The organism is Actinopolymorpha sp. B17G11, from assembly GCF_040196095.1.
GTDB lineage: Bacteria > Actinomycetota > Actinomycetes > Propionibacteriales > Actinopolymorphaceae > Thermasporomyces.
In genome coordinates, this window is record NZ_JBEFTW010000028.1 from 1 (window position 1) to 111103 (window position 111103).

Here is a 111103-nt window from a genome sequence, read left to right on the forward strand (position 1 = left end):
GTCGTCGAGCCGGCTGGTCAAGGCGCGCAGCCGCGCCTCGTCGCCCTCGACCGCGGCCGGCCACGCGAGCGCCACCTCGGCCGACGAGGCGCGAGTTGGCAGGCCGGCGTCGCGGGCCAGCGTCAGCGCCTCGGTCGCGGAGACCTTCGCGTCCCGCATCCGTCCGGCCCGGAACTCCGCCGACGAGCTGGCGTGGAGCAGTCGCGGCAGCCGGCCGAGGTCGCCGCGGTCGCGCGCCTGCTCGATGCCCGCGGCCGTCAGCTCGAGCACCGCGTCGTCGTCACCGAGCACGATGGCGGCGTACGCGCCGTGCAACAGTACGTCCGGATCTGCGGTCGCGCCCGACGACCGGGCGCAGGCGACCGCCGCGCTCAGGTGGCGCAGGCCGGCCTCGTAACTGCCGGCCACGAGGTCGGCGAAGCCGGAGACCTTGCAGTCCTCGTGGCCACGGGCCTGCAGCTGCTCGGCGGCGGCCGTCACCGGCGACGGGTCGGTCGCGAACCAGCCGTACGACGCCGCGGTGGCGTACAGGCCGAACGCCACGTCGTCGGCGGCGACGGCCGCTCCGTCGAGCAGCAGGCGGGCCGCGCGTCCCGGATGACCGCGCTCGAACTCGGCCGTACCTAGGATCCGGAGCCGTCGGGTGACATCGCCGGTGGTGACCGGCTCGGCGCGCTCGGCGAGCGCGGTGGCCGCAGCGGCGTCGCCACCGGCGAGCGCGGCATCGGCTGCGGCGAGCAGTCGCTCCGCGCGCAGACTGACGTCGGTCGTCAGCTCGGCGGCCCGCGCGAGCAGTCGAGACCCGGCCGCGGGGGCCCCGCAGCCGGCGAGGCGGCTGCCCGCGGCGCTGACCTCCTTCGCAATCGGTTCGTCGGGCACCAGCGTGCCGGCGGCGAGGTGCTGCGCGCGTCGTGCCGGATCGTCGGTGACACCGGCGAGTGCGCGATGCACCTCGGCGCGCTGCGCGGCGGGAGCGTCCTGGTAGATCACGGTCGTCAGCAGCGGGTGGCGGAACCGGACCTGCTCGCCGGTCGCCTGGACCAATCCCGCCCGCTCGGCGGACGCGAGGTCGGCGAGATCGGCGCCGAGAGCCGCGGCAGCGGCCGCGACCGTCACGGTGCTCCGGCCGCCGTCCGCCGCCGCGATCAAGGCGAGCAGCCGCGCCTGTGACGGGAGTCCGACCAGCTGGTCGCGGAATCGTGCGGCGACCCGATCGGCCACGGGCAGCGGTGTGCCGTCGTGAGCAGCGGGGACTTCGTGGGCGGCGATCTCCAGGATCGCGAGGGGGTTGCCCTCGGCGGCGGCGATGATCGGCGGCTGAGCGGTCTGCGGCAGACCGCGGTCGGTGAGGAGGTGGGCAGCCTGGTCCGGCGCGAGTCGGCCCAGATCCAGCGTGGTCGCAGTCGGGATCGCCGGTGCGGCGCCGCGGGTCGCGAGCACCAGCACCAGCCGCTCCCCGGCGAGCCGACGGGCCGCGAACCCGAGCGCCTGCGCACTCGCGTCGTCGAGCCAGTGGGTGTCGTCCACCAGACACAGCAGCGGCCGGTCGTCGGCTGCCTGTGCCAGGAGGTGCAGGACGGCGAGCCCGGCCGCGAACCGGTCACTGTGGTCCGCCGCGCCGTCGCCGTACGCCGCGCGGAGCACCGCTGCGTGCCGTGGTGCCAGCGTGGTCAGCTGCTCCCGCAGCAGCCACGCCAGCTGGGACAGGCCGGCGAGGCCGAGCGCGGCCTCCGCCTCGACGCCGGCGATGCGGACCACCCGGAAGTCGCGTGCCGCCTCCGTGCCGGCGAGCCAGTCGAGCAGCGCGGTCTTGCCGATGCCCACCTCACCCCGGAGCACGACGACGCCGCTGGTGCCGTCGAGGGCAGCCTCCAGCACCGACGTCAGTCGTGCCTGCTCGTCCGCCCTGCCGTGGAGCATGCCCCGACCTCCTCCCGGCCTTCGTGGAGAGAAGTCATCTCGCACCGCCGGCTATTCCTGAGCCGGAGATTTTTGTACCGAATGGTTCACGGGGCCTTGACCCCAACCGGGCTTGAACGTGCACGGTGAGCGGATGGCTCCTGCAACGGGTCTCCACCCGGACCGCCTTTGCCGCCGACGGTCAGCCCGAGCCGGGCGGCGACCCGGGGCTTTGCATCGTCTGACTTCCGGGCGTGAGACCGACGGCGTCCGTCGGCTCCGACAGCCTCCGCAGCAGCAGCCATGCCAGTGCCGGCATCGCGACCAGGGGCACCAGGGCTGCCTGGAGCGACGTGTGGTCGGCGAGCGCGCCGACCAGCGGGCTGGTCAGGCCGCCGGCACTGACGGTGAGTCCGAGCGTGATGCCGCTCGCGGTGCCGATCCTGCTCGGCAGGTAGTCCTGCGCGAGGGTCGTCTGCAGGGAGAACGGTACGTAGAGAGCGATCGCCGTGATGATGACGAACGGATAGATCGCGAGCCCCGGTACGACGACGATCCCGCTCACGCCGACGACGGCGGCGGCGTACGCCCACCTGGCCACGTCGACGCGGCGCCAACGCTCGGCCAGTCGGCCGCCGGCCACGGTGCCGACGGCGCCTCCGACGTACAGCAGGGCGAGGGCTGCGATGCCCGCCGCGGTGCCGCCGCCAGTGCGCTGCGCCACGTGCAGCGCGAGGAACGTACCGAGACCTACGAAGACGATGGACCGGCAGACCACCACCGCGGCCAGCCTCACCATCGCCGGCCAGTCGTCGATGCCGGCGACCTGCCTGCTCGTGGTCGGGCCCGGCTCCGGCGCCGTTGGGGCCGCCAGCAGGTAGAGCACGCTCCCAACCACCGCCGGGACCAGGAGGATGGGTGTGTACCGCAGGCCGCCGAGCGCTGCGACCAGACCGACCAGCAGCGGGGCCGCGGCGAAGCCGACGTTGCCGCCGAGCACGAACCCCCATGGCCCGGTGACTGCCCCGGCTCACGAGTCGCGCGACCCGGGCGGACTCCGGGTGATACGCGGCGACCCCCGCGCCCGACAGCGCCACCAGGAGCACCGTCACCAGGTAGTCGTCGACCACCCCGGACAGCGCGATCCCGAGTCCGGCGACCAGGGTGCTCACCGGCAGCAGCCAGCGCAGCGGGTGGCGGTCGGCCACGAAACCGAAAAGCGGCTGGGTCAGCGAGGAGAGCAACGAGGTGGCCAGCACGAAGCCCGACACTGCAGCGTAGGAGTACGCCCGCTCGGCGACGAAGAGCGGCACCAGCGCCGCGAGCGCGCCCTGGTAGACGTCAACGCATCCATGGCCGATGGTGAGGAAGAGCATGCTCCGGTCTTGACGCACGTGAGGAGTCTGCGTCCCGCGCCGTCCTGCGTACTTCCGATAACCTGTCGACTGTTGTCGATATCCCGCCATGGATGCCGGAGGTGATCACACCGGCATGATCGACGTACGGACCCAGCCGATCGCTCCCACGAGCATCCGCTGGCTCGACCGTGGCGACAGCATCGACACCCACCGGCACAGCGACCACCAGGTGGTCTACCCCGCCAGTGGGGTGCTGACCATCACCACCGACCGGGGCTCGTGGATCGCCACGCCGACCAGCGTGATCTGGGTGCCCTCCGGGGTCGCTCACGCGCACGCCGCCCACGGCGAGCTCGAACTCCACCTCGTCGGCGTGCCCGCGACCACCGCAACCACCGGCCTCACCGAACCGGTGCTCCGCAGCGTCACGCCGCTGCTGCGGGAGCTGATACTCGAGTGCACCCGGGTCGCCGAAGCCGACACGCCGCGTCGCCGACGACTTGTCGCCGTGCTCGTTGACCAGGTGCGGTCCGCGCCACCCGCGCACGGCCACCTGCCAGCCCCGACGTCGCTGCTGCTGCGCGACGTGTGCGGGATCCTGGCCCGCGACCCGGCCGACAGCCGTACCCTCGCCGCCCTCGGCCGTGATGTCGGCGCCAGCGAGCGCACGCTCTCCCGCCTGTTCCACGCCGAGCTCGGCATGACCTTCCCGCAGTGGCGCACCCGGCTGCGGCTGCACCACGCCCTCGAACTGCTGGCCGAGGGCGGATCCGTGACGTCCGTGGCCCACCGCTGCGGGTGGTCGTCACCGAGTGCCTTCATCGACGTCTTCCGCCGTGCGTTCGGAACCACACCCAGCGGTTACCGACGGCCCGCGGCCCGCGCGGCGCTGCGGACCTGACGCCCGTCCCGGTCGGGGCCCTGGTGCCGCGCGCTCGGCCGGGTTGCGTCGAGGCCGGCCAGGCGCTTCTGGGCCCCGGGGCGAGGCTCATTGCAGCCAGGTCACCTCGTCGAGGTCTGTGGTAGCGGAATGTTCCTGCTAGTGTCGACTCCATACCCCCCGGGGTACCATGAAGGAGTGGACATGAACATGGATCCGAACCAGCTCGGAGATGTCGTCGCCCGGCTGAAGCGAGTACAGGGCCAGGTCGGCGGGATCATTCGCATGATCGAGGAGGGTCGCGACTGCGCAGACGTGGTAACCCAGCTCGCTGCAGCGGCCAGAGCCCTGGACCGCGCCGGCTTCAAGATCATCGCGACCGGGTTGCGACAGTGCGTGGTCGACGGCACCCGGCACGTGGACGAGGCCGAGCTGGAGCGCTTGTTCCTGTCCCTGGCCTAGGGGGTTGTCTGATGGATCCACGTACCGCATTTGACCGTCGCGAGGAGCTCCAGTTCCTCGACGTCCGCGAGAAAGACGAATGGGACGCCGGTCACATCGAGGGCTCTGCACACATCCCGATGGACAGTGTTCCCGACCGGCTCGACCAGATCGACCGTGGTCGCCCGGTGATCGCGGTGTGTCGCAGCGGCCGCCGGAGCGGACTGGTCGCGGCCCACCTCTCGCGTGCCGGTTTCACCGTCCACAACATGACCGGAGGCCTGGAGCAGTGGGAGGCCGAGGGCCTCCCACTCACCGGGCGCCGGACCCAGGCGGGTTGAGGCATTGCCGGCCCTCTCACTTTTGCAAGCAGATACCCTACCCGGTAAGGAACAAGCAGGATGGTGCAGATCGAGACCATCGAAACCTCGGGCCTCGGCGACCGCAGCTATCTCGCCACGGATGGTGGGGTGGCCGTGGTGGTCGATCCGCAGCGCGATATCGACCGGGTTCTCGAGCTGGTCGACAAGCACGGCGTGCGCGTCACCCACGTGTTCGAGACCCACATCCACAACGACTACGTGACCGGTGGGCGCGAGCTGGCCGAACGGTTGGGCGCCGCCTACGTGCTCTCCGCCGACGACCAGGTGTCGTACGACCGGCTTGGCGTCGGGGACGGCGATGTGATCACCACCGGTGCTCTGCGGATCCGTGCCCTGCACACGCCCGGGCACACCCACCACCACCTCAGCTACGTGCTGGAGGACGCCGACGGCCGGCCGCGGGCGGTGTTCACCGGCGGTTCCATGCTGTACGGCACCACCGGCCGCACCGACCTGGTGGGCCGGGAGTTCACCGACGAGCTCACCCACGCCCAGTTCGCGTCCGTCCGGCGGCTGGCCGCCGAGTTGCCTCCGGAGACCAAGGTCTTCCCCACCCACGGGTTCGGCAGCTTCTGCTCGGCGACCCAGGCCAGCGGCCAGGAGTCCACGATCGGGCAGGAGCACCAGGTGAACCCGGCGCTCACGCTGGAGGAACGGGAGTACGTCGACAACCTGCTCGCCGGCCTGGACGCCTACCCCGCCTACTACGCCCGCATGGCCCCGATCAATCGGCGGGGACCCGCACCGGTCGATCTCTCCCTTCCCGTGCAGGTCGACGCTGCCGAGCTACGCCGCCGGATCGAGGCAGGTGAGTGGGTGGTCGACCTACGCGACCGGCGGGCGTTCGCGGCGGCGCACCTGGCCGGCTCACTCGGGTTCGAGCTGTCGACCAACTTCGTCACCTACCTCGGATGGCTGTACCAGTGGGGCACGCCACTGACACTCATCGGGGAGTCGGAGCAGCAGATCGCCGAAGCCCGCCGGGAACTCGTCCGCATCGGCATCGACGCCCTGGCCGGCATGGCCGTCGGCGACGTGGCCGCCCTCGCTGATGGCGAGCCGCTCCGCTCCTATCCCGTGACAGACTTCGCCGGACTGGCGAAGGCCATGGCCGAACGCGACGTCCACGTGCTCGACGCCCGCCGCAACGACGAGCGTGCCGCCGGTGGCGTCGCTGGGTCGCAGCACATCCCACTGCACGAACTCCGCGACCGGATCGACGACGTACCTGCGGGTGAGCTGTGGGTCTACTGCGGCTCCGGCTACCGCGCCTCCATCGCCGCCTCCGTCCTGGACCGCCCCGGTCGCCACGTCGTGCTCATCGACGACAGCTACGACTCGGCGAGAAACGCCGGACTCGAGAGTTAGATGCGAACCGCGAGCGCTCTCACTCGTCACAGCTGACGCCCGCACCACCCAAACAACTCCGCGAGGAGATGCATGACGAACGCAAACCACCATGTCGATGCGGCCACCGTGCGCGGGTGGCTCGACCATGCCGACACCGTGACCGTGATCGACGTACGCACACCTGCCGAGTTCGACACCGCCCACATCCGGGGCTCCTACAACGTCCCGCTCCGGCTGCTCGACGAGCACGCCGACCAGGTGCACGCCCGGCTGGACCACCACGTCGTGCTGGTGTGCCAGTCCGGCTTACGTGCGGCTGAAGCGCGCCAGCGGCTCGCCGCCAACGGCATGGACGACCTGCACGTCCTCGACGGCGGCGTGCCCGCCTACGCCGCTGCCGGGGGGAACGTCGTGTACGGACGCCGCCGCTGGTCCCTGGACCGCCAGATACGTCTCACCGCCGGGCTCCTCGTGCTGCTGGGCACGCTGGCGAGCCTGTGGGTGCCGTGGACGCTCGCGGTCGCTGTCACCGTGGGAGCCGGGCTGACCTACGCCGGCCTCACCGACAGCTGCCTGATGGGACGAATGCTGTCGAAGCTGCCGTACAACCAGCGAAGCGGCGAGCCCACCGCCGACACCATCCTCGCCCAACTACCTGCGAAGAAACCGGCATGACGGCGCGACTACACCTTCGAGGCGACCACCAGTGACCGCAGCGCTCCTGCTCGGCCTCCTCATCGGTGTTCTGCTCGGCCTGCTCGGCGGGGGCGGGTCCATCCTGGCGGTCCCCGCGTTGGTGTACGGCGTCGGCATGCCACTTCGTACCGCCATCCCCACGTCCCTCCTCGTCGTCGGGATCTCCGCCCTGACCGGCGTCTTCCCCCGCCTGCGCTCCCACCAGGTGCAGTGGCGGATCGCGGCGGCCTTCGGGACCGCCGGCGCCGGCGCCGCGTTCGCCGGCGCCGCCGTCAACCGCCTCGTCCCACCTCAGATCGTGCTGCTCGGGTTCGCCGCCCTCATGGTCGCCGCCGGACTCCGCATGCTGCGCGAGCAGCCCGAGATCGGCGGCGACTGCGCCCTCCCCGGCGGGGGAGTCAACTGGCGCAGCTGCCTGCCCAAAGCCATCGGTGCCGGTGCTGGCGTCGGCTTCCTGACCGGACTGTTCGGCGTCGGAGGCGGGTTCGTCATCGTCCCCGCACTGGTACTCCTGCTGGGCCTGCCCATGACGGTCGCGATCGGCACCTCCCTGGTCGTCATCGTCATCAACGCGGCCGCCGGCTTCCTCGCCTATACCGGACACGTCGCACTCGACTTCACCCTCGCCGCGGCATTCACCGGAACCGCGGTCGTCGGATCACTCACCGCGGCCCGCGTCGCCACCCGACTGCCGGCACACCAGCTACGCCGCTGGTTCGCCTATCTCGTTCTCCTTGTCGCCGCGCTGGTCGTAGGCCAACTCATCTTGACTCCACACGGCTAGACCTGAAGATGGCCACGAGATAACGGGCCACGTCGAGAATTCGAGGCCCGACCGGTATGGCAGAAACCTGCGAGGTCCAGCTGCGGACTCACCCTGACTTGGCACAACCTCGCGGATTACTCACATCGCCAGCCCCGAACCAGGCCGTCCATAGGATGGAATCTCCAGCCGGCGCAGTCGAGATGCTACGGACAGCAGGTGAAATGGAATGACCATGGATTACGGTACGCACGTGCAGGAGGAACTGCGCGAGCTCACCCGTGAGCTGCGGCGGGCCATCCCGCAGGTATATGCCGGATACAAGCAACTGCACGATGGTGCGCTTGCAGCCGGTGCATTAGACGCCAAGACCAAGGAACTGATCGCCTTGGCCATCGCGGTGAGCAAGGAATGCGACGGCTGCATTGCGGCTCACGCGCACGCCGCCGTCGAGCGGGGCGCGTCAGAGCAGGAGGCCGCCGAGGCGATCGGGGTGACAATCTTGATGAACGGTGGACCAGGCACCGTCTATGGGGCACGAGCATTCTCTGCATTCCGCGAGTTCGACGCGAAGAAGAACCAGTAAGGCCGACGCATCTCCCGCCCGATGACGCCGACACGTTTCGGCCGGCCCTTGCGCTGATCACGACCGGCTGGCCCACCGGCTTCGGCTACCGACCGAATGTGGGCCCGTTCGTCTTCGATATCCGAGCGCGCGCTCGGAGCCACCCAAGCAGATGGCGTATCCGTTCCGGGTACCAGCGCGTTCCCAGTTCGGCGTTGCTGATCATCTGCGGTCTTCTGGAGGCCCTGCGCGGCCAGATTGTAGCCACGCGGCAGCGTTTGGGCGATGCAGAGACACATCGCTCGACTATGACGTCTGCACGTCGCCGGCGATCGACCAGATGGCGAAGCTGAGAGCGATTGCGACCGCGACCAGGGGCCAGGTGGGCACTCGTCGCGGGAAAGCATTGCCGACGAGTAGGGCGACGCCGATGAGGATCAGTGCCAAGGGGGCCAGTGTCAGCATGCGTGGACGGTACAGGTGTACCGCTGCCACGTCCGGGCTATCGGCACTTCAGACTGGAGACCGTCTGCGATTCAGGTCTGGGCCGATCGCGACCGGCGTGACGTTCGCGCTCACGTCCCTCGTGTGGTCTGCGGGCGAGCCCCGCGAGATCGCCGAGATCGTCGCCTTCCTCGCCAGTCCCGCAAGCAGCTACATCAACGGCGCGATCCCCTTCGCCAACGGCGGCGAGCTCAGCACCCTGCCCGGCTGAACGAAGAAGGCTTGATTCCTTTCCGTCAGCCTGTCGGATCCGGCGCGGGGCATTCGTAGTAGGAATGAGACGCGGCCGGAGGAGGCCGCGGAGACAAGGAGTCGTGAGATGGCGCGGTATCTGATCTCGTTCGAAGACGGCGCGATGGACTTCCCGGACGAGGACCTGCCCGATGTGGCCAAGGCCGCGCATGCCGTCCGTGAGGAGGCCAGGGACGCGGGCGTGTTCGTCTTCGCCGGCGGGCTGGACTACGACGTGAAGCCCGTCGTAGTCGCCACTGACGGGATGGTCACCGACGGCCCGTACCCGGAGAGCAAGGAACTCCTCGGCGGCATCACCATCGTCGACGTACCCACCCGGGACGCGGCCCTGGAGTGGGCCGCGAAGGTCGCGGCCGCCTGCCGCTGTGCGCAGAACGTCCGTGCGTTCTTGCCGAAGCGAGGCCGCGACGAGAAGGCGCGGTACCTGATCTCGTTCGACAACGGTGCGATGGACCACTTCGCCGAGGAGGACTGGCCCGAGGTGGGCGAGACCTCCCATGCGGTGATCGAGGAGGCCAAGGACGCCGGCGTGTACGTCTGCGCGGGCGGGCTGGACTACAGCCCGGAGGACGGCAGTACGCCGGCATGGGTCGGCACGGTGGCCACCGACGGGACGGTCACCGACAGCCCGCGCCCGAAGGCCAGGAAACCCATCGGCGGCTTCACCGTCGTCAAAGTGCCCACCCGGGAGGCGGCCATGGAGTGGGCCGCGAAGATCGCGGTCGCCGGGCGCTGCGCGCAGGACGTCCGCATGTTCATGCCCGACCCCGCCGTCGACTGAGACCCCGTTGACGGCGACGCCGCAACCGTTCGCACACAGGGCGGCTGTCCCGGTGGCATCGCAAAGCTGCAACTACCGCCCAAAGATCGAGGTAAAGGGAAGACGATCTTGATCGTCTTCGGCGTGGTGCCTGCGACCTGGGCTGTTGGGCCAGTGAGGGGACTTGAGGCGGGCAACTCGATCGCGGCCTGCTCGTCCGCTCTCCGGAGGTCGTCGACCGGGTGCACGGTCGCCCGGTGTTGCAGGTCGTTGGGGGCACGCCGGGGCCCGGTGCGAGCGACGTATTACGACTGGGACTTTGTGCGCGGGTCACCCATCGGTTCCGGCGTACCTGACTGTGGACTGCTCCCGGTAGGGGTGGGCCTTTGATGGCTGGTGAGGCCGTTCGGGGCCGCGTCAGGGCCACGTCCGGCTGTTGAACCTTGAACGCCACCAGAACGTTTGTCGAGGAGACTGCGTATGTCGGCTACGAGGTCGCGCATCTCAGCGGGCAGATCCCGCTTTCCGTCGGAGTGGCGACGGTTGCGACCGATGCGGGCAGTTGCAGCTATCCGAATGGCGGCGGTCCGGCAGATCTCGATTCCGGTGCGCTGCAACTCGTGCGAGTGGAGTACCTGTCGTCTGGCTTGCTCGTGCAACCTTCTGGCAATCTCACGCTCGCGGCGCAACTTCTCCATCAAGCTCGCACGGGGCCCTGGCTCACCCTCTTCCACTGGCCCAGCCTAAGAGGCGTCAGGCCACCCGGTCCAACATCCGGCCATGACCGCCAACGTCTGATATCTGCTGACTCTTGCTGACGTGGACGCACAGGTATCCCTGGCTACTTCTCCTCGGAGGCGCTCCGGTACACGTCGTGGCGGCTCGGCTTGGCCATGCGGACCCCGCGATCACGCTTCGGGTGTACGCCCACGTGATCGTCGGGCATGCCGCCGGTGCGGCTGACCAGTTCGCCCAGGCGGTGGCGGTCGAGGTCGACCACGACGACGAGCATTCCGGCCGTGACGAACCGACCTCGCGTTAGCAAAGGTGCTAGGAAACCGGAGCGTAGTGGAAAACGATGCCCAGGCCAGGCCCGTGCTGACCTGGGCTTTCGTGTGGAGCCAGCGAGGGGAATCGAACCCCTAACCTCCCGATTACAAGTCCCTTAATGATCATGCTGGAGGGTACACACTGATGCAGGTTTCCCTTATCTGTAAGGGATTCGAGTCCGTGCGCGTCCACGGCCGTACGGACGTGCGTGCAGGTCCTTGTGACAGATCTGTGACACCTACCCGCCTCCGCCGCCACCCGGATGCCGTCTGGCCCACCTGCGCGTTACGAGGCAGCGCGGAGACGGTTTGGCGGCATGCGGTACGCCTGATCTACGCCTGGATCTGGGTGCTCAGGTGGGTTCTGAACGGTGTTGTACGAGCGGGAATTGAGACCACAACTGAGGCCACGGTCGCCGGAGCGGAAGGCTTGGGGATGCCCCGACGCCATCGAGGCATCCCCCGGACTCGGCCCGGCTCGAACGGGCTGCCACCCTCTCCATCAGTGGGGCGCGGTCATCCGGAGCCACCGCGCCTTGGGCGAGGACCACGACAGTGTAGGAACCGAAGCACGCGGCGCCGTCGCGCCCACTCCCCCGCCGGCGAGCGTCCGCTTTCTAGGTCCCGGGAGGTGGCGTAGTGGTTTGGGCTCGCGGTAGTGGTGATCATGCTTGGGCTGGCGATGGGTCTCCTCGCGCGGGTCGGTTGGCGTCACGGCTGGAGTCAGAGTCGGCGAATGCTGTCGTCGGGCCCCCACCCCTCGATCGAGTCTGAGGACCTCATGACAGTGCGTGACGGCCCACTGATCGATGGGACGGGGGGTGTGGCCGGTGTCCTGGTCTGGTTGGAGAAGGGCGACCAATTTCCTTCTGAGGTCATTTGGGCGGTCGCCAATCTGGCTTGTAGTCCGGGTGATCGTTGTAGATCGCCGCGAGTGTCTTTACCGCGACAAGGTACGGATCAGCGTCCGGGCTGCCCCGGTACGCCGCTTCCCGGTATAGCCGGACAATGGCTCGTCTCGCAGCACAAGTACGGAGGATGCGTTCAAGATCCAACTGGCTCATCGTGGTGTGGTATCCGACCCGTGCCAGGTGCTCGTCCTCCTCGATCCGTGCCAGCAGGAAGACGTCCACGTCATCCATGCGGTCAGGCTAGCTCGCGTGGCCATGTCGCCCCGGTCGACGCCCGGCGAACAGCGAAAGGGCCGGAGGGTTTGGCCGGTGTCCTGGCTTGGTCCGGGAGGTCGGGGGCCCGTAGCCTTGCCCGGCGCGGTGGGCAGCTGGCTGCCCGACCGTTACCGCCCACCGTGGGCCCCCGGCCTTCGGGTCCCGGGCCAAGCGAGGTGGCTAAAGCCTTCGGCCCGCCCCGGCCACCGCCGGGTTTCTGGGCGGAACGGTGCCGACGCTGTGAGGGTCGTCAGTCTTCTGGCGGCCCTTTCTTCGCGCCCAGCCGGGCCGGCCGACCGGGCGCCGTCAAGGCGCGGAGGGAAGGCCGGCCCCGTTGAGGCGGGCGCGGCGGCCCGTTCGGGCCGCCCTTGAAGACGTAGGGAAAGTCATCACGGCAGAGATCTTGATCGACTAACGTCGGCTTGGCAGCGCGAGAACCAGCCAGCAGGCCCGTCAGCGGAAGCATCCGGCCGTGACCCGATGCCCAGGTCGCGGGAGCTTGCCTTGATCGACTTGGTGGACGAAGTGGGGGGACCTTGTGAATAAGCGGCAGCTTATAGATGCTCTGGCAGTGCATTTCGAGTCACGTGCCGCCGCGGCTCGGGCATTAGATGCCGTCCTCGCGACGATCACCGAGGCTCTGGCGCGCGGCGAGAAGGTAACTATCACGGGATTCGGCGTCTTTGAAAAGGTCGACCTCTCGAAGCCAGTGAAAGGTAAGGAAAGAATTCGGCGTAGCACTCCGTCGCGGACAACGACAGTTAGATTCCGTAGCGGACAGAGACTGACCAAATCACTTGGCAGTGTAAGAATTGGCGATGGTTTTGCGCGCGCATGGCCTCCTCGATCGGTGCGAATGAGTCGTCGCCCCGCCAGGCCGATGGGTGTTCGCCCCGCCGGCCCGATCAACGTCCCAGATGACGACGAGTCGGATGAGGGGTCCTCGGAGTCCGGCGGTAAGCGTCGATGATTGATCTCCTTAAGGGTGCTGCTGGCGGTGGTTGGCCCTGGATTGTTAGTTGGCTCCTTCCGAGCTTGACCGCCATCGCGTCATTTGTCGTCGTGATCCTTCCCGCACAAGAGAGTCTGCTCGGAAGCCAGAAGATTCCGCCTGTGGACCTTCAGACGACTGTGTGGCTGATCGTAGCCTCCTTGGTATTGGCCTTGGTGTTGAACGGTCTTTCCACGATCTTATTTCGAGTTCTAGAAGGCTATTACCTGCCGGGATTCATTCGGCGGCGGCGGACCTTGCGCCACTTCAAGAAGCTGGAGTTGTACAAGTTGGAGGCAAGGCGCCTGCGCAAGAGATACAACGCGCTCTTGAAGTCGAGCGATGCAACTTCGAGCCAATCTCAGTCTGTCGCCCTGGCGTCGGATGCATACGGCGTTGGCATCAGCTACGGACTTGCATGGGAGAAGGTAGCTAGATACCCCGTTACTCCCCTACAGTTGGGTCCTACGAAGTTTGCAAATGCGATGCGGTCGCTTGAAACCTATGGGTACCAACGTTATCAGCTTGACTCCCAGGCTCTGTGGAGTGAGTTGCTAAGCGTTGCGCCGGAATCACTGCGGCACGACGAAGCGAATACGAACGCGGTGGTCAATTTTTTCGTAAGTCTAGTTTATCTCTCTCTTACCCTTGCGGTTCTATGCGCTGCGACTGTAATAAGGGAGGATGAAGGCATCGCAATATGGGCAACGGGCGGGATGGCCCTAGGTGTCTGTATTGTTTCCTACCATTTATCGATTGTCAGCATTCAGGCGTGGAGTTCCGCGGTCTGCGCCCTCGTCAATGTGGGGCGGGTGCCGCTGGCAGCGCAACTTGGGCTGAAGATTCCTCCTACCTTGCGGGAAGAGCGAGAGATGTGGCTGCTCGTGGGCCAACTGGTGACTTATCCGTATAACGAGCAGCGCGCCAGAAGGCTTGATCGCTACAGCCTTGAAGTGAAGCGGACTCAAAAATGGCCCCGCCGGAAGTCGGAAGGATAGGTCAATGCCCTGTCGGATCTCTATTTGACAAGGGCGTTCAGCCTGGGATCGCGACGCCGACGTGGCCCGGCTTTGCCCCTGGAGTCGGCTGAAGGGGCGGCTCGGGCGAGGAATGCTGAGGAGCAGGCCCAGGCTCGTCCGTCGATTCAGCGGTTCAAGCGGACGCCTCCCAAGCCGTGGCTGGTGTACTTCGACGGCCGCTGGGTGCCTGGTCATCTCGCTGAGTGACAGCAAGGTGCGGACGGGCCTGGTGGGCCATCGGCACCTGCGATGGCTACGAGTGGTCTGACTGGATGCCTGCCGGACGGCTCCACGCTGATCATTTGCTCGCGCTCTGTGGGTCCGGGTGACCTTCCGACGTCATCGCCCCACCTCCGCTCAGGCGTGGCCGGCGCGGGCGAGGGTGGCCTCGTCCGGATCACATCGATACTGGCACAACCACATCCTGGGCGTCGGGGTTCATCCACAGGGTGGTGATTGTTCGCCAACTGCGTCCTCGATGGCTCGTCGGATCGCCTTCCACGGCAGTGGAAGGCCCGGAGCACTACGTGGTTTGTGGACCGGCCAGACGTCTTCGCCGTAGACCAGATGTACACCGGCTTTTCGTAGTGCATCGAGGTGATTGGCCCACGCCGGTTGGCCGGTATGTGCTTCGTTCACTCTCGGGAAAATGACGACAGGAATCTCGCGGCCACCGATCGCCTCACACAGCTGCGTTAGGGCTTGGTTGTCCCCCAAACCGAGGGCAAGTTTGGCAACGGTGTTAGCCGTGGCCGGTACGACGGCATAACAGTCCACGGTGGGATGTGGGCTGATCTCCGCGGGAAGTCGTGGCTGATGGCGAACTGGCAGTCCGGTCAGCGCTTCGAGCTTGGCCAGCTCACCAGACTCCTTGAGCCAGCGAGCGGCTGTCGGGGTTGCAGTGACTGCAACCGTCCACCCGTCATCGATGAGTGGCCGGACAAGCTTCTCCCTCACCGCCTCGACTCCACCAGCCGAGGAGCACACCAGTCCCAGAACACGATTCGTCATTGGATCGCACGGCACCGCTCAGCGAGGCCCAAGACTGGCGATGACGACCGCCCGGTCGTCACTGGGGAGCGTCGATGGATCGCTTTCACCGTTTCCCGTACGGCGGCACTGTGCCGTACTAGATGTGGCGCTTGACGCTCCGCGGTCAGCAGTATCTCTATGGCAGCGTCGTCCTCGGCGACATAGCTGAGGGCTCTTGCTACGTCGATGGAGTGACCGACCTGTCGCTCGATCGATGCTGAGGTGGGTTGGATCCTAGGTCCATGCTCGACGACGAACGCAACGTCGCCGAGGTCGAGTGCTGTGGAGATTCGGTGGAGCATCACGTTCGTCGGCCCAAACGAGGTCTGCCAGTGATTCGCGTCCCGGCCGAGCTGCTGAGCTGCCTGGTGCGCGTTCTGAAGCAGCTCGCTCGTTGTAGAGCGGTCCTGGTGCCGGGATGCAGCAGTAGCCATACGCAAGTCCAGCATCCCGAGCAAGCTCAGTGCTTCAGCGTCGTTCTCGGCAACCCGTGGCGCAAGCCAGGCTCGGGCAGCACGTCCTAGCTCCAGCGCGTCCTCGTACCTCCCGATCGACAGCAGCGCATGCGCGCCCGCTCGCGCCGCCGAAGCGAGTACCAAGGGGTCGTCGGCCTGGTCTGCCGCGCCCATCGCTCTCTCGGCCGCTATCCATGCAAGGTCGGACTCGCCGATCTTGCTAAGTGTTGTTGCAGCCAAATGATGGACACGGGCGGATGCGGCCCATCCTGCTGTCGGCTGCTCGTCCAGGTCACGTTCGAGCGCTTGCGCAGCTCGGATCAGACTGGGAAGCGCCGTGATTACTTGCCCCAGCCGTCCTCGCTGGAAGTCCGTCCACGCGACCTCGACAGCCTGAACAGTGTGTCGGAGGCTTGGAGGTCGATTGTGAGACTCATCGTCAAAGAGCACTCGTGAGAGTCTGCGTGGGGTCATTAGTGCGTCGCGGATGGCCGGTACGTCGTCGTCCTGGCGGTCATGGTCCTCGACGAGCACTGGCTGACCGAGCAGGTCTCCTGGCGTTACACGCAACGCTCGTGCCACTTCAACGACAACGTCTAGGCGTCTGACCTGGCGGTCTCCACGCTCGACCTTGCTCACCCAGTCCACTGACCGATTGACCAGACTGGCGAGTACAGCCTGCGTCATGCCCCGGCGTGCTCGGTAGTACGCGATCCGTTCGCCGACGCTGAGATGGTCCCCTGCTCCGCGCATGCCACCACGATAGTCGAGCTTCCTACGGACCCGGACAGTTTGTCCGGGTAGTGAGCCCTGCCCGGAGGTTTCCTATTTCGGGAGAGGCAAGGTGCCTCGTTCGATCAGGACTCCTACGAAGGGGAGAGCACTCATGAAGCTGTTTCTGGATACGTCGCGGACCACGTTCACGGTGACGAAGGTGGCGGAGCCAAAGACCGATAACGAGGGTCGGCACAAGGCGGATCGCAAGACCGGCGAGCTGTTGTTCGTCGTTCAGGTGATGGCGCTCGACGCTGAGAACGGGGCGGACGTTCTCATGATCACTGTGGCGGGTCAACCGCCGAAGGTGAGCGTGGGACAGACCGTTTCCCCGGTCGAGCTGGAAGCCATGCCGTGGGCGACCAATGGCCGGAATGGTGTCGCCTACCGCGCCAAGTCTCTCGACACGAAGGCGTCGGTGAAGGCTGCCTGAGCCGCAGTCACACGGTGAACGCGCGACAGCGCACCTGTAGTCGAGTGCAACAGGAGTGATCTACACCCCGCTGTGATGGCGGCTGGTACGCCCTGACGGCGTACGTAACGAAAAAGAACGACCCCCAGATGGGGGCCGCTCCACAGATGGCGGAGAGCCGGGCCTGGCTACCAAACCGTCCGGCTCTCTGCCTTCCAACTCACTCCACCCGAAAGGGGAGTTCGTCATGTCCGAATCTACACCCAACCCGCACAACGACAACCCTGCTGGCCTGTCGGCCGACGACGTGGGCGACGTAGTGGCCGCCCGGGCGTTCCGGCTGATGGCGGCCTATGAGCACCTGCGGATGGCCGTGGACTGGATGTCTGCCGAGGCCAGCGCCCAACGGGCCCTCCTCGCCGCAACTGGCGACTGTGAAGAAGCACGTTTCGTGATGGCCGACACGGCGCAGATGATCGCCGCCATCGCGGCCGAACGTGACCATGCGGCCGAGGTCGTGGCCGCGCTCGTCGGAGAACACACCTTCAAGACCGGCGAGGTCCACCAGGCGTTCTACCGGACCGTCGGTGACATCACCGGCATCGATGTGAGCCGGAAGGTCGGGTGATCGGCGATGGCCTTCCGATCCCGTCCGAACCGCGCCTCGATGGTCGAGGTGTTCAAACCGCGCCTGCACGAGAAGTGGTGGGTGCAACTGTTGCTGGTGATCTGGCGGTGGTGGATCGAGTTCACCATCGTCGCCGCCCTCATCTGGGCCTATCTCCAGCTCGTTGATGACATGCCGTCCTGGGCGGCTGTCTGCGTCATGATCGCCCCGGTCACGGCCGGGCTGTGTGTTCCGGTCACCGGTCGGTTGATCCGGGGCTGGACCTGGTGCCTGATCACCCGACACCGGGTGCGGTCGTTCATGACCGAGAACGGGATCCGTAACCGGTCCGGGAAACTCCCGTGGATCCTGGCCACCTACCCCACCCCCGTGGGGGAACGGGTGTGGCTGCTGCTGATCGCCGGCATGTCCGTCGACGACATCAAAGACCGCACGTCGGCTCTTGCCTCCACCTGTTGGGCTGCTGATGCCCGGCTGGACAGGACGAGGCGGTCTGCCGCGGTGCTGCGGATCGACATCATCCGGCGCGACCCGCTCGGAACCAAGAAACCACTCAAGTCGACCCTCGTAGACACCACTGGCAACGGCAACGCCCCTGCCGAACACGTGGTGACCGTAGGACTGTCGGCACGTAAGACCGTGCCGTCCTGGGTCGTCGACACCCCCGCAACCGAACAGCCAACCGCTGTCCCGGCTGCTGCTGAATCCACATCCCGTGTGCGGGCCGTCAAGCCTGCCAAACCTGCTGTTGCCCAGACGTCGGCCAACGGTTCGACGGTCATGGCCAATGGAGAGGACATCTCCGATTATGTCTAGCCTGCTGCGCAAGGTGGTCCCCGGCCGAAAGGCCGGGGTCACCCCCATCACTCTCGGCCAATCCATCTTCGACCCAATCTTCCTCGGGATCGACGACTTCGGCTCAACCGTCAACATCCACTTGCCGCACCGAAACATGCTCGCCGCAGGCGAACCCGGCGGCGGCAAGTCCGTGCTGTTGAACAACATCGTCGCCCCCGCCGCGCTGTGCACCGACGTCCAACTCGTCCTCATCGACGGCAAGGAAGTCGAACTCGGCATGTGGGAAGACATCGCCGACGTCTTCGTCGGACGCTCCGAGGTCGAAGCCATCCGCATCCTCCGGCTGCTGCAGGAGGAAATGAACCGGCGCTACGACTGGCTCAAAACCGTACGCCGTCGAAAGATCGACCAAGGCGACGACCACCCCTTCATCCTCGTCGTTATCGACGAACTCGCCTGGTTCTCCGCCACCGTCGGAGACAAGAACAGTCAGGAAACCTTTATCCGCCTCGTCCGCGACCTCGTAGCACGTGGCCGGGCCGCCGGCGTCATCGTCATCGCCGCCACCCAGCGACCCTCAGCGGACATCGTGCCCACCAACCTGCGCGACATCTTCTCCTACCGATGCGCATTCCGCTGCACCACCGAAGCCAGCTCCGACATCATCCTCGGCACCGGCTGGGCCAAGAAAGGCTACGACGCCACATCAATCCCACCCGAAGCACGAGGCGTCGGCTGGCTCCTCGCCGAAGGCGGCTACCCCCGCCGCTTCAAAGGCGCCTACCTCTCCGACGACAACATCGACGAACTCGTCAACCGCGCTGCCGCCATACGCCACCACCACCACGGCGGAGGGCGAGCAGCATGAGCGACTACCACGGCCCACGACACCAGAAACCACGCTCTAGAAGGCGTTCCGGCATCCGGCGGGGACGCACCTACAACCGCCGCTACCGCATCGAGTTCTACGACCCGACCGGCGCCGACCACGGCGGGATCCCTACCTACGGCTGGCAGATGGCACCTGAAGGTCTGGCCACGAAGCGGCAGCTCCTCGCCCTGGAGCTACGCCCCGGCGGGCAACCCGTCGCGGCGCAAGTCATCTGGATGCGCGGCGGCAAACAAGCCGTCGCCTACCTCTACCGCATCGACCACGCCAAACCCAAGCGGATCCCGACACTCGCTCAGCTCCACGCGATCGAGAAAGCCCTCGCGGCACGGCGCATCTGCCCACTCTGCCGACAGGATGCCGGCTACACCATCCCCACCTCGCTCGGCTGCTGCGTCGACTGCCACCGACAACTCACCGAAGGAGACGAAGCCGCATGACCACACACACCCACACCCTCAACAGGCTGCGACTGCTCACCACCCTGATTGAAGACCACGGCGACGAGCTACCACTGGACGATCTCACGCTCCGGATCTCTCCCTACACCGGGCGAATCATGCTGCAGATCGGACAGGAAGCCGGCACCTGGGACCACCGGCGCGCCATCGTCGACAAACTCGCCCACATCTGCGACACCAGCACCGCCCGGTCCTACTTCACCTCAGATGTCGGTCTCGCCATCTACGAGGCGGAGTCGGATCAGTGGAGCATCTTCACCGCCACTGACGTCAACGAAGCCGCCTCAGTCGACACCTACGACCCAACGGGGCGTGTGGCATGAACCGAGACACCATCACACAGGCCGCCACATCCATCGGAGTACGCCCACTCGTCGCCCTCATCGTCGTCGGATCCGTTGGCGTCCTCATCGGCGACAAGCTCATCTTGGGCCGGATCGGACCCACCCTGGCCCTGTTGGCCATCGGAATACCCGCCTGTATCGGCCTGGGCCATCTCACCGGAACCGCAATGGTTCACAGCGGCGACATCCGCTGGGTCTTCGCCGGCATCGGCCTCATCACCTTCACCACAGTCGCCGCAACCGTCGCCACAGCAATGGCCAGCGCGGCCCGCGACGACGGGCACCACCCAGACAACGCCAGTGATGACACCGCTGCTGGCCACCGGGTCGGCATCGAGATCGGCAGCCACCACCGGACGGCTGCATGACACACCGGAACACCCTCGCCGCCAGGACACCCCACGTCTTGGCGGCGAGGCCATCCCCACCAACCCCAGGAAGGAGAACCGCGATGGCCCTGTACGTACAGACCGCCTACGACGCCACCTGCGACACCTGCGACGCCGCGTTCAGCCCAGGCAACGGCCTACTCCCCACCATCGGAGAGTTCACCGACTACGGCTGGGTCATCGACGACGACAATGCCCTCTGCCCCACTTGCGCCAACCGTGAAGGCACCACCGCCACCACGGGGCCGCGCACGTGACAGGCTCGACGTCGACCATCACCCCCGACACCCACTCGGTGCCGGGGGCGGTGGCCGCTGCCGAGACACCCACCATCGATCTCACCGACCTGGCCGGGCTCGACAAGTTCACCGCCACCGCCACCGCGATGGCCCGCGGCGCCCGCCCGGACTATCCGCGTTGGCTGCGTCACGTCCACTCCGCCGCCGGCTGCACCCAACCCGTCCGCCTCACCGGTCGCATCCGCAGCCGCACCGTCAACACTCAAACGGGTCAGATCATCTCCGAGACACCGGCGGTGTCCACGACGGGCATGCCCGATGGGGTGATCTACAAAGCCTGCGGGAACCGTCGCGCCTCCGTCTGCCCGTCCTGTGCCGAGATCTACCGGGCCGATGCCTACCAGCTTGTGGCCGCAGGCCTCAAAGGCGGCAAAGGCGTCCCCGACACCGTGGGTGGGCACCCGGCCATCTTCGCTACCCTCACCGCCCCCGGCTTCGGCATCGTCCACACCACCCGCACCAACAAGAAGAACAAGCCCGCACCCTGCCGCGCCCGCAAGACACCCGATCTCTGCGCGCATGGCGTCGACCAGCGGTGCATGCGCCGCCACCAAGACGGTGACCACCAGCTCGGCCAACCGCTGTGTGCGGACTGCTACGACTACGACCACCACGCCATCTGGAACAGCCAAGCCTCCGAACTGTGGCGGCGCACCACCATCGCCGCGAACCGGCTGCTGACCCGCTACGCCGAAGACCACGGCCACATAGACAAGGCGCGGATCTCCTTCGGCAAGTGTGCGGAGTTCCAGCGACGCGGCCTGGTCCACTTCCACATCCTCGCCCGCTTCGACGGCATCGACCCCGACGACCCAGACGCCGTGATCCCACCCCCGGCATGGGCGAACACCTTCCTACTCATATGGGTCCTCCGCGAAGCCGTCCAACGCACCCGGTTCCAGACCCACGGCCTGGTCCTGGGCGACCACCACGGCCACCAACTCGTCCACCAGCCCAACGGCTGGCCCATGAGCTGGGGAACCCAGGTCGACATCCGACCCGTCCGCGTCCGAGGCGACGACCCACTCACAGAGCAGCGCGTCAGCCAAGAGCTCGACCACACCGGCCGCCGCCGCATGCTCTCCGGCAACGCCGTCGCCGGCTACCTCGCCAAGTACGCCACCAAAGCCACCGAAGCCGCCGGCCACTCCTCCCGACGACTCACCCCCTCCACCGTCGACTACTACGCCACCAACACCCACCCCGGACGCATCATCGGAGCCTGCTGGCGCCTCGGCGCCCGCGGCCTCCAAACCACCACCGAATGGAAGACCACCCAGTACTACCGGCTACGCAGGTGGGCACACATGCTCGGCTACGGCGGTCACTTCTTCACCAAATCCCGCCGCTACTCCACCACCTTCCGCATCCTGCGCAAAGCCCGTGTCGACTACCGGCGCGCACACCACGAACGGCAAGAGCACCTCGAGGAAAACGAACACATCGAGACCATCGCCGAACTCGTTTACGCCGGCACCGGCTGGCACACCACCGGAGACGCCCTCCTCGCCAACACCGCCGCCGCACTCGCCCGCGAACACCGCTACACCGCACGCCTGGAGATGGCCACCACCGGCTGACACGTCCGTGTCGCCGTCACTAGAAGAAGAGGAGTTGGAATGGAACGGCTGTTATTGACCCCTGTCGAGGCGGGCCAGGTGCTCGGCATCTGCCGCTCACAGGTCTACGTGCTGCTGCGTACTGGTGTGCTGAGGTCCGTCAAGATCGGCGGATCCCGGCGCATTCTCGCCGAGTCGCTTCGCGAGTACGTCGCAGAGTTGGCGGACGCAGCATGAAGGGCAACGGGCCTCGCCGGCGTCTTCCTCCCGGCGCTCGGTGGATCACACTCGCAAGCGGCAAACGCCGTGTCGAGCTAGTGATTGACCTGGGTACTGATCCGGCCACGGGGAAGCGCCGGCAGGTCCGTCGCCGCTACGAGACGGTCGACCTGGCCGTTGACGACTTCGCACGGATACGACGGGAGGTCCGGGAGGGTACCTATGTCGCGCCCACCAACGCGACTGTCCGGGATCTGTGTGATGCCTGGTTGCGGTCCCGGCGAGGCGTTCGGGGTAGCACTCTTGCCGGGTACCGGGACTCCCTGAAACCACTGTGCGAGGTCTACGGAGAGCTGCCCTTCCAGCGACTCACGAAGCGACACATCGAGGAGCTGGTCGACCAACTGCAGGCTGGCAGCCTGAAACGGGCTGACGACCGGCCTCGGCGGCCATGGAAGCCACGGAGCGTCAACCTGATGCTCTTCGTGCTCCGGAAGGTCTATGAGGATGCGATCAGGCAAGGGCTTGCACTCCGCAACGTGGCCGGGCTGGTGGATCGGCTGCCTGAAACGAAGTCGGAGATGCAGACCTACACCGTCGCGGAGGTCAGGAAGCTGCTGCGGGCGGCCCGTCGGGATCGACTAGAGCACGCCTGGCATCTCGCCCTGCATGGTCTTCGGCGGGGAGAGATCGCGGGTCTGCGGTGGTCAAGTGTCGATCTGAAGGCGGGCACGCTCGTGGTGGAGGAGTCGCGGGTGTCGGTGGACGGGCAGGCGGTTGCCTCGTCTCCGAAGTCGAAGCGCAGCACTCGCACGCTGCCTCTGACACCCGAGTTGATCAAGGTGTTGAAGCGGGCCAAGAGGCGCCAGCGGGCCGAACAGTTGGCGGTTGGTAGGGCGTACCGCGTATCCGGCTATGTCGCGGTGAACGAGATCGGGGAGGCGCTGCACCCCGACACGCTGTCCGATCGCTGGTCGACCGTGGTTGGCGCTGCCAAGGTCCGTAAGATCCGGCTCCACGACGCGCGGCACACCTGCGGGACGCTGATGCATCTCCAAGGCGTTCCGATCGCCGTGATCGCCGCATGGCTGGGTCACGCTGACTCCGCCTTCACGATGCGGACCTACGTCCACTCCCAGGACGAGGCGCTGCACAACGCGGCCGTAGTGCTCGGGGATGTGACAGGTCTGTGACACATCCGAGGGAGTGCAACCTTCGTCGCGCCTGTCACACCCCCGCTGACCTGCGGAAACGTTGGAGCCAGCGAGGGGACTTGAACCCCTAACCGCCCGATTACAAGTCGGGTGCGCTACCAGTTGCGCCACGCTGGCGAGATCGGCCCAAGCCTAGCCGCGTGCCTCCGAGTGCCGACCCTCCGGATGACCAGTACGCGAGCTCAGCGTCGGATGTGCGCCACCGCCCGCGTTCGGGCCGGCCACGTTCGGACCCATCAAGCAGCCGTCAGCGGCGAACGCAAACTGGAGCTACGGTGTCAACAGGAGCTTCAGCCTAGAGCGGGTGAGCCCATGCAGGTGTGGGTCGTCTGGTCGATAGCCACCGCGGCACTCGGAACCGTGGCCGCGCTCGTCGCCACGCTCGGTTTGGGCCCAGGAATCCGTTCTACCGCGCCCGCGATCACGTGTCTCGCGCTCGGCGGCGTGGAGCGGACAGCCAGTTCGTACGACCCGAAACTCATCCGCCCTGACGGGACGACGGTCGAGGTGCTCGCCATCGACGGGGCGACCGCGTTCGTACATCCCTGGGAGGAACCATGGCCGAACTGATTGCCGGGCTGGTGCTGGCCATCGTCGCAGTCATGATCTTGGTGCGGTCGGTACGCATCGTGCCGCAGGCGCGGGCCGGCAATGTCGAGCGCCTCGGACGGTACCTTCGCACTCTCGAGCCCGGCCTGAACTTCGTGATCCCGTTCGTCGACCGCGTACGCCCCCTGATCGACCTGCGCGAGCAGGTGGTGTCGTTTCAGCCGCAGCCGGTGATCACCGAGGACAACCTGGTCGTGCACATCGACACGGTGCTCTACTTCCAGGTCACCGACCCGCGAGCAGCGGCCTACGAGATCGCCAACTACATCCAGGCCATCGAGCAGCTCACGGTCACGACGCTGCGGAATGTCATCGGCGCCATCGACCTGGAGAAGACCCTCACGTCGCGCGAACACATCAACACCACCCTGCGTGGCGTCCTCGACGAGGCCTCCGGCAAGTGGGGCATCCGGGTCAACCGCGTCGAGCTCAAGGCGATCGACCCTCCGCCGTCGATCAAGGACTCGATGGAACGGCAGATGCGCGCCGACCGCGAGAAGCGTGCCGCGATCCTCACCGCCGAGGGCGTACGCCAGGCGCGGATCCTGACCGCGGAGGGCGAGAAGCAGGGCACCATCTTGACCGCGGAGGGCGACCAGCAGGCTGCGATCCTGCGAGCGGATGGCCAGGCGAAGGCGATTGACCGGGTGTTCCAGGCGGTCCACCGCAACGACCCTGACCCGAAGCTGCTCGCCTACCAGTACCTCCAGGTGCTGCCGCAGCTCGCACAGGGCGAGGGCAACACATTCTGGGTCATTCCGAGCGAGGTCACGACCGCGCTCCAGAGCGTCACACAGGCGTTCAGCGAGGGCATGGGGAAAGGCGTCAGCGCGAACACGGGCGACGCCGGCGACAAGGGAGAGGCCGGCGACAAGGGAGAGGCCGCCGGCCGGGCGGATGAGGAGCCGGGGACAGGCGGACAAGCGGACGGTCGCCAACTTCCACCGCCACTGCGAACATCCGCGCCACTGTGAACATCCGCCGCCACTGTGAACATCCGCCGCCACTGTGAACATCCGCCGCCACTGCGACCTCCGCGGCGCCTGTCACCATCCCGAGCGCCGGCTGAACCCGGCCGGTCAGCCCGTCAGCGAGGGCGCGCGGGGCCGGTGGAGCCGCGTACGACGAGTTCGGGACGGAAGAGGTACTCCGCCCTGGGTGCGCCGTGCCCGTTGATCTCGTCGATCAGCGCCCGCACCGCCGCGAGCCCCATCGCGTGTACGGGCTGCCGCACGCTGGTCAACGGCGGGTCGGTGAACGCGATGAGCGGAGAGTCGTCGTACCCCACGACCGAAATGTCGCCAGGCACATCGAGCCCGCGCTGCCGCGCCGCCCTGATCGCGCCGAGCGCCATCAGGTCCGAGCCGCAGACGACGCCGGTGACGCCCTCGTCGAACAGCCGAACCGCCGCGGCATGGCCACCCTCCACCGAGAACAACGACTGCTCGACGACGCCGGTCACCCCGGTCGACTGCAGTCCGGGCTCGTCGAGGCAGGCCCGGAACGCGGCCAGCTTGCGCCGGGCGGGTACGTAACGGTCCGGTCCGCTGGCGAAGCCGATCCGCCGGTGGCCGAGGCTCGCGAGGTGGTGGATGGCGAGTTCGGTGGCCACCGTGTCGTCGGTGGAGACGAACGGCGCCTCGACCGAGGAGACGTAGCCGTTCACGAACACCACCGGCAGTCCGCGGCCCGTCAGCTTCTGGTAGCGCGAGGTGTCGGTGGAGACGTCGGCGTGTAGTCCGGACACGAAGATGATGCCCGAGACGCCCCGGTCGAGGAGCATTTCGACGTACTCGTCCTCGCCCACGCCGCCCGGTGTCTGCGTACACAACACTGGGGTGTAGCCGTGCTGGCCGCACGTCGTCTCGATCACCTGGGCGAACGCCGGGAAGATCGGGTTGTCGAGTTCGGGTACGACGAGACCGACCAGGCCGGCGCTGCGTTGGCGCAGCCGGGTGGGCCGCTCGTAACCGAGGACGTCGAGCGCCGTGAGCACCGCCTGGACCGTCGGCGCGCTGACGCCGGGGCGACCGTTGAGGACACGAGACACCGTCGCCTCGCTCACCCCCGCCTGCGCGGCGATGTCGACAAGCCGGGCGCGCTTGCCCGTGCCGGTACCTGAGCCAGGCTCCCGTGCGCTGCCGGCGATGGGGCCGGGACCGGAATGCATCTGCCAGAGCCTCCCGTCAGAACTTGCAGAAAGTCTTCGCAAGAATTCTGCCTCAGTCCTGGGGGACTGGACCTCGTTCCCACGGACGGTCGCATGGTCCGACCACGTCGGCCGGACGTGTCCGTGTGCAAGAAATCGGCGGTTCCTCCTGGTTCCCGGCGACCTGGTTCCCGGTTCCTGCCCGGTTCCCGGTTCCTCCCGGTCTGATCCGCGGACCTCGGCACCTGATCATGGTCGGCCCCTGCGAGGTTCGTCCGACTCTGCTCCGACCCGTCCCCGACCAGTTCCGGGCTGGTTGCGTACCTGATGGATGACAGCACGATGAAAGGCGTGTCACCATGAGCTGCCCGTGGCGCCCCCTCCTCGGGGGTCGTCAGCCGCCCTTTGCTCGGATCGTCCGGCACGTTCCTGCCGGTGAAGGGAAAGAAACCCATGGCCACAGTGACCTACGACCAGGCGAGCAGGACCTACCCAGGCTCTGACAAGCCCGCGGTCGACAAGCTCGACCTGCAGATCGAGGACGGCGAGTTCATGGTTCTCGTCGGACCCTCCGGATGTGGCAAGTCCACGTCCCTGCGGATGCTCGCCGGTCTGGAAGAGATCAACGACGGCGCCGTACGCATCGGCGACCGCGACGTCACGCACCTTCCGCCGAAGGACCGCGACATCGCGATGGTCTTCCAGAACTACGCGCTCTACCCCCACATGAGCGTTGCCGAGAACATGGGCTTCGCGCTGAAGATGCAGGGCGTCCCGAAGGACCAGCGCCTCAAGAAGGTGCGCGAGGCGGCACAGCTGCTGGGCCTGGAGGAGTTCCTCGACCGCAAGCCGAAGGCCCTCTCCGGTGGTCAGCGGCAGCGGGTCGCGATGGGCCGCGCGATCGTCCGGGAGCCGAAGGTCTTCCTCATGGACGAGCCGCTGTCCAACCTCGACGCCAAGCTGCGTGTCTCGACCCGTACCCAGATCGCCGCCCTCCAGCGCCGGCTCGGCATCACCACGGTCTACGTCACCCACGACCAGACCGAGGCGATGACGATGGGCGACCGGGTGGCGGTCCTCAAGGACGGTCTGCTCCAGCAGAACGACACCCCGCTCAACCTCTACGACAAGCCCAACAACCTGTTCGTCGCCGGCTTCATCGGCTCCCCCGCGATGAACCTGCTCGAGGGCAAGGTGACCAACACCGGGATCGACGTGGGCGCCTACACCGTTCCGCTCGAGGCGTCCTCGCGCAGCAAGCTGGGCGGCGAGACGGCGGTCACGGTCGGGATTCGCCCGGAGGCGTTCCGGATCGTGGGCGACGAGGAGAACGGCCTCACCGTCGAGGTGGCGGTCGTCGAGGAGCTCGGCGCTGACGCGTTCCTCTACGGTCTGCTCAACGGCGATGGCGAGGAGCAGAAGGAGATCATCGCCCGGATCGACGCCCGCCGCCCGCCTGAGAAGGGCGTCAAGGTCAAGCTGGCCGCGGACCCGGAGCGGATCCACCTCTTCTCCACGGCCACGGGAGAGCGCGTCAGCTGACGACTCACCCGCGCCGTCAGGAGATGGCACGTCGTCGGGGCCCACCGGATTTCCTCCGGTGGGCCCCGACGCTTTTGAGGCCGTACGTACCCACGGCCCGGTAGCCCGCTAGCCCGCACCCCCGTGATCATGATCGTGATCATGAAACTTCTGTCTGCGCATACGCCGCAAACCTTCACGATCATGGAACGTGGCGGCATCACCCGGAACTGGGCGGACGCCACGAGTCGCACTTCGGCGACAAGCCGGTTTACTGGTGTCATGCCTCGGTTCGTCTCAGTCCCCGCCGATCCCGGCCTTCTCGCCCTGCCGTGGCACATCCCGCTCGCCGAATGGCCTGACCAGCACCTGGTCGCACTCCCTCGAGGCATCTCCCGCCACGTCGTCCGATTTGTCCGGCTCGGCGGTCACGTCTACGCGGTGAAGGAGGCTGAGGAACGGTACGTCGTGGGTGAGAACCGGCTACTCCGCGATCTCGAACGTCTCGACGTGCCCGCGGTGGAGCCGGTCGGTGTGGTGCTCGACCGGTTGACCGCGGACGGCGAACCGCTCCAGCCGATCCTGCTGACGCGGCACCTGTCGTTCTCCCTTCCGTACCGCGCGGTCTTCTCCCGGACGTTGCGCCCGGACACGGTCGTACGCCTGGTCGACGCGCTCGCGGCCCTGCTGGTCCGGCTGCACCTGGCCGGCTTCTATTGGGGCGACTGCTCGCTGTCCAACACACTGTTCCGACGCGACGCCGGGGCATTCGCGGCCTATCTCGTCGACGCCGAGACCGGGGAGTTGCACGACGAGCTGTCGCCTGGCCAGCGTTCGTACGACCTCGAGCTCGCCCACACCAACATCTTCGGCGAGCTGCTCGACCTGCAGGCCGGCGGGTTTCTGTCGGAGGACATCGAGTTGCTCGAGCTCGCCGACACCGTCGTACGCCGCTATGAACGCCTGTGGGAGGAGCTCACCGCGCCCGAGGAGTTCGACACCGGGGAGCTCTACCGGCTCGAGCACCGGATCCAGCGACTCAACGCGCTCGGCTTCGACGTCGCCGAACTCGACATCCACACCGACTTCGACGGGCGGCACATCCGGATCCAACCCAAGGTGGTCGACGCGGGCCACCACAGCCGGCGGCTGCTCCGGCTGACCGGCCTGGACGTCGAGGAGAACCAGGCGCGGCGGTTGCTCAACGACCTCGACGCGTTCCGGGCGGCGACCGACCAACAGAACGAGGACGAGGAGATCGTCGCGCACCAGTGGCTGACCGAGGTGTTCGAACCTGTTGTACGCGAGGTACCGGCCGACCTGCGCGGCCGGCTCGAACCGGCGGAGGTGTTCCACGAGGTCCTCGAACACCGCTGGTATCTCTCGGAGCGGGCCGGCAATGAGATCCCCCTGGTCAAAGCGGCCCGCGCCTACGTCAACGACGTCCTGCGCAATCGGCCGGACGAGCGGGAGGCCTTGCCGTCGGCCGCTGATCTGACCAGCCTGGCTGAACTCGAACCCTGATCGTGCACCGTCCAGCAGTGCCCGGCGCGACCTGCGGCAACGTCCGGCCGTGAGCTCCGGCCACGTCCGACAGCGTCCGACAGTGACCTCCGGCAACGTCCGGAATGACCTGCGAGCGTCCGGCGCGACCTGCGGCAACGTCCGGAATGACCTGCGAGCGTCCGGCGCGACCTGCGGCAACGTCCGACAGTGACCATGATCATGAAGGAAAAGCGGCAGATACGCCGACAAAACCTTTCATGATCACGAGAAGGTGGTGCTTCTAGCGGAGGGTCCACCAGGTTGTCTCGCGGCGGGCACCAGCCCAGCTGAAGCTGAGGTGGATATGGTCGGTGTGCGGGTTGGAGCCGGTGTACCACAGCCAGCCGGCGTCCGGCCGGTACGCCCGCCACATCTTCCGGTTCCAGATGACGTACATGATCCCGAGCCGGCGGGCGAACGCGTGCCGGTTGCCGTGAACGTCCGGCCGCAGCAGCCAGTAGAGGAAGTCGTTGGCGTTCTTCCGGCTCGACGCGTTGAACGCGTTGAACGCGACGTCGAGCGCACGGCCCTCCTTGTGTTCGTTGATGCTGGAGCTCGAGCACGGCCGGGCGATGCTCCAGGCCCGGTTCCCGTACGTCTCGATCACGATGTTCTTCAGCGCGGCCGGACCGAGTTTGTTGGTCGGACTGCAGGTCGTACCACCCTGATAGCGGGCGTACGCATCGATCGTGGCCGGGAACGACGGCGTGGGCGGCATGCGCCGTTGCCAGGTGGCCGCGGCCGCGCGGGTCGGCTCCGCTGCCCGGCCGATCTCCACCGCCTGAGCCACCTCCACCGCCTGAGCCACCTCCACCGCCTGAGCCACCTCCACCGCCTGAGCCACCTCCACCGCGTGGCTCGCCCCTGTTGCGGGGGTCCCCTTGGTCGCCGACCGTTCGAGAAGGAACCCCGGGACCCGACTGTCCGCGAACACGGCGTCCCATGGCCAAAGCACCACTCCGGCGGCGGCTACCGACAAGAGACTGCGCCTGGCCACCCGGGAGCTCTTCGTACCGCCCGATCTCGCATTGTCCATATCCCACAGCTCACCGGAGGATTCGGCGCGGCGGCAGCCGGCTGAAGGCATGTTTGGGCAACCCGCATGACCTGCCGCCGCGCCCGCAGAAGCCCCGACGTGAGAGGACTATCGCTTTGCGTGGCGGGTGCGCTCCGGTGCTCAGCGGGCAAGGTCGCGGGCGATCACGACACGTTGGATCTGGTTGGTCCCTTCGAAAATCTGCAGGACCTTTGCCTCGCGCATGAACCTCTCCACCGGAAAGTCGTGCGTATATCCGTACCCGCCAAGCACCTGAACGGAGTCTGTGGTCACTTTCATGGCGGCATCGGTGGCGACCAGTTTGGCGATAGCGGCCTGCGTACTGTAGGCCAGTCCACGGTCGCGGCGCCGCGCCGCATCGAGATAGGTCGCCCGGGCACTGTGCACGGCAGCCGCCATTTCGGCCAACAGAAATCCCAAGCCCTGAAAGGAAATCACCGGCTTGCCGAACTGTTCGCGTTGCTTCGCCCACTCCACGGCGGTGTCAAGGGCGGCTTGCGCGAGCCCGACCGCGCAGGCGGCGATACCCAGCCGGCCGCTGTCCAGGGCCGCGAGTGCGATCTTCAGGCCATCGCCTTCGGCACCGATCCGTCGCGCGGCGGGGACGCGTACCCCGTCCCAATGGACCGTGGTGGTCGGGGAGGCCGTGAGTCCCATCTTGTGTTCCGGAGCGCCGAAGGACAGCCCCTCGACGCCCGCGTCGACCACGAAGCAGCTGATTCCCTTCCTACGATCCGCCGATGTACGCGCGAACAACGTGTAGAAGTCCGCCTCACCGCCATGGGTGGTCCAGGCCTTCGTCCCGTCGACGAGGTAGTCCGACCCAGCAGCCGAAGAGCCGCTGGCGTCGCTGGCGTCGCCATCCTCGATACGCCCATCAGGGCGCACCGCTCGGGTGGTCATGGCACTCACGTCGGAACCGGCCTGGGGTTCGGACAGACAGTAGGCGCCCAGCACTTCGCCGGACAGAAACCGGGGAAGGAGCTCGGCCCGCTGCTCCGGCGTTCCCGCCGCCAGCAACGGGGAACACGCGAGGGAATGCACGGACACGCCGACAGCGACACTGAGCCAGGCGTACGCCAACTCCTCCAGCACCTGCAGGTAGACCTCGTACGGCTGGGCGCCGCCGCCGTACTCCTCCGGAAACGTCAACGACAGCAGGCCGGAGCCTCCGAGCAGCCGGAACACCTCACGCGGGAACTTCGCCGCCGCTTCGGCCTCCGACACGGCCGGTGCCAGCTCCTGCGTGGCGATCTCCCGGACCAGTGCCAGGAGGTCGTTGGCCTCGCTGGTGGGGAGCAGGCGTTCGGTCCGCATCGGTCCTCCGCGACATTACCGACAGTCCGGCGTGGGGCACGTCGATCGAACGGGCGCGGGGTCAACCCGCGCCTCACCTGCGTACTCTGTCACGGACTCGCCGGTTCGGCATCGAGATCGACGCGTGCACAGGCGATGCCGCGCCGCCGCCAGGTGTAGGTGGTCACGACCCCTTCCGTGTCCGCCGCCACGGCGGGATAGGAGAACTCACCGTCAAGGGGCGGTTGCTCGTCCTCGATCACAGCGTCCCGCACCCAGCTGGTGCCGTTGTCGGTGGAGCTCGCGACCACCAGAGGCGTACGCGGACCGGACGGCACTCCGACCGGGTTGTGCACGCACACCAGCCGGCCGTCGTCGAGGCGTACGAGGTCGAGACCGCTGTTGTTGTTGGGCAGCGCCGTCGTCACCGCCGGGCTCCAGGTGTGACCACCGTTGGTCGAGTCGCTCCGGCACGCCCAGCCGCAGGTGCTTCGCAGCAGCATGTGCACCACGCCGGGTGCTGACTCCCACAGCGTCGGTTGGATGACTCCCTTGCCGGGAAAGGTCGCGTGATCGAGTGGCACGAGCCGGCTCGGCCGCCAACTGCGTCCTTCGTCGTACGACAGATCGACGAACGCGTCCCAGGTGTGTTCACGTTCGATGGAGGCCGGTGCCACCCATGATCCGTCGGCGAGCACGATCGGCTTGTTCTTCACCGGACCACGGCCGCCGACATCGCCGGCGACGAGATCGCGCGGCTCACTCCAGGTGTAACCGTCATCGGTCGACCGGATGACCCTCGTGTACCACGCCGGGATCCGGTGCCCCACCTTGTAGAACAAGGAGATCTCGGCGCTGCCAGGTGCCCGGAAAAGCACCGGGTTCCAGTGTGGGAGGTCAGGCTCGTCGGCCACCTTGACCGGGCGGGACCAGCCGCGCCCCGGCGCCCTGCGGGCGAGCCAGATCGCCACATCACCCGCGCCCTCTCTGCTGCCGCCGAACCACGCGGCGAGAAGCCGGCGCTCGCCGAGCGGGAGGACGGTCGAGGCATGGCACTCCCGAAACCTCGGGTCGTCGACGACCACGAACTCCTTGCTGACCCGTGCCACCCGGGAGCTCCTCCGTGTTCAGTGGGCGGTCCCGTTTCCTGCTACCTCGATGAGCGTTCCTGTGGTGGTCCCCAGGATTGTTCCGTGCGCTGCGACGATGCGCGTCAGCGGAGGCCGCGGCGCCGGGCGACCTCGTAGAGCGCGATTCCCGTGGCGACCCCGGCGTTGAGCGATTCGGCGTCCTGTCCGATCGGGATCCGCGCCAGCTGGTCGCACGTCTCGCGGACCAACCGCGACAACCCTCGCCCCTCTGAGCCCGCCACCAGGACGACCGGCTCGGCCAGCTCCTTGACCTCGGCCATCGTCACGTCTCCATCGGCGGCCAGACCGACCACCATCAGACCCTCCTGCTGGTACGCACGAAGAGCCCGGGTGAGGTTCACCACCCGGGCCACCGGCACGCGCAGCGCGGCACCTGCCGACGCCTTCCAGGCCGAGGCGGTCATCGCGGCGGACCGGCGTTCGGGCACCACCACACCGTGCGCACCGAAGGCCGCGGCCGAACGAACGACCGCACCGAGGTTGCGCGGGTCGGTGACCCCGTCGAGCGCGACCAGCAACGGCGGCCGGCCACTGTCAAGGGCACCTTGCAGCAGGTCGTCGGCGTCGGCGTAGGCGTACGGCGGAACCTGCACGGCGACGCCCTGGTGTACCGCACCGCTGGTCAGCCGGTCGAGTTCGGTACGGGTCACCTCGGACAACGGCAGGCCCTTGTCCACCGCGAGGCGGAGGATCTCCCGGACCCGATCGTCGCGGTCGATGCGTTCGGCGATGTGCACGGACCTGACCGGAACGCCGGCCCGGAGCACCTCGGCAACCGGGTTGCGGCCCACGATCCATTCGGCCCGCTCGCCCGCACCGGAACGCCGACCCGGACCCGAGTCGGGCCGCCGACCCGAGCCACGTGCACCGGCGCCCTTCCCGGCCGCCTTCGTCGCCTGGGCACGCTTGTACGCCTTGTGGTACGGACGATTCTCCGCCTTGGGTGTCGGGCCCTTGCCTTCGAGGCCGCGCTTTCGCCGACCGCCCGAGCCGGCCGTCGGGTTGCCGGAGGCGCGTTTGCGGACCGCGCCCCGGCGCCTGTCGTTACCGGGCACGGCATCCTCCGCAGGATCGGGACGGCGAGTTGTGGGAGGAATGTCGCCTTCTACAGCGACGAACCTCCAACAAGGCGAGGTCGGGCACGTTCACTCGCTCTCCGGCGGCTGGCTCGCCACCTGCTGACTCGCCACCCGGTGGCTGGCGACACTCCAGCGCGCACCGTGCGGAGTGTCGGTCACGTCGATCCCGGCGGCGCGCAGGCGGTCGCGGACGGCATCGGCGGCCGCCCAGTCCTTGCGGGCCCGGGCCTGCTCACGCTCGTCCAGCAACGCCCGCACGAGCACGTCGACCGCGGACCGCAGCGACTCGTCCGCACCGCCGGTCTCCCGCCAGCGCGGGTCCATCGGGTCGAGACCCAGGACCGACAGCATGGAACGTACCTCGACCAGCCGCGCCAGCACCGCCTCCTTGTCGTCGGCGGCGAGCGCGGAGTTGCCTTCGCGGACGGCGTTGTAGACAACGGCGAGCGCCTGCGGAACGCCCAGGTCGTCGTCCATCGCCGCCGTGAACGCCCCGGGCACCGCAGGCCGGTCGTCGATCGGAGCCGCACCCACCGACTCGCCGACGAACTCCACGGCGTGCAGGACGAAGCTCTCCAACCGCTGGTAACCCGCGGCCGCCTCCTGCAGGGCCTCCTCGGAGTACTCCACCATCGAGCGGTAGTGCGGCTGCGCGAGGTAGAACCGCAGCTCCACCGGCCGGACCCTTCGGACGACCTCGGAGACGAGGACGGAGTTGGGCAGCGACTTGCTCATCTTCTCCCCGGCCGCCGTCACCCAGGCGTTGTGCAGCCAGTAGCGGGCGAACGGGTCACCTGCCGCCTGGGACTGGGCGCGTTCGTTCTCGTGGTGGGGGAACACCAGGTCGAGACCGCCGCCGTGGATGTCGAACTCCGGCCCGAGGTACTTCGTCGACATCGCCGAGCACTCGATGTGCCAGCCCGGCCGGCCCGGACCCCACGGGGTGTCCCACGACGGCCCGCCGGGCTTCGCGCCCTTCCACAGCGCGAAGTCGTGGGGGTCGCGTTTGGCCTCGACGTTCTCGGTGTCACCCGCCGGCTGGACCTCGTCGATCCGCTGACCTGACAGCGCGCCGTAGTCGGCGAACGACCGCACGTCGAACAGCACGTCACCGCCACTCGCGTAGGCGTGCCCGGCGTCGATCAGCCGCTGGATCAGCGCGATGATCTCCGGGATGTGGCCCGTCGCCCGCGGCTCCAGCGTGGCCGGGAGGCAGCCGAGCAGGTCGTACGCCTCGGAGAACGCGCGCTCGTTCCGGTAGGCGAGCTCCCACCACGGCGTCTTCTCGAGCGCCGCCTTGGCGAGGACCTTGTCCTCGATATCGGTGACGTTGCGGATATATGCGACGTCCATGCCCTGGTGCAGCAGCCAGCGACGGAGCAGATCGAAGTCGACGGCGAACCGCACGTGTCCGGCGTGGGGCGGGCTCTGTACGGTGGCGCCACAGACGTACATCGTGACCTTGCCGGGCTGTCGCGGCTCGAAGTCACGGATCGCACGCGTGCGCGTGTCGTACAGGCGCAGGTTCATGTCGCCCAGGGTACCCAGGGGGCGCCCCGTCGATCATGCTCGGCCGGCCTCAGCCGTGCGCGCGCCGAGATTCTGCATCACCTGCCGAAGCGTGTCGCTGGACTTGCCGAGCTCCTCCCCGGAGAGGGTCTCCTGGATGTCGTACGTCGACCCGTTGTGCAGCGCCAGGGCCGCTTTGAGCGGCATCATCCGGTGCATGGTCGCCGAAGCGATCTCCTCGAACGGGATCCAGAGGTTCTCCGGCCGCGCCGCCAGCTGGGCGACGGGCTGACTTCCGACGAGCTCTGTCAACCGCTTCTTGCCTTGGTCGGTCGCCTTGGGGCAGGGGGTGAAGACCAGTCCCTCGTCGGTGATGAGGAGATCCATGCTGTCCTTGCCGACCTTGACGTTGGCCATCGCACCGACGACATTGGCGCCGCTGGCGTCGGCCCGTGCCTGCCGTGGCGCCGCCAGCGCGATGTCGATGCCGACTTTGCGCAGCCACGCCCGCACCCGGGTGGCGCCGTTCGGGCCGGACTCGAGGGTCTCCAGGACCGCTTTGATGTCGAACTCCTCGCCGTCGGCGAACAGCAACCGGGGCGAGCGGTCCCACCGATGCTCCACCCGGACCATCCCACTGCGAATCGCCGCGATGGTGAACACCGAGACCAGGCCACCCTGCGGTGCGTTGGCCTGCACCATCAGGTCGTAGAGCTCGCCGAACCTATCCGCCTCGGCGGCCCGCAGGATCGTCTCGAACGACTCGGGCGTACGACCGGTCACCCGCGACAACGCGCGGTACATGCCGTCCGCGCGCCGCTGCTCGGCGGCGAGGACACCCTGCGCGGTGTACGACGACCAGTCGAGCAGCTGGCGGTCACCGAAGTCGAGGACCGCCTCCTCCAGTTCCACCATCAGGCGTTCGATCCCGGCGAGCATCCGCCAGGCCGGCCGCGGGTCGGTGTGTGTCCCGATCTCCGGCGCGCCCTGCAGGGCGGCGATCCGCTCCGGCGTCGACGGGTGGCTGTCCCAACGCGACGTCCGCTCGTCGAGCTCCTCGCCCCGCAGCCGGGACAGCTCGCCGTGCCGGGCCTGCAGCATCCGCGGGAAACCAGCGAACACCCCACGCGGGGCGATGCCGTAGTCGAGCGCCCACGTCACGTAGTTCTTCAGGTAGAAGTTCCACGCGGCGAGCAGGACCGGCAGCTCCCGCAGCGCGGTCTGGATCGCGTGTCTGCCGGCGACCGCGGCCGCCGCCTGGTCGGCCTCCAGCTCCTGCTGCCGGCTGACGGTGTTCTCCACCAGGAAGTACAGCCGCGCGTACAGCTCGAAGACCTTACGGACGATCGTCCGGGTGATGCCCCCGTCGCGCAGCTGCTCGATCGTCCGGCCGATCGTGATCCGGCCGCGGTAGTTGATCTCGCCGAGCCTGGTGTGGGCGTGGGAGTAGTGGCCCAGCTCGTGGCCGAGGATCGCGCGCATCTGGTCGGCGTTCATCGTGAGCAACAGCGGCAACCCGATCAGCATGTAGCGCCGGCCGCTGCGCAGACCGAGGAGCGACGCGTCCTCGGTGACGGCGGCGTTGACCTCGGGTACCAGCCAGATCTCGTCCGGCGGACCGGTGACGACCCGCTCCGACAGGTCCCGCACCATCGCCCACAGGTGCGGCTGGTCACGTTCGTGCAGCGGCACGCCGTGTGGCGTGAACGGGGGACGCTTCAGCGCCTTGACCAGGCCGACCACGATCGCGGCGGCGGCGGCGAGGAGTGCGAGGACGATCTGCGTACCGCCGTTCGCGTGCGTCGCGATGTAGTACGCCGCGAACGCGAATCCCCCGATCACCGCGAACGCCAGAACGTAGAACCCCGCCAGCATCGAGACCGCGACCGCTGCGCGCCACCCGGTAGTCATCTGTCTCCTGCCTCCCTCCCGGCGGCGAGAGTAGCGGGTTCTTCACGTCGTACGCCCGAGTGTGTCCATAGTCGAGGGCGGCTGGCTACCTCCGATCAGCCGACTGTGACCAACGTGCTGGCCGGGTACATCTAGAGTCGCAACCGGCGTGAGGTCGAGATCGCGCCCGACAGCGTAGTGACGAACGCGTCCAACGAGTCAGGTACGTCGATCCGGTGCCACATCTGCGGCGGGTCGTACCACTGCAGGCCGGCGTCGGGATCGCCCGGCCGTCCCGAAGCCGCGAAGATGCGCGCCCAACGGTCGAGCAGGCCGAACACCAGGGCGTACGGAAGGATCCGCGCGACCAGCTCCGCCCGCGACGTGTCCGGAAGTTCGGAGCCGGGCGCCAGTTCGAGGTAGCCGCGCAGGTCGTGCAACTGGCTCAGCAGGGCGCTGCCGCGCGCGGTTCTCGCCGGTGCCACCACGCCGCCCCACGCGAGGATCCCGCCGGCGAGCACGACACCGAGCCCGACCAGACCCAGGCCGGCGTACCCCAGTCCGACGGTGGCCACCAGACCGACCAGGGAAAGCACCCCACCCGCCGTCGTCCAGGGCGAACGCACCGCGTCCGGGCGCTGCCGGAACCAGCCCTTCGCGTGGACATCGGCGTAGAGCTGCTCCTGCATCTGGCGCAGGCCGTCGGCGAACCGTCCCGCCAACGCCGAGACCGCGACGCTGCGCGTGCCGTTGTCCCTGCGGATGTGCCGATCGTCGCCGGGGCCGCCCAGGAGCAGGGCGAGGAGGACCCGTTCGTACGGCGCGAGATCGCCCTCGCCACTCTCCGGCGTACGGCGGATCACCCAGTCCGGCCGGCGATAAGGGGACGGGCGTGGCAGCTCCTCGATCACCACGTGACCACGGACCGCGAGGTCCAGCACGGTCGCCACGATGTCGACGACGTCGGCGCTCTCGTCGACGACCGTGCCCAGCTGGCCCGGTCGGACCCCGTCCGGGGGAACGAAGCGCACCTCGCCCGACGGCTCCTCGCTGATCGGGTGGTACGCAGGACGCCGCGGCACCCGGGCGTCTCGCCCGCTGGTCCACCACAAGGCCAGCACGGCGCCCCCGGCGACGGCGAGGACGATGAGCAGCAGGCTGACCGACACCGGGGTCACGGAGAAAGCGTGCGCGAGTGGTCCGCCATCGTCGAGCGGTTGGTCGGGCCCCCTCATGCGCACACAGTAGTGTCCGCGCCGAGTGCCCGGCGCCCTCGTCGAACTAGGTGACTAGCTGGCCGCCGGCAGGACCAGCGCGGTGGCGAACGCGGCGAGACCTTCGCCGCGACCGGTGAACCCGAGCCCGTCGGTCGTCGTCGCCGAGACCGTCACCGTGGCACCACAGGCGGCACTGAAGACCTGGCAGGCCTCCTCCCGGCGCGACCCGATCCGGGGTCGTACGCCAATGACCTGCACCGCGACATTCCCCACCCGCCACCCCGCTGCCCGCACCCGGCCGGCCATCTCGGCGAGCAGGTCGGCGCCCCGGGCATCGGCCCACGCCGGATCCGAGGTCCCGATCTGGCTGCCCAGGTCGCCCAGCCCGGCGGCGGACAGCAGCGCGTCGCAGCAGGCGTGCGCGGCCACGTCACCGTCGGAGTGACCGGCCAGGCCGAGTTCCTCGTCGGGCCACTCCAGCCCGGCCACCCACATCGGCCGGCCGGCAGCGAACGCATGAACGTCGACGCCGATCCCCACCCTGGGCAGTCCGTCGCTCACGTCTGGATCCTTCCCACGCCCGTGCGTCAGCGGGCGCCGTCGGCTCGTCGTCGGGCCAGGAGGGCCTCCGCCAGCACCAGGTCGAGCGGCCGGGTCACCTTGAACGCCTCCTCCGAACCAGGAATCGCCGTCACCGCGATACCGAGGCGTTCGACGAGGCCGGCGTCGTCGGTGATCGCGCCGAGTTCCTCGGCGGAGGCCTCCGCGGCCCAGGCGTGCGCCTTCGCCAACACCGCCCGGCGGAACCCCTGCGGTGTCTGGACCGCCCGCAACTGGCTGCGGTCGAGAGTGCGTAGGACCGTGTCGGCGGCGACCTCCTTGACCGTGTCGGTGAGAGGGACGACCGGCACACACGCGTCGGCACGTTGCCGGACGGTGGACGCGACGGCCTCGACGAGTTCCGGCGGCGCCAGCGGGCGCGCGGCGTCGTGGACGAGCACGACATCGACGTCGGCCGGCAACGCGGCGAGCGCGCGACCGACGGAGCTGTGTCGGGATTCCCCACCCGGCACCACCTCGACGTCGGCGCCCCACTCGAAATCGGCCAGCAGGCGTTCGACCGCCGGGACATCGGGACCAGGCGCGGCCACCACGACGAGCGAAACACCCCGGGCCCGCGCCAACGCGCGGACGGCGTGGACGAGCAACGGGGCACCGCCCAACAGGCGAAGCGCCTTGGGACGGCCAGGACCCAGGCGTTCACCACGCCCGGCGGCAGGAACGATCGCGGCGGTTCTCATGGCATCACTGACAAGGAAAGGGTCAAGGGCGCCGACTGGCGAGGAATGGAAGGAAGGGAACGAGCGACAGGGCGGAAGGGCAGCTCATCGGCCCCGACCTCGAAAGGCCGGGGCCGATGCGGACGAACCTCAGGAGGCGAGTACCTCGTCGAGAAGCGTCTCGGCCTTGTCCTCGTTGGTGTTCTCGGCGAGCGCGAGCTCGGAGACGAGGATCTGACGAGCCTTGGCGAGCATGCGCTTCTCACCCGCGGACAGGCCGCGGTCACGCTCCCGGCGCCAGAGGTCACGGACAACCTCGGCCACCTTGATAACGTCGCCCGAGGCGAGCTTCTCCAGGTTGGCTTTGTAGCGTCGCGACCAGTTGGTCGGCTCCTCCGTGTGTGGCGCGCGCAGGACTTCGAAGACCTTCTCGAGCCCGTCCTGACCGACCACGTCGCGAACCCCGACCAGGTCTACGTTGTCTGCAGGGACACGGACGACGAGATCGCTTTGGGCCACAATGCGGAGAACTAGATAGGTTTTGTCCTCGCCCTTGACCTTGCGGATCTCGATGTCATCGATGACGGCCGCCCCATGATGGGGGTACACCACTGTCTCGCCGACCTTGAAAGTCATATGTCAGGTACCCCTTCCTTGGTGACAAGGGTAACACGGGGCGATCGGGACGCCCTCGACGTTTCCGCAGGTCAGGGCCGGGATGTGGGCTTGACAAGAAGCCGATCATCGTGTTCACGCAGGTGAACGAGTCCGCTTGACGGCTCCGTCACGGTCTCGCGGGCCGACTTGGCCGCGGCCATGGCGGCGACTCGGCGACGGCTTACGACCACTCCTCACAGCCGGCGAACGGCAGGTGCTTGCCCGCCACGTACCGCGGTCGCGGCTGGTACGGATTGACCCCCGGCTCACCCCGCAGGTGGAACGCGCTCGCCCACGGCGGGTCATCGGTCACGATCCTTGTCGTGGTGGGGATGTAGCGGATGGTGAGGCCACACCGGCGATGCGGCGACGTGTTCGCGTTGCTCCCATGGACGATGTGCGGATGGTGGACCTCGACGTCACCTGGTTCGAGGATCACGTCCACGGCCGCGTCCTCGTCGATGTCGACCGCGATCTCCTTGCCCAGAACGCTTTCCACCTCGGTGTTGTCGCGCATGCCCGCCACGTCGAGCTTGTGGGTTCCCGGCACGAGGCGTACGCAACCGTTCTCCGGCGTGGACGGGTCGGCCGCGAGCCACAACGTCACCACCCGCATGGGTTCCAGCGGCCAGAAGGCACCGTCCTGGTGCCAGAGCACGGGCTGGCCGGAGTACGCCGGCTTGCAGATGTAGTGCGAGGCGAACAACGCGATGTCCGGGCCGATGAACATCTGGGCGATGTCGAGCAACCTGTCGTCTGCGATGAGGCGTACCCAGAACGGGTCGTCGCGCATGAGCACGTGGCCGAGGTTCTCGGGGCGCAGCTCGGGATTGCGGGCCTGCAGCCAGTCGACGTGGGCGTGTACTTCGTTGATCAGATCCGCGTCGATGACCTTGCGGAAGATGGCGTAGCCGGTCTCGTCGTAGCGCTGGATGATCTCGTGATCTTCGGTCGCCTGAAGGCTCATCGGCACATCCCTCCTCGAGTCGTGACCTTCATCGTCGGGCGACCGAAAGCCGACCGATAGCACTCATCGTGCAGAAATATGTAATCTCTTGATATGCCAGCCTCGACCGTGCTCCGCTTCGAGGCCCACGCCCTCGGCCGGCCCTACCACGCCGCACACGTCCGGCTGGGTCCACGGGCGGCCCTGACCGGCCCGCACCGGCACGCGGACTTCTACGAGCTCATGGGCGTGGTCGACGGCCGCGGCGAACAGCACCTCGAGACCGGGACTCAACCGCTCGCGCCGGGTGACATCGTTCTCATCCGGCCACACGACGAGCACGCCATCGCCGGCCGGACCTCTGGTGGGCTGGGGTTCGTCAACGTCGCCTTTCCCGCCGACGCCTGGCGGGCGTTCGTCGACCTCAGCCACGCCGATCCGTACGGCGCGTGGGACCGGCGGGCACAACCGCCCCTCGTGTCACTGACCGGCAAGCAGGGGACGGTGATGCGTACGTCGTTCGACCGGGCGCTCGCCCGCTTCCATGACGCGCCGACGATGCGCGACCTCGTACGTTTCTGGTCCGAGGTCGTCGATCTCCTCTGTGCCGGCGGCGCCATGGGAGCCGGCAGCGGCGGCGGGGTTGGTGACGGCGAGAGCGGTGCTCTCGAACCCGGCACCCGACCAGGCTGGCTGGTGCGCGCCCGGGCCGCCATGCGACGGGAGTCGAACCTTCGCGGCGGCGTACCCCGGCTGCTCGAACTGGCGGGGGTGAGCCCGGCGCACCTGTCCCGCACGATGCGCGGGCACTACGACACGTCGCCGACCCGGTTCGTCTCCGACCTCCGGCTCGAACGCGCCTGCACCTGGCTCGCCACGACGGACCTCACGGTGACCGAGATCGCCCACCGGTGCGGCTTCGCCAGCCAGTCGTACTTCACCCGCCGGTTCCGACAGGCCGAGGGCCTCTCCCCCCGGGAGTTCCGGGCACGGGCGCGGCGGGCGTTCGTTCCGTGAAAACACCGCGACTGAGCGTGGGCGCGCCGGGATCAGCTCCGGTCGGCGCCGGTGTTTCCCCGATACGCTGGCGAGCGCTCCGGGTGCGAGCCGACGAGGGGGAGCGCCACCGTGCAGTCAGCAAGAAGCAGCCGTCCTGGCCTGGGCCGTAGCCTGGCCGCCGCCGGCCTGATCGCCGTGATCCTGCCCGCGCTCGCGCTCGCCGGTTGCGAGGCCAGCATCGGAGCGGAGACGCAGGACCCATACACACCAGGCCAGGGAGTGCACGCCGACACCGACGAACTCCGGCTCCGGGGCGTCGTCGCCGTCTCGGCGGTCGACGGGAGCGCCACGCTCGTCGGCACGATCCTCAACCAGAGCTCCGTCGACGACGCGCTGGAGACCGTACGGTTCCGTGGCGGCCGGACCACGCTCGGCCGGTCCCCCCTGCCGCTGCGGGGCCGGGGTATCCGCGTGCTGGGCGTCGACACCAGTCAGGGGAAGGCGACGCCCGCCACGCTGTCCGGGCGAGCCGTACGGGCCGGTGTGGTCGTGCCGCTGACGTTCGACTTCCGACGGGCCGGAACGGTGACACTCAACGTCCTCGTGGTGAGCCGTGAGGGGCCGTTCGCCACGGTGCCGGCGCCGTCGAAGCCAGCAACTCCCTAGCAAGCCGTCCGACCGTGGAACGCGGCCGGGTCGGCTAGACCTCGAACTTGTAGCCGAGCCCGCGCACTGTCACCAGGTGCCGGGGCGCCGACGGGTCCGGCTCGATCTTGGCCCGCAGCCGCTTCACATGGACGTCGAGCGTCTTCGTGTCGCCCACGTAGTCAGCCCCCCACACCCGGTCGATGAGCTGGCCCCGGGTCAGCACCCGTCCGGTGTTGCGGAGGAACATCTCCAGCAGCTCGAACTCCTTCAACGGCAGGCGTACGTCCCCACCGCCGACCGTGACGACGTGCCGCTCGACGTCCATGCGTACCGGCCCACCTTCGAGCACGGCCTGGATGATCTCGCCGACCTCCGTGCCGCGGCGGAGAACCGCGCGGATCCGCGCGACCAGCTCCCGCGGGCTGAACGGCTTCGTCACGTAGTCGTCGGCGCCCAGCTCGAGGCCCACCACCTTGTCGACCTCGGTGTCCTTCGCGGTCACCATGATCACCGGGACGTTGGAACGGCGCCGCAGCTCCCGACACACCTCGGTGCCCGGCACCCCCGGCAGCATCAGGTCGAGCAGCACGATGTCGGCACCACCGCGCTCGAACTCCTCGATCGCGACGATGCCGTCACCGGCGAGCGCGACCTCGAAACCTTCTTTGCGAAGCATGTACGAGAGCGCATCGCTGTAGCTCTCCTCGTCTTCGACGACGAGAACACGAGTCACCGGGTTGCCTCCTTCTGGCGTACGTCAGTTGCCTCGGACTGGGGCTTGGGTTGGGACTCGGATTGGGGCTCGGGCTGGGCGGCCTGCGCCGGCAGCAGCGTCCCGGTCATGCCAGAGTCGCCGGTCATGCCAGAGTCGCCGCTCGTGGCGGTGTCGCCGCGCAGCGGCAGCCGGATCGTGAAGGTGGAGCCTTCGCCCTCGACACTCCAGACCGCGATGGCACCACCGTGGCTGGCGGCGACGTGCTTGACGATGGACAGGCCAAGCCCGGTGCCACCGGTTGCCCGGCTCCGTGCCCGGTCGACCCGGTAGAAGCGTTCGAACACCCGGTCGAGCTCCTGCTGCGGGATGCCCACACCCTGGTCGCTCACGGCGAGCTCCACGAAACCGGCCGAGCCTTCCGGATCATGGTCGTCCGGCGCGCTGTGGCGGACGTCGACGACGACCCGGGAGTGTTCCGGGCTGTAGCCGACCGCGTTCTCGACGAGGTTGCCGACCGCGATCACCAACTGCTGCATGCTGCCGGAGACGTGGAGGTCGCGAACGCCGGCATGGACAAGCTCGATGTGCTTGGCCTGGGCGTCGACCCGGCACCGGTCGAGGGCGGCGTCGACGACGTCGTCGAGCGCTATGGCCGCGGCTTCCTCCACCGGGTCGTCGGCCTGGACCCGGGACAGCTCGATGATCTGCTGGACCAGCCGGGTCAGCCGGTCGCTCTCGATCTGCATCCGACCGGCGAACCGGTGTACGGCGTCCGGGTCGTCGGCCGCGTGCTGGACGGCCGCCGCCAGCAGGGTCAGGGCGCCGATGGGGGTCTTGAGCTCGTGGCTCACGTTGGCTACGAAGTCGCGGCGGATGGAGTCGATTCGGCGCTCCTTGGTGTGGTCCTCGACCAGGATCAGGATCAGCTCGCTGCCCACCGGGGCGACCCGGGCGGAGACGGACAGGACGTTGTGGCCGAACCGGCCACGCGGAATCTCCAGGTCACACTGCCGGATTTCGCCATCTCTGCGGACTTTGCGTACGAGGTCGAGCAGTTCCCCGGTCACGATCCGGGTGCCCCGGACCAGTCCGAAAGACCGCGCGGGGGCGCTGGCATGGCGTACGTCGTCCTGCGGGCCCACCACGACCGCGGCCGAACGCAGAACCGCGAGGACCTTGGCCACATCGGGCGGAATGGGAGGGTCAGGACGCTCGGGGGCACGGGCCTGGGCGCGTTCGGAGAACCGGAACGAGAACGCGGCCACACCACCGATGGCAAGGCCGACCAGGCCGCCGAGCAGGGCGGCAAGCGTCGCGTCCACAGCTCCCGATGGTAGGCGGCCGGCGGGGAAGTGTGCGCCCCCAGCCGGGTGGGGCACCGGTCCGACGGCCAGAGTTCACCGCGTGTTCAGGCTGGTCGTTCGCTCGGTGACCCGCTATCACTTACGGTGTTCGGCATGCGCGAGGCATTCCACGAGCAACTCCAGCACCTGAACGACCGGCTCGTCCAGATGGCGGGACTGGTGGAGACGGCGGTCCGCGAGGGCACCGCCGCGCTCCTCGAGGCCGACGCCCGGAAAGCCGAGAAGGTGATCGCGGCCGACGCGGAGATCGACCGGCTCCAGGCGCTCGTGGAGGAACAGACGTTCGAACAGCTGGCGCTCCAGCAGCCGGTGGCGAGCGACCTCCGCGCCCTCGTCGCGGCGCTGCGGATGGTCGCCGACCTCGAGCGCATGGGCGACCTGGCCGAGCACGTCGCGAAGATCGCCAGGATGCGCTACCCGGAGTGCGCGATCCCGGACGAGCTCAAGGAGACCATCGCTCGGATGGGTGCGGTCGCCGAACGCATGGTGGGCAAGGTCTCCGCCACCGTGCGCGGCTCCGACGTGGCCCGCGCGGTCGACCTGGTGGGCGAGGACGACGAGATGGACCAGCTGCGGCGGGAGCTGTTCACGAAGATGCTCGACGCGTCGTGGCCGCACGGAGTGGCCGCTGCCGTCGACATCGCGCTCCTCGGGCGCTACTACGAACGGATCGCCGACCACTCGGTCTCGATGGCCCGCCGGGTGATCTACCTCGTCACCGGCGACGTGCCCGCGCGTACGCCCTGAACGGCCTCGCCACTTCGTGTGAAGGCGACCCGCACAGGGCGGAATCGGTCGGGCAGGAAGGTCGCTAGCATCGCCGGGTGGACGGCGTACTGATCTTCTGCGGCATCGTGGCCATCTGCTTCCTGGTGGGCGTCCTTTCCTGGCGGAAGCGTCCGAAGGCACGTGACGTGCTGTCGGTTCCGGTCGAGCCGGCGGCCCTGGACACCGTGCTCCGGCTGCTGCTCCAGAACAAGAAGATCATGGCGATCAAGGAGCTCCGAGTGGCGACCGGCCTCGGCCTTGCGGAGGCGAAGTCCCTCGCCGAGGCGATCCAGCGTGGCCACCGTCCGCCTTCCGCCGAAGGCCAGGTGGTGCCGGTCGAGGCTGACCAGCCGCACCAGGGGCAGCCCGCGACGACCGGAACCCCGGACCTCGCCGAGCGTGCCCGCGCCCTACGCGTCGTCGGCCGCGAGACCGAGGCCATCCGGCTGGTCTGCGACGAGACCGGGATGGGCATCCTCGACTCACAGAAGTTCGTCCGCGCCCTCTAGGACCCTTCGGGCCTCAGCCCGCCCCGGCCGAGCCTTGTCGGAGGTATCTCACCCTGAAGACGAGATACCTCCGACAAGAAGACGTCGGTCCTGGCGTCGCTACGACACGGCGGCGAGGCGGGTGGACTGGAAGTCGGCCGTGTCCTGGTCGGCGATGACCTGGCCGTCGTGCACGGTGACGACCCGGTCAACCCACCGCAGGGTCTGCGGTCGGTGGGCGATGACGATCGTCGTACGACCGGCCGCCGCGCTGCGCATCGCCTGCTCCACCCGGCGTTCGGACTTGAGGTCCAGGTGGGACGTCGCCTCGTCGAGCACCAGCACCCGCGGATCCAGCACCAGCGCGCGGGCCAGACAGAGCAGCTGCCGCTGCCCGGCCGAGAGCGACTTGCCCCGCTCCTGCACCTCGTGCAGGTAACCACCGTCCAGCTGCGCGATGAACTCGTGCGCGCCGACGGCCCGGGCGGCCGCCTCCACGAGTTCGTCGGAAGCGTCCGGCGTTCCGTAGGCGATGTTGTCGCGAATGGTTCGCGAGAACAGGAACGGTTCCTGCGGTACGTACCCGATCGACTGCCGGTAGGCCGACGGGTCGAACCGCGTCACCGGCGTACCGTCCACCTCGACCTGCCCGTCGGTCGCGTCGTAGAACCGGGTGATCACCTTGGCGATCGTCGACTTGCCGGCACCGGTCTGGCCGACGAAGGCGACCCGTTCGCCCGCGCCGATCCGCAGATCCGCCGAACGCAGGGCGGGCTTGCGGGTGCCGTTGTACTGCAGGGTGACGCCCCGCAGCTCGATGTCGCCGGTGAGTTCACCGACCTCCTCCGGCTGCTCCGGCCGCGGCACGCTGACCTCCTCGGCGAGCAGGGCGGAGATCCTTGTGACCCCGGTCTTCGCCCGCTGGTACACGTCGAAGACCGTCGCCATCTGCTGGATCGGCGCGAACGCGAGCGCCAGGTAGAGCAGGAACGGCAGCAACTCCGCCACCTCCAGCTCGCCCGCCGAGATGAGCCGCCAACCGACGAGCAGCGTCGCCGCCACGGTGAGTCCGGCCAGCACCTCGATGAACGCGACGTACGCGGCGGTGGCGCGGTTGCTCGTCGCCCGCGCGTCGTACTGCTGCTTGGCAAGGCCCCGGAAGTGCGCGAGGTTCGCCGCCTCACGACGGAAGGCCTGCGTCACCGGCAGCACGGCGAGCGTCTCGTGCAGATAGGTGTTGAGCGCGGAGTTGAGTTCCCGTGCTCTTTCGTACGCCGGACCGACGATGCGGCGGTACTTGATCGTCGCGACGGTCGCCGGCGGGATCACCGCCAACACCACCAACGCCAGCGTCGGGTTGAGCACCAGCAACACCACGGTCATCCCGGTGAACGTCACGATCGCGACGAGCGCGTTGGTGAGTCCCGCCTGGATCAGCTCCGCGACGGCGTTGACGTCGGAGGTGAGCCGGGTCATGATCCGGCCGGCATGCGTACGGTCGTAGTAGTCCATCCCGAGCCGCTGCAGATGGGCGAAGAGCCTTATCCGCAAGGCGTACAGAATGCGTTCGGTCGTCCGTGACGTCACCAGGTGGGTTGCCCAGACGTCGCAACCGGAGATCAGCGCGACGATTCCGAACACCCCGCAGGTGAGGAACAGGAACGTCAACGACTTGTTGTCGAGGGCCTGTTCCAGGCCGTTCTGCACCAGGAGCGGACCGGCGAGGACGGCGAGCGCGTCGACGAGCAACAGCGCGAGCCCGAACAGGATCGGCCAGCGCTGCGGACGCACCATCTGCCACAGCTTGAACCCCTCGTGGCGGGTCGACTCGTGCAGGACGTCGATGCCGGGGCGTTCGGTGGCGACCGGCAGCTGCGCGAGCGCCGCGAGGAGCTCGGGCGAGACAGGATCGCCGACCCTTGCCCGAACGGGATCGACCTGCTGCTCGGCCGGCTGCCATGCTTGCGCGGTCACGGCCGCCTCGCCGTCGGCAAGCTCGGGTTGACGCGGCTCGGTGTCGTGGTCGGCGTGGTCCGGCATCTCCGACATCAACGCCCGGTAGAGACTCGACCGCTCCACCAACTCGTCGTGCGTACCCTCGTCGACGACCTTGCCGCCGTCGACGAGCACCACCCGGTCGGCCAGTTGGACAGTCGACTCACGGTAGGCCACGACGATGACGGTGCGACCCGCGACGATCTCCTGCATGGCATCGAGAATCCGGCGTTCGACATGCACGTCCACCGCGGACGTCGCGTCGTCGAGAACCAGGACGTCCGCGTCGGCGAGCAGCGCCCGGGCGAGCGCGATCCGCTGCCGCTGCCCACCGGACAGGCTGAGCCCCTCCTGGCCGACCTCGGTGTCGTAGCCCTCGGAGAGGCCGACGATGAAGTCGTGGATGGCCGCGATCTTCGCGACCTTCTCGACCTCCTCGTCCGTCGCATCCGATCGGCCGTACGCGATGTTGTCGCGGATCGACCCCGACAACAGCATCGCCTCGTCGAAGACCATGCTGACCCGCCGGCGCACCTCGGGAAGGCTCAGGTCGCGGACGTCGACACCATCGAGGAGCACCCGGCCGGCGCTGGCGTCCCGCAACCTCGGTACGAGCTGCAGGGCCGTCGACTTGCCCGAGCCGGTGGGCCCGACGATCGCGACCGACTCGCCAGGGAGTACGTCGAGGCAGAGCTCGTCCAGCGCCCGCGGCCCGTCGGGATAGGTGAACGACACGTGGTCGAACGACACGAACGCCCCGCGCTGGTCGGCCGGCTCCTCCGTTCGTCGGGCGACCTGCTGGTCGGCTCCGCGCGCAGCCGCGGGCCCGTCGGCATCCGCCACGACGGTGCCGTTCCCCATGCCGCCACGGCGGGGACCGCGACCCTGGATGTCACAGTCGGACTTCCGGGTGTCCACCTCCGGCTGGACGGCGAACACCTCGGCGATCCGTTCCGTCCCCGATCGCGCGCGAGGCACCAGCGTCAGCACCATCGCCAGCATCCGCGCCGAACCATTGAGATCGGCCAGGTACGCAAGAAACGCGAAGAACGTACCGACCGTCACATGCCCGTGGAGGGCGAGCCATCCCCCGAGGGCGAGGACCAGGACCTGTCCGGCGAGGGGGGATGCCTGCAGCGTCGCGAGCAAGGGCGCCCGCTGACGGATCGCCCGGACCCGGGACCGGAACATCCCGGTGAGCGACTCGACGAACCGTTCGTGCTCAGCCTTCTCCTGGCCGAATCCCTTCACGACCCGGACGCCGGTGATCGCTTCTTCGGCGACGGTCGTCATGTCCGCTTCACGCTGCTGGGCGTCCCATGATGCCGCGTACACCCGCATGTGCAGGCGCCTGGCGATGACGACCAACGCGATGAGGACGCCGCACAACACCAACGCCAGCAGGGGCGAGAGCGTCGCCATGATGAACAGCGCCAGCACCACCTGCAGCACGGTGCCGAGCACGGGCGGCAACAGGCCTACCGCCTGCTGGATGAGGACGAGGTCGGAGTTGACCCGGGAGACCAGCTGGCCGCTCTGCATGCGTTCGTGCGCGGCCGCGTCCAGCCGCTGCAGGTGGGCGTAGAGGTCGTCACGGATGTCGTTCTGGACATGGATGCTCAGCCGGCCGCCGGTCTCGCGCCAGAACCCACTGGCGACGGCACGTAGCAGCACCATGGACACCAGTGCGGCGACCCAGGGCAGCACCGGCTTGCTGTGCTCGATGATCGCGTCGTCGACCACGATCTTCTGCAGGAGGGGGGCGGTGACGAGCGCCGCCGTCCAGAGAGTGGCGGCAATCAGGGACACCGCGACAAGTCGCCTGTGCCGGCCGAGATAGGGAGACAACCAGCGCATCCAGCCCTTGCCCGCGGTTTCCCCTCCATTGGTTGGGGATTCCGGCGTACGCACAGCCAGTTGGTGCGGGTTGCGCGGCGAGGGCAGGTTGGGTCTAGGGCGGGTTCGTGGTCTGGAACCTGAGGTAAACACGGTGTTCTTTCCCGCCGACGGCGGCGGAGATCTGGGACAGGCGATTGTCACGGCGCGCGGCACCCCCGCCGTCAGCGAGTGGTCCGAAGCCGAGCGTGTGCAGGGAGATCGCCGGTCAGGTGCGGTGGATGGGCACGTTTCCACATCGACGGATCGTCGTTCCGCCAGGTGTTCTCCACCACGTCTCCGGACGCGGCCCACCGGCCCGGCCACATGGCCAGAGGTATCTCGCCCAAGGACGAGAGAACTCGGACAACGTGGCGCCTGGCATGGTGAACCGGCCGGACCGATCAGTTCGCCGAAGCTAGGAACGATCGCCGGGTCTTTTGAGAACCGATGGAAGGACGAGTGCCGTCAGGCGGACGTGCCGCCGAGCCCCGCTCCTGACCTGACCTCGCCACACCCACTCAATGGATGCGCGCGCCAGGCACCTCCTGTCACAGGCGCGACGGGAAGAAGTACGCGGGAATGCGCGGGTAGTGATGGACTGCGGGTCGGCCGACGGGAATCCTACGAAGCGTCCGGAGTGACGCTGACATGGCGCGCACGCACCTCATGCTGCTGGTGGTTTCGAACAAGACCTAGCTGGCGGAAAGCCGAAGTGGACTGCATCGTCCGTACGCATCGAGGTTAACCGCGCCCATCGGTGATCGCGACCGGCTTTCACATGATGGACGTTGTAAACCTCGAAGGGGTTCAGGCCGCCAGACGCGACCTTGCGGCCGGTCCGGAGGCCCGCCCCTCCCCGGCCCTCATGACCGACAACGTCTCACCTCGATCACCGGTTGCGGAGACTTGCGAAGATTCTGAGATTCCTCACCCGGGAAGGCGCGCCCTCGGGGGCCGGCGAATGACCACGCTGCCCATGTCTGTGGTCGAGCGCGAGGCATCGGCACCCGTCCCTGCTACCAGAGACCTGCTCAGCGTGGTCATTTACGGCGCGGGACCGGGTCCCGGCGTCCAAGGGCGAGCGCGGCTTCGAAGGGACGGCGACGGTTACCTGCGGCCCTGGTTCTTGACCGCCTCGATCGCCGCTGCGGCGGCGTCGGGATCGAGGTACTCGCCACCGGTCGCCAAGGGCCGCATCGACTCGTCGAGGTCGTAGACCAGCGGGATCCCGGTCGGGATGTTGAGACCGACCACGGCGTCTTCGCTCATCCCGTCGAGGTGCTTGACCAGTGCACGCAGCGAGTTGCCGTGCGCCGCCACCAGGACCACCCGACCGGCCCGCAGGTCAGGGACGATCGCGTCGTACCAGTACGGCAGCATCCGGACGACCACATCGGCCAGGCACTCCGTGCGCGGCATCAGCTCCGGCGGGAGAGCGGCGTAGCGCGGATCACCCACCTGGGAGAACTCCGCGTCGTCGGGGAGCGGCGGGGGCGGCGTGTCGTACGAACGTCGCCAGGTCATGAACTGCTCTTCGCCGAACTCCTCCAGAGTCTGCTTCTTGTCCTTGCCCTGCAGCGCGCCGTAGTGCCGCTCGTTGAGCCGCCAGCTCCGGCGGACGGGCAGCCAGTCGCGGTCGCATTCGGCCAGCGCGATCTCGGCCGTCCGGATGGCCCGGCGAAGCACCGAGGTGTGGACCACGTCGGGCCGGGTCCCGCGCTCACGCAGCAGCTCGCCGCCGCGGCGGGCCTCCGCCTCGCCCGTTGCTGACAGGCCGATGTCGACCCAGCCGGTGAAGAGGTTCTTGGCGTTCCACTCGCTCTCGCCGTGGCGGAGCAGAATCAGACGGTACGGCGCTGCACTCATGCCGCGACTCTACCGACGGTCGCGTGGACGCCCGAACCCCCGGAAGGCTTGACTGGACCCATGACGAACTCCGCGTTCCCGGACGATCCCGAAGCGATGCTGGCCTTGGGCCGGGAGGTGCTCGGGGCGCAGCCGTTCAGCGTCCTGATGGAGGCGCGTCTGGAGGTGTTCGCGCCCGGCCGGGCCCGGCTGTCGCTCCCGCTCGGTCCGCGGCTGCTGCAGCAGTTCGGCCACGCCCACGGTGGTGTGGTGAGCTACCTCGCCGACAACGCCCTGACCTTCGCGGGTGGGTCCGTGCTGGGTCCGGCCGTGACGACCGCGGAGTACAAGATCAACTACATCCGTCCGGCGCGCGGGGAACAGCTCGTCGCCGAGGCGTGGGTGGTCAACGCGGGACGCCGGCTCGCCGTGGTGGGATGTTCGCTCCATGTCGTGGACGGTTCCGGCATCCCGACCGAATGCGCCCTCGCTCAAGGCACGATCGCGACCCTCAACGACGACGACCGCTCCGCCGGTACGCAGGACTAACCATCAGGAAACAGACCCACCGGCCGCCGGGCGGCCCCGATCCAACGTGCGGCCCGGGAGTGGTCGTTCTAGGGCAGCAGGGCGACCCGCAGCCGGAGGAGGTCGAGATAGGTGTCGACGTCCTCGACCTGCTCGGGATCCGCGGGGCAGGGCGGTTGCCCGAGCGCACGGTCGACGATGGCCCGGGCCTGGGCAGGCGAGTGGTCGGTGAGGGCGAGCCCGTCCTGCGCCGCGGCCTTCGCGTACTCGTCCCGGAGCCCGGCCACCTGGTCGGTCACCCAGCAGTCCTTGACGCCGCCGCCGAGGTCGTGGTCGAGCAGGACCACCACCGCGTGCTGGTCACGGCGGTAGCTGAAGGTCAGCAGGAGCGTCTCGCGGCCGCCGTCCGCGTAGCCGAACGACGGGCCGACCTCCGGTGCGCCGAGCAGGTCGACCCAAGGACAGTCCTCGAGGCCGGCGCCGACCAGCCGCCCGGCACCGGCGGTGGCGGCGGCTCGCACCTGTGGTGGCCCCACGACAGCGAGCACGCGCAGAATCGCCAGCGCCTCAGGACTACCCTGCCGTTCCGCATGCGAGACCAGCTGCTCGAGCACGAGCGGAACCTCGGCCGGATCCACCGCCGCACTCCGCACGATGGCGAGGAACTCCAAGCCGCACAGCTCGGCCTCCAGTGCCGTGCTGTCCCTGCCGAGCAGTGGCCGCCACCCTTCGAGGACGGCCGCCAGAGACTGCTCGGGCGTCGGCAGCACCCCCGCGTCGCCCAACCGGTGCAGGATCTGCCCCGGATCGGTCACGCCGTCGAACGACCGCACCACCTCGGCAGGAGCCCCCGCCTCGGCGAGAAGGTGCCGCAGTCCCCCCAGAGTCCCCAGGTCGGGGGCACCGGCATCCAGGCCCAGACCACCAGGAACCGCCGGGAGGAGCCCGGGTCCGTCGCCTCGGTTGCTCTTCCACTGCGTACGCCGGGGATTTGCCACCGCGCCATCTTGCCACTCACCGCATCCGAGTTGATCATGACCCGACCGCCAAGTCCGACCGCCACCCACACGCCGGCTCTCCGCGGCCCACGCGTACCTACGGGCTGGAGTCTTCGGGCTGCAGCCGGCGGAACGCCTCGAGGTTCGCCGTCGACTCGCCGCGTTCGGTCCGCCATGCCCACTCCCGCCGGATCGCCGACGCGAAACCCAGCTCCAGCAGGTGGTTGAACGACGAGTCGGCGGCATCGAGCACACATCCGAGCACGCGGTCGATCTCCTCCGGCGTCACCGCTGTCAAGGCCAGCTTGCCGGTCAGGTGGATGTCGCCCAGATGGTCGACGGCGAAGGCCACGCCGTAGAGCCGCAGGTTGCGTTCGAGCAGGTGACGGTAGACCGCTTCATGGTTCTCGTCCGGCCGGCGTACGACGAAAGCGTGCACACTCAGTGCCTGCCGTCCGACGTCGAGGACGCAGGTCGTCTGGAGCTTGCGTTCACCGGGAAGCGTCACGACGAACGCGCCCGGTGCAGGTTCCTCCCACCCGAGCTCGAGGTCGCGAAGCGCCCGTCGTACGACATCAGCCGGCCCAGCGCCACCGTCATCGGGCTCGTGGGAAGGATCGTGCTCAGACACCCCGCCACCGTAGCCGGCGCGGGACCCGGGCAGAGCGACAGTGCCACGCTCGAGGTTGTCGCTACGCCTGACCTGATGGGGCGGGTCGGTCGCCTTGGCCGGGTGCCCGCTCAGCGGCCGACGAGCGAGATCGAGTCCTCGGGTGCGGCGATCGCCGCGGTGTAGACGTCGAGGGTCCGCGCGGCGGTTACCGGCCAGCCGAAGCCCTGCGCGTGCGCGACGCCTCCCTCGCCGAGGCGGGCGGTCCGTTCCTGGTCGGCGACCAACTCGCCGAGGACGCGCGCCCACTCGTCCGGATCGTGCCCGTCGACCAGCACACCCGACTCGCCATCGCACACCGCCGTCAGCAGACCGCCCGTGGCCGCCGCGACGACAGGTGTGCCACACGCCTGGGCCTCCAGAGCAACGAGCCCGAACGACTCGTTGTACGAAGGAACGGCCACCACCGTGGCGGCCTGGTACCACCGCGCGAGCTCGCCCTGCCGCACCGGCGGGACGAACCGGACGACATCGGCGATGCCGAGCGCGCGAGCCAACCGGATCAACGCGTCGGGCTTCGCCGTACCCGATCCGCTCGGCCCGCCCACCACGGCCACGACAAGGCGATCACGGAGCTCGGGTCGGGCGTCGAGCAGCCGGGCCGCCGCACGCACGAGGACATCGGGTGCCTTCAGCGGCTGGATCCGCCCCACGAACGCCAACACCACCGCGTCGTCAGGCAGCCCGAGCTCCCGCCGCGCAAGGGCACGGTCGCCGGGCCGGAACACGTCAAGGTCCACCCCCGGGTTCACCGTCACGACCGTGCGCGGGTCGGCGTCGTACAGGCCGGTCAGCGCCCGCGCCTCCTCGTCGGTGTTGGCGACCAGCCAATCCGCCGCGTCGACGACCTGCTCCTCACCGATGATCCGCGCGCGCGGTTCCGGGGTGTCACCGTCGGCGAGCAGGGAGTTCTTGACCTTCGCCATCGTGTGCATGGAGTGCACCAGCGGCACACCCCAGCGTTCCTTGGCGAGAGCACCCACCTGGCCGGACAGCCAGTAGTGGGAGTGCACCAGGTCGTACCACCCGAAGTCGTGACCGGCCTCCGTCTGCAGGACGCCACGGGCGAAGGCACACAACTGGGCCGGCAACTCGTCCTTCGACAGCCCCTCGAACGGCCCGGCCACCACGTGTCTCACGCGTACGCCGTCGTCCGCCTCGACCACGGGCGGGAGGTCACTGGACGTCGCGCGGGTGAAGATCTCCACCTCGATGCCCAGGGCCGCCAGGCGCCGGGCAAGCTCGACGACGTAGACGTTCATGCCACCCGCGTCGCCGGTGCCCGGCTGGTCCAGCGGCGAGGTGTGGACACTCAGCATGGCCACCCGTCGCGGCAACCGCCTGCGCTCGCCAGGCAACGAAATCCGGTGCACCCCGACCAACCTCCTCATGAGCGTACGAACTCATCAGCGCCGTTCATGCGGGTCTGCGCGGCCGGACCGCCGACCAGGAGATGACAACCTCGGGCGGTCGTACGGCATTCCCCGGCCGTCCGTACCGGTCAATCCGGACCGGTCAGTGGGCAACCGGTTGCCGCCCGCAGCCTCACCGCTGCTGCGGCATGCGCTGCGGAGTACGCACGGCGGACCGGCCCACGCTCGCGAGGAGGGACATGATGGCCACGCCCACGATCAGGTTGATGACACCGGTCACGAGCCGGCTCTCCAGCGACGCTGGCCGCAGGAACGGGGCCACGGCCGCCGCCACCGTCGCCAGGGCGACGATCCAGGAGAAGAACACCGTCGGCCGGGGAGTCGCCAGGAGCAGTGCGTGGAGCAGCCCGGTCGCGAGCAGTGCCGCCGCGGCCGCGGTCATGGCATAGGTGAAGGTGCTCGAATCGCCGAAATCACTCGCCGTGCGGGGCGCCAGGATCGGGACGTTCAGGAAGGCGCGGACGACGAAGACCCCGACCACCACGACCAGCGCCGCCACCAGCGCCGTGGCGAGCCCGCCCGCCCACAGCCGGGCGGCGTCGACCTCGGGCCGTTCGGGCTGGTCCAGGTCGATGCCGGTCTGGCGTGGCGTGGCGGGACGTTGGCTGGGATCGCTCATGGTGGGACCTGCTCGGAGCTTTCATTATGCGCCCCCGTTCGAAGTGCCGCGACGCCACCGGCCCACGACGGCGGCGACCACCGAAACGATGTAGAGCTGGCCGACCAGTGCCTCCAGCACGGTCACCATCCGCGCGAGGTTCGTGCCGGGGCTGATGTCGCCGATACCGACCGTGGTGATCGTGATGACGCTGTAGTACAGGCAGTCGCCCGCGGTCGGCGGACGGTGGGCCCCCTCGAAGTACCCGGTCAGGAACGCACCGCCCAACTCGTGCGCGGACGAGAAGACCAGCGCGATCAGGAGATAGATGCACAGGACGCCCAGTACGGTCGCGAGATCCACCCGGGCGTTGGCCATGAGGGAGTGGATCACCAGGCTGCCGGCCACGGCCACGAGGATGATCGTCGTGGCCGCCGTGAGTACCGCCAGCAGTTCACCGCCGGCGAACACGCTCGCCGTCGCCGTCATCACGACCGCCGCGACGGCGATCACACCGACCGCGTCGGTACGGCCACGGCTCACGTGGCGGATCCGCAGGGCGGCGAAGAGTACGACGGCGAGGGCGAGGATGCGGGCCACCGACCCGAGCAGCCTGCCGCTCGTCGCGATGATCAGGGCGTACGCGACGAGCAGACCGATCAGAAGCCAGGAGAACGCGACCACCCGCCGGCGGAGAGCGGCCCGACCGTCAGGTCGGTCCGGCGGCGAACTGTCGCTGCCCGGGTCCATGACCTGTCACCTCTCGCGCACGCGACACCTGCACGCGATCAGCTACCCGTACGACGGACCACCCAACCCGCGGGCCCGAAGCCCGGGTCCAGCACCTGACCGCCGCCAGACGGACCTTTCGGTCTATCGGCGTCCGTTCAGCGTCACCACGGACCGTAGGGGCCGTCGCTCTGCCCGCCACGCCGACCGCCGGCCTCACGGACCGCCGGTCGTACGCCGACGACGTAGACCGCGGCCGCGACCGTGCCGGCGATGTTGAGCAGGCTGAGCGGGCTCCAGAACATGGGGATGAGATGGATGAGCAGAGCGAGACCGACCAGGATCAACCAGAGCGTCTTGGTCTGCTTGCCCACGGCCGGGAAGGCCTCCTGCGGCCGCATGACGACATCGCCGAATGCGAATGCCTTCAGCACGAGCAGAGCGATCCAGAGGGCGGCCTGGATGTAGAAGACGATGGTCATCGGTTGACTCAGCACACAGCGAGGGTAACCGCAAACGACCCGGAAGGTGCCGTCCGTACGGCCCGACCCGTGCTGATCCTTGATCGCCGAGCGGCCTGAGTCGCTCGGTTTGCGGGCTGTCAGACAGCCATGACCTCAGGGCCGGGCCGGCACCGTCCTACCGACCCGTCACCCTCGGTCCGCCTCACGGCCTCGCCGCCCGCATGCCCGTGAGGTGTCGCAGCCGGGGGACAATGTGCTGCTCAGCTGGTCGCCTTGCGGGCGGGTGCGGAGGAGTTCTTCCTCGGCGTACCCGACTTCGCGGTGGGCTTCGCAGCAGTCGACTTGGCGGCGGTCGACTTCGCGGTGCTGCTCGCGGCGGTCCGCGGCTTCGCCGAACGCTTGGCCGTCGAACGCTTCCGCGTCGTGGTCGACTTCGACCGCGACGCCGACGGACGCGACGACGAACCCGTGCGGGCGATCTGGCGGCCGTTCGAGCTGCCGTTCTGCACGCTGCGGATCCGGATCACGGCACCCTTGCCACGCTCGCTGAGCGTTTCGTAGGTGTCGCCGGCCTGGATCAGCGCCATCTGCACGGCCGACTGGGCCTTCTCGGTCAGGTCCTTCGCCTGGATGCGGAGATCGTCAGAGGCGGTACGCAGGACCATGGCGAGAGCGTCGGCGCGCTCTTCGATGCGCTCCTGGACGCGGTCGGAGACGACGGCGGGGTCAGCGGTCTCCAGTGAGCCGAGCTTGTCCGTGGCGATCTTGGAGATCTCGCGGATCTTCTCCACCGCGAGGTCGCCGGCACCGGCGATCGCGTAGAGCGGGTTGGGCTCGGTCGAAGACTTGCGGGTGTTACGGGGCATGGATTAGTCCTCCTGTCGGGCGTGTCGTACGGCCCGGTTCCGGGTGGTGCTCACGCGCGTTCCGGCTCACTGATCTCTTCCTCGTCGGCCTCGCGGCGAAACGACGAATAGATGTCGAGCAGTACCCGCTTCTGGCGTACGGAGAGATAGGGGTCCGAGCGGATGGCCGTTTCGACGGCACGATCGTCTAGGCCCTCCTCCTCGGCCGGATCGAGCAGTCCTGCCCGCACGTAGAGCACCTCCGCCGAAACCCGCAGCGCCTTGGCGAGCTGCTGAAGAACTTCGGCTGAGGGCCTTCGCAACCCGCGCTCGATCTGGCTGAGATACGGGTTGGATACGCCAGCGAGATCGGCGAGCTGTCGCAGGGAGAGCTCCGCGTTGCGGCGCTGTTCCCGGAGATAGTCACCGAGCGTGCTGATGGACCGGACCTTCATGCCGCCATTGTGCTTGCAAAAGTTAGCAAGCGCAAGCCGACAGCAACTTCTGCCTCTGCACTGGAACTGCTCTTGGGTAAATGGCTCAGCTGTCCTGCTCCCGACTTCCCCGCCCAGGACCCCTGGCGAAACCGCGAGGACGTCTGACAATTGGCGGCTCCACCCGGGTCGGCGGATTCCGGATCAGGTCATCGGCGTTCAGATGCCGACACTGCGGATCTCACCGACGGCCATACCACCGCCGCGGACCTCGGCCGTGAGCTGCTCGTCGATGACGGAACCCGAGACGCCAAGCCGGCGCAGGGCCGCCGCCATCACCACCGGGCGGGCCCGCTGGCTGCCGTCGTCGATCTTCAGGGTCACCGCGCGGCCGTCGTCCAGTGCGGCCGCGTAGCACCCCTCCGCCCCGCTCTTGGCGAAGATCCCGGGAACCGCGGCGATCAGCGCCGACTCGTCTCGGGCGGTCCCGCTGGTCCACCTCGGGTGCGCGCGGACGGCGGCGACAACGCGGCCCTCCGGTGTGTCGGGCGGCGCCAGCACCATCGTGCGGAACGCCCTCGCCAGTCCGGTCAGACTCAGTGCGAAGAGCGGCGCACCGCACCCGTCGACACCGGTGTGCGCGACCTTCTCGGCCGCCAGGTCCTCGACCGTCTCGCGGATCATGACCTGGAGGGGATGGGCCGGATCGAGGTAGGTCTCCACCGGCCAGCCGGCGCTGACGCAGGCGGCGAGCATGCCGGCGTGCTTGCCGGAGCAGTTCATCGTGGCCCGGTCGGGTCGCTCGCCGCCGGCAATGCGGGCGTGCAGAGCGTCGGTGTCGATCGGCCAGCTGGGCGGGCACCGCAGGGCGGCCTCCGTGAGACCCACGCCACGCAGGATCCTTCGTACGCCGTCGGCGTGGAACGCCTCGCCGGAGTGGCTTGCGGTCGCCAACGCGAGCAGTTCGCCGTCGAGGTCGAGCCCGGCGCGCAGCATGGCCGTCGCCTGCATCGGCTTGTTGGCCGAGCGCGGGTAGCACGGCCCGGTCACGTCACCGACGGCGAACTCCACCGAACCGTCAGCGGCAAGGGCGACAACCGACCCGCGGTGCCGGCACTCGACGAATCCTGAGCGGACAACCTCGGCGACGACGGGAGAGGCACCGCCGGCTCCGGTCCCGGCTGGTCCGGTGTCGACCGGACCGGTGTCGGCTGGTCCGGTGTCGGCTGGCTCGGCTGGCTCGGTCCCGTGGGGCGCACTCATCGCAGGCACGTCTGCCGAACCTACTGGCCAACCTCCGCGGACGCGAGGCCGAGCAGTTCCCGGGCTCCGCCTGGCGGCATCGGCGGGCGTTGGGCAACCATCGCAAGAGTCGCGGCCCGCTCGACCAGTTCGGCGTTGTGGCGGACCGGACGCCCTTTCGCGAAGCTCAGCGTGTCCTCCATGCCGACTCGCAGGTGTCCGCCGCAGCTGAGCGCGGCCAGCGCGACCGGCAATGTCGTACGACCGATGCCGGTGGCCGACCACGAGGTGACGGCGTGAGGTAGCGCCTGGACGGCGGCTGTCAGCGTCGCCGCGTCGCCCGGCATCCCGCCTGGCACGCCCATCACGAAGTCGCAGTGCACCCTGCCGCCGAACGGCGGGCCGCACGTGTCGAGCAGCCGGTGCAGCGCCGCCACATGACCCAGGTCGAACAGTTCGAACTCGGGCACGACGCCCCGGGCCTGCGTCAGTTCGTACAACTCCACGACGAACGGCCACGGATTGGAGAACACGTCGTCGCCGAAGTTGACGGTGCCCATCGTGAGCGAGCACGAGTCGGGTTCGGCGTCGAGGACGCGCAGCCGGTCGGCGTAGGAGTCGGTGACGGCGCCGCCGGTCGAGAGCTGGATGACGAGATCGGTCTCGGCCCGGAGCGCGGCGACGCATCGGCGCAACCGGCCGAGGTCCAGCGTGGACCGGTGGTCCGCGTCGCGGACGTGGACGTGGATCATGGCGGCCCCGGCGGATTCACAGCGCTGGGCCGTCTCGACCAGCTCCGGCAGCGTGGTCGGCAGGTCGGGGCAGGCGTCCTTGCTGGCCTCCGCACCGGTCGGCGCCACCGTGATCAACGTCTCGCGGGTAGGGCTCGGGCTTGCCATGTCCGCATCCTCGCAGTCGGCGCCCTCGCGGGCCGGTCGCCACCGCCGACGTGTCAGAGGGATCTCGTCACACCACCCCACGAAATCGCTCCGCAAGCTCCACGACCTCGCGGGGACCCCGAGACCGCGGGGACCCCGGGAGGGCCAGAGACCTCTGACAAGTGGGCCGGGCAAGAATGGGGCGCATGCGTGCGGTCGTACAGCGGGTCTCCCGCGCCAGCGTCGCGGTCGACGGCGAGATCGTCGGCGCGATCGACAAGCCCGGCCTGCTCGTCCTCGTGGGTGCGACCCACGCGGACACGCCGGCCCAGGCCGAGAAGCTGGCCGCCAAGATCTGGGGACTGCGGATCCTTGACGGTGAGCAGTCCTGCGCCGACATCGGGGCGCCGCTGCTGGTGGTGAGCCAGTTCACGCTGTACGCGGACACGCGCAAGGGCCGCCGTCCGTCCTGGTCGCTCGCCGCGCCCGGCGAGGTCGCCGAGCCGTTGGTCGACCACTTCTGTTCCGCCCTGCGTGAGCTGGGCGCGTCCGTCGAGACCGGTCGGTTCGGGGCCCACATGGACGTGTCACTGGTCAACGACGGCCCCATCACGCTGATCCTGGAGACGTGATCTCGCCCGATGGACAACACCGACGTGCCGCAGTGGGCGCCTTCGCCCGCGGAGTACGACGACCTCGCACTCGCCCTCGACGGCGTACTGCCAGACGTCTCTGTCGCCGTTCCCGACGACATCACCGTCCCGCCTTCCGGTCTGGTGGACCTCACCGATGTGGAGGGCACGCCGGTCGCGCGGCTCACGGTCGCCAGCTGCCGGGAAACGGCGGCGGGTGGCCAGGTCATCACCGGGTCCGTCGCACCGCTGGCCCCGCGCGAGGACGGCGTGTTCCGCCACCTGCACCGCACACCAGACGACCTGCGCGACGTCCTGACGGGGAGCAAGGCCGCGGCGTTCCCGGTCGACGCGCCCCTGTCCACGGCCGATCTCGCGCGACTGGCCGAGTCCGTGACGGCGTACGACACGACCGTCCTGTTGCCGCTGGTCGGCCACGGCTCGTCCCGGTCCCTGTCCCCGCCGGCACTGGTGCGCGCCACCACCGCCGTCGCCGCGCTACTGCCCGGGCGGGTGCTCGTCGTGCCCGTCCCGCTCGCCCGCCGCGACGACGCTGACGACGACGCCCGGCGGCGCCGGCTCGTGGCGGCCGCCTACGGCGAACCCGTCGCCCTCGCTCTCGACGAGCCGCGGGTGCTGGCACCGGGTGAGGGTGCGTACACCCTGGACGGCTATCCCGACCGCATCGCGGCGATCATCGCCGCCGAGCACCCGCCGCTCCACGAACGCGGGCTCGTCGTGTTCTTCACCGGGCTCTCCGGTTCGGGCAAGTCGACGGTCGCCCGCCGGCTCCGCGACCTCATCCTCGAACGCGGCGACCGGACCGTCACCCTGCTCGACGGCGATGTCGTGCGCCGCATGCTGTCGGCCGGGCTCGGATTCTCCCGGGCGGACCGGGAAGCCAACGTCGCCCGGATCGGGTTCGTTGCCGCGGAGGTGGCCCGGCACGGCGGGCTCGCGATCTGCGCACCCATCGCTCCGTACGCAGCGACCAGGGCGGAGGTCCGGCGGACGGTCGGCGACGCCGGCGGCGGGTTCGTGCTGGTACACGTCGCCACGCCCCTGGAGGAGTGCGAACGCCGCGACCGCAAGGGCCTCTACGCGCAGGCCCGCGCAGGGCTGATCAAGGAGTTCACCGGGATCTCGGATCCGTACGAAGCCCCGACCGACCCCGACCTCGTGCTCGACACGACCGGGACAGAGATCGACGCCGTCGCAACGAGCGTGCTGGACCTGCTCACCACGCGCGGCTGGTTCCGCCCGCCCGGCGCCTGACCCCCCTGAGCCGCCCGTCCGAATCACTGGTTCCAGCCGGACGACGGAACCAGGCATCGAGGACTGACAGGTCGAGCGGGCGGAGGCGTTCGGGGTCGGCGAGTACCGGTCGTACGAACAGGACAGCTGTCGTGCGAGCAACCCCTGCTCGGTAGAGCGTAGCCACGCGGTCCGCCACCGCGCGGGCGCCCGCTACGCGGCGGCTCTTGCCCTGGACGCGACCCCGACGGTGGACGAGGGCAGGCCGCGGCGTAGGTATCGCCGCGGCAAAACGCGGACCGCCTGCCACAGGGACGGCCTACGCTGGCGGCGTGAGCCAGACGACCCGCGCCCAACCCGGCGACTCGAAGACCCTTGCCCAACCTGGCGCTAGCGGTGGTTTCGCCCACGATCGGCCGCTCCGCGACGCCCTCGACCGGGCACTCGACGCGATCCGGGACCGTAGCCACTTCTCGGCGTTCCCGGAGTCGCCGAGCCCGCGCGTCTACGGCGAGGAGGCCGCGCCAGCAGGGCTCGCCGCATTCGAGGCCTGGCAGGGAACCGACTTCCCACTCCGGACGGCACCGGGCGCGAGCGGCACCGTCGCGACCGAACGTTCACCGTTCGGGATCGGCCTCGACGTCCGCTATCCGCGGGTCGCCACGACGGGTCTCGACGATCTCCTCACCGCCGCCCAGGCAGGCATCCCGCAATGGCGCGACGCCGGGCCCGACACGCGGGTCGATGTCGCCCTCGAGATCCTCGCCGCACTGCACAAGCGGGTATTCGAGCTGGCCAACGCGGTGATGGCGACGACCGGCCAGGCGTTCGTCATGGCGTTCCAGGCGGGTGGGACCCATGCGCTCGACCGGGCGCTGGAGGCCGTCGCCTATGCGTACGCGGAAATGACCCGGCACCCGGCGACGGCCCTGTGGGAGCGGCCGGGCAGAGGCGAGCCGTTGCGCATCGAGAAGACGTTCACGGTCGTGCCCAGGGGCGTGGCCGTCGTGATCGGGTGTACGACGTTCCCCACCTGGAACTCCTACCCCGGGCTCTTTGCGTCCCTCGTCACCGGCAATCCGGTGGTGGTGAAGCCGCATCCGGGCGCCGTGCTGCCGCTGGCGATCACCGTGCAGGTCTGCCAGGAGGTTCTCGCTGCGCGCGGGTTCGATCCGGCGCTCGTGACGCTCGCCGCCGAAGCCGACGGCGACGGGATCGCCCGCGACCTCGCCACCCATCCCGCGGTCAGGATCGTCGACTTCACGGGGTCGGCGGAGTTCGGCGAATGGCTCGAGTCCCACGCCACCCAGGCGCAGGTCTACACCGAGAAGTCGGGCGTCAACCCGGTTGTCATCGACTCGACGCACGCGTTCCGCGGGCTGGTGGGCAATCTCGCCTTCACGCTGGCGCTGTACTCGGGCCAGATGTGTACGACGTCGCAGGTCATCTTCGTACCCGCCGACGGGATCGACACCGACGAGGGGCACAAGTCGTTCCGGGAGGTGGGGGCGGGGCTTGCCGCGGCGGTCGACAAGCTGCTCTCCGACGAGGGGCGAGCGGTCGAACTCCTCGGCGCGATCGTCAACGACGCCGTTCTCAACCGGGTCGAGGGGTCGACCGCACTGGGCGGCGAGGTGGTCCTGGAGTCGCGCGCCGTGCGGCATCCGGTGCACACCGATGCGGTCGTACGCACGCCCGCGATCCTCGCGCTCGACGCCGACGAGGTGGCTGTCTTCGGACGGGAGTGCTTCGGCCCGGTGACGTTTCTCGTGCGTACGCGGGACACCGACGAGGCGCTCGCCCTCGTCCGCCGGCTGGGCCACGAGCGCGGTGCGATGACGGCGGCGGTCTACTCGACGTCGGAGCGGGTGCTGGCGGCCGCCCGCGAGGTGGCGCTCGACGTGGGGGTGGCGCTGTCGGAGAACCTCACCGACGGGGTGTACGTCAACCAGTCGGCGGCGTTCAGCGACTTCCACGGCACGGGCGCGAATCCCGCGGCGAACGCATCCTTCGTCGACGCCGCCTATGTCGCGGGCCGGTTCCGGATCATCCAGAGCCGCCGCCACGCGCCCGAGTGAGTACCTCAGCGACCCGCCACCACCGGCCCTGCGGGGCCTACCGGACTCGTCCCGCCCCTTCCGGTGATCATGATCGTGATCATGAAGATTCTGTCGGTGTATACGCCCGCTTTCCTTCATGATCATGGAACCGCGCCGCGACGTGGTGCAGCACCAGGGCGCATGGTGTGGCGAACCGGTTTCCCATTGGCCTGGCGTCCGGGCCCCGAGGGTTGCCAGGTCGCCATAAGCTGAACGCCGTACAACGGTAGATCCCGGCACAACTCGCGAGCGGAGTTCATTTATGGAAACGCGACGGCTCGGGCGACTCGGGCACCAGAGCAGCGTCCTCATCTACGGCGCGGCGGCGCTGGCCGAGGTGACCCAGGAGGTGGCCGACCAGTCGATCCAGGAGGCCCTTGACGCCGGCATCAACCATTTCGACACGGCGGCGAGCTACGGCGAGGCCGAGCTGCGCCTCGGGCCGTGGATGCCGAGGATCAGGGACCAGATCTTCCTGGCGACCAAGACGGGCGAACGCGAACGCGAGGCAGCCTGGGTGTCGATCAACAACTCCCTCGAACGCCTGCAGACCGACCGGCTCGACCTCATCCAGCTGCACGCCGTCGGCGACCTCGACGAACTCGACAAGGCCACCGGCAGTGGCGGCGCCCTCGAAGCGGCGATCCGGGCGCGGGACGAGGGCATGGTGAGCGCCATCGGCATCACCGGCCACGGCCATGACGCACCGGCGACGCATCGCGAGGCCCTGAAGCGGTTCCCGTTCGAAACGGTGCTGACGCCGCTCAACTACGCACTCGGCCGCGACGACGACTACCGCGCGGCATGGGACGATCTGGCCGCCGAGACGCAGCGGGTCGACGCCGGCCTGATGATCATCAAGACCATCTCGCGTCGCAACTGGACCGAGGAGGACCACCGGTACACCACGTGGTACGAACCGTTCGACGAGCAGGAGAAGGTCAGCGCGGCGCTCGCGTGGGTGCTCAAGCATCCGCAGGTGACCGGGATCGCCACGGCCGGCGAGGTGAGCCTGCTCCGGCTGCTGGTCGAGGCCGAGCGTGACCGTGGCAACTGGACCGATGCGCGGATGGCGGAAGTGCTGGACGGCGTCGTGGCGTACGCCTCCCCGTTCGTCGCGATGCCGATCTGAGGCACCCGCTCGACTTGGATGAGGGCACCTTCACCCAGGTGGCTGTTGGGTGAAGGGCACCCTCCTGCGGACCTATTGGATGAGGCGCACCCTCACCCAGGAGCCTGTCGGGTAAGGGGCACCTTCATCCGGGTGATGGGTTGCTGCGCCCTTCCCCCCACTGCGCGGCCGAGCCTTCCACGACAAGCCCCCGGATCGGGCAGGGGTCAGGGGCAAGGGGGCTGGGCCAAGGGGTCAGGGGCAGGTGCCGGCACCATCGAGGGCGGCCTTCGACACCACGTCCTGCAGCAGGGACCTGGTCTCCTCGATCTTGGTGTCGGTCGCGTTACCGGCTGGGGCGTAGCCCACCTCGACCACCTGGATGCCCACATCCGCGAACGCCTTGGCAAGGCGCCACTCGTTCCCCTTCTTCACCGCCAGCCGGCCCATGACGACGCCATCGCCGCTGACCTGGACCGCGACCTGGGCCCCGTCCTCACCTCGTACCGTGGCTTCGAGGTCCTTCTGGGCGGCCTCGCCGTCACCCTCGGTGAAACTGCCGGAGATCCGTACGACACCGCCGCCGGTCTCCTTGGCCGGCAGGGAGTACGCCCAGGTGTTCTCCGCCTGCTCCTGCAGCTCCCAGGTGTCAGGAACGTCCACGTCGACGAATACGCAGCTCACGTGGAGACCCTCGAAGGTCGGCGTCGGCGACGGTGTGTCACTCGGCGTGGGCGATTCCGGTTCGGGGCCCGGCGTCGCCGCCTCGTCCTTCGGCGGGAGCTCCTCCAGGGTCGCGGGGTAGAAAGAGTCATCGCTGCACCCCGCCGCCAGGACGGCGGCGACGGCGAGCGCGAGGATCCCGAGCCCACGCGTACGACCGGCCTGCGGCATGGAAGCCCACCCTTCCCTCGTGTGCGCGGACGCTCCTGTGGCCACGGGCACTGTATTAGGCCGTTCTCCCTCGCCGCGCATGCGGGCGCGGGTGCGTACGGGTACGCGAACGCGACAGTCGCCGCGGGCATCGCACTACGCGCCACGCCCGACCCAGCGCACCCGACCCAGCGCACCCGACCCAGCGCAGCCGATCGGCGCGGCGGACTCAGCGCCTCTGTCCTACCAGTGCGCTCAGATCGTCGAGAACGGCTTCGAACAGCGGCTCAGCGTCGGTCATGGCATGCGCAAGGTGCCCGAACACCTCCATCGACACCAGCCCGTAGATCCGGGTCCAGTAGTCCAACAGGACCGCGGTCGCGCCGAGCGGGGGTTCTTCGAGGGTGTGACCGGCCGCGACCGCCCGCGCCATGATCTGGGAGCGGTAGGGGCCGAGGGCTGCGCGCAGGCGTTCGGGGAGCGCGTCGTCGCCGTGTCCGACGTCGAACGGCCGGGCGGCCCACAGCAGGAGGAGTGCTTCTTCGATGACCCAGGCGAGCTCGAGCTGGGCGGCGACCGCTTCGTCTCCGGCGGCGGTGGGGGTCGCGCTCGGATCGCTGAACCGGGTGGCCCGGTGGGAGAACGTCGCGCTGCACTCGGCCCGATGCGCGAGTGACCAGCGCCGGAACTCCCGGCAGACGCCCAGGGCGCGCGCGAGCGGATCGGTGCCCAGCGAGTCCCGGTGGGCGATGAGAGCGGCCGCCAGCTCCCTGATGACGGACGCGCAGGCGAGGTCGAGGAGCCCGGTCCTGCCGTTGACGTAGCGGTAGAGGGCCGGGGCGGTGACGCCGAGCCGGTCGGCGACGGCGGCCATCGTCACCGCGGGCGGCCCGTCGATGACGACGAGCTCGCGGGTGGCGGTACCGATGTCGGCGAGTAACTCCTGGCGACGCTGGTCCCGACGGCTGGGTCGCCGCGACCCTGATGCCGCGCCATCGACGTCCGGCCCTGTCGTACCCGCCTCGCCCGGGTTGCCACCGGTCGGGGTGGGTCTGCCCATGCGACCACCTTTCGTTCGTTAGGTTACGATCCATAAAAAAGTTTTGACTCGTAACGTTTGCCGTCAGGAGTGCTCCATGCTCGCACAGTGGGCGTCCTTCGTGGCGCGGCGTCGCTGGTGGGTCCTTGCCGTCGCGGCCGTGCTCGCCATCCTCGCCGGCACCGCGTCCACCACCCTGACCGATCGCATGGACCAGGGTGGGTACGACGTGCCGGGCAGCGAGTCCTCGCGCGCCGCAACGGCCGCGGGGCGGGCCCTCGACAACCAGGCCGACGCGCTCGCGGTCTACACCGTGCCAGCTGGGCGTTCCGTCCAGGATCCGGCCGTGCAGAACGCTGTCCGGCAGGCGGTCGGGCGGCTCCCGGACGCTCAGGTCGCGGGCGCGACCGGGTGGTGGCAGCAGCCGGCACTGGTCTCAGCCGACAACCGGACCGGCGCCGTCGCCATCCAACTGCGCGCCGAGGACCAGAACGGACAGCTCGCCGCCTGGCCCGACGTCGAAGACGCCCTGCTGGGTACGGGCGATACGGTCGGCGGCCGGACGACCTACGGCGTGGACGGACTCACCCTCCGGTTCAGCGGTTGGACGCCGATGGGCGACGCCGTCAACGCCCAGACCGAAGCAGACCTCGCCCGCGCCGAGTTGATCTCGTTCCCCGTCCTGCTGATCGTGCTGGTCCTCGTCTTCGGTTGGCTGATCGCCGCCGGACTCCCGCTGGTCGTCGGCGCCGTCGGGATCACGGGCGCACTCGGCGTCCTCTGGGTGCTGACCACGTTCACCGACGTCTCCGTCTTCGCGATGAACGTCGTGACGCTGCTCGGACTCGGCCTCGCGGTCGACTACGGGCTCTTCGTCGTGAGCAGGTTCCGGGAGGAGCTCCGCGCGGGCGACGCCGGGGACGGTGCGACGGGATCCCGCGCCGATGCCGCGTCGGTCCAGCGCGCCGTGACCGTGGCACTGAGCACGGCCGGGCGTACCGTCCTCGTCTCGGGGCTCACCGTGGCGGCGGCGCTGTCCGGGCTCCTGGTGTTCCCGCAGGGAATGCTCCGCTCGATCGGTTTCGGCGGCATCGCGGCCGTCGTCGTGGCGGCACTCTCGGCGCTGACGGTCCTGCCGGCGCTCCTCTCGGTGCTGGGGCATCGGATCGACCGGTTGCGCGTACCGATCGGCCGGGGCCGGCGCCCGGGCGTGACCGCTGCCGACCCGGGCCGCCACGACCGGCGGGGACACGACCGGCGGGGATGGGCGCGGGTCGGGCGCGTGGTGATGCGCCGCCCCGCCCTCGTCACCGTCGTGGTCGTCGCCGGGCTGCTGGTCGTGGGGAGTCCGTTCCTGCGGGCGGAGTTCTCCGAGGTGGATGCCTCCGTCCTGCCGAAGGACAACGCCGTACGGATGGCGACCGAGCACGTCCGTGCCACCCTTCCCGGCGCCTCGACCGAGGCTGCCCAGGTCGTTCTCGTCGGCTCGGACGGCCGGGCACCCGAGCAGCGCGCCGTCCAGGCGTACGCCGAGCAGGCGAGCCGGATCGACGGCATCACCGGTGTGGCACCGGCCGGATCCTCCGGTGACACCGTCGTCCTGACCGCCCAGGTCGACGACGACCCACAGAGCCAGGCAGCGCAGGACGCCGTCACGCACCTGCGCGACATCGCCGCGCCGGCCGGGACGCGGGAGGTGCTGGTCGGCGGTCCGACCGCAGCGCTGATCGACTCGCTCGACGCGATCGGCGACCGGATGCCGTGGATGCTCACGGTTCTCGCCGGGGCGGTCCTGCTCCTGCTGACCGTGGCGTTCGGCTCCCTCGTCGTACCCGTCAAGGCGGTGGTGCTCTCCGCCCTCTCCCTCACGGCGTCGTTCGGCGCCATCGTGTGGGTGTTCCAGGACGGGTACCTGGTCGGTCTGCTCGGCACCGAGGCCGGACCGTTGGAAGCCTCGATCCCCGTCCTCATGCTGGCGGTGCTCTTCGGCCTCTCGACCGACTACGAGCTGTTCCTGCTGTCCCGGATCGCCGAGGCCTACCGATCCGGGCGTACGCCCAGGGACGCGGTGGTCGACGGGTTGGCGCGGACCGGCGGGCTGATCACCGCAGCGGCCCTGCTGCTCGGGATCGTCGTCGGGGCGTTCGCGCTGAGCGGGTTGAAGTTCATGAAGCTGCTCGGTGTCGGCATGCTGATCGCGATCGCGGTGGACGCGACGATCGTGCGCGGCCTGCTGGTGCCCGCGGTGCTGGCGCTGCTCGGCACTGTTGCGTGGTGGGCGCCGCGTCCGCTCCGCCGGCTCGCCGGGGTTGTGCGCCTGGAACCTACGGAACGCGAACCGGACGCCGACGTACCGCTTGCCGCAGCAGCACCGACCGCCGCGTCCCGGTCGGACGACCGCGAGATCGGGAGCTAGCGGGTCGGATACCAGCAGCGCCTACGGAGGAGCCGGCCGGTGACACCAGTCCATGATCAAGAGGCATGAACCGGGCGTGTACGGGCCGAATCTCCCCCGATTCCGCCTCTTGATCATGGTCTGCTGCTCGGGACGACCATGCGACGGTCCGACAAGACAGCCCGCCGAAGGTGGCCAGCGACGCCATCTTTACAACGTTGTGCAAGACGAATAGAACTCACCCTGGACAGCACGGTCATGATCGTCGCACCACGGACACCCGGAGGGCAGCGCCATGGACGGATGCCGGCGGATTCGAAGTACGGCGGTGATCGGCGCCCTCGCGGCATGCCTCGCCACGGCCGCCTTCACCGGGCCCCCACTCGCTGCCGTGTCGCAGGGCACCACCGCACCCACCCATGCCGTGTCGCAGGGCACCACCGCGCCCATCGATGCCGCGGCCCAGGGCACCACGGCGTCCACCGATGCCGAGGCGCCCGCAGCGGTGGCCACAGAGTCCGGGCACCATTCCGCCGGCTCGTCGTACACGAACTTCGTCACCCGCGGCTACTCGATCGACTTCCCCGACCCTGCCGTGATGCGCGGCAAGGACGGCAGGTGGTATGCCTACTCGACCGGAGGACCGTACGACGAGGCCAACGAGCGCGGCTCGGCGTACAAGATCGCCTCCTCCGCCGACCTCGTGCACTGGGAGGACGAGGGCTCGGTCTTCGACGCGACGCACCGCCCGAGTTGGGCGGCGCCGACCACCGGCTTCTGGGCGCCGGACATCAGGTATCTCAACGGCCAGTACCTGCTCTACTTCACGGTCCCCGACACCACCACGACCACGCAGGGCTTCGACCCGGCGATCGGAGTCGCGACCGCCGACACCCCGGCCGGCCCGTGGACCCCGTCGGACAAGCCGCTGATCCCGGCCGAGCCGCGCGGCAACGGTTTCGACACGGTGATCGACCCGGCGATGTTCACCGACACCGACGGCACCCACTACCTCTACTGGGGCGGCTACGGCACCGGGATCTGGATGGTGGAACTGTCCCCCGACGGGCTCCGGGCGGTGTCCGAGCCGAAGCACATCGCGGCGTCCCGCTACGAGGGGCCGAACGTCGTCAAGCACGGGGACCACTACTACCTCTTCGCGTCGTCCGCGAACTGCTGCGCGGGGCCGACGACCGGCTACACCGTGTTCGTGGGGCGCTCGACCAGCCCTGCCGGTCCGTTCGTCGACAAGCTCGGCAAGCCGCTGCTCGCCAGCCGCGCCGGTGGCACACCCGTCATCGCGCCGAACGGCAACACCTGGATCGGCACCGGCCACCACTCGGCGGCGCTCGACGTGAGCGGCGAGATGTACATGGCCTACCACGCAATCGACCGGAACGACCCGTGGCTCGACGTCTCACCGGGCTTCACGATGCGGCCGATGAACATCGACCGGCTGGACTGGATCGACGGCTGGCCGATCGTGCGAGCGGGACGCGGTGGGTCGGACACGCCGCAACCCGCACCGGTCGTCCGCGGTGAGGTCGACGACCGGTTCGAGGACCCGGACGCGACGGCTGACCACTTCCGTACCCTCCACGGCTCGCTCACCGTCGCCGGTCCGGACGACAGGTCGGACTCCGGCCGCTTCGCCCAACTCGCTGGCGATGCCGCGCTCGCCGTGACCAAGCCGCTGGCGCGGACGGACGTCCGCATCGAGGCGGACGTCCGCACGGCAGAGTCCGGCATCGGCAGCGCCGGGGTGTTGGCACGGGCCGACGGCGACGGCATCGGCGTCCGCGCCATCCTCGACGCCGGCGCGAACGAACTCCGGCTCGAGGCCGGCCAGGGTCCGGACGCACGCACCAAGGCCGTCCCCCTCCCAGCCGGCTTCGACGCGACCGCATGGCACGTACTCGCCCTGGAGGCGCGCGGGACCCGGGTCACCGCGGACATCACCGATGCGCGACTGGGCGACCCGTGGGCGAAGGTCTCCCTCGACGTTCCGCGCGGGCTCGACCGGAGCGGCCGGGCCGGGCTGGTCGGCGCCAACGGCGGCGAGGCCGACAACTTCTCCGCCACCGGCCTCTTCACTCCCGTCACCAAGGCTGTGCCGGATCCGGAGCCGGGGAAGGTCGCCGCTGCGTACTCCGACGACTTCGCCGACGGCCTCGGTACCGGCTGGTCCTGGCTGCGGGAGGACCCGGAGGCGGCGGTGAGCGACGGTGCTCTCGTGTGGCCGACGCAGACGGCCGACCTCGTGGGAGGCGGTACGCCGGGCCTGCTGTTGCGCGAGTCGATGCCGGACGGCGACTACATGGTGGAGACGAAGCTCGATCTCGACCTCGGGGAGGACACGGTCCGGAACTTCCAGCAGGCGGGTCTGATCGCCTACGTGGGTGACGACGACTTCCTCCGCTTCGACGTGGTCGCGGTCGGGCCGACGCGGATCGCGGAGTTCGGGAAGGAGACGGTGTTCCAGGGCCGCCGGTCGTGGGGAGGTGGGCTCGCGGGAGCGCCGGGCGAGACGACCTGGCTGCGCCTGCTGCACACCCTCGACCCGGACACGCGCGAGCACCGATTCCGCGCCGGGTCCAGCACCGACGGTGTGCACTGGACCTGGGGCCTCACGTGGACTCTGCCGGCCGACTCCACGCCGAAGGTCGGACTCGTGTCGCAGGGCTCCCAACCCGCGACGACCGAGGAGTTCGGGCCGGCGACAGCGGTGTTCGACTACTTCCGCGTGTCCCGCCCCTGACCGCGCCGACCTGGGTCTGCGCCAGTGTCCGCATGGCCGGCCGCCGGTCCGTGCGGACACCGGCGCAGACGTGGAAGGTCGTACGGGCCATAACCCACACACGAGTGACCACGGTGCACGAGCCGTCCGCGCCGGACCTGGTCGTCCACCGGCGGACGGATCGTTAGCCGGCACGTAAACTTGCCGGCATGAGTGTGACCCGCTTCGGCCTGCAGATCCCGCTGTTCACCTATCCAGACGTCCCACCCGACCAGCTCTTCGAGCGGGTCGCCTCGATCGCCACCACCGCGGAGGACTCCGGCTTCGACTCGGTGTGGGTGATGGACCACTTCTACCAGTTACCCGGACTCGGGAAGCCCGACGATCCGATGTTCGAGGCTTACACCCTGCTCGGTGCTCTGGCGGCCCGCACCCGTACCGCGAAGCTGGGCACCATGGTCACCGGCGTGACCTATCGCAACCCGGCGCTGCTCGCCAAGATCGTCACGACCCTTGACGTGATCTCGGCCGGCCGGGGGATCCTTGGCCTCGGCGCGGCGTGGAATGACGTCGAGCACCGGGCGTACGGCTTCGAGTTTCCGCCGACGGGCGAGCGGATGGACCGGCTGGAGGAAGCACTGCAGATCTGCCGGGCGATGTTCACCGAGCACAGCCCGAGCTTCTCCGGCAAGCACTACGAGATCGTCGAGGCGTTCAACGTTCCGCGTCCCCTCACCTCCGGCGGTCCGCCCATCATGATCGGTGGCGGCGGCGAGAAGCGGACGCTTCGACTGGTGGCCCAGTATGGTGACGCCTCCAACATCTTCGGCGGGCTGCCCACCGTCAGGCACAAGCTGGACGTCCTGGCCCGGCACTGCGAGGCGTTGGGGCGGGATCCGGCGGACATCACCAAGACCAAGCTCGCCACGTTGGTCATCGCCGCCACTGTCGAAGAGGCCGAACGCAAGGCGTCGGCCGTCCGTGCCCAGGTGGGTGACGACTGGTTCGAGAACGCGGTGATCGCGGGTGCGCCCGACCAGGTGGTCGAGCAGGTGCAGGCCCACTTCGACGCCGGCCTCGACGGCCTGCTGGTCAACCTCCCCGACGCCCAGGACCTCGACACCGTACGCCTCGCCGGCGAAACCCTGTCGCGGTTGTCCTGAGCGCCGCAGTCAGGCCGCGCAGTCGCCGACTCCGGACGCCCTCTGGCGTTGCCCTCTGGGCATCGCCAGAGGGCAACGCTTCCGTTCGCCACACCGACCCACGCCCGCGCAGCTTCCGGTCAAAGGTCAGAAGGCCGACTCGGACAAGGCCATCAGGTCGTTGTCGGTGCCTTCGGCGATCGCCCGCTCCGCCGAGAGCTTCGGGAGGACCTGGGCGCAGAACCACTTCGCCGCGGCGACCTTGCCCTCGTAGAACGCCTCATCGCCCGCACCAGCATCCGCCAACCGGTCCAACGCGACATCGGCCTTGCGGAGCAGCAGCCACGCGCACACCACGTCACCCACCGCCAGCAGCAGCCGGCTGGTGTTCTGCCCGACCTTGTAGAGACTCGCGGGATCGGAGTCAGCCGCGTCCGGCCGCGACGCCAGCAGGAAGCCGACCATCGCGCCGACGATGCCCTGTACGTCGTCCAGAGCCTTCGCGAGCAGGCCTTTCTCGACGGCGAGCCGGCCGCCACTCCCCGACGTTGCGTACGCCTGGATCTCCCCGGCCAACCGCCCGAACGCCTGACCCTGGTCCCGCACGATCTTGCGGAAGAAGAAGTCGAGACCCTGGATCGCCGTCGTCCCTTCGTACAGCGTGTCGATCTTCGCGTCACGCACGTACTGCTCGATCGGGTAGTCCTGCAGGAACCCCGACCCGCCGAGGGTCTGCAGCGACTCCGTGCCGAGCAGGACCCAGGCCCGCTCGGAACCGTAGCCCTTCACGATCGGCAGCAGCAGGTCGTTGAGGCTCGCGGCGGCCTCGTCGGGCGTACCGGCGTGTTCGCCGAGCGCGACGTCGTCCTGCACTGACGCCGTGTAGAGGACGAGTGCGCGCAGACCCTCGGCGTAGGCCTTCTGGGTGAGCAGCGACCGTCGTACGTCGGGATGATGGGTGATCGGCACCCGCGGCGCGGTCTTGTCCGTCGCCTGGGTGAGGTCGGCGCCCTGGACGCGTTCCTTGGCGTAGTCCAGCGCGTTGAGGTAGCCGCTGGACAGCGTGGCGATCGCCTTCGTACCGACCAGCATCCGGGCGTACTCGATGATCTGGAACATCTGCCGGATGCCGTCGTGCACCTCGCCGAGCAGGTGGCCGACCGCCGGCTGAGCAGGGTCCTCGCCGAACGTCAGCTCACACGTCGTCGACACCTTCAGACCCATCTTGTGCTCGACGTTCGTTGCATAGACGCCGTTGCGTTCGCCCATCTCGCCGGTTTCCAGGTCGACGTGGAACTTCGGGACGATGAAGAGGGACAGGCCCTTCGTGCCCGGACCACCCGCGCCCTCCACACCGACCGGACGGGCGAGGACGAGGTGGACGATGTTCTCGGAGAGGTCGTGTTCGCCGCCGGTGATGAACCGCTTGACGCCCTCGATGTGCCACGTCCCATCCTCCTGGGGGTACGCCTTGGCACGGGCGGCGCCGACGTCGGATCCGGCGTCGGGTTCGGTGAGCACCATGGTCGCGGCCCACCGGCGGTCGATCATGTGCTGGGCGAACCTCTTCTGGGTCGGCGTCCCGTTACGCCAGATCGCGGTCGCGAACCGCGGGCCACTTGCGTACATGAAAAGCGCCGGGTTGGCGCCGAGGACCAGCTCCGACGCCGCCCACCGCAGCGACGGTGGGCAGGGCTGGCCACCGAGGGCAGGCTCCAGGTCGAGCCGCCACCACTCCGCGTCGGTCCACGCCTGGAAGCTCTTCTTGAACGTCTCGGTGTGCCGGACGCTCCGGGTGGCGGTGTCGTAAACGGGCGGCGTGCGGTCACTCTCGGCGTACGACGCGGCGACCTCCTCGCGCGCCAGGCGGTCCAGCTCGGCCAGGATGGTGTGGGCGGTGTCGCGGTCGATGTCGGCGTACGGCCCTGTCTCGAGGACCGCCTCTCGGCCGAGGACGTCGAACAGCGTGAACTCGATGTCGCGGAGGTTGCTCTTGTAGTGGCTCATCGGTCCGTCGCTCCCCTTGGTCACCGGCTGCAACTGCGGTGGCATCCACCCCAATGCTACCTGCGAGTAACTTCCTCGACCTATGGTGCGCTTTCCTTCCGTACGACACAAGTCGGTCGCCGCTGTGAACCGCATCACGGCTCGGGCTATGAGGGCGCTTGGATCGCGCGGGTGGCGGGCTCAGGCCGGTTCGTCGTCGCTGTCATCCAGGAGGCGACCACCGACCAGCGCCCGGACCGCTTCGCCCACCATCTCGGCGTCGACATCGCCGAAGAGGACGTGCTGGAGCATGAAGCCGGGGAAGATGCCGGCGATCACCGGGCCGACCTTCTCGGCAGGGACGTCCTGGCTGATCTCGCCGCGCCCCTGGTAGATCCGTACCATCCGGACCATGAGCCCGCGGACGCCGACGATCAGGTCGCGGAGCCGCTGGGCGAGTTCGGGTGACCGCACCGCCTCGCCCCACACCTGGATGGCGAGACGGGCCAGCCCGTACTCCTCGTCCATCCGCTGGATCGTCCGCCCGATCCGGGTGAACGCCTGGTCGATCGGCGGTGGCGGGTCGGACTCGACCAGGGTCTCGAACGCCTCGCGGAGCCTGGCGATGGCGTCGGCCACGATCGCCGCGGTGAGCTCGTCCTTGCTGGGGAAGTAGCGGTAGACGGCGCCAGCGGACAGGCCCGCTTCGCGCAGGATGTCCTGCATCGACGTGGCATGGAACCCGTTGCGCAGAAAGCACCTCCGGGCGGCGTCGACGATCTGCAGGCGGCGGGCTTCGAGGTGCTCCTGGGAGACGCGTGGCATACCCAGAACATAAAACGAACGTTCCTTCTTGACAAACGACCTCGATCGACCTCAGCCTGATGGCCATAAAAGAACAATCGTTCGTTCTCTTTGGTCCGGTCACAGGAGGGACACCGTCATGGCCACCAGCTCGACCGCAGAACTCGAGGCCGCGAAGCCGCCACACTCCGGCGGCAAGCTCCACAGCGCCGCGAAACTGCTCGGCGTCGCACTGCTCGTCCCCCTTGCGGTCGCCGGGATGCTCAGCCTGTTCGCCTGGCCGTCGGCCAACCTCGAACCTCGCGACCTTCCCCTCGGAGTCGCCGGCCCGGCCCAGGCCACAGGCGCACTCAGCACGAAGCTGGAGCAGGCGAGCGATGGTGGATTCGAGATCCATCAGTACGCAGACGAGGCGGCCGCGCGGTCGGCGATCGAGGACCGCGAGGTCTACGGCGCCATCGTCACCGCACCGGACGGGATCACCCTGCTCACGGCGTCGGCGGCCAGCCCGCTCGTCGCGCAACTGCTCACCCAGGCGGTCACGAATCCCGACGGCCCCTTGGGTGGCGCCGGCGCCCAGACCGGCGCCGACACCCAGGCCGGAGGGAACGCGCTGGCGCCACCCAAGGTCGTCGACGTCGTTCCCACCACCCGTGACGATCCGCGCGGCACCGTGCTGAGCGTTGCCGTCCTGCCGCTCGTGTTCGCCGGTATCGCCACGGGCATCGCGACGTTCGTGGTGTCGCGCCCGGGCTTGGCGCAGGCGACCGGGCTGCTCGTCACGTCGGCACTCGCCGGCGTCGCAGCCGTGTGGGTCGCGCAGGAATGGCTCGGCGCACTCGGCGGTGACTGGTGGGTCAACGCGGGGGCCATAGGCCTCACCGTGCTGGCGATCTCGGCCACGGTGGCCGGGCTCGGAGCGGCCATCGGGCCCGCCGGACTCGGACTCGCGGCCATCCTGATGATGTTCGTCGGCAATCCGTTCTCAGGGGTGACCAGCGCACCGGAGCTGCTGCCGTCCTGGGTCGGCGTCACCGGGCAGTTCCTCCCACCTGGCGCGGGCGGATCGCTGCTGCGGAGCACCGCGTTCTTCGATTCCGCCGCCGCCACTCAGCCTGGACTCGTCCTCGCCGGCTGGGTTGCCCTGGGCCTTGCCTGTGGCCTCATCGGCGTACGACGACACCGCGCCGCGCGCACCACCACCTGACGGGCTCTCGGGGCGGCGACGCCGCGGATCCCCCTGGTGTTAACTCTGTGTTTCCGCCCCGACACTCCCAGGGGTTCCGGGATCTCCTACCAAAGCGGAATACTCGGGCGCGTGAGAACTCCTGAGGCCGCACCACCGAGGATGTTCGGGTCCGTCGTCCCCTCCGACCTGCTGCCCTGGGGGTGGGCCGAAGAACGGCTCACCACCGCACTCAACTACTGGGTCGCCACCGCTTCTGCCGCTGGACGCCCGCACGTCCGACCCGTGTGGGGCGTCTGGCTCGACGACAGCTTCGTGTTCGCCGCCGGGTCACCGGTCGCGGCGGCGAACCTCGCCGGCAACACCGAGGCCACCGTCCATCTCGAGAGCAGCCAGGACGTCGTCATCGTCGAAGGCGCCGGCGAGCGGGTCGTGGACGGCGATGAGCTCCAGCGCTACGTCGACGCAAACAACCACAAATACGACTACAGGGCCTTTGTCGCGGGCGAAAGTGTGGCCGCACCCGGAATCGCGCCCGGTCCGGCGTACCGCGTCCGGCCCCGAGTCGTTTACGGATGGGAGGCCGAACTCCACAACCCCACCCGGTGGAGTTGGTCGACCTAGATCGCAGCAGGGCCGTGCCCGGGGCGGCCGTGCGCGGTCCCAGCGGTCGCACATCGACTTCGTAGGAGGGACGTAACGAAGGAGTCGTCGCGTACGAAAGGGTCGTACGAAGCGCTCCTCCCGGGGGATTGCGGGCAGGCCGGTCGATACGCTGGTGTCGGTCGTAGGACGTCGAGAACCCCGACAGGAACGGCTCACCTCATGCGGCAGATGCGCGACATCGGCGTCTTCACCGGAAGTGCCCACCCTGAGCTGGCTCGCGAGATCTGCACGGACCTGGGTGTCGATCTCTCGCCCATGCAGATCCAGCGTTTCAGCAACGACTGTCTGCAGGTGCAGCTGCAGGCCAACTGCCGGCAGCGCGACATCTATCTCGTGCAGCCGATCGTCCCGCCCGTGCAGGAGCACCTGATGGAGCTGCTCCTCATGCTCGACGCGGCCCGCGGCGCCTCGGCGGCGAACATCACCGCGGTCATCCCGCACTATGCCTACGCCCGGTCGGACAAGAAGGACATGCCGCGGATCTCGATCGGTGGGCGGCTTGTCGCCGACCTGTTGGCCACCGCCGGCGCCAACCGCGTGCTCACCATGGCCCTCCACGCACCTCAGGTGCACGGGTTCTTCAGCATCCCGGTCGACCACCTCACCGCCGTCGCCGAGCTCGCGAAGCACTTCGCCGGCCGCGACCTGCGTGACACCGTGGTGGTGTCGCCGGACCTTGGCAACGCCAAGCCCGCCACCCAGTTCGCGCGCATCCTCAACCTCCCGGTCGCCGCCGGCAGCAAGCAACGCCTCGCCGACGACGAGGTACGCATCGACGCGATCGTGGGCGACGTCGACGACAAGAACGTCATCGTGCTCGACGACGAGATCGCCAACGCGGGTTCGATCCTCAAGCTCCTGGAACGCCTGCGCGAACGCCGGGTCCGCCGGATCTCCCTGGCGTGCACGCACGGACTCTTCACCGGCAAGGCCATCCAACGCCTGGCCAGCCAGGATGACATCGACGAGATCGTCATCACCAACACCGTTCCACTCAGTCCCGACAAGGTGCTGCCCACCATGCGGGTCCGTTCGGTCGCGACGCTGTTCGCCGAGGCGATCCGGCGGATCCATCTCGGCGAGTCCGTGAGCAGCCTCTTCGACGGTCCATCGGTGAGGGGGTAGCGCCATGCCCGGATGGGTCTTCCTCGGCGGCGGCGGGGGTGCCCGCGACTCGTATCCACTCGACCGGCAGTTCGCGAGGGCGATCGGCGGCGGTCCAGTGTCGTACTGGCCGGTGGCGCTCGACCCGTCCACCCACGACTACACCGACTGCGTGGAGTGGGTACGCAGCGTCTACGAACCGCTGGGGGTCGGTGACATCTCCCTGTGGACCGGCGACCGGCCGGTCTTCCCTGCCGACTACCGCGCGATCTACATCGGTGGTGGCAACACCTATCGCCTGCTGTCGATCATCCGCCGGTGGAAGCTGCTCGAGCAGCTCCGGGAGTTCGTGTTGGGCGGCGGGATGGTGTTCGGCGGCAGCGCCGGCGCTGCCCTGCTCGGCGCCGACATCACCACGATCGCGCACATCGACCGAAACGAGGTCGGGCTCACCGACACGCATGGTGCCGACCTGACCGCCGGCTACGGCGTCTTCGTCCACCATCGCGATGCCGACCTGCCGCGCGAGATCGTGTGGGCGGCGACCCACGGACGGTCCGCGATCGCCCTCACCGAACGTTCGAACGCCGTCGTGGCCGGCGCCACCGTCACGGCCATCGGCCCCGATCCGCTCCTGGTGGTGGACAAGGACGGCTACCGCAAGCTCGCACCCGGTGCGACGTCGTACGACGGCATGTCCGTGCCGTGAGTGCCCGCCGCTAGCCGAGGCCATGCGGGACCGACCAGTCCCGATAACTGACTAGTCCCGATAACCGACTGGTCGGGAAGGTGGCCTGGATCGCGTCGGTTGGCGGGTTGGCGACCTCTGTGGGAGGTTTGGTCCAGGCTCGCGGGACACGTTCGGGCGGACGCCAACCTTTCGTCATGCCCAATACCGGGTACTTCGGTGGTGTGCGGGCACCGCTCGTGGACGTGATGACGCTCGGTGCCCGCTCAGCATCACGCGGGGAGTGACCGTTACCATTTCTTGACCAACAACGTCCGGATCTCTGCAGATTGGTGTCGATTCCGTGATCCCGGCTGACATGCGTACCCAGCTGAAGACACGCCTGGCCGACCACCCGACCCTCCTGAAGTCGGCACGACGAGCGCGGCGAGCCCTCCGGGGTCCTGCCCGCCGGCGCCAGGTACGACGGTCGAGGGCAGCCGACGCCAGACTGGTCCCGTCGCCGGTCTTCGTGATCTGCGGGGTCCGTTCCGGCTCGACCCTGTTGCGGGTGTTGCTCAACAGCCACCCGGCCATCTGTGCGCCACACGAGCTGCATCTGCGCTTCACCCGGGTGAGTTTCGACAAGCCGTACGCCGAGGTCGCGATGAAGGAGCTTCACCTCGATCGCGACGAGTTGGAGCACCTGCTGTGGGACCGCGTACTGCACCGCCAACTCGTCCGTAGCGGCAAGCGGGTCCTGGTCGACAAGACGCCCGCCAACGCGACCCACCACGAACGGCTGCTCGCCTGCTGGCCGAAGGCCCGCTTCATCTTCCTGCTCCGCCATCCCGCGTCCGTGGTCGCGTCCTTGATGGAGTCCAGGCCGGACCGGGAGCTCGCACCCACAATCCGCGAGGCCCTCACGTACCTGAACGGTGTCGAGGAGGCGCGCCAGGCTCATCCCGGCCTGGTCGTGCGCTACGAGGACCTCACCGCCGATCCGGCCACGGTGACGAAGCAGATCTGCGCGTACCTCGGAGTCCGCTGGGATTCCCACATGCTGGAGTACGGACGCAGCGAGCACGGCAAGTTCAGGGCCGGGATCGGCGACTGGAGCATCAAGATTCGTACCGGGTCGATCCAGCCCGGCCGTCCACTCCCCGAGGCGGACGAGGTGCACGAGGACCTGCGTCCGTTGGCCAAGGCGTGGGGCTACCTGCCCTGACCTGGCGCGCACGATCCGTCTCGCCCATGGACATGACGGCCGACGCGTGTCACCCTCCCTGCCATGGGGATCGTACTGATTTTTGCTGGTATTGCCGTGCTTCTTGTTGTGCTGGGACTCGTCCAGCGGCGCCACAAGGAAAGACTCCCGTGGAGCGACCGCGCTGAACGACGGGCCTTCAAAAACCGGCTCCCGAAGGGCTCCGAGCAAACCCTGCCTCCGAGTTCCATGGACTTCCCCGGCTGACAACGGCGTTCCATCTGCGCCGTCAGCCGAGAGTACGCGGGGACGAAATCGGGTTGGCAAGTGCATGGGGCTTCGCCAAGCTGCCATGCATGTTTCTGAGTGACGTGCTTCTCCCGGCCAGGTCTGACGGGCTTACCTGCGATGGATGAGTCTTGCCCTGTCACCCAGGACATGATTGCCGAGGGTCTACGGCAGCTGGGCCTCAGCAAGGCGTCCCGCGTACTGGTCCACGCGTCCTTGCGTTCGTTCGGTCGCGTCGACGGCGGCGCCGAGGCCGTTTGTCGCGCACTCGTCGATGTGTGCGGCACGGTCATGGTCTCGGCCGGCGCCTGGGACCTGACCGGTCTGCCCGCACCGCCGGGGCTTACCCGCCCGGACAACGCCTGCCATCAGGCCCAGACGTGGCAGGAGTTCGACGATGCGCTGGCGAAGGCGACCGTATATTCCAAGGATCTCCCGGTGGATTCCTGGCTCGGCACGATTGCCGAGACGATGCGGCAGAACTTCCCCCACGAACGCGGCGACCATCCGCTGTTCACCTACCTCGCGGTCGGCCCGGATGCGCGCCCACTGGTCGACGCTGGACGCCTCGACTGGCCGCTCGGTCCGATAGAGGAGCTGGGAGAGCTCGGCGGCGACGTCGTACTCCTCGGCGTCGGTCACACCTCCAGCACCGCCATCCATCTGGCAGAACAGCGGTTGGGGCGTTCGCGGTTCTACCGGTACGCCAAGAAGGCACCGGGTGTCTGGATGGAGCTGCCGAACATCCCTGGTGAAAGTCATCGCTTCGGCGAGATCGAAGGCCTCCTTGCTCCGGTGACCACGGAGGTGCGCATCGGCCGCTGCCGCGCGCGACGGCTGTCCGTGTCGGACGTGCTGTCCACGACCGAGCGTCTCGTTGCGGCGGATCCGCGTGCCCTGCTGTGCGAGGACCCCGAGTGCCGGTGTGGCGCCGCGTATCAACAGCGGCTCGCTAACCTGCGCGGAGGTGGCCACGGCGTCTGAGCCGCTCGTCCCGGTCAGGGCCGCTCTGAGTGGCCCCCTCTGTTGGCTCTGTGGCCTGTATTGCTCTGTGGCTGCCCGGACCCTGGGTCGGCCCCTATGATGCGGGAGGTCCGCGCCTCCCCCGTAGCACCATCGTCGTTCCGAGTGAGGTCTGCCCGTGAACCTGTCGCCCGCTGGACCGAATTCTGCCTACGCCGACGTCATCCAGGGACTTCGCACGTCCTACGACGGCGGTGCGGAGTCGCGTGACAGCGACACCAAGAGTGCGTGGAAGGTGGCCGAACGCGCCGGCTTCCTCGGCCGACTTCGCGAGCAGGAATGCCGACGGCTCCTGGAGATCGGCGCTGGTACCGGTCAGGACAGCCTGTTCTTCGCAGAGAACGGGCTCGATGTCGTGGCGACCGACCTCTCGCCCGCGATGGTGGCGCGGTGCGTGGCGAAGGGCATCGACGCCCGCGTACGAGATTTCCTCGGGCTCGGCGAGGAGTTTCCGCCGGAGTCGTTCGACGCCATCTATGCGTTGAACTGTCTGCTGCACGTTCCGCACGCCGACCTGTCGGCCGTGTTGGCTGTCATCCGATCCGTGCTCCGGCCGGGCGGCCTCTTCTTTCTCGGAGTCTATGGCGGCCAGTCCGAGGAAGGCCTCGCGCGCAGCGATCATCATGATCCACCGCGATTCTTCTGCTTCCGTACCGACGAGGAGCTTCAGCGGGAATCAGCTCGGGAATTCGAGATCGTCGACTTCCACGCGATGGCAATTCCTGACGGCCGGTTCCAGTCACTGACGCTTCGCCGGCCCGAATAGGGGATGGACGGGGTCCCATCAGATTTCGTGGTCCATTGCCGTTCATACGCGGCAGTCGCCGCGTCATGCATCCGACGGGCCGGAGACCTGTCGCCGACGCCGTAGTCCGGGCACACTCATGGGGTGCGGATCCATCTCGACACCGATCTCGGCGGCGACCCGGACGACATCTGCGCTCTTGGGCTGCTTCTCGGGTGGCCCGACGTGGAGATCGTCGGTATCACGACCACGATCGATCCCGGGGGTCGCCGGGCTGGATATGCGGCGTACTGCCTCGATCTCGTCGGCCGCCGCGACATTCCCCTCGCCGCCGGCGCCGAACTGTCACTGACGACGCTACGGAGCGCCGACCCGATCGTGGACGACGAGAGGTACTGGCCACGCACAGCTGTGCCACTGCCCGCTCGGCCAGGCGACGCACTGGACCTGCTCCAGCAGAGTGTGGAGTTGGGCGCGACGATCGTCGGCATCGGGCCCTGCACGAATCTGGCGATGCTGGAGGTGAGTCGGCCGGGTCTTCTCGGCCGCGCGCCCGTGGTGGTCATGGGTGGCTGGGTTCATCCGCCCGACGATGGCCTTCCCGCGTGGGGACCGGACATGGACTGGAACGTTCAATGGGACACGCGTGCCGCCGAAATCGTCGCGCAGACGGCAGATCTCACCCTTGCGACGTTGCCGGGCACCATGAAGGGTCATCTGCGCACTGCCGACCTGCCCCGACTCCGCGCGGCCGGACCGTTCGGGGAACTCCTGGCACAGCAGGCCGAGGTCTATGGACGCGACAACGGAATGCGGGAACTCGGTCGCGCCCACTCCGGTCTTCCGGACGATCTCCTCAACTTCCACTGGGATCCCGTCACCTGTGCGGTGGCAGTTGGGTGGGAGGGAGTTGAGGTGACCGCGCATCGCCTGCAACCCGTCCTTGACAACCATGTGTTGCGATTCCACCCCACATCGGACGGGCGGGCCATCAAGGTACTCGACGACGTCGACGGTGACGCTTTCACTGACATCTGGCTCGCGGCTGTCGAGTCGATCAACCGACCGTCGACGTGAGTACTTAGCCGAACCGCCCTGCTGGACAGGGGTTTCTGGACTGGCTGGTCCGAGCCGAGGAGGACGGGCGTGCATGACACCGGCTCCTCCACGCACGACGTCACCATTCGTGCAGACATCGTGATCAAGCGCTTCCGATCGTGGAGTCGCGGCGAGCATCGGCGCGAATGGGCGGGCCTGACGTTGCTCGCCGCTCACCTGCCTGGGCTCGCGCCGCGACCGATCAGGGCGGACCTGACCGGCGTTCCTCCCACCGTCGTGATGTCCCGACTTGCCGCAGAGCCCTTGGGTTCCTCACTTCTCACCTCGGCACAGATCGACGCGCTTGCGGCTGCGGTCGGCCGACTTCACCGGGCGATTCCGGCGTGCGAACTGGCGAAACTGCCGCGACGGATCGGACATCCCGCCGCGCTTGTTGGGCAGGTCGCGCATTCGATCGCCTCGCCACCTCAGCTGGGGACCGACCCGTTGGTTCGCCAGGCGTACGACATGGGATCGGCGTGGATTCACCAACTGTCTGCCGATGTGGTGGAAGCCGATCCGCCGCCGGTCTTCGGTCTCGCAGACGGCAATCTCGCCAATTACCTCTGGGATGGTACGCAGGTCATGATGGTCGACTTCGAGGACTCCGGCCGAAGCGACCGGGCCTATGAGGTTGCCGAACTGGTCGAGCACCTGTCCGCCTGGATCGGCGATGCGATGGACGTCCCGGCACTGCTGACGGCATTCGATCTCGCACCCGTCGAGCTGGCCAGACTGGGCGAGCTGCGTCGGCTGTGCGCGTTCGTCTGGCTCCTCATGCTACTGCCAGGTGGACCTGCCCATGCCCGTAATCCGATCGGCACGACGCGGCGGCAAGCCGAACGCCTACTCACCCTGCTCTCGTAACCACGGTCTGGCGACGTGCGTGAGTAACCGGCACGCCGAATTTCCACACACCACCAGTGCGGGTGGCTTGGCCTTCCACTGTGCCCGGCGCGATCGGGTCCTGGACCGAGACTTCTTCCGTTTGGGTTCCTGCATGTGGTGGCTCCCGAGTGATGAAACCGCGAACCACGTCGTCCATCCAGCCGCGAAGGATTGCACGCCCGCTAGTCGGCGGAAGGTGGCAGCTCGCTCAGGCGGCTGGAGAAGAACGAAACCGACGTAGCAGACCGCTACGTCACGCGGAACGCGAGAATGGCCGGTGCGCTTCGGTTGCTCGCTGCAATGGCGGCATCCGGCGCCACTCGGCCACGTACACATCGGTTCGCACGTCAGCGATACTACAGTTCGTGGACTTCTTCGACGGATCAGGTCTTGGCCTCACCAGAGGTGTCGTCAGTGTGGTGCCAAGTAATCCGCGATGGGCCGAGGTGTACGAACAGGTTGCCGCGTACCTCCAAGCGGCCTTGGCCGAGGCGGACGTGGACGTGGACGTGGACGTGGAAATCGAACACGTCGGCTCGACCTCGGTGCCAGGACTGGCGGCGAAACCCATCCTTGACATCGCGGTCGGCCTCCCGCCAGGCACCGACCCGACCGCACTCACCGCCGCGTTGGAGACGTTGGGCTTTCTCTACCGTGGTAGCGGTGATGCGGATGTCGTCGACCTGATGTTCGGGTGGGAGGACCAGCCGCGCCACCGGCTGGTGAACCTTCATGTTGTCACCGTCGGCGGTCCGGCCTGGCGAGACTATGTGCGTTTTCGAGAAGGCCTCAGAACCAACCCCGAAGCCAGAGATGCGTACGCCCGCTTGAAACAGGAGCTCGCCGTGAAGTATCCCGGTGACCGCCAGGCCTACATCGCTGGGAAGGACCAGTTCGTCGCGGAGATCCTGTCCAGGCTATCCGACATCTGAGTTCGTACGGCCACGACGGACACGGGGCCCTCTGGGATGGTTATGCCTGGATGAAGTACTGCTCCGAATGTGTCTGTCCGGGCGTCTGGATGGTGTAGGTGTCGATCATCTCGGCGGGCACATTGTGGAAGTTGCTCTTGACGATGCCGTATCCACTGGCTTCGAGTCCCACACCGATGACCTGGAACTCCTCCTTGGCGATCGCGAGGATCTCCTTGATCAGTGCGACCTGCTGGTCCTGGTCGGTCGTGGCGAGGATCTGGTCGTAGAGCTCCATCTGGCGTTTGTTCGGTTCCGGTGGCTCCTCGCCCAACTCCCCGCCGGTCGCATACCACTCTGCCCACCGGATGGCATAGCGCGATCCCGTGTTCTGCGGAAAGAAGTAGAACGGTTCGAGGATGGTGGCACGCGCGTTGAACGCCCCTTGGTCGCCCTGCCAGATCACGGCGTCGTGTTCGTTGGCCTCCACCCGCTCGGTCCACAGTGCGCGGTTGCGCGACTGGGCTGTGACGGTGATGCCGACAGCCTTCCAGCACGTCGCAAGCAGCTGCGCCGTGTCGGCCCACTCGGGGCGGAGCTCGCCACTGAACTCGAGGGAGAAGGTGATCGGCTTTCCGTCCGGGCCGAGTCGCCTACCGTTGGCGTCGCGGTCGGCATAGCCGGCCTCGTCGAGGTGCTGCTCGGCCAGGTCGACGTCGTAGTCGATGTACTGCTTGGCCATCTCCTCGTCGAAGAGCTCCGACTCCGGGCGCGGAGCGGTCTGCCACGGCTCTCCCTGCTTCTGGAACGCCGTATCGATGATCTCCTGCCGGTTGATCGCGTGTGAGAGACCGATCCGGAACGCCTTGTTCTGAAAGATCTTCCGCAACATCGGGTTCTTGTGCGTCAGGTTGAGCTGGATCAGCGTATGGTTCATCGATCCCGAACGCAGGTCGAAGAAGTCGTAGTCACCTCTCGTGCGCCCACGGGCCAGCACCGGCTTGTTCGTCAGGGTGTTGAAGTGCCGGCAGTGCATGTCGAAGTCGCCGGCCACGGCTTTGGTGACCATGACCTGCACGTCGCTGATCACTTCGAAGACGACCCGGTCGATGTACGGAAGCTGCCGTCCGTCCGTGTCGACCTTCCAGTAGTACGGATTGCGCTCCGCGACAGCACGCGTGCCACCGTCGGCAGGGCGGCTGAACTTCCATGCCGAAAGGACCGGAAGGTCGACGTTGAGCAGCGGGTCCACCTTCGCGGTGTACAACGCCATCCAGTCCTCGAGACCGTCGGCCTCTGCCATCGCGGCCGCTTCGGGATTGTGATCGACGTGGAACTGCTTCACATAGTGCTGTGGATGCGCGATGAGGTAGCGGCCCAGAGCGGTGCACTGCCGCTGCAGAAAGAGTCCGTCTGGTTCTGCGAGGGTGATGCGTACGGTGAGGTCGTCGATCTTCTCGGCCTGCGCGGGCCAGGGTGCCACGGGCCACAGGTCGGTGTTGTTGAGGACCTCGTTCTGAGCGAAGACAATGTCGTCGGCCGTGAACGGTTCGCCGTCGGACCACTTGATCCCGGCGCGGAGTACGAAGGTGTATTCGGTGCCGTCGGCGTTGGCCTCGAATCGCTCAGCCAGGTTGGGAAGCATCTGCTTCCACTCGGCGTCCCATCGCAGGAGGTAGTCGTAACAGAGGATGCGGTTGGCCCACGACGAGTCGGCACTGCCCTGCAGCACCGTGTGCCACTCCCCGCCGTACTGTCCGGTCCGGTCGACGGGCTCCACGACGACCGGCTTCTCCGGCAGGCGTTTCTTCACGGCGGGGAGCGTGCCGTCCTTGACCTTCTTGGCCAGGTCTGGCGCTTCCATGCCCCGGGCGCCACGGCCTGAGCCGGACCGGTCGCTGCCCGGGTCGGTGGAGAGCAGGTCACACCCAGGCACGCCAACGGCGACGAGCGCCAGCGCCCCTCCCGCCTTGAGCAGGTCCTTGCGGGATATACCGCGGCCTTTCTCATGCCGGGATGCCATCGCGTCGTCTCCTGACGGATTGCCGGAGGGGTTGCAGCAACCCTGCCGCTGACCGGTTTTAGGGTCAAGACCGAATATCACCACTCGCGGCCGAGAGTGGCCAGATCGAGGTACGACCGCCGAACGAGCGATGGGCGTAGCGGCAGGTGGCCAGCTCTACCCCATGACGTTGACACCGATACGGCGGCTCCCTACTTTGAGGCGGCTCACTGTTCGGATGTGCCGACGCCCGGATGGCGTGAGAGGTGGGGAGAACATGAGACTCGCTCTTGTTGCCGGTTGCCTTGCCGCCGCGTGCGTCGTCACCGGAGGCGTCGCGGCAGCCGAGGTGCCAGCCACGACGGCTGCTGGAGCCGGGATGACGGCCGGCGAGTCGACCGATGACGTCGACCGGGGTGACCTTGCCAGGCGTACGGCAGAGTCGCCGAAACTGCTGACCGGCGAGGTGTCGCTCTATCCACGGGCGATTCGGCTCCGGCACAACGGCACCGCCAACGACCGCATCATGGCGAGTGTGGTGACGTTCACCGGACGCGGCGGCGAAGGTGCGATCCTGGAGAGCGTCGACGACGGCCGCAGCTTCCAGCAGGTCGGTGCGATCCCGGCGTCGGAGCAGGCCGGCACTCCCGGGCTCTGTTGCGCGAGCATCTTCGAACTCCCGCGACGGATCGGGGACCTGCCCGCCGGCACGCTGCTGTGGGCGGGCAGCGTGGGGGCCGATGCCGGCCCAGACCGACGGATGACGCAGCGGGTCTGGCGTAGCAGCGATCTCGGTCGGACCTGGACCTACCTGTCGAACTGTGCCGAATCCCCAAGCCCGCGTGGGATGTGGGAGCCAGAGTTCTCCGTCGATGCGGCCGGACGACTGGTCTGTCACTTCGCCGACGAGTCCGAAGGTGTCGAGGGCAGCCAACAGCTGGCGAGAACTGTCTCCACCGACGGGGTGCACTGGGGACCCAAGCAGGTCACCGTGCAGAGCCGGCCGGGAGCCTTCCGCCCTGGCATGCCCGTCGTCCGTCGGCTTCCCGACGGCACCTACCTCATGGTGTACGAAATCTGCGGTGTGCCGGGGCAGTACGACTGCGCGGTCTACTCCCGCACATCACCGGACGGTTCCGACTGGGGCGATCCCACTGACGGCGGAACGATGATCGTGGCCGCATCGGGCCGGTACTTCACCCACACGCCCACGATCGCCGTGATTCCAAGGCCGCACGGCAGTGCGCGCATCGTGCTGGTCGGCCAGCTCCTGCAGAACGCCGACGGCACGACAGCCGCTGGCAACGGTGCCACCCTCATGGTGAGCGAAGACGACGGCAGCGGGCCATGGCGCGAGATCCCCGCACCCGTGGCGGTGCCTGAGGCGTACAACAACTACTGCCCGAACTACAGCTCGACGCTCGTCCCGTCGCTGGACGGCCGGCGGGTGCTCGAGATCGCCACCGACTACGCCGACGACGGAGTGTGCAAGGCGTACTTCGCGACTGGCAGCCTCGCCGCCGGCGGATAGCTTTCGGTTTGTCGGCGAGTCGACGGCGTGGTGGCGCGTAGGGCCGGGGGCCCTGCCAGGGAGTCGCTCGGCCGGTGCGCTCATCCGCGTCCGCGGCGAGGGCGGCGGCCTGATCCACCGAGGGAGACCTATGACGCTCGATCGCGCGCACCTGGCCGAGGTGTTGAGCGAAAGCTATTCCTACTACGAGGGCCCGCCTCCGGTGTCGTGGCCGGAGCCCTTCGACCTGGTTTTCTCTGAACGGGGTCCGATCGGGTACCAGACCCGTGGCGTGCAGGCGGCACTCCGCATACTGCGTCCCGGTGGACTGATCTTCTCCGAGGTCATCGGCGACCTTCATCACCAGGAGGTCCGCGAGGTCTTCGGCGACGCTGCACCCCTCAACCAGACCATCAGGACACTTGACCAGGTGAAGGTCGCGATGGAACGCAGCGGGGTCGGGATTCGGGTGGCCGCCGACATCGTGTCGAAGCGCTACTACCCCGATGTGTACGAATGGCTCAAGTTCCAGTGCGGCATCTGGGCCTGGACGGGCCAGCCGCTGCCGTTGCCCGAGGATCCGCGCCTCGAACTCTTCACCCGCCGCCACAGCGATGCGGCCGGTGGAATCGAGGTGACCCATCACGTGGTGTGGGTGGGCGGCGTCAAGCTCGAAGACCCGCCACGCTATGCCGAACACGAGCACTTTGCGTAGCGCATCCACCGAGCGCCTGACGCCTGGTCCGTGAGCACGGCGACCCCATGCTGATCTGGGCGACGCGGCGGGTCCATTCGTTCAATGCGACTGGGCCGCCCTTCGCATGCAGCCCCTCGACCCGCCCTTCGCATGCAGCCCCTCGACCCGCTAGGACGTGGTCGTCGAGGCAGTGCTCTCCGGCTGCGGCGTACGACTGGATTCCGGCTCCGCGCAGGCGTCGCCAGATGTGGTGAAACGTCGCAGCGCCCGGTTGGTCGCCGCCACCCCGGCGATCCCTACGACGCAGAGGATCCCGCCGGAGATGGCCGCGAAGCTGGCGCTGGTCACGCCCGCCACCAGACCGCCACGGAAGTTGCCGAGATCGGGTCCTGAGACACCGACGATGTGCTCGAGGGCGCTGACCCGGCCGCGATGCGAGTCGGGCGTCGCCAGCTGCACGATGGTTCCACGCGAGATGACCGAGAGGGTGTCCGCGGCACCCGCGACGGCAAGGAAGCCGAGGGCCAACCACAGGTGCTGCGCCAGGCCGAACCCCGTCAGCCCCACGCCCCACACCCCGGCGGTTATGAGCATGACCACGCCGGGACGCCCCGGACGGGTGAGCGTGCCGGACAGCATTCCCGCGGTGATCCCTCCCACGGCGATCGCCGACAGGAACAGGCCCAGCGTTTCGGGTCGCCCGCCGAACCGCTCATCGTTGATCGCCGGAAACAACGCGATCGGCATGGCGAGCACCGTCGCGAACACGTCCGTCGCGAAGGCGCCGGACAGGGCGGGCCGGCGCACGACGAATCGCCAGCCCTCCCAGATCGCGGCGAGTCCCGGCCGGTTCGCCTCGCCAGTGGGGCGCATCGACGGCAGACCGAACACGCCGTAGACCGCGGCAACGAACAGCACTGCGTCCAGCAGATAGCAGATCTTCACACCCCAGGCTGCGGTGACCATGCCGGCCACCGCAGGCCCGACGAGCATGGCCAGCTGGAAGCTGAGGTGATTCAGGGCGATGCCGGCGCCGACCTGCTCAGCTGGCAGGAGACGGGGAACGAAGGTCCGGCGGGCGGGCGCCCCGAGAGCCGAGCAGGTCGACTGGATCGCGACGATCGCCAGCAGAATCCCGAAGGACCCCAGCTCCGCCACCGCCTGCGCGACCAGGACCACGGCAGCGAGCAGCTGTCCGACCATGGTGAGGAGAACCAACCGGCGGCGGTCGACCGCGTCGGCCAACACGCCGCCCACCAGCCCGAACACCACCATCGGCACCGCGCGCGCCAGGCTCAGGACGCCTACCGCTGCAGGGCTGTCGGTCAGCTCCCATGCTTGGTACAGCACCGCAACCAGCGTCAGCTGCCCGCCCAACCCGGACAGGCTGCCGCCCATCCAGAGTCGCCGGAAAGCAGCGCTCGTACGCAGCGGACGGATGTCGACCAGCCCGTGGGCGATGCTCACGAGCGCGAATCCTCGTCGTGGTCGTCGGCCAGGTGTCGCGCGATCCGGTCACGGAACGACGTCCGATCGAGCGCCGCCTCGAGATCCCGCACTACCTGGCTCAGCGCGTACGGGATCTCGTCCTCCAGATCCGCGACCGCCCGCTCGGTGGCACGCCACTCCGCCTCGAGGAACGGCAGCACCTTCCGAGCGCGCGCTGTCAGCACGACCTCGCGGGTGCGCGCGTCGGCTCCCGGTTTGGTACGCACCAGACCCTCGCGGCGCAGGCTGCTCACGGTCTGACTCATCGCCGAGTGGGTGACCTGCAGCTCCGAGGCGAGTTCCCGGATCGTCATCGGGCCACGGTGGCGGAGCCGGATGAGCGGCATGGTGTAGCGCGGCCGGATCCCTGACACTCCACGCTCCGCGTAGAGGCGCGCGATCTCGTCGTCCATCGCCGAAAGCAGGAGACGCAACGGCCGCCACCGACTGGCCTCGGTCGGGTCCGGTCCAGGCGCAGTGGAGTCGGGTCCACGCGCGGCGGAGCGGTGCGGATCGCGGTCGGGAGCACGTTCGCGAGATGGTGCCATGACGGCATCGTAACAGCACTTATGTAAGTGCTGTTACGACTGCCGATTGCCGGGGTGTCACTGGTGGCTGGAGCTAGCTGCGGCCGGAGACAAGATCCTCGAACTGGCCTCCGAGGTGTTTGACGAATCCTGCGGCTGCCCGGTAGTTTATCGATTCACATGGTTGATCGATTCACCAATGTCGGGAGGTGGCCTGTGAGCCGGACGACGCTGCTGAGTCTCGCCAAGGCTCTGGGTGTCTCCCGGACGACGGTCTCGAACGCGTACTCGCGTCCGGAGAAGCTGTCGGTGGAGCTGCGGGAGCGGATCTTCGCGACGGCGCGCGAACTCGGTTACGAAGGTCCGAGCCCACTGGCGGCGTCATTGCGCAAAGGCCGGACCGACTCGATCGGCGTGTTGTTCACCGACGACCTGGGCTATGCGTTCAGCGACCCGGTGTCGACGCTGTTCCTCGCTGGAGTCGCCAGACAGCTGCAGGAAGCGGGCCATGCGTTGACCGTGCTGTCGGCTCCACGGTCCGGCGGCAGCGGGCCGATGTCGCGGGCGATGGTCGACGGGCTGATCGTCTACTCCGTCGATGAGGACTCCCCCGGCCTGGCGGTCGCCCGTAAGCGTGCCATCCCGTCGGTCCTGGTGGACCAGGCGCCCGAGACCGGAGTCGCATGCGTGAACGTCAGTGATCGGGTTGGCGCCGAGGCCGCCGTCGCGCATCTGGTCGAGCAGGGCCACACCGCGATCGCCGGTGTTGCCGTCGCGGCCGGGGCATCCGGAGCAGCTGCCGAGCAGTGTGTGCTGGTTGGCAAGAACGCCACCAGTCGAAGCTTCGTGGTCCGCGAGCGCATGGCCGGGTGGCGGAAGGGATGCAAGGCGGCTGGCCTTCCACCGCCGGTCATGGTCTCCTGCCCGGCCAATACCGCCGCGCATGGCCGGCATGCCGCCCGCCTGCTGCTCGATGCCGATCCTCGACCGACGGCCTTGGTCTGCCTGAGTGACGAGCTGGCGCTCGGAGTGATGGCGGAGCTGGCAGCGCACCGGTTGCGGGTACCGGCTGATGTGTCGGTGGTGGGCTTCGACGACTCGCCCGCCGCCGCGATGGCGCAACCTCCGTTGACCACCGTACGACAGCCCGCACGCGACAAGGGCGCGCTCGCCGCCCAGCTGCTGCTGGACCGGCTCCGCACCAGCGAGACCGGCTCCAGTCAGCTTCTCGCCACCGAACTCGTGGTCCGTTCGAGCACCGCGGCACCACCAGCCGACCCGTCTAGATCTCGGAAAGGACGCCGCCATGCTGGCCGTGCAGATCGCTGACCATGGGGGTCCCGACGTCCTGACCCCAATCCAGGTCGAACGCCCGAACCCGGAAGGTGACCAGGTCCTCGTCCGGAACCACTGGATCGGCATCAACTACGTCGATCTGCAGCACAGGGCCGGTACGCCGTACCCCGTCGCCCTGCCGCTGGTGCCCGGAACCGAGGCGTCCGGTGTCGTCGAGGCCGTAGGCCCAACCGGTGACCCGAGCCTGGTCGGGCAACGCGTCGTGCATTTCGGGCACCTCGCTGGGGTTTACGCGGAGCTGACCGCGGTCCCAGCCGCAAACATGGTCCTGCTAGACGACGGCACACCCCTCGACGTCGCCGCCGCGGTGGCGATCGCGGGCACCACCGCCCACGTCCTGGTGCGCGAGGCGGTGACCAATGTCGCGGCCAAAACGGTCGCAGTGCATGCGGCGGCCGGGTCGACCGGCGGTGCCGTCGTGCAACTCGCGGCCGCGGATGGTGCCCAGGTCATCGCCCTCACGTCATCGAAGGAGAAGGCAAAGGTGGCACGCCAGCTCGGCGCGGACCACGCGATCCCGCTCGCCGCCCACCCCGATCCCGTCGCCGACGTGCAGGAGATCACCGGCGGCCGGGGCGTCGATATCGTCTACGACGCCACTGGCCGGGACACCTTCGAGCTGAGCCTCGCCATGCTCGCCACCCGAGGAACGCTGGTCATGTACGGGGCCATCACCGGGACGCCCCCACCGTTCCGCCTCGATCGGCTCTCGGGGATCACCGCGCCCCGCCGTACCGCCGGGTCCCTCTCCCTGCGCTGGGCGTCGGCCAGCCACTACCTCAGCGATGCGACCGCCCGTGCTCACGCAACACATGCCGTGCTGACCGCAGTGCGCAAGGGCAATGTCACCCCGCGCATCGTGGACCGGTTTCCGCTCAGCGAGGCGGCGACCGCGCATCGACGGCTCGCCGACCGCTCCGTCACCGGCAAGCTCCTACTCGCCGCCACACCCAACCCCTGACCGTGGCCAAGCCCACGCGACAACGGCCACGAACCCACCTGTCCGGACGACCAACTGGAGGATCACCCGTGCAGTACCGACCGCTTGGCAGGACCGGCGTCTCCGTCACCTCGTTCAGCCTGGGCACGATGCTGTTCGGCGGCGCGGTTGACGAAGCCGACGCCGCCCGCCAGCTCGACCTTGCCCTCGACGCCGGCGTCAACAGCATCGACACCGCCAACGTCTACGGCCGCGGAGCCAGCGAGGAACTGCTCGGCCGGCTGCTCCAGAAGGCAGGACGCCGCGACCGGATCGTCCTGGCGAGCAAGTTCCACTGCGCGATGAACGACGACGACCCCAATGCCGCCGGAAGTTCCCGCCGACACATCGTCGACCAGTGCGAGGCCTCGCTGCGCCGGCTCGGCGTCGACCACCTCGACATCTACTACGTCCATCGCCCGACGACCCGGGTCCCGATCGACGAGACCCTCCGAGCACTCGACGATCTGGTGCGTTCCGGCAAGATCCGCTACATCGGAACCAGCAGCTTCGCCGCCTGGCAGCTGCTCGAATCGCTCTGGGCAGCCAAAGAGCACCACCTCAACCGTACGGTCGTCGAGCAGACGCCGTATTCCCTGCTCGACCGCCGCGTCGAACGCGAACTGCTACCTATGGCCAGCAGCTACGGCATCGGCATCACCGTCTGGTCACCGCTCGCCGGTGGCCTGCTGACCGGCAAGTACGGGCGCGGCGCCTCGCCCTCTGGCGTTCGGCTCGCACGCGGCGGCAAGGGCGACTGGGACGTCAAGCATTTCGGTGACCGGGTCGACCCGGTGGTGGACGCGATCGTCGACATCGCCGCTGACAAAGGGTGTACGCCCGCACAGCTCAGCCTCGCCTGGCTCCTCGCGCAACCGGCGGTGAGCAGCGTCGTTCTCGGTGCCCGAACCGCGGACCAGCTCACCGAACAGCTGGCCGCCACCGACGTCATGCTCGACGACGAAGACCTCGCCCGGATCGACGCGATCACACCACCCGGCCGAGCAGTCGTCCCGTACTACCTCGACGACGCCTACGCCGACTTCCGCCCACACCTACACCACTGGTAACAAGCAACCACGGGAGACCAAGGAGCAGGTGCTGAGGCGGGTGGCTGCCAGTCGACGGGACAGGTTCGGACACACCCTCCCGCCTACCCATGCGCGGCGTCTCTGGAACGATCGCCGGGTGAACCCCAATGACCGCTCCATGCCGCCTCTCAACGCGGATGAACGCTCCACGCTAGAGGCGTGGCTCGACTTCCACCGCACCACCCTTGCCATCAAGTGCGCAGGGCTGGACGACGCACAGGCAGCCACCCCCTCGACGCCGCCGTCGACCTTCACGCTGACCGGGCTGGTGCAACACATGGCCGAGGTCGAACGCAACTGGTTCCGGCGAGTGTTCGCCGGTGAACACGCTCCACCCATCTACGATCCAGAAGCTGACCCCGACGGCCCCGACGGCGGCTTCGACGTCGCCGAAGGAGCAACCCTCAAAGAGGCGCTGGCAACGTGGTCTTCCGAGATCGCTGCGGCCCGTGAGCGCTGCGCGAAACATCCACTGACCGACACTGGGCGCTTCATGGACCAGGACGTCAGCCTGCGCTGGATCTATGTCCACATGATCGAGGAGTACGCCCGGCACAACGGACATGCTGACCTACTTCGAGAGCGCATCGACGGCGCCATCGGCGTATAACGCTCCAGGATCCTCAGTTGAGGATCCGCATGCGTGGACCGTATCGGAAACCTGGGAACTGCCGGATCCGTGCGTTGCTTCGTGCACCGTAGCGTTGGCCGGGTGTATCGACGGTGGCTTGGAGGCGGTTGATGACGGACGGCCGGCAGGAACTGGTGGAGATGCTTGTTCAGGAGATGCCTTGGTATGTCTCCTCGGCCGTGCGTTTCCAGATGGCGGTTGCCGACCAGTTGGGCATGCCACTGACGGACGTACACGCCCTTGGCGCACTGATGGAGTTCGAGCCGATCGGCGCGCGGCGGTTGGCCGACCTGATGGGGATGACGACTGGAGCCGTGACGCGGATCGTGGACCGTCTGGAGCGGGGCGGGTACGTCCGCCGCGAGCCGGATCCGAACGACCGTCGACGAATCGTTCTGCGGCTGGTCCCCGAGCGGGTCGGCCAGATCGCCAGGTATTACGAGTCGATGGATGTGCGCTGGCAGCGACAGATCGGCGGCTACACCGACGCGGAGCTTCGGTTCCTGGTGGAGTTCCTGCGGCGGGGGCGGGAGTACGCGCAGGCTGAGACCGTGGCCCTGCGCGCCCGTGGGCGCGCTCACGGAACCCGGTCGCGACAGCCACGAGGCATGACCTGATCAGGGTTCACCCCCAGATCCCCCTGATAGTTGCATCAAGCACTAGCTGCTTCTAGCAGCTACATGGTGGGTTCCTCTCGACGTCATCCCACTCGAGACCGGAGCCCACCATGAACCCGACCATCCAGATGAGCGCATGGCAACGGCTTCTGCCGTTCTTCCTTGCCGTGCCCTTCACCACCATCGTGACCGGACTGTTCAACCTGGCCGAGGTCCTACCGGCACCGGTCGCCCTCCTGGCCGGCGCCGCGTGGGGCGCCGGTCTGGGTCTGTTCGTCACCTGGTTTCGGGCGAGGCGACCCGGACCCACCAACGCGCTGGAAGACGGATTCGTCTACCTCGGCACCGCCGCGTTCGCGTTCGCCGGCTGCGGCGGCCTGATGGCCATCCTGCTGCTGAACGGGGCGCTGGACAGCCCATCGATCACCGGACAAACGCTGGGGAGTACGTTCCTGCCGTCGATTCCGTACTACGTCGTCGTCAACAGCCTGCTCGAAGTCCTGCTCATCCCCGGCGTCCTCTACCTCGGCTGGCGCCCCGGAAAGCGCCGCGCGCTGCTTGTCACCGGCGCCGTCATGTACTTCGCGATGCGCGTGTGGACCTACCTGGCGTTCGTTCCCGCCCGGCTCGGATGGGCCGAAACCGAGCACACCACCCAATCACTCACCACCGCCGAACGGCAGCAGGCCGCGTCCGACCTCATGCTCAACGACCCCCGATGGATTCCCATCCTGGCGATGTTCGCGCTCTTCCTGTTCGCCGCCCACCTCCCAGCCAGCTCCCGGTGCGAACTACGTGGATGACGACGGGACCGAACACGTCGTCAACGACCCGGGCGTCTTCCTCGTCAGGGATCTGGCCGCCTGACAGCTGCGCTACGGCACGAGAGGGGGTGCCGGGAAACCGCGCACCGTCGCGAAATACCGGGGCCAGAGCGCGAACGCCTGGATCGAGGGGACGTTGACGATCGACCCGCGCCGGTGCGGAAGCATCCTGCGCACAAGGCACTCCATTCCATCCGCGCGAGATGCCCTACCGAAGACAGCTAGGGCCGCGAGGTGGTCAGCGGCAGTTCCTGTTTGCCGGGCATTTATCTCCAGTGTCACCTCGTCTTTTGATCCGCAACGCGTGGTCGTAGCGTTCTCACCACGTCCCGATTGGCGATCGGTTTAGCTGCGGAGGCGACGGTGAACGCGGGAGACGACGAGGTAGTTGCCGCCGCCCGTGCGGGCGACGAGTCGGCCTTCGCCGCACTCACCGAACGGCACCGGGGTGAGCTGCGGGTGCACTGCTACCGGATGCTGGGATCGTTCGACGACGCCGAAGACCTTGTGCAGGAGACCTTCTTTCGCGCCTGGAAGAACCTCGCGAGCTTTCAGGGCCGCTCGACGATCCGTGCCTGGTTGTACCGGATTGCGACGAATGCCTGCCTCGACGTCCTCGGGGACGGCTCCCGCCGCGTGCTTCCTCATCACCTGACGGGGCCAACGGATCCGAGCGTCGGGCTCCCGCCGCGTACCGACATCGCCTGGCTGCAGCCCTTCCCCGATCGCCTGATCGGCACGGAGGGGAGGTGGGAGCCGGCTGCACCGAGCGAGGCGGAACCCGACGCCGTGGTGGTCGCCAGGGAGACGATCGAACTGGCGTTCCTTGCAGCGATCCAACACCTGCCGCCTCGGCAGCGGGCGGTGCTGATCCTCCGCGACGTACTCGGCTGGCCAGCCAAGCAGACCGCCGCGCTGCTGGAAGGCAGCGTGGCATCGGTGAACAGCGCCCTGCAACGGGCGCGGTCAACGCTTCGCGATCACCTGCCGGAGCGCCGCTTGGAGTGGGCACCCTCAGCCGAGCCCACCGAGCAGGAGCGGTCGGTGCTGCGGAGGTACATGGACGCGGTCGAGCGTGCCGATCTCGCCGCAGTCGCGGAACTGCTCGCCGAGGACGTACGTACGACGATGCCGCCTTATCCGATGTGGTTCCAGGGTCGCGGAGCGGTCGTCGCGGCACTCACCGCGAGCTGGGACGCAGGCGCTCCGGGTTACGTGGGACGGTTCCAGATGGTGCCGACCCAGGCGAACCGGCAGCCGGCCGCCGCGGCCTACGTCCAGCGCCCCGGCGACCATGAGTATGCCGCCTTCGGGATCGCCATCCTACAGATCGAGAACGACCACATCGTCGAGATCACCGCCTTCCACGACCTCGACCTGTTCGCGGCGTTCGACCTGCCGACCGCGCTGCCTGCTTCGTACCGATGAGTTTTCCGGCGATCCGCCGTCTCAAGGAAGGTCAGTCAAATGTGATGTCGCCGGAGGTAGGCCATGGCGAAGCTGCTGTATTCGGTCACGATGTCGTTGGACGGGTTCATCGCCGGTCCGGGTGGTGACATGTCCTGGTTGACCGAGCATCTCGGACCCAACCCGATCGTCGGTGAGCTCCTCGAGAAGATCGGCGCGCTTCTTGTCGGCAACCGCACCTTCGGCGGTGACGATCCGCACAAGGGCGACGCGGACAAGGAAGGCAAGTTCGCCGGCGGTGGGTGGAGCGGACCGCAGTTCGTGCTGACCCACAACCCGCCGGACACACCGGTGCCCGACGTCACCTTCGTCGGTGACCTCGACACCGCCGTCAGGGCGGCCAAGGCCGCCGCGGGTGAGAAGTACGTCAACGTTCTCGGTGCCGACGTCGCCCGGCAGTGCCTCGAGGCGGGAGTGCTCGACGAGATCCTCGTGCTCATCGCTCCCGTCCTGCTCGGTGATGGCGTCCGGCTCTTCGACCATCCTGGCGGGACCAACATCCCACTCGAACGCCTCAGTCTGACGCACGCGCCTCAGGCCACCAACCTCTGGCTGCGCGTGGTCGGAATGTGAGTTGACACGCGACGTCGCGAACAGTTCGGATAGGCGTCGGCCCAACCCCAGTTCGAGAAGGTCCCCATGTGCGCAGGCAAGATGCATGCCGACGAGATCGACATCGACGCCGACCTCGTCCGCGTGTTGCTCGCCGCACAGTTTCCGCAGTGGGCGGACCTTCCGATCCGTCACGTCCCCTCGAGTGGAACCGTCAACGCGTTGTACCGGCTCGGCCCCGACATGGCGGTACGGCTCCCGCGGATGGCAGGCTTCTTCGAAGATGTGGAGAAGGAGCACCACTGGCTGCCCCAGCTGGCTCCGCTCCTTCCCCTCGACATTCCCGTCCCGCTCGGGAGGGGAAAGCCGGTCGAGGAATACCCCTGTCAGTGGTCGGTCTACCGCTGGCTCGAAGGGGAGAATCCCACGCCTGACAGCCTCTCCGAGCCTGCCTTGCTCGCCAAGGACCTGGCGCAGTTCGTCTCCGCCGTACGCCGGATCGATCTTCCGGGCGGACCGCCCGCCTACCGAGGCGGGCCGCTCTCCACACTCGATGCGCCCACCCGTACCGCGATTGGCGAGCTGGGCGCAATGGTCGACACCGTGGCCGTGACCGCGGCTTGGGAGGCATCCCTGCACGCACCCGCGTGGACCGGTCCACCCGTCTGGGTCCACGCCGACCTGATGCCCGGAAATCTCCTGACCGTCGACGGCCGGCTCAGTGCCGTCATCGACTTCGGGACCGTGGGGGTCGGCGATCCCGCGTGCGACCTGATCGTCGCGTGGAACCTTCTGCCGGCCAACGTACGAAACGACTTCCGTACCGCCCTGCAGGTCGACGACGCCGGCTGGATCCGGGGGCGCGGTCGCGCGCTGTCCATCGCACTCATCGCACTGCCGTACTACCAGGACACCAACCCGATGATGGCCGACAACGCGCGCCACGTGATCCGTGAGGTCCTTGCCGACCACAGGTCGTGACACAGTGCTGCCGGGCAAGGTCACCGGGCGATCCGAATCTCCACGCGTTCACCTCCTGTGCGGCTTGGTGGGGCGGGCAAAACGACCTACGCTCGCCACCTCGCCGCAGACCTCCCGGCCGTGCCCACCGGACGATCTTCGAGGCGCCAGGCGAGGACGACGGCATCGAGATCGTGACCGTCCGCCGTTGAACTCCGCAGCGGATGGAGGAATCCAGCCGGCAGCACCCGCACCAAGACAGCCCAGAATTGCGCGCTTCTCACCAACCACGCGGCGACGCTAGACTCACCGGCGACGAGTCGGTGTACGTGCCGCCGATGTGTTGTTTGGCCAATAGCGTCTGCACAGGGTGACGGGTGGGACACATCCTAGGAGGACTGTGTTCCGCCCCTACGCACTCATCGTGCGCGCTCCCGGAGCGCCATTACCCTTGCTCGCAAGCTTTCTCGGCTCTCTCCCCATCAGTATGCTCACGCTCGGCGTGCTGTTGCTCGTCCACGCCACCACCAGCTCCTTCGGCTCGGCCGGCCTGGCCAGCGGCGCGCTGAGTGCCGGCAACGCGTGCGGCCTGATGATCCAGGGGCGCCTGATCGATCGGTACGGCCAGACACGCGTGCTGGTCGGCACGGGTCTCGGTTGCACTACGTTGTTGATCCTTCTGACCCTGGCAGCAACTCGGCAGGCCCCAGTCGCACTCGTCGTCGCGCTCGCCGGGGCCGGCGGCGCGTGCATACCGGCGACCATCAGCAGTATGCGGGTGCTGTGGCCGACACTGGTGCGGCACACCGACGAACTCGAGACCGCGTACGCCCTTCTGGCGATGCAGTTCCATATCGCCATGATCACCGGACCGCTCGTGGTCTCGGGCCTACTCCTCTTCGCCGGCCCGTCTGTTGCGGTGCTGGCCGCCGCCGGGCTGGCCGGCAGCTCGGCGCTGGTGTTCGCGTCCACTCGGGCGTCACGCCGATGGAGATCTTCTGGCGTACGCAGCCAACCCCGGCCGACAGGACGTGCCACCTCGGGAACCCGGACACTGCTCGTCGCTGGTCTCCTGGGAGGAACGGCGTTCGGCCTCATCAGCGTGGCGATCCCAGCTACTGCCGTCGATCACGGCACTCCCGCCCTGGCGGGCGTTCTGTTCGCTTGCGTATCGGCAGGCGAACTCGCCGGAGGAACGCTGTACGGCGGTCGGTCGTGGAGAATCCCACGATCCAGGAGGCTTCTGCTCGCGCAGGCGACGGGAACGGGCGGCGTTGTCGCTGTCACGGTTGTCGCCGCCACCCAGCCAGTGGTGCTGATGATTGTGCTGGTGATCTTCGGCGCACTCTACGCTCCGGCCGGCATCGCTGCGTCCAGCCTGCTCGACGATGTCGCCGCCGAAGGCGCGCTGACGCAGGCATACACCTCGATGGTCGCGGCCGGCCTGGTGGGAGCATCCCTCGGTAGTGCGTTCGGAGGACTGCTGGAGAACGCCACGGCATCCTGGATGCTGTTCGCCGCGGCCGCATGCGCGATGGCCGCGGCGGCGTTGTGGACCGTCGTACGCCGACACAGCCTGACTCGCGCGGCAACGGCCGGTCACGCAGCGGGCGCCTCACACGCCGCGGCCTCCGACGCGGCGCCGTGATCATGCTTGCCGTAATTCCCTTGCCCACCGCGGAAATCCGGGTGGACGGGGTGCAGCACTCGTGTCACGGTGGTGGACATGAAGGTGGAGTTCCATCGCGATGGGGACACTCAGTACTCCGTCCATGTCCATCGCCGTGACGGTGTGGTCGTGTCGCTGCCCGGCGCCGGTGGGAGATGGCAGGTGCCGCACGACCTGGCGCACTTCGCGACCGAGCGAGCGTTGGATATGGCCGGCGGCGTGTTCGGCAGCATGGCCGCTGGGGCGATGTTCGAGCGGATGACCGTCGTGTCCGGTCGGCAGCGCCGTGACCCGAAACAGCGTTCGCAGCAGGTTCTTCGTACGAACACCAGGAGTCGGTCCATCACCGTGGCCGAAACCATGACGTCGCTGGTTCACGACGCAGTGCACCATGGCAGGTCGAACGATCTGATCAAGCGGGCGCACGGATTGTGGGGAACGGTTCGCGAAGACGCGTTTCCTTATACGATGCAGCACTTCCAGACTGCGATCCGGGATCTTCGGGCGCTGAGCGACGCGTGGGCTACGACATCTGCCGGGAGTTGTCTGGCCGTGGAGTGGCCGGACGAGCTCACCACCCAGCTTCCAGCAAAGTCACGCCCCGAGCGCCGTTGACCAGCCGGGCTCCAGGCGGCTCTGGAACTACGCTGCGGCGCATTGTGGTGATGGGTTGCGCCGGGTCAGGGAAGTCGAGACTTGCCCGCGCCCTCTCCGACCGCCTGGGTCTTCGTTATGTCGCTCGAGATGACCTTCTCGGTCCTGGACAGAAGTCGCCAGAACACCGAGTCGCCGTGGACGGAGCGACCGTTGGCAGTGGATGGGTATTCGACGGAACCCCCTTCGATGTCGAGGATCTGGTGTACGAACGAGCCGACATGATCGTGTTCCTCGACTACTCGCGTACCGTCGTCACATGGCGTTCCTGGTGGCGGGCCTTTCGCATCCTGGTCACCCGTCGACCGGATGGCCCACACCGGCCCGAGAGTCCCATGAACTGGCTCGATCGAACGCATCCAGTCCGTTGGTCCTGGTCGTCACAACCGCGTCGAAGAGTCCGGCTGCGCCGGGACCTGGAGTCCTCCGCGCTGGCGCATGCGAAACGACTGCATTTCACCAGGCCTCGCGAGGCCGCCGCGTGGCTTCGTACGGTCAAGTAGGTGAACTCCCCTCACGCAGCTGCCGGGCGCCGAGTACATCGGCCAGACCACGATCCGCGTCGGCGTCGGCACGAATCACGGCCGATGGTCGGCCGCCCACCTCGATCGCCTGCGGATCCTGGTCTCCCTGGGAGTTTGCGACGCCGAAACTTGTCCGCCAGAGCCGCTTGTCCACCATGCTTTCGCGGCTGCGTATCGTTCGCTCATGACGCCACACGAGATGATCGGTTCGGCAGTCGAAGTCGCTGAGGAAGGGCTACTCCGCGGCGAACTACCGATCGGGGCGGTCGTGGTCATGGGCGAGGACATTGTTGGCAGAGCCTTCACCCAGGAGAAGGCGCAACAACGACGCCTCGTCCACGCGGACCTCCTGGCCATGGCCCAGGCCGACGAATCGCTGGGGTGGCGCCCGCGACCTCAGCCGCTGCGCCTCGCGGTCAATCTCGAGCCGTGCCTCATGTGCCTAGGTGCCGCGATGACCCTCGGAGTCGCCGAAGTTTACTTCGGTCTGGAGTCGCCGGCAGACGGGGCGGCGAGCGTCGCGGCGGGATGGACCCCAGTCAGTGCGGACATCCCGTCGTATGTGGCGCCCCTGATGGTGGGTGGGATCCGGCGATCCGATGTCCGAAACCAGTTCAGCCGATATTGCGAGACTGCTCCAGATTCCGGATTGCGTCGGTGGGCGCGGACTCTCGCACAGCTGCCTGCCGTAGCGCCTTCGTAGGTGGAGGGAGCGACCTCCATGCAGATCTACGACGCGCCGACCGTGAGCATCGAGGACCATCGCCGAGTTCGAGGAGTACGTGTCCTGCCAGGACAGCGAGCCGCAGTCGTGAGCGAAGATGCCTAAGTCAGGACCTGGCGCAGGGCGGCGGCGAAGGCGTCCGGCTCGCCCTTCATTCCGTATTCGCCGCCAAGGAATCCCCCATGGTCGCCGGGGAAGGTGACGGGTTTCGTACCTAGCCGGCCGGCCACTGCCACGGCGGCCCGGTGAGCCATTTCCCCAGTAGATTCGGCGCCGGCGGCGATGACGACGCGAGTCGATGCCGCACGGAGTGCTTCGAAGTCATGCTGATAGTGCGTACACGAAATGATGTTCTGCCCGACAAGCACATCGTCCCGGGAGCCGTCGTCCTCGGTCGGCAACCCGAAGTTGGCAGGATCCGGGCCGTGCTGGTCGGCGAAATCGAGCGGAATCGGTCCTTTGTGGGCGACGAGCATGATGAACTTCGCCATCGCCGGTCCGAGGCCACTGCGCTGGTAGGTCTCGTGGATGTCCACGGACGCAGCAAGCGCCTGCTCGCGGTCCGGCAACACCTGAGCGGCCGGCGGCTCGTGCGCGACGAGCGTCTTGACCTGCTCCGGATGGCGGGCCACCAGGGCCAGCGCGTTGACGGCGCCACCACTGCTGGCGAAGATGTCCACCGGTCCGGCGTCCAGCGCCGAAATCAGTCGGTGCAGATCGTCCGCGTGCTCATCTGGTGTCGACTCGGTGGCGTCGTCCGTGCGCTCGCTGCGCTCCACACCGCGCGGGTCGTACGTCACGACCGTGCGGTCGGCGAAATGTCCGGAAAGGGTGCCGAACCCGGTCGCGCCCATCGGCGACCCGATCAACAGCAGGACCGGCGCCGAACTGGAATCGTTGCTCCGGACGTCGTAATACAGCACCGCGCCGGGCACGTCCAGGGTGTGAGTCTTGGGCTGAGTCATGATGCCTCTTTTCGCCAATTCTTGATTCTTGCCCTACTGACTCGCCGCCACGGCAAAACTCATCGGCGGCGTATTCCCAGGGATGGGAGCCGCCGAGAGGGCTGGGAGAATTGGTGTCATGCCCAAGCTGCGTGAGCTGCCAAGCACACGACTGGTCCTGATCCGAAACGCCATCCAGCGCTCTCACGACCCGGGGCGTCTGCTCGATCATGACGATCTGGGGTTGTCCGACGAGGGACGAGAGAAGGCGGAGCGGCTACGGGACCGCCTCGCCGCCACCGGCGAGCTGGCCGATGTGACGCGGTTGCTTTCCAGCAACGCCCGCAGGGCGATCGAGACCGCGCAGGTCATCTCACCAGCCCTCGGCGATCTGGAACCGGAACCGGACTGCGGGTTCTGCGAGCCACACTCAGGTGAGTGTGACGGCATGGTCGTCGAGGAATGGCTTGCCACGCTCGCCCAGGAGAGGCTGGCCAACTGGTCGCCCTATGCTCCGAAGTCACCTGGCGGCGAGTCCTATCGGGAGGGTATCGAGCGGGCTGCCCGAACGTTCATCGAAGCCGTCCTGGCCAACGAGGGTGGCACCGTCGTGATCGTCACCCAGACCGTTCCGCTGCGGGCGAGCTTGTGGGCGTTCCTCAGCCTTCCGTTCCACGCGGAGTACCTCTACCCGGAGATCACCGACACGGGGATCACCGAATGGATCGCTGACGGCTGGCTACCTGACACTGGTCAGATGAAGGCCCGGCTCGTTCGATACAACGACCACGCCCACCTCCTCCCGAACGCCTGGGGGTTGCCCTAGGCCTCTAGCCACAGGGACAAGCCGCGGGCCCACAACAAAAGTCGGTGGCTGCGCCCGCGACGCCGGTGCCAGACTTCGCCGATGCAGGATCGCGAACTAGTTCCGCTCCTTGGGGAGCCGTGGCCTGTGCTCGATCACCGCTTCGCACGAGCACATCTTGAGCGCCTGGGTTGGGCGATGTGCGGTCGGGGCGACTGGGCCTACGCTCATCGGTCGCCGAGTGGTCGACTCGTGGCCCGGGTCAGCCCGTTCGAGCCGGCCTACAACTATTTCGTCGAGCTCTGCGAGCGGTGCGCAGGCAACAGATACATTCCGCGGATAGAGCTGGCGACCCCACTCGACGGGGGCGGACATCTGGCCGTGCTCGAGTACCTGACCACCCCGGACAGCAGTGTGGTGCGGACATTTCTGCGGCAGTGGGAGCATCCAGCTGAAGCCGACGCCGATCTGCGTGATCTCCGGCACGAGGTCGAGGCCGTGGATGCCTGGGGCCGTCAGAATGTGCGGTGGTGGGGGCCGCGGGTCGACGTCGGCGACCGTCACGTTCTGCTCTCGGCCGACGGGAACCCCAAGCTCATCGACTTGTTCTTTGTGGAGGGCGAAGACCTGCTCGATGAGCTGATCAACGACCCGCATGCGTTCGCGCGTCACATGCCCCTTGATCAATGCCGGTACATCCTCGACATCCCTGACCTCCAGGATGACGGCCACGCCACCGGCTACCTTCATCGCATAGGAACAGCCCTGAAGGACGCCACAACCGGATCCTGAGGGCACCCGTGTTGTTTGACGGCATGAGCCAAACCGCCTGGCTGGCGCGCTTCGCCATCGTGGGTTACAGCGCTTGATGACCTGGCGGTGTGGCGTCCTCGTCGAGCGCGACCGACCTGGCCTGCAGAGCGGGGTGGCGCAGGAACGTGTCCACCAGCTCGGCCGGTCCGCCGATGCAGGTCCAGTCGTCATCCCACAGCGTCGAAACCAGCCACGAGTGGTCCGCGGGGAACATCAAGTTGGGCAGTGCACCCTTCCAGAACGACAGGTCTCCGCCGTGGCGCCAGGTGGCGGCCTGCTCCGGCCCCGCCTCGACCAACACATACGGCCACCCCGCATACAAGCTCACCGTGGGCGCGTCGGGAAAGACGATGTCATCGGCGCCGGTGTCGAGATACCCCAACCACCACGACTGGCCCGCCGACTGCTCACTCAACAGCGCGAGCATGGTCCGGTCGTGTGCGTCCTGCCCCTCGCCTCCGTAGGGAAGCATGATCGTCGCGTAGGCCTCGAAGACCGGTGGGATGGCGGCGGTGATGGTCCGGCCCAGGGACGTGCCCTCGTCGATCCACGTGACGTCATCGCTCGTCCCGATGCGCCACGGCCTGGCGTCCCTGACCCTCGTGACCATTTCGCCAGGCTAGATGCTGTGACTTATCGGCTCCAGCTGAATTCCTGATGTCCGCCGTCAGTAGGATCGGCCCACCACGGCGATCAGGTCCGGTTCGTCCTCGGAGTCGGGAACACCACCGTCGGGCCGTATCAGGCAGCGCACGGTCACCGCGCTCTCCGACAGCCGTGCCTCACCCTCTTCGCCAAGGGTCGCCCACGGGATGCGCGCCCAGCCCTCGTCGTCGACGGCCACCGCCACCGCCTCGTCCACCGACGCCACGTCGACGGTCCGCGCGTCGCGGAGCTGCGTCGCCTCCGCGAGAAGGGCAGCCTGGTCGATCTCGAGCGCCTCTGTCACATCGGACAGCACGGTCTCTATCGGTACGGTCGCCTTGGTTCCGGGGATTCGGCGTACGACCGTCACCGCGCCGGCGGCCAGGTCCCGCGGGCCGATCTCGATGCGGACCGGTACGCCCTTCAGTTCCCAGTCCACGGCACGCCGCCCAAAGGCGACATCCACTCGGTCGTCCAACTCGGCGCGTACACCTGCGGTTATCAGGTCGCCGACCAGCTTGGCGGCCACCTCCCCCACGCCCTCGCCGGACTTGACGACGGTGACCACGACCTGGGTCGCGGCAAGCCGCGGCGGGATGCGCAGGCCGGCGTCGTCGCCATGGGTCATGATCAGCCCGCCGACCATGCGGGTCGAGGATCCCCAGGAGGTCGTCCAGGCGTACGGCCGCTCACCGGCGGCGTCGAGGAAGCGGATGTCGAAGGCGCGGGCGAAGTTCTGGCCGAGTTCGTGGCTGGTCCCCATCTGGAGGGCCTTGCCGTCGCGCATCATGGCCTCGCAGGTGAGTGTGGTGATCGCTCCGGCGAACCGCTCGCGCCGGGTCTTCACACCGGCGACCACGGGGATCGCGAGCACCGTCGCCATGAGGTCGGCGTACGCCTCGTGCAGGATGCGGCGGGCGTAGGCGGCCGCGTCCTCCCGGGTCGCGTGCGCCGTATGGCCTTCCTGCCAGAGGAATTCGCTGGTCCGCAGGAAGACCCGCGGCCGGAGCTCCCAGCGGACGACGTTCGCCCACTGGTTCAGCAGCAGCGGCAGGTCGCGGTAGCTCTGGATCCACTTCGCCATGAACTCGCCGATGACCGTCTCGCTGGTCGGCCGTACGACGACCGGCTCCTCCAGCTCCTTCCCACCCGCGTGCGTGACGACCGCGAGTTCGGGGCTGAATCCCTCGACGTGCTCGGCCTCGCGCTTGAGGTAGCTCTCGGGGATGAACAGCGGGAAGTAGGCGTTGCGAGCACCCGCGGCCTTGATGCGCTGGTCCATCTCGGCCTGCATGCGTTCCCAGATTGCATAGCCGTACGGCCGGATGACCATGGTGCCGCGAACTGGACCGTTCTCGGCGAGCTCGGCCTTCCCGAGTACGTCTTGGTACCAGCGCGGGAAGTCCGTCGCCTGCGGAGTGAGTACACCTGCCTTCGCCATGCCTTGCATCCTAGGACGAGGCCAGTGAGAAGTCGGGGCGCACCACCGTCGGAGGTCAGGGTGCCAGCAGGTGCCGAAACTGCGCGTCGTACTGGTCCACCGGCGGGTCATCGACGGCGGCAACGAAGAAACCGAGAAAAGTGCTGTCGGCGCCAGCGTCGGTCAACAGATCGCGCCACGACCACAGGTTCGGGTGCGGCATGTGCGTGGCAGCCTCCGCCGGAGCCAGACGCTCGACCACCTTGGCGAACTGCGCGTGGTCCAGCCGATAGACCCCCGTCGTAGCAACGTAGCCGCACACCGAAGCCAGCACTACCGCCGGGAGCGGTCGTACCGCCCCGGGCGCGTTCACGTGGCCGAAGCTCAGGACGGACGCGTCCGCGCGCGCCACGCCGTAGGCCACGGGCATGACGAACCCGGGTATCTGTGCGGCAAACCGCTCTTGCGCTGCGAGGAGCTCACCGTCGGTCACCCACGCCTCAGACATTCGCAGATCCTCTTATCACCGGGTGATCGTAGCCGGGACCGCAGTGGTGCGGCGTGTCCCGCGCAGCCCCACGTTTGCGGACAGGACCCGGGGTCCCCCCACTTGTGCACGCGGATTGCACGACGGCGTTCAGCTCCGGGGCGTCCACCGTTACACCGAGGGCTCTCACAGGTTGGTGATGGAACTATGTGTCGGTAATGTCGGCGGCCATGGCAGAGGTACCACCGCCCGGGTTCTACGAGTTCCTGGACTTCAACGCGCCCCTGTCAGGCGTTCGGGCTGACACGATTGCACGGTCACTCGCCGCTGGGCGGCCGACCCGGATCGTCGATGTCGGGTGTGGCTGGGGTGAGCTTCTCCTCCGAACACTGGCTGTGGCACCGGAGGCGTCTGGTCTGGGGGTCGATACGGACGCTCAGGCGATCGACCGTGGCCGCGCTCGTGCTTCGAACCGTGGCCTTGCCGATCGCGTGACCTTTACCGTCGATTGCGCGACGACTACAACAGATCCGGCCGACGCCGTGATCTGCATCGGCGCCGACCACGCCTACGGCGACCAGCAGGACGCCATCCGTGCGCTCTACCGCATCGTCCGCCCAGGCGGCCGGCTGCTGTTAGGCACCGGGGTCTGGGAACGGCCACCTACGCCCGCCGAGGCGGCGTCGATCGGCATGGAACCGGATTCCTTGCGCGACCTCGCAGGCTTGGTCGACCTCACGATCGGCACGGGTTTTCGGCCACTAGTACCCCGTGGTTGAGATCTTTTGACGGTTCGTTTTGGTGAGGATCTGGTCGGCGGTCTTGGTCCAGACGAAGGGGTGGCAGCGGTCGTTCCAGCCGGTGATGAATTGGCGGATCTTGGTGATC

Annotated in this window: 110 protein-coding genes, 1 tRNA gene and 2 pseudogenes; 66 read left to right on the forward strand and 47 right to left on the reverse strand. The window is 68.2% G+C overall.

The genetic code is table 11. From position 1 onward, the window contains the following. The 3 genes and pseudogenes from ABN028_RS24600 to ABN028_RS24610 all read right to left on the reverse strand — a co-directional run. Positions 1-1920, reverse strand: a 1920-nt coding sequence (locus ABN028_RS24600; RefSeq protein ID WP_349698275.1) for an AAA family ATPase, incomplete at its 3' end; no start/stop codon positions are given. A gap of 181 nt (positions 1921-2101) precedes the next feature. Continuing rightward, positions 2102-2899, reverse strand: coding sequence for an MFS transporter (locus tag ABN028_RS24605; protein ID WP_349698276.1), 798 nt, complete (start codon positions 2897-2899; stop codon positions 2102-2104). Positions 2900-2963: 64 nt separating this feature from the next. Beyond that, a pseudogene (locus ABN028_RS24610) lies at positions 2964-3365 on the reverse strand (hypothetical protein); the annotation flags it as partial. 25 nt (positions 3366-3390) lie between these two features. Here ABN028_RS24610 and ABN028_RS24615 point away from each other — a divergent pair. From ABN028_RS24615 to ABN028_RS24645, 7 genes are all read left to right on the forward strand, one after another. Beyond that, positions 3391-4158, forward strand: a complete 768-nt coding sequence (locus tag ABN028_RS24615; protein WP_349698277.1) for a helix-turn-helix transcriptional regulator — start codon at positions 3391-3393, stop codon at positions 4156-4158. A 183-nt stretch (positions 4159-4341) separates the two neighbouring features. Then, a complete protein-coding gene (locus ABN028_RS24620; RefSeq protein WP_349332202.1) occupies positions 4342-4599 on the forward strand; it encodes a metal-sensitive transcriptional regulator in 258 nt (85 codons plus the stop codon). An 11-nt stretch (positions 4600-4610) separates the two neighbouring features. After that, positions 4611-4919 carry a rhodanese-like domain-containing protein gene (locus ABN028_RS24625; RefSeq protein ID WP_349698278.1) on the forward strand — a complete coding sequence of 103 codons (309 nt, stop codon included), beginning with the start codon at positions 4611-4613 and terminating at the stop codon, positions 4917-4919. A gap of 60 nt (positions 4920-4979) precedes the next feature. After that, positions 4980-6329: an MBL fold metallo-hydrolase gene (locus ABN028_RS24630; RefSeq protein ID WP_349698279.1), complete on the forward strand. Its 1350-nt coding sequence runs from the start codon at positions 4980-4982 to the stop codon at positions 6327-6329. Positions 6330-6401: 72 nt separating this feature from the next. Then, positions 6402-6986 carry a rhodanese-like domain-containing protein gene (locus ABN028_RS24635; RefSeq protein ID WP_349698280.1) on the forward strand — a complete coding sequence of 195 codons (585 nt, stop codon included), beginning with the start codon at positions 6402-6404 and terminating at the stop codon, positions 6984-6986. Between the two features lie 31 nt (positions 6987-7017). Then, entirely contained in the window at positions 7018-7791 is a 774-nt protein-coding gene (locus ABN028_RS24640) for a sulfite exporter TauE/SafE family protein (RefSeq protein ID WP_349698281.1), read from the forward strand. Positions 7792-8023: 232 nt separating this feature from the next. After that, on the forward strand, positions 8024-8356 hold the full coding sequence (locus tag ABN028_RS24645) for a carboxymuconolactone decarboxylase family protein (RefSeq protein WP_349698282.1): 333 nt from the start codon (positions 8024-8026) through the stop codon (positions 8354-8356). 285 nt (positions 8357-8641) lie between these two features. Here ABN028_RS24645 and ABN028_RS24650 read toward each other — a convergent pair whose 3' ends face one another. Beyond that, a complete protein-coding gene (locus tag ABN028_RS24650) occupies positions 8642-8800 on the reverse strand; it encodes a hypothetical protein (RefSeq protein ID WP_349698283.1) in 159 nt (52 codons plus the stop codon). A gap of 97 nt (positions 8801-8897) precedes the next feature. Between ABN028_RS24650 and ABN028_RS24655 the strand changes: the two genes are divergently transcribed. The 3 genes from ABN028_RS24655 to ABN028_RS24665 all read left to right on the forward strand — a co-directional run bounded on the left by ABN028_RS24655 (position 8898) and on the right by ABN028_RS24665 (position 10893). After that, on the forward strand, positions 8898-9050 hold the full coding sequence (locus tag ABN028_RS24655) for an SDR family oxidoreductase (protein ID WP_349698284.1): 153 nt from the start codon (positions 8898-8900) through the stop codon (positions 9048-9050). Between the two features lie 108 nt (positions 9051-9158). Next, the gene (locus ABN028_RS24660) at positions 9159-9872 is read left to right on the forward strand and encodes a YciI family protein (protein WP_349698285.1); all 714 of its coding nucleotides are present in this window, start codon (positions 9159-9161) and stop codon (positions 9870-9872) included. Positions 9873-10725: 853 nt separating this feature from the next. Continuing rightward, positions 10726-10893 carry a hypothetical protein gene (locus ABN028_RS24665; RefSeq protein ID WP_349332210.1) on the forward strand — a complete coding sequence of 56 codons (168 nt, stop codon included), beginning with the start codon at positions 10726-10728 and terminating at the stop codon, positions 10891-10893. 882 nt (positions 10894-11775) lie between these two features. On the opposite strand, the gene ABN028_RS24670 is transcribed toward ABN028_RS24665, so the two are convergent. Continuing rightward, entirely contained in the window at positions 11776-12042 is a 267-nt protein-coding gene (locus tag ABN028_RS24670; RefSeq protein ID WP_349698286.1) for a DUF6221 family protein, read from the reverse strand. Between the two features lie 595 nt (positions 12043-12637). Here ABN028_RS24670 and ABN028_RS35495 point away from each other — a divergent pair. Both ABN028_RS35495 and ABN028_RS24675 read left to right on the forward strand, forming a co-directional pair. Continuing rightward, positions 12638-13036 (forward strand): HU family DNA-binding protein, encoded by a 399-nt coding sequence (locus tag ABN028_RS35495; protein ID WP_502879212.1) that lies wholly within the window; start codon positions 12638-12640, stop codon positions 13034-13036. A 65-nt stretch (positions 13037-13101) separates the two neighbouring features. Beyond that, positions 13102-14055: a hypothetical protein gene (locus ABN028_RS24675; protein ID WP_349698287.1), complete on the forward strand. Its 954-nt coding sequence runs from the start codon at positions 13102-13104 to the stop codon at positions 14053-14055. A 459-nt stretch (positions 14056-14514) separates the two neighbouring features. Here ABN028_RS24675 and ABN028_RS24680 read toward each other — a convergent pair whose 3' ends face one another. Both ABN028_RS24680 and ABN028_RS24685 read right to left on the reverse strand, forming a co-directional pair. Further along, complete coding sequence (locus tag ABN028_RS24680) at positions 14515-15033, reverse strand: flavoprotein (protein ID WP_502879213.1); 519 nt, start codon at positions 15031-15033, stop codon at positions 14515-14517. Between the two features lie 50 nt (positions 15034-15083). Further along, on the reverse strand, positions 15084-16316 hold the full coding sequence (locus ABN028_RS24685; protein WP_349698289.1) for a helix-turn-helix domain-containing protein: 1233 nt from the start codon (positions 16314-16316) through the stop codon (positions 15084-15086). A gap of 133 nt (positions 16317-16449) precedes the next feature. Between ABN028_RS24685 and ABN028_RS24690 the strand changes: the two genes are divergently transcribed. From ABN028_RS24690 to ABN028_RS24740, 11 genes are all read left to right on the forward strand, one after another. Continuing rightward, complete coding sequence (locus ABN028_RS24690; protein ID WP_349698290.1) at positions 16450-16770, forward strand: hypothetical protein; 321 nt, start codon at positions 16450-16452, stop codon at positions 16768-16770. A 226-nt stretch (positions 16771-16996) separates the two neighbouring features. Beyond that, positions 16997-17377: a hypothetical protein gene (locus ABN028_RS24695; protein WP_349698291.1), complete on the forward strand. Its 381-nt coding sequence runs from the start codon at positions 16997-16999 to the stop codon at positions 17375-17377. A 6-nt stretch (positions 17378-17383) separates the two neighbouring features. Further along, complete coding sequence (locus ABN028_RS24700) at positions 17384-18193, forward strand: hypothetical protein (protein WP_349698292.1); 810 nt, start codon at positions 17384-17386, stop codon at positions 18191-18193. Continuing rightward, positions 18186-19043 carry an FtsK/SpoIIIE domain-containing protein gene (locus ABN028_RS24705; RefSeq protein ID WP_349698293.1) on the forward strand — a complete coding sequence of 286 codons (858 nt, stop codon included), beginning with the start codon at positions 18186-18188 and terminating at the stop codon, positions 19041-19043. Before ABN028_RS24700 ends, ABN028_RS24705 begins: the two co-directional genes overlap by 8 nt. Continuing rightward, entirely contained in the window at positions 19040-19504 is a 465-nt protein-coding gene (locus ABN028_RS24710) for an RRQRL motif-containing zinc-binding protein (protein ID WP_349698294.1), read from the forward strand. Before ABN028_RS24705 ends, ABN028_RS24710 begins: the two co-directional genes overlap by 4 nt. After that, positions 19501-19848, forward strand: a complete 348-nt coding sequence (locus ABN028_RS24715) for a hypothetical protein (protein ID WP_349698295.1) — start codon at positions 19501-19503, stop codon at positions 19846-19848. Before ABN028_RS24710 ends, ABN028_RS24715 begins: the two co-directional genes overlap by 4 nt. Then, positions 19845-20237 (forward strand): hypothetical protein, encoded by a 393-nt coding sequence (locus ABN028_RS24720; protein ID WP_349698296.1) that lies wholly within the window; start codon positions 19845-19847, stop codon positions 20235-20237. The genes ABN028_RS24715 and ABN028_RS24720 overlap by 4 nt, the downstream gene beginning before the upstream one ends. Positions 20238-20320: 83 nt before the next feature. Continuing rightward, a complete protein-coding gene (locus tag ABN028_RS24725; RefSeq protein WP_349698297.1) occupies positions 20321-20515 on the forward strand; it encodes a hypothetical protein in 195 nt (64 codons plus the stop codon). Further along, complete coding sequence (locus ABN028_RS24730) at positions 20512-22137, forward strand: replication initiator (protein WP_349698298.1); 1626 nt, start codon at positions 20512-20514, stop codon at positions 22135-22137. The genes ABN028_RS24725 and ABN028_RS24730 overlap by 4 nt, the downstream gene beginning before the upstream one ends. A 39-nt stretch (positions 22138-22176) precedes the next feature. Continuing rightward, positions 22177-22353 (forward strand): helix-turn-helix domain-containing protein, encoded by a 177-nt coding sequence (locus tag ABN028_RS24735; protein WP_349692761.1) that lies wholly within the window; start codon positions 22177-22179, stop codon positions 22351-22353. Between the two features lie 80 nt (positions 22354-22433). Beyond that, a complete protein-coding gene (locus ABN028_RS24740; protein WP_349698299.1) occupies positions 22434-23528 on the forward strand; it encodes a tyrosine-type recombinase/integrase in 1095 nt (364 codons plus the stop codon). Between the two features lie 62 nt (positions 23529-23590). Here ABN028_RS24740 and ABN028_RS24745 read toward each other — a convergent pair. After that, positions 23591-23666 (reverse strand) — tRNA-Thr (locus tag ABN028_RS24745). Between the two features lie 195 nt (positions 23667-23861). Between ABN028_RS24745 and ABN028_RS24750 the strand changes: the two genes are divergently transcribed. Next, positions 23862-24119 (forward strand): hypothetical protein, encoded by a 258-nt coding sequence (locus tag ABN028_RS24750; RefSeq protein ID WP_349328134.1) that lies wholly within the window; start codon positions 23862-23864, stop codon positions 24117-24119. Beyond that, positions 24107-25132: an SPFH domain-containing protein gene (locus ABN028_RS24755; RefSeq protein WP_349698300.1), complete on the forward strand. Its 1026-nt coding sequence runs from the start codon at positions 24107-24109 to the stop codon at positions 25130-25132. The genes ABN028_RS24750 and ABN028_RS24755 overlap by 13 nt, the downstream gene beginning before the upstream one ends. Positions 25133-25245: 113 nt before the next feature. Here ABN028_RS24755 and ABN028_RS24760 read toward each other — a convergent pair whose 3' ends face one another. After that, on the reverse strand, positions 25246-26328 hold the full coding sequence (locus tag ABN028_RS24760) for a LacI family DNA-binding transcriptional regulator (RefSeq protein ID WP_349328136.1): 1083 nt from the start codon (positions 26326-26328) through the stop codon (positions 25246-25248). A 432-nt stretch (positions 26329-26760) separates the two neighbouring features. Here ABN028_RS24760 and ABN028_RS24765 point away from each other — a divergent pair, with 432 nt between their 5' ends. Continuing rightward, complete coding sequence (locus tag ABN028_RS24765; protein WP_349328137.1) at positions 26761-27849, forward strand: ABC transporter ATP-binding protein; 1089 nt, start codon at positions 26761-26763, stop codon at positions 27847-27849. A gap of 261 nt (positions 27850-28110) precedes the next feature. Further along, the gene (locus ABN028_RS24770; RefSeq protein ID WP_349328138.1) at positions 28111-29352 is read left to right on the forward strand and encodes a DUF4032 domain-containing protein; all 1242 of its coding nucleotides are present in this window, start codon (positions 28111-28113) and stop codon (positions 29350-29352) included. 262 nt (positions 29353-29614) lie between these two features. On the opposite strand, the gene ABN028_RS24775 is transcribed toward ABN028_RS24770, so the two are convergent. From ABN028_RS24775 to ABN028_RS24825, 11 genes are all read right to left on the reverse strand, one after another. Further along, positions 29615-30370 carry a VldE C-terminal domain-containing protein gene (locus tag ABN028_RS24775; RefSeq protein ID WP_349698301.1) on the reverse strand — a complete coding sequence of 252 codons (756 nt, stop codon included), beginning with the start codon at positions 30368-30370 and terminating at the stop codon, positions 29615-29617. A 180-nt stretch (positions 30371-30550) separates the two neighbouring features. Continuing rightward, complete coding sequence (locus ABN028_RS24780) at positions 30551-31747, reverse strand: acyl-CoA dehydrogenase family protein (RefSeq protein ID WP_349698302.1); 1197 nt, start codon at positions 31745-31747, stop codon at positions 30551-30553. 89 nt (positions 31748-31836) lie between these two features. Beyond that, on the reverse strand, positions 31837-32835 hold the full coding sequence (locus ABN028_RS24785; protein ID WP_349328141.1) for a sialidase family protein: 999 nt from the start codon (positions 32833-32835) through the stop codon (positions 31837-31839). 104 nt (positions 32836-32939) lie between these two features. Then, a complete protein-coding gene (gene rlmB, locus ABN028_RS24790) occupies positions 32940-33932 on the reverse strand; it encodes a 23S rRNA (guanosine(2251)-2'-O)-methyltransferase RlmB (protein WP_349328142.1) in 993 nt (330 codons plus the stop codon). A 90-nt stretch (positions 33933-34022) separates the two neighbouring features. Beyond that, complete coding sequence (cysS, locus tag ABN028_RS24795) at positions 34023-35486, reverse strand: cysteine--tRNA ligase (protein WP_349698303.1); 1464 nt, start codon at positions 35484-35486, stop codon at positions 34023-34025. Between the two features lie 33 nt (positions 35487-35519). Then, positions 35520-37376: a M48 family metalloprotease gene (locus ABN028_RS24800; RefSeq protein WP_349328144.1), complete on the reverse strand. Its 1857-nt coding sequence runs from the start codon at positions 37374-37376 to the stop codon at positions 35520-35522. Between the two features lie 131 nt (positions 37377-37507). Next, the gene (locus ABN028_RS24805) at positions 37508-38590 is read right to left on the reverse strand and encodes a DUF2207 family protein (protein ID WP_349698304.1); all 1083 of its coding nucleotides are present in this window, start codon (positions 38588-38590) and stop codon (positions 37508-37510) included. A 54-nt stretch (positions 38591-38644) separates the two neighbouring features. Continuing rightward, complete coding sequence (gene ispF / locus ABN028_RS24810) at positions 38645-39133, reverse strand: 2-C-methyl-D-erythritol 2,4-cyclodiphosphate synthase (RefSeq protein ID WP_349698305.1); 489 nt, start codon at positions 39131-39133, stop codon at positions 38645-38647. Positions 39134-39159: 26 nt separating this feature from the next. Then, positions 39160-39873: a 2-C-methyl-D-erythritol 4-phosphate cytidylyltransferase gene (ispD, locus tag ABN028_RS24815; RefSeq protein ID WP_349698306.1), complete on the reverse strand. Its 714-nt coding sequence runs from the start codon at positions 39871-39873 to the stop codon at positions 39160-39162. 129 nt (positions 39874-40002) lie between these two features. Next, a complete protein-coding gene (locus ABN028_RS24820) occupies positions 40003-40488 on the reverse strand; it encodes a CarD family transcriptional regulator (protein ID WP_349328148.1) in 486 nt (161 codons plus the stop codon). A gap of 202 nt (positions 40489-40690) precedes the next feature. Then, a complete protein-coding gene (locus tag ABN028_RS24825) occupies positions 40691-41476 on the reverse strand; it encodes a phytanoyl-CoA dioxygenase family protein (protein ID WP_349328149.1) in 786 nt (261 codons plus the stop codon). 93 nt (positions 41477-41569) lie between these two features. Between ABN028_RS24825 and ABN028_RS24830 the strand changes: the two genes are divergently transcribed. Then, positions 41570-42472, forward strand: coding sequence for a helix-turn-helix domain-containing protein (locus ABN028_RS24830; protein ID WP_349698307.1), 903 nt, complete (start codon positions 41570-41572; stop codon positions 42470-42472). A 111-nt stretch (positions 42473-42583) separates the two neighbouring features. Then, positions 42584-43120, forward strand: coding sequence for a hypothetical protein (locus ABN028_RS24835; protein WP_349328151.1), 537 nt, complete (start codon positions 42584-42586; stop codon positions 43118-43120). Positions 43121-43154: 34 nt separating this feature from the next. On the opposite strand, the gene ABN028_RS24840 is transcribed toward ABN028_RS24835, so the two are convergent. Further along, the gene (locus ABN028_RS24840; protein WP_349692741.1) at positions 43155-43835 is read right to left on the reverse strand and encodes a response regulator; all 681 of its coding nucleotides are present in this window, start codon (positions 43833-43835) and stop codon (positions 43155-43157) included. Next, on the reverse strand, positions 43832-45139 hold the full coding sequence (locus ABN028_RS24845; protein ID WP_349698308.1) for a sensor histidine kinase: 1308 nt from the start codon (positions 45137-45139) through the stop codon (positions 43832-43834). The genes ABN028_RS24840 and ABN028_RS24845 overlap by 4 nt, the downstream gene beginning before the upstream one ends. A 135-nt stretch (positions 45140-45274) precedes the next feature. On the opposite strand from ABN028_RS24845, the gene phoU reads away from it, so the two are divergent. Beyond that, a complete protein-coding gene (phoU, locus tag ABN028_RS24850; RefSeq protein ID WP_349328154.1) occupies positions 45275-45928 on the forward strand; it encodes a phosphate signaling complex protein PhoU in 654 nt (217 codons plus the stop codon). A 77-nt stretch (positions 45929-46005) separates the two neighbouring features. Continuing rightward, on the forward strand, positions 46006-46458 hold the full coding sequence (locus tag ABN028_RS24855) for a ribosomal protein L7/L12 (RefSeq protein WP_349328155.1): 453 nt from the start codon (positions 46006-46008) through the stop codon (positions 46456-46458). A gap of 99 nt (positions 46459-46557) precedes the next feature. Here the strand turns inward: ABN028_RS24855 and ABN028_RS24860 are convergent, their stop codons facing one another. Continuing rightward, positions 46558-50289 (reverse strand): ABC transporter ATP-binding protein, encoded by a 3732-nt coding sequence (locus ABN028_RS24860; protein ID WP_349698309.1) that lies wholly within the window; start codon positions 50287-50289, stop codon positions 46558-46560. 1128 nt (positions 50290-51417) lie between these two features. Then, positions 51418-52176, reverse strand: a complete 759-nt coding sequence (locus ABN028_RS24865) for a phosphoglyceromutase (RefSeq protein WP_349698310.1) — start codon at positions 52174-52176, stop codon at positions 51418-51420. Between the two features lie 60 nt (positions 52177-52236). On the opposite strand from ABN028_RS24865, the gene ABN028_RS24870 reads away from it, so the two are divergent. Further along, on the forward strand, positions 52237-52704 hold the full coding sequence (locus ABN028_RS24870) for a PaaI family thioesterase (RefSeq protein WP_349698311.1): 468 nt from the start codon (positions 52237-52239) through the stop codon (positions 52702-52704). A gap of 68 nt (positions 52705-52772) precedes the next feature. Here the strand turns inward: ABN028_RS24870 and ABN028_RS24875 are convergent, their stop codons facing one another. From ABN028_RS24875 to ABN028_RS24920, 10 genes are all read right to left on the reverse strand, one after another. Beyond that, positions 52773-53681 (reverse strand): hypothetical protein, encoded by a 909-nt coding sequence (locus tag ABN028_RS24875; RefSeq protein WP_349698312.1) that lies wholly within the window; start codon positions 53679-53681, stop codon positions 52773-52775. Between the two features lie 97 nt (positions 53682-53778). Then, entirely contained in the window at positions 53779-54312 is a 534-nt protein-coding gene (locus tag ABN028_RS24880; RefSeq protein WP_349698313.1) for a type III secretion system chaperone family protein, read from the reverse strand. 110 nt (positions 54313-54422) lie between these two features. After that, complete coding sequence (gene mshA / locus ABN028_RS24885) at positions 54423-55742, reverse strand: D-inositol-3-phosphate glycosyltransferase (RefSeq protein WP_349328161.1); 1320 nt, start codon at positions 55740-55742, stop codon at positions 54423-54425. 154 nt (positions 55743-55896) lie between these two features. Then, positions 55897-56403: a DUF6069 family protein gene (locus ABN028_RS24890; RefSeq protein WP_349328162.1), complete on the reverse strand. Its 507-nt coding sequence runs from the start codon at positions 56401-56403 to the stop codon at positions 55897-55899. A 24-nt stretch (positions 56404-56427) separates the two neighbouring features. After that, the gene (locus ABN028_RS24895) at positions 56428-57132 is read right to left on the reverse strand and encodes a potassium channel family protein (protein WP_349698314.1); all 705 of its coding nucleotides are present in this window, start codon (positions 57130-57132) and stop codon (positions 56428-56430) included. A 143-nt stretch (positions 57133-57275) separates the two neighbouring features. Then, on the reverse strand, positions 57276-57608 hold the full coding sequence (locus ABN028_RS24900; protein WP_349328164.1) for a DUF2516 family protein: 333 nt from the start codon (positions 57606-57608) through the stop codon (positions 57276-57278). Between the two features lie 227 nt (positions 57609-57835). Continuing rightward, entirely contained in the window at positions 57836-58441 is a 606-nt protein-coding gene (locus ABN028_RS24905) for a hypothetical protein (RefSeq protein ID WP_349698315.1), read from the reverse strand. A gap of 50 nt (positions 58442-58491) precedes the next feature. After that, positions 58492-58875: a helix-turn-helix domain-containing protein gene (locus ABN028_RS24910; protein ID WP_349328166.1), complete on the reverse strand. Its 384-nt coding sequence runs from the start codon at positions 58873-58875 to the stop codon at positions 58492-58494. Between the two features lie 198 nt (positions 58876-59073). Continuing rightward, positions 59074-60117 (reverse strand): asparaginase, encoded by a 1044-nt coding sequence (locus tag ABN028_RS24915; RefSeq protein ID WP_349698316.1) that lies wholly within the window; start codon positions 60115-60117, stop codon positions 59074-59076. Positions 60118-60137: 20 nt separating this feature from the next. Then, entirely contained in the window at positions 60138-60995 is an 858-nt protein-coding gene (locus tag ABN028_RS24920) for a beta-keto acid cleavage family enzyme (RefSeq protein ID WP_349698317.1), read from the reverse strand. 185 nt (positions 60996-61180) lie between these two features. Between ABN028_RS24920 and dtd the strand changes: the two genes are divergently transcribed. From dtd to ABN028_RS24940, 4 genes are all read left to right on the forward strand, one after another. After that, a complete protein-coding gene (gene dtd, locus ABN028_RS24925) occupies positions 61181-61606 on the forward strand; it encodes a D-aminoacyl-tRNA deacylase (RefSeq protein ID WP_349328169.1) in 426 nt (141 codons plus the stop codon). A gap of 9 nt (positions 61607-61615) precedes the next feature. Beyond that, complete coding sequence (gene cysC, locus ABN028_RS24930) at positions 61616-62881, forward strand: adenylyl-sulfate kinase (protein ID WP_349698318.1); 1266 nt, start codon at positions 61616-61618, stop codon at positions 62879-62881. Positions 62882-63192: 311 nt separating this feature from the next. Then, positions 63193-64938 carry a phenylacetic acid degradation protein PaaN gene (paaN, locus tag ABN028_RS24935; protein WP_349328171.1) on the forward strand — a complete coding sequence of 582 codons (1746 nt, stop codon included), beginning with the start codon at positions 63193-63195 and terminating at the stop codon, positions 64936-64938. A gap of 283 nt (positions 64939-65221) precedes the next feature. After that, complete coding sequence (locus tag ABN028_RS24940; RefSeq protein WP_349698319.1) at positions 65222-66091, forward strand: aldo/keto reductase; 870 nt, start codon at positions 65222-65224, stop codon at positions 66089-66091. Between the two features lie 234 nt (positions 66092-66325). On the opposite strand, the gene ABN028_RS24945 is transcribed toward ABN028_RS24940, so the two are convergent. Together ABN028_RS24945 and ABN028_RS24950 are read right to left on the reverse strand one after the other, a co-directional pair. Beyond that, positions 66326-66964, reverse strand: a complete 639-nt coding sequence (locus ABN028_RS24945; protein ID WP_349328173.1) for a hypothetical protein — start codon at positions 66962-66964, stop codon at positions 66326-66328. A 208-nt stretch (positions 66965-67172) separates the two neighbouring features. Continuing rightward, on the reverse strand, positions 67173-68003 hold the full coding sequence (locus ABN028_RS24950) for a TetR/AcrR family transcriptional regulator (RefSeq protein ID WP_349698320.1): 831 nt from the start codon (positions 68001-68003) through the stop codon (positions 67173-67175). 76 nt (positions 68004-68079) lie between these two features. On the opposite strand from ABN028_RS24950, the gene ABN028_RS24955 reads away from it, so the two are divergent. The 3 genes from ABN028_RS24955 (at position 68080) to ABN028_RS24965 (ending at position 74277) form a co-directional block, all read left to right on the forward strand. Continuing rightward, entirely contained in the window at positions 68080-70398 is a 2319-nt protein-coding gene (locus tag ABN028_RS24955; protein ID WP_349698321.1) for an MMPL family transporter, read from the forward strand. Positions 70399-70672: 274 nt separating this feature from the next. Beyond that, a complete protein-coding gene (locus ABN028_RS24960) occupies positions 70673-73135 on the forward strand; it encodes a glycoside hydrolase family 43 protein (protein ID WP_349698322.1) in 2463 nt (820 codons plus the stop codon). A 188-nt stretch (positions 73136-73323) separates the two neighbouring features. Beyond that, entirely contained in the window at positions 73324-74277 is a 954-nt protein-coding gene (locus ABN028_RS24965; RefSeq protein ID WP_349328177.1) for an LLM class F420-dependent oxidoreductase, read from the forward strand. 126 nt (positions 74278-74403) lie between these two features. Here ABN028_RS24965 and ABN028_RS24970 read toward each other — a convergent pair whose 3' ends face one another. Together ABN028_RS24970 and ABN028_RS24975 are read right to left on the reverse strand one after the other, a co-directional pair. Further along, the gene (locus tag ABN028_RS24970; RefSeq protein WP_349698351.1) at positions 74404-76263 is read right to left on the reverse strand and encodes an acyl-CoA dehydrogenase; all 1860 of its coding nucleotides are present in this window, start codon (positions 76261-76263) and stop codon (positions 74404-74406) included. Positions 76264-76443: 180 nt separating this feature from the next. Then, positions 76444-77067 (reverse strand): TetR/AcrR family transcriptional regulator, encoded by a 624-nt coding sequence (locus tag ABN028_RS24975; protein ID WP_349328178.1) that lies wholly within the window; start codon positions 77065-77067, stop codon positions 76444-76446. Between the two features lie 118 nt (positions 77068-77185). Between ABN028_RS24975 and ABN028_RS24980 the strand changes: the two genes are divergently transcribed. The 9 genes from ABN028_RS24980 (at position 77186) to ABN028_RS25020 (ending at position 85897) form a co-directional block, all read left to right on the forward strand. Further along, positions 77186-78253, forward strand: a complete 1068-nt coding sequence (locus ABN028_RS24980; RefSeq protein WP_349698323.1) for an ABC transporter permease — start codon at positions 77186-77188, stop codon at positions 78251-78253. Between the two features lie 111 nt (positions 78254-78364). After that, positions 78365-78856 carry a pyridoxamine 5'-phosphate oxidase family protein gene (locus ABN028_RS24985; protein ID WP_349698324.1) on the forward strand — a complete coding sequence of 164 codons (492 nt, stop codon included), beginning with the start codon at positions 78365-78367 and terminating at the stop codon, positions 78854-78856. A gap of 210 nt (positions 78857-79066) precedes the next feature. Further along, complete coding sequence (locus tag ABN028_RS24990) at positions 79067-80023, forward strand: ribose-phosphate diphosphokinase (RefSeq protein WP_349328472.1); 957 nt, start codon at positions 79067-79069, stop codon at positions 80021-80023. Positions 80024-80027: 4 nt separating this feature from the next. After that, complete coding sequence (locus ABN028_RS24995) at positions 80028-80711, forward strand: Type 1 glutamine amidotransferase-like domain-containing protein (protein WP_349698325.1); 684 nt, start codon at positions 80028-80030, stop codon at positions 80709-80711. 337 nt (positions 80712-81048) lie between these two features. Next, positions 81049-81897, forward strand: a complete 849-nt coding sequence (locus tag ABN028_RS25000) for a sulfotransferase family protein (protein ID WP_349698326.1) — start codon at positions 81049-81051, stop codon at positions 81895-81897. A 417-nt stretch (positions 81898-82314) separates the two neighbouring features. Continuing rightward, positions 82315-83148 carry an AAC(3) family N-acetyltransferase gene (locus tag ABN028_RS25005; RefSeq protein WP_349698327.1) on the forward strand — a complete coding sequence of 278 codons (834 nt, stop codon included), beginning with the start codon at positions 82315-82317 and terminating at the stop codon, positions 83146-83148. A gap of 157 nt (positions 83149-83305) precedes the next feature. Then, positions 83306-83953, forward strand: coding sequence for a class I SAM-dependent methyltransferase (locus ABN028_RS25010; RefSeq protein WP_349698328.1), 648 nt, complete (start codon positions 83306-83308; stop codon positions 83951-83953). A gap of 123 nt (positions 83954-84076) precedes the next feature. After that, positions 84077-85009, forward strand: a complete 933-nt coding sequence (locus ABN028_RS25015; protein ID WP_349698329.1) for a nucleoside hydrolase — start codon at positions 84077-84079, stop codon at positions 85007-85009. Positions 85010-85078: 69 nt separating this feature from the next. Next, positions 85079-85897, forward strand: a complete 819-nt coding sequence (locus ABN028_RS25020; RefSeq protein WP_349328186.1) for a phosphotransferase family protein — start codon at positions 85079-85081, stop codon at positions 85895-85897. Here the strand turns inward: ABN028_RS25020 and rpmF are convergent. Beyond that, complete coding sequence (rpmF, locus tag ABN028_RS35500) at positions 85877-86254, reverse strand: 50S ribosomal protein L32 (RefSeq protein ID WP_502877579.1); 378 nt, start codon at positions 86252-86254, stop codon at positions 85877-85879. The genes ABN028_RS25020 and rpmF overlap by 21 nt on opposite strands. Before the next feature lie 29 nt (positions 86255-86283). On the opposite strand from rpmF, the gene ABN028_RS25030 reads away from it, so the two are divergent. Beyond that, on the forward strand, positions 86284-86850 hold the full coding sequence (locus ABN028_RS25030; protein WP_349328188.1) for a GrpB family protein: 567 nt from the start codon (positions 86284-86286) through the stop codon (positions 86848-86850). 40 nt (positions 86851-86890) lie between these two features. Here the strand turns inward: ABN028_RS25030 and ABN028_RS25035 are convergent, their stop codons facing one another. Beyond that, positions 86891-88852 carry an ABC transporter substrate-binding protein gene (locus ABN028_RS25035; RefSeq protein ID WP_349698330.1) on the reverse strand — a complete coding sequence of 654 codons (1962 nt, stop codon included), beginning with the start codon at positions 88850-88852 and terminating at the stop codon, positions 86891-86893. Between the two features lie 256 nt (positions 88853-89108). Here ABN028_RS25035 and ABN028_RS25040 point away from each other — a divergent pair, with 256 nt between their 5' ends. Then, positions 89109-90362 carry a sialidase family protein gene (locus tag ABN028_RS25040; protein ID WP_349698331.1) on the forward strand — a complete coding sequence of 418 codons (1254 nt, stop codon included), beginning with the start codon at positions 89109-89111 and terminating at the stop codon, positions 90360-90362. Positions 90363-90492: 130 nt separating this feature from the next. Continuing rightward, entirely contained in the window at positions 90493-91056 is a 564-nt protein-coding gene (locus tag ABN028_RS25045) for a hypothetical protein (protein ID WP_349698332.1), read from the forward strand. Between the two features lie 150 nt (positions 91057-91206). On the opposite strand, the gene ABN028_RS25050 is transcribed toward ABN028_RS25045, so the two are convergent. Together ABN028_RS25050 and ABN028_RS25055 are read right to left on the reverse strand one after the other, a co-directional pair. Next, a complete protein-coding gene (locus ABN028_RS25050) occupies positions 91207-92505 on the reverse strand; it encodes an MFS transporter (RefSeq protein WP_349698333.1) in 1299 nt (432 codons plus the stop codon). Further along, positions 92502-93074 (reverse strand): MarR family winged helix-turn-helix transcriptional regulator, encoded by a 573-nt coding sequence (locus tag ABN028_RS25055; protein WP_349328193.1) that lies wholly within the window; start codon positions 93072-93074, stop codon positions 92502-92504. Before ABN028_RS25055 ends, ABN028_RS25050 begins: the two co-directional genes overlap by 4 nt. A gap of 195 nt (positions 93075-93269) precedes the next feature. Here ABN028_RS25055 and ABN028_RS25060 point away from each other — a divergent pair, with 195 nt between their 5' ends. From ABN028_RS25060 to ABN028_RS25115, 12 genes are all read left to right on the forward strand, one after another. Then, positions 93270-94382, forward strand: a complete 1113-nt coding sequence (locus ABN028_RS25060) for a LacI family DNA-binding transcriptional regulator (protein WP_349698334.1) — start codon at positions 93270-93272, stop codon at positions 94380-94382. Beyond that, the gene (locus ABN028_RS25065; RefSeq protein WP_349698335.1) at positions 94360-95370 is read left to right on the forward strand and encodes a zinc-binding dehydrogenase; all 1011 of its coding nucleotides are present in this window, start codon (positions 94360-94362) and stop codon (positions 95368-95370) included. Before ABN028_RS25060 ends, ABN028_RS25065 begins: the two co-directional genes overlap by 23 nt. A 68-nt stretch (positions 95371-95438) precedes the next feature. Beyond that, complete coding sequence (locus ABN028_RS25070; protein WP_349698336.1) at positions 95439-96458, forward strand: aldo/keto reductase; 1020 nt, start codon at positions 95439-95441, stop codon at positions 96456-96458. Between the two features lie 139 nt (positions 96459-96597). After that, a complete protein-coding gene (locus ABN028_RS25075) occupies positions 96598-97089 on the forward strand; it encodes a DinB family protein (RefSeq protein ID WP_349328197.1) in 492 nt (163 codons plus the stop codon). 131 nt (positions 97090-97220) lie between these two features. Beyond that, a complete protein-coding gene (locus ABN028_RS25080; protein WP_349698337.1) occupies positions 97221-97727 on the forward strand; it encodes a MarR family winged helix-turn-helix transcriptional regulator in 507 nt (168 codons plus the stop codon). 110 nt (positions 97728-97837) lie between these two features. After that, a complete protein-coding gene (locus ABN028_RS25085; protein WP_349698338.1) occupies positions 97838-98530 on the forward strand; it encodes a hypothetical protein in 693 nt (230 codons plus the stop codon). Positions 98531-98914: 384 nt separating this feature from the next. Next, positions 98915-99979: a sigma-70 family RNA polymerase sigma factor gene (locus tag ABN028_RS25090; protein WP_349328200.1), complete on the forward strand. Its 1065-nt coding sequence runs from the start codon at positions 98915-98917 to the stop codon at positions 99977-99979. 63 nt (positions 99980-100042) lie between these two features. Next, the gene (locus ABN028_RS25095) at positions 100043-100591 is read left to right on the forward strand and encodes a dihydrofolate reductase family protein (RefSeq protein ID WP_349698339.1); all 549 of its coding nucleotides are present in this window, start codon (positions 100043-100045) and stop codon (positions 100589-100591) included. Positions 100592-100657: 66 nt separating this feature from the next. Then, positions 100658-101551: an aminoglycoside phosphotransferase family protein gene (locus tag ABN028_RS25100; protein WP_349698340.1), complete on the forward strand. Its 894-nt coding sequence runs from the start codon at positions 100658-100660 to the stop codon at positions 101549-101551. 403 nt (positions 101552-101954) lie between these two features. Continuing rightward, positions 101955-103178: an MFS transporter gene (locus ABN028_RS25105; protein WP_349698341.1), complete on the forward strand. Its 1224-nt coding sequence runs from the start codon at positions 101955-101957 to the stop codon at positions 103176-103178. A gap of 78 nt (positions 103179-103256) precedes the next feature. Further along, positions 103257-103814 carry a hypothetical protein gene (locus ABN028_RS25110; protein WP_349698342.1) on the forward strand — a complete coding sequence of 186 codons (558 nt, stop codon included), beginning with the start codon at positions 103257-103259 and terminating at the stop codon, positions 103812-103814. Between the two features lie 747 nt (positions 103815-104561). After that, complete coding sequence (locus ABN028_RS25115) at positions 104562-105080, forward strand: deaminase (RefSeq protein WP_349698343.1); 519 nt, start codon at positions 104562-104564, stop codon at positions 105078-105080. Positions 105081-105202: 122 nt separating this feature from the next. On the opposite strand, the gene ABN028_RS25120 is transcribed toward ABN028_RS25115, so the two are convergent. Further along, complete coding sequence (locus ABN028_RS25120) at positions 105203-106066, reverse strand: alpha/beta fold hydrolase (protein WP_349698344.1); 864 nt, start codon at positions 106064-106066, stop codon at positions 105203-105205. A gap of 118 nt (positions 106067-106184) precedes the next feature. Here ABN028_RS25120 and ABN028_RS25125 point away from each other — a divergent pair, with 118 nt between their 5' ends. Both ABN028_RS25125 and ABN028_RS25130 read left to right on the forward strand, forming a co-directional pair. Next, positions 106185-106871, forward strand: coding sequence for a histidine phosphatase family protein (locus tag ABN028_RS25125; RefSeq protein WP_349698345.1), 687 nt, complete (start codon positions 106185-106187; stop codon positions 106869-106871). A 231-nt stretch (positions 106872-107102) separates the two neighbouring features. Continuing rightward, the gene (locus ABN028_RS25130; RefSeq protein WP_349698346.1) at positions 107103-107642 is read left to right on the forward strand and encodes a hypothetical protein; all 540 of its coding nucleotides are present in this window, start codon (positions 107103-107105) and stop codon (positions 107640-107642) included. A gap of 64 nt (positions 107643-107706) precedes the next feature. Here ABN028_RS25130 and ABN028_RS25135 read toward each other — a convergent pair whose 3' ends face one another. From ABN028_RS25135 to ABN028_RS25145, 3 genes are read right to left on the reverse strand one after another with little or no spacing between them, the layout of a single operon-like run. Then, entirely contained in the window at positions 107707-108273 is a 567-nt protein-coding gene (locus tag ABN028_RS25135; protein ID WP_349698347.1) for a hypothetical protein, read from the reverse strand. Positions 108274-108330: 57 nt separating this feature from the next. Next, entirely contained in the window at positions 108331-109749 is a 1419-nt protein-coding gene (proS, locus tag ABN028_RS25140; RefSeq protein WP_349698348.1) for a proline--tRNA ligase, read from the reverse strand. A gap of 55 nt (positions 109750-109804) precedes the next feature. Beyond that, positions 109805-110236 carry a hypothetical protein gene (locus ABN028_RS25145; RefSeq protein ID WP_349698349.1) on the reverse strand — a complete coding sequence of 144 codons (432 nt, stop codon included), beginning with the start codon at positions 110234-110236 and terminating at the stop codon, positions 109805-109807. 209 nt (positions 110237-110445) lie between these two features. On the opposite strand from ABN028_RS25145, the gene ABN028_RS25150 reads away from it, so the two are divergent. Further along, a complete protein-coding gene (locus ABN028_RS25150) occupies positions 110446-110994 on the forward strand; it encodes an SAM-dependent methyltransferase (protein WP_349698350.1) in 549 nt (182 codons plus the stop codon). Here the strand turns inward: ABN028_RS25150 and ABN028_RS35505 are convergent. Continuing rightward, positions 110977-111103, reverse strand: a pseudogene (locus tag ABN028_RS35505) (IS630 family transposase); the annotation flags it as partial. The gene ABN028_RS25150 and the pseudogene ABN028_RS35505 overlap by 18 nt on opposite strands.

What these genes read in the sequence shown, in the direction of transcription:
- ABN028_RS24990 (WP_349328472.1), top strand. Translation starts at nt 79,067, where the DNA reads ATGCGCGACATCGGCGTCTTCACCGGAAGTGCCCACCCTGAGCTGGCT.
- ABN028_RS24650 (WP_349698283.1), bottom strand. Translation starts at nt 8,800, where the DNA reads ATGCTGACACTGGCCCCCTTGGCACTGATCCTCATCGGCGTCGCCCTA.
- ABN028_RS25150 (WP_349698350.1), top strand. Translation starts at nt 110,446, where the DNA reads ATGGCAGAGGTACCACCGCCCGGGTTCTACGAGTTCCTGGACTTCAAC.
- ABN028_RS24765 (WP_349328137.1), top strand. Translation starts at nt 26,761, where the DNA reads ATGGCCACAGTGACCTACGACCAGGCGAGCAGGACCTACCCAGGCTCT.
- mshA (WP_349328161.1), bottom strand. Translation starts at nt 55,742, where the DNA reads ATGAGGAGGTTGGTCGGGGTGCACCGGATTTCGTTGCCTGGCGAGCGC.
- ABN028_RS24820 (WP_349328148.1), bottom strand. Translation starts at nt 40,488, where the DNA reads ATGACTTTCAAGGTCGGCGAGACAGTGGTGTACCCCCATCATGGGGCG.
- phoU (WP_349328154.1), top strand. Translation starts at nt 45,275, where the DNA reads ATGCGCGAGGCATTCCACGAGCAACTCCAGCACCTGAACGACCGGCTC.
- ispD (WP_349698306.1), bottom strand. Translation starts at nt 39,873, where the DNA reads ATGAGAACCGCCGCGATCGTTCCTGCCGCCGGGCGTGGTGAACGCCTG.
- dtd (WP_349328169.1), top strand. Translation starts at nt 61,181, where the DNA reads ATGCGTGCGGTCGTACAGCGGGTCTCCCGCGCCAGCGTCGCGGTCGAC.
- ABN028_RS24865 (WP_349698310.1), bottom strand. Translation starts at nt 52,176, where the DNA reads ATGAGTGCAGCGCCGTACCGTCTGATTCTGCTCCGCCACGGCGAGAGC.
- ABN028_RS25000 (WP_349698326.1), top strand. Translation starts at nt 81,049, where the DNA reads ATGCGTACCCAGCTGAAGACACGCCTGGCCGACCACCCGACCCTCCTG.
- ABN028_RS25005 (WP_349698327.1), top strand. Translation starts at nt 82,315, where the DNA reads ATGATTGCCGAGGGTCTACGGCAGCTGGGCCTCAGCAAGGCGTCCCGC.
- ABN028_RS24950 (WP_349698320.1), bottom strand. Translation starts at nt 68,003, where the DNA reads ATGGGCAGACCCACCCCGACCGGTGGCAACCCGGGCGAGGCGGGTACG.
- ABN028_RS25080 (WP_349698337.1), top strand. Translation starts at nt 97,221, where the DNA reads ATGACGGACGGCCGGCAGGAACTGGTGGAGATGCTTGTTCAGGAGATG.
- ABN028_RS24965 (WP_349328177.1), top strand. Translation starts at nt 73,324, where the DNA reads ATGAGTGTGACCCGCTTCGGCCTGCAGATCCCGCTGTTCACCTATCCA.
- ABN028_RS24945 (WP_349328173.1), bottom strand. Translation starts at nt 66,964, where the DNA reads ATGCCGCAGGCCGGTCGTACGCGTGGGCTCGGGATCCTCGCGCTCGCC.
- ABN028_RS24780 (WP_349698302.1), bottom strand. Translation starts at nt 31,747, where the DNA reads ATGCGGACCGAACGCCTGCTCCCCACCAGCGAGGCCAACGACCTCCTG.
- ABN028_RS25125 (WP_349698345.1), top strand. Translation starts at nt 106,185, where the DNA reads ATGCCCAAGCTGCGTGAGCTGCCAAGCACACGACTGGTCCTGATCCGA.
- ABN028_RS25075 (WP_349328197.1), top strand. Translation starts at nt 96,598, where the DNA reads ATGCCGCCTCTCAACGCGGATGAACGCTCCACGCTAGAGGCGTGGCTC.
- ABN028_RS24635 (WP_349698280.1), top strand. Translation starts at nt 6,402, where the DNA reads ATGACGAACGCAAACCACCATGTCGATGCGGCCACCGTGCGCGGGTGG.
- ABN028_RS24755 (WP_349698300.1), top strand. Translation starts at nt 24,107, where the DNA reads ATGGCCGAACTGATTGCCGGGCTGGTGCTGGCCATCGTCGCAGTCATG.
- cysC (WP_349698318.1), top strand. Translation starts at nt 61,616, where the DNA reads ATGGACAACACCGACGTGCCGCAGTGGGCGCCTTCGCCCGCGGAGTAC.
- ABN028_RS24975 (WP_349328178.1), bottom strand. Translation starts at nt 77,067, where the DNA reads ATGCCACGCGTCTCCCAGGAGCACCTCGAAGCCCGCCGCCTGCAGATC.
- ABN028_RS24615 (WP_349698277.1), top strand. Translation starts at nt 3,391, where the DNA reads ATGATCGACGTACGGACCCAGCCGATCGCTCCCACGAGCATCCGCTGG.
- ABN028_RS24685 (WP_349698289.1), bottom strand. Translation starts at nt 16,316, where the DNA reads ATGCGCGGAGCAGGGGACCATCTCAGCGTCGGCGAACGGATCGCGTAC.
- rpmF (WP_502877579.1), bottom strand. Translation starts at nt 86,254, where the DNA reads ATGTGTACGTGGCCGAGTGGCGCCGGATGCCGCCATTGCAGCGAGCAA.
- ABN028_RS24905 (WP_349698315.1), bottom strand. Translation starts at nt 58,441, where the DNA reads ATGCCCCGTAACACCCGCAAGTCTTCGACCGAGCCCAACCCGCTCTAC.
- ABN028_RS24750 (WP_349328134.1), top strand. Translation starts at nt 23,862, where the DNA reads ATGCAGGTGTGGGTCGTCTGGTCGATAGCCACCGCGGCACTCGGAACC.
- ABN028_RS24760 (WP_349328136.1), bottom strand. Translation starts at nt 26,328, where the DNA reads ATGCATTCCGGTCCCGGCCCCATCGCCGGCAGCGCACGGGAGCCTGGC.
- ABN028_RS25120 (WP_349698344.1), bottom strand. Translation starts at nt 106,066, where the DNA reads ATGACTCAGCCCAAGACTCACACCCTGGACGTGCCCGGCGCGGTGCTG.
- ABN028_RS24725 (WP_349698297.1), top strand. Translation starts at nt 20,321, where the DNA reads ATGGCCCTGTACGTACAGACCGCCTACGACGCCACCTGCGACACCTGC.
- ABN028_RS24630 (WP_349698279.1), top strand. Translation starts at nt 4,980, where the DNA reads ATGGTGCAGATCGAGACCATCGAAACCTCGGGCCTCGGCGACCGCAGC.
- ABN028_RS24695 (WP_349698291.1), top strand. Translation starts at nt 16,997, where the DNA reads ATGTCCGAATCTACACCCAACCCGCACAACGACAACCCTGCTGGCCTG.
- ABN028_RS25115 (WP_349698343.1), top strand. Translation starts at nt 104,562, where the DNA reads ATGACGCCACACGAGATGATCGGTTCGGCAGTCGAAGTCGCTGAGGAA.
- ABN028_RS24620 (WP_349332202.1), top strand. Translation starts at nt 4,342, where the DNA reads ATGAACATGGATCCGAACCAGCTCGGAGATGTCGTCGCCCGGCTGAAG.
- ABN028_RS24800 (WP_349328144.1), bottom strand. Translation starts at nt 37,376, where the DNA reads ATGACTACCGGGTGGCGCGCAGCGGTCGCGGTCTCGATGCTGGCGGGG.
- ABN028_RS24955 (WP_349698321.1), top strand. Translation starts at nt 68,080, where the DNA reads ATGCTCGCACAGTGGGCGTCCTTCGTGGCGCGGCGTCGCTGGTGGGTC.
- ABN028_RS24735 (WP_349692761.1), top strand. Translation starts at nt 22,177, where the DNA reads ATGGAACGGCTGTTATTGACCCCTGTCGAGGCGGGCCAGGTGCTCGGC.
- ABN028_RS24860 (WP_349698309.1), bottom strand. Translation starts at nt 50,289, where the DNA reads ATGCGCTGGTTGTCTCCCTATCTCGGCCGGCACAGGCGACTTGTCGCG.
- ABN028_RS24700 (WP_349698292.1), top strand. Translation starts at nt 17,384, where the DNA reads ATGGCCTTCCGATCCCGTCCGAACCGCGCCTCGATGGTCGAGGTGTTC.
- ABN028_RS25045 (WP_349698332.1), top strand. Translation starts at nt 90,493, where the DNA reads ATGACGCTCGATCGCGCGCACCTGGCCGAGGTGTTGAGCGAAAGCTAT.
- ABN028_RS24890 (WP_349328162.1), bottom strand. Translation starts at nt 56,403, where the DNA reads ATGAGCGATCCCAGCCAACGTCCCGCCACGCCACGCCAGACCGGCATC.
- ABN028_RS24710 (WP_349698294.1), top strand. Translation starts at nt 19,040, where the DNA reads ATGAGCGACTACCACGGCCCACGACACCAGAAACCACGCTCTAGAAGG.
- ABN028_RS24870 (WP_349698311.1), top strand. Translation starts at nt 52,237, where the DNA reads ATGACGAACTCCGCGTTCCCGGACGATCCCGAAGCGATGCTGGCCTTG.
- ABN028_RS24720 (WP_349698296.1), top strand. Translation starts at nt 19,845, where the DNA reads ATGAACCGAGACACCATCACACAGGCCGCCACATCCATCGGAGTACGC.
- ABN028_RS25100 (WP_349698340.1), top strand. Translation starts at nt 100,658, where the DNA reads ATGTGCGCAGGCAAGATGCATGCCGACGAGATCGACATCGACGCCGAC.
- ABN028_RS25085 (WP_349698338.1), top strand. Translation starts at nt 97,838, where the DNA reads ATGAACCCGACCATCCAGATGAGCGCATGGCAACGGCTTCTGCCGTTC.
- ABN028_RS24830 (WP_349698307.1), top strand. Translation starts at nt 41,570, where the DNA reads ATGCCAGCCTCGACCGTGCTCCGCTTCGAGGCCCACGCCCTCGGCCGG.
- ABN028_RS24670 (WP_349698286.1), bottom strand. Translation starts at nt 12,042, where the DNA reads ATGGATGACGTGGACGTCTTCCTGCTGGCACGGATCGAGGAGGACGAG.
- ABN028_RS24705 (WP_349698293.1), top strand. Translation starts at nt 18,186, where the DNA reads ATGTCTAGCCTGCTGCGCAAGGTGGTCCCCGGCCGAAAGGCCGGGGTC.
- ABN028_RS24915 (WP_349698316.1), bottom strand. Translation starts at nt 60,117, where the DNA reads ATGAGTGCGCCCCACGGGACCGAGCCAGCCGAGCCAGCCGACACCGGA.
- ABN028_RS24895 (WP_349698314.1), bottom strand. Translation starts at nt 57,132, where the DNA reads ATGGACCCGGGCAGCGACAGTTCGCCGCCGGACCGACCTGACGGTCGG.
- ABN028_RS24770 (WP_349328138.1), top strand. Translation starts at nt 28,111, where the DNA reads ATGCCTCGGTTCGTCTCAGTCCCCGCCGATCCCGGCCTTCTCGCCCTG.
- ABN028_RS24960 (WP_349698322.1), top strand. Translation starts at nt 70,673, where the DNA reads ATGGACGGATGCCGGCGGATTCGAAGTACGGCGGTGATCGGCGCCCTC.
- ABN028_RS24825 (WP_349328149.1), bottom strand. Translation starts at nt 41,476, where the DNA reads ATGAGCCTTCAGGCGACCGAAGATCACGAGATCATCCAGCGCTACGAC.
- ABN028_RS25040 (WP_349698331.1), top strand. Translation starts at nt 89,109, where the DNA reads ATGAGACTCGCTCTTGTTGCCGGTTGCCTTGCCGCCGCGTGCGTCGTC.
- ABN028_RS24690 (WP_349698290.1), top strand. Translation starts at nt 16,450, where the DNA reads ATGAAGCTGTTTCTGGATACGTCGCGGACCACGTTCACGGTGACGAAG.
- ABN028_RS25055 (WP_349328193.1), bottom strand. Translation starts at nt 93,074, where the DNA reads ATGGCACCATCTCGCGAACGTGCTCCCGACCGCGATCCGCACCGCTCC.
- proS (WP_349698348.1), bottom strand. Translation starts at nt 109,749, where the DNA reads ATGGCGAAGGCAGGTGTACTCACTCCGCAGGCGACGGACTTCCCGCGC.
- cysS (WP_349698303.1), bottom strand. Translation starts at nt 35,486, where the DNA reads ATGAACCTGCGCCTGTACGACACGCGCACGCGTGCGATCCGTGACTTC.
- ABN028_RS24995 (WP_349698325.1), top strand. Translation starts at nt 80,028, where the DNA reads ATGCCCGGATGGGTCTTCCTCGGCGGCGGCGGGGGTGCCCGCGACTCG.
- ABN028_RS24805 (WP_349698304.1), bottom strand. Translation starts at nt 38,590, where the DNA reads ATGAGGGGGCCCGACCAACCGCTCGACGATGGCGGACCACTCGCGCAC.
- ABN028_RS24625 (WP_349698278.1), top strand. Translation starts at nt 4,611, where the DNA reads ATGGATCCACGTACCGCATTTGACCGTCGCGAGGAGCTCCAGTTCCTC.
- ABN028_RS25110 (WP_349698342.1), top strand. Translation starts at nt 103,257, where the DNA reads ATGAAGGTGGAGTTCCATCGCGATGGGGACACTCAGTACTCCGTCCAT.
- ABN028_RS24715 (WP_349698295.1), top strand. Translation starts at nt 19,501, where the DNA reads ATGACCACACACACCCACACCCTCAACAGGCTGCGACTGCTCACCACC.
- ABN028_RS24920 (WP_349698317.1), bottom strand. Translation starts at nt 60,995, where the DNA reads ATGGCAAGCCCGAGCCCTACCCGCGAGACGTTGATCACGGTGGCGCCG.
- ABN028_RS25135 (WP_349698347.1), bottom strand. Translation starts at nt 108,273, where the DNA reads ATGGTCACGAGGGTCAGGGACGCCAGGCCGTGGCGCATCGGGACGAGC.
- ABN028_RS25065 (WP_349698335.1), top strand. Translation starts at nt 94,360, where the DNA reads ATGCTGGCCGTGCAGATCGCTGACCATGGGGGTCCCGACGTCCTGACC.
- ABN028_RS25095 (WP_349698339.1), top strand. Translation starts at nt 100,043, where the DNA reads ATGGCGAAGCTGCTGTATTCGGTCACGATGTCGTTGGACGGGTTCATC.
- ABN028_RS24980 (WP_349698323.1), top strand. Translation starts at nt 77,186, where the DNA reads ATGGCCACCAGCTCGACCGCAGAACTCGAGGCCGCGAAGCCGCCACAC.
- ABN028_RS25035 (WP_349698330.1), bottom strand. Translation starts at nt 88,852, where the DNA reads ATGGCATCCCGGCATGAGAAAGGCCGCGGTATATCCCGCAAGGACCTG.
- ABN028_RS24970 (WP_349698351.1), bottom strand. Translation starts at nt 76,263, where the DNA reads ATGAGCCACTACAAGAGCAACCTCCGCGACATCGAGTTCACGCTGTTC.
- ABN028_RS24910 (WP_349328166.1), bottom strand. Translation starts at nt 58,875, where the DNA reads ATGAAGGTCCGGTCCATCAGCACGCTCGGTGACTATCTCCGGGAACAG.
- ABN028_RS25145 (WP_349698349.1), bottom strand. Translation starts at nt 110,236, where the DNA reads ATGTCTGAGGCGTGGGTGACCGACGGTGAGCTCCTCGCAGCGCAAGAG.
- ABN028_RS24940 (WP_349698319.1), top strand. Translation starts at nt 65,222, where the DNA reads ATGGAAACGCGACGGCTCGGGCGACTCGGGCACCAGAGCAGCGTCCTC.
- ABN028_RS24660 (WP_349698285.1), top strand. Translation starts at nt 9,159, where the DNA reads ATGGCGCGGTATCTGATCTCGTTCGAAGACGGCGCGATGGACTTCCCG.